Source organism: Rubripirellula tenax, from assembly GCF_007860125.1.
In the GTDB taxonomy this organism is placed as follows: Bacteria; Planctomycetota; Planctomycetia; order Pirellulales; family Pirellulaceae; genus Rubripirellula; species Rubripirellula tenax.
Window position 1 is genome coordinate 1525 of the sequence record NZ_SJPW01000006.1, and the last position, 115343, is coordinate 116867.

The window sequence follows — 115343 nt, forward strand, 5'->3', positions numbered from 1 at the left end:
GCGTTTGAAATTGCTTTTAGTCAACAATTCCAACGCGCGAACCCGCTTGCGGGTTCGATCTTCGGGGAGCTTTTCTTCGAAATTAGTCGTAATTCCTGCGGCCATGCGATTTCTGGACAGACACTAGCTAGCATTTTGCATCGATAAAAAGTTGGGTCTGCCCCGCTCCGGTGGCTTTCTTCGATCGGCGAGATCTTCTACATTCCGCATATCAGAACTTGATCGGTGGCACACCGTGTTGGGTTCGCAACCATGGTCGAATGAATACAAAAGGGATTTTGCTATGACCCGCATTCCGCTTAGCCGCGCCGAAGAAGAATCACGATTGCGTCGCGAACGCTTGGACCTGAGCATTGCCGAAATGGGCTTGTCCGTTCGGACCACCAATTGCTTGGAAGAAACCGGCATCTTGACGGTTCGCGACTTGCTAAATGCAACGCCACGGCGTCTGTTGTCGATCAGTAACTTTGGCGAAAAGACTTTGGACGAAGTCTATGCGGCCTTGGAAGAATTGGGGTTCTATCGCCCCAATCGCGAAGCCGCCCGCGTATAGTCGGCGCAGCACACGTCGAAAACACTCAGTATGCCCCGCTTCCCTCGATCTTGGATCCCGACGCCCTGGAGCAAGAAGCGGGGGAGTCGAATGTTGAGCAACGACGCCAGTGGTGTCGCGGGCGAAGTCGTTTTCTATGCACTGTTGTTTCTGATCGGTGTCTTCGGATTGTCGTTGACGCTGATCAGCCGGTTCATGCCGATGAGTGTAGCCGGTGTCCGATACGAAGCGTTCTCGACAAGCTTGAGTACGTGGGTCTTCGGTATCCTGTCGCTCGCATCGCTGCTTACCGGCGGCGGCGGCTTGATCTTTCGATTGATGCGGATCGGCGCCAGCAGCGAGCGTCGCAGCAATTTCTTTTCTCGGACGAAGGCGTTTGAAAAGGGTGCGATCGAACTGATCGGGCCTGCCAACGACGATCTGGCGAGACTGCCGAGTGTGCCGCGAGTTCGCACATTGACCGACAGTCCCGGTGAGCGATTGACGTATCGATTGGGTGTCCAGACGGCCGAGTCGGGCATCACCGGACCGGCGGTGTTGGCGCTGCTTTGGAACTCAGTCTGGTTCGTCCTGTTGGCCGTTGCATTATCGGGATTCTGGTACGGTCGGCCACGTTGGATCTTGGCGACACTGCTGATTCCGTTCGCAGTGATCGGGGTCTGGGCGTTCCGGTTTTTCTTGTCCCAGCTTCGCCAGCATGCCGGCGTCGGCCCTACGATCGTTGAAATCAGTCACCATCCGCTGGCCCCTGGCGACTCCTGCGAAATCTATGTGTCCCAGATGGGTCGGCTCAATCTGAAAAGGCTGACTGTCCAATTGACGTGCGAGGAAGAAACGTTTTATCGCCAGGGAACCGACGTTCGTGTCGATCGGCATGAATCTTTTACTCAAGTTCTGTTCCAAGATCGCAATGTACGCGTTGACCCAATGACCCCTTGGGAGCAACAATTAACCGTTGAGCTGCCCTCCAGCGTGATGCATTCGTTCGTGGGCACTCATAATGCAATCCGCTGGAAAGTTGTTGTTCTTGGAGAGTCGCGTCCGTGGCCATCGTTCTGCCGAAGTTTCCCCGTCGTCGTCCACCCGCCCGGGTTGCCGCCGAAGCGCAGCCCGCGTTGAACATATCGCTTTGCCGCGAAGACGGGACTTATGAAGCCGGTGGCGAATTGGTTGCCAAGTGGCGAGTTCGCCGCGTGTCGATCGACGACATTCAAAGCATCGAGCTTTCCGTGCTCTGGCATACCGAAGGCAAAGGTGACGAGGATCTGCACGTTCACCATTTCAATCGCATGGCCGAAAACCAAATTCGACGCATGGGTTTGGCCGACGAACAATCGATTCGTTGCGTCTTGCCGGCTTCGCCACTGACATATCACGGGAACCTGATCTCGTTGCGCTGGTGCATCCGAATGCGATTGTTTTTGCAAAGCGGTCGCGAGATCGTGGCCGAGCAACCGTTCAATCTGGTCGCGCCGGGCGGCTACGGCGTTGCAGTCGGCGGCTAGCACGCGTTCGGGGACGGTGTGTCGGTTCGCGTATCATCGCTTATCAAACCGCCGCATCGTTTACGCAGCAGGCATGATCGATTTCGGTTGTCTTCTGTCGTCTGGTATGAAGTGGGCCACCTTCACATGTTTCGTTCAAATCCTTTTTGCACACGCTTTGTTCGCCCCGGCGCATTGGCGTATCGGTTCGACTGCGGCAGCAAGGATGGCGTCAAAAGTGACGTTCGCGCGGACAACACCGATGAAGACGCTTTCGATTCCATCGTGCGTTACTTGAAGTCATCGCGGGTCGGTTTGATCGTCGGACCACACGGAAGCGGCAAGAGTACGCTGCTGGCCTCGCTTGATGATCGATGCGTCGTGGACTTCCCGAAAGTGATTCGGGTGCAACTTTGTGCCGGCGAACACCCAAGACGTTTCGCCGATCGGTGGGCTAATTGGCAACAGCGCCGGGCGGATGCTCGGACCGTGTTCGTCGCCCAATCACGCTTGATGAAACGAGGTCTTCTTGTCATCGATGGAGCAGAGATGCTGAGCCGTTGGTCTTGGTCGCAGTTGCTGAATCAGTCGCGTAGGCGAGATCAAACGGTCCTGGCCACCAGCCACTGCCCGCTACCCGGTTGCGTCGTTCTGTACCGGACCGGCAATTCGCCCGAGTTGATTCGGTCGCTGACCGGCGACTTGGTGGCGGGAGCGTCGAAGGAAGTCGCTGATTTGGTGATTGGAAAACTGGACGCGTATCCATTGACTAAGATGACAAATGTTCGCGACCTGTGGTTTGAACTGTACGATGACGTACAACCGCTATTAAAGTGACGTCGCATTCCGTTCAATTCCCGCACTCGAGTCTTGCCCCTCATGGCCACACGTTTGTCCGTCGTCATGGTTCACGCGACTCCGCCGACCGCGACTGCCCAAAAGATTTCGGAAACTCTGGTTGGCGAATTGATTGGACGGCCCGGATTCGATTTGGTGCTGGTCGATGCGCTGGAATGTTTGTCCGACCAATCGACAGACCATTTGACGCTGGAGTCACTTTCCGGCGACGTGGTCGTGCTGGCCTGGCGGTCGGTGGAAACGACGATCGCTGACTTGGCGCGCCTTGGTTTTTCGGGCCAGCGTGTCCGGCATTCGGGCGATCCCCATGGCGGAGTGCATCGGCCGGGCGAGCGATCCATTTTCGGTTTCCATTTGGGCGAATTTGCCGAGGCCGGGACCGTGCTGGGTTCACTGCAAGGCTTACTCGCATCGCGGGGAATCAAAACCTTCACCATTGCCGGGCTGCCGCCTGTCGACAAAAAGGGGAAAGTGCCCCAGCATCCGATTCCCGCGCGGTCGCCCATCGATACCGCATCCCAGGCATTCACCCCCACCGATTCGTCGGCCGAAGGCCTAGACTTGGATGCACTGCTGGACCAATTGGATCAGTCCGACCGCTAGCCGAAATTCATCGTCGAATTGCTTTACCCGATGCGGGCTGATAATGTGTAGGCCCGAGACCTGGGTGCGAGCCCCACCTTGATCCCCCTGCAATTCTTATAAGACACGCTCATGGCTGCCATTACTACTCAGAATGCCAACGAAATCCTGGTCGTCGGATTCACCGACAGCAAGATTCTTGATAGTCAGCGAATCGAACTGGTCGGTCGCGAACTGCAAGAAGTGGTGCCGCAGGCGATCCACAAGAAAATGCTTCTGAACTTCCGCGGCGTCTCATTTATGTCGTCCGCCATGATCACCAAGTTGGTGATGTTGAACAAAGGATGCAAGGCTCAGGGCGTCAACTTGAAGTTCTGCGACGTGTCGCCCAACGTGATGGAAGTCTTCAAAATCACGAAACTGAACAAGCTGTTCGACATCCAAGAGGGCGAAGAGAAGGCCCTGGCAAGCTTCGACAAAAAAGGTTGGTTCGGCTAAGGGCTAAGTCTTGATGGCCGCCAACTTGCCTTGTGAAGATGATTCGGAACGCCGAATCATTGGCGAAATCATCGAAGCCGATCGCGCGAGCATCGGGAACGAAATCCACGACGCGCTGGCGCCTTACTTGTTTGCCGCGTCGGCCAACTTGGGTCGGCTACAGTCCGACCTCAAGGCGATCGGCTCAAGTGCCGAAGTCGATCAAGCGTTGGCACGTGCGTCGCAAGCGTCTGAATTATTGGACGCTGCAATGAAGGCAAGCCGCACGTTGTTGACCGTTGCCTATCCGCCCGAATTGGTCGGATCGCTTTGGACCCGCGCTGTCCGCGATACGGTCCAACGCCTAGACCTCGATTCGGCCGCTGTTTTTGATTGGCAATTGGCGGATAGCGTGAACGACATCTCAAAGCCGGCCGCTGTCGCGTGTTACCGAATCGTCATCGAAGCGATTCGAAATGCAATCCGACACGGAAAGGCGAGTCGGGTCGCGGTGGTCGGCCAGACAATCGAGGATAGCAATTTCGTAACGATCACCGACGATGGGCGGGGCTTCGAATCGACGGAAGTTCCGGCTGGTCACTTCGGCATCAAGTCGATGTGTGGTCGAGCGACATGGATCGGTGGCCACGTATTGGTCGAATCCAAAGTGGGAGGCCCCACGGTCGTCCGGCTCGAATTTCCCAGCAGCGCCACCTAGCGCTTGGCGGGCATCGGATCCATATCTTTCAGAGTCTTGCCGAGACGTTTCCGGCTGTTCGATGAAGCGACACGCTTCGTTTTTGTCGGTTCTGTTTTTAACAGCGCAGCAACGTTGGGATGCAGCTCCTCAGCATCAGCAGGTGCTCCGAGTGTCTCGATCGCATCGCTAACGCCAAGTAAGACGGATTGGCGGACGCCGTCACGGAGCCATTCAAAAAAGTTGACGTTCATTTTGAAAGGATATTTTTAGGGAAAGGGAATTCGTTCGGTCGCGTCCAGGCGACCTGTCATCGATTCGCTTGTAGTCACCGCCCGACAACCACGTCTAGTCCGATCATGGCCGTCGTCAGTTTCACGGCGGATGGTTGCGACGAGTTCGGATTCCTTCGCAAATCATCATCCTTTGCGTTGCTCGAGACGTGGCGACGAAGCACTCATCGACTTGGGTGGGTCAATCCAATCGATGGTGCCCATCGTTTCGACATCGACTTCGTCCTGGCGAATGCCCTGCGCGGCCAGGATCATCGGTGACCGCGTCCAATCTTGATCCGATTCGCACTCGTCAAGCGAATCCGCTTCGATATCGTTGTCGTCTTCGTCGTCAACACGATTGCGAATCCATTCGCTGCCGGCGACAAACAATCCCGTTGCCGCCGCATCCGCGTCCGCAGCCGATGGCATCAGCACGGTTAGCGACATCAAGTTCCCGGCCGGGTATCCCGTTCGCGGATCGATCACATGGCCATACCGTCGGCCTTGATGATGAAAGAACTGCTTTCCGGAACCACTCGTCGCCAACGATTGGTCCTTCAGCCAAATTCCACCAAGGCGACGCTGGGGTTTGGTCGGGTGCGCCAAACCAACCGCCCACCCGCGCGGATTGCCAAGTGATTGGTTGCCCGCCCCAATCAGGCTGCTGTTCCCGCCGTGAATCAAGAAGTCCATCACGCCGGATTTCTTCAAATGTGCCGCCAATCGATCCAGCGCGTCGCCTTTCCCGATCGCCCCCAAATTGATCGCCATGCCGGGGACCGCAAATCGAGCGGTCCGAGCTTCCGCGTCCAAAAGGATGTTTGCGTAACCCACGCGTCGCAGTGCCGTTTCAATCTCTTCACCGGTCGGCTTGCTTCCGGCACGGCGGGTGAATCCCCAGGCCTCGACCAGCGGACCGGCCGTGACATCGAACGCCCCGTTGGTCCGGCGACTCCACAAAATCGACTTCTCTAGCAATTCGAACGTCGATTGTGAAAGTTTGACCGGGCCGGCCGCTCCGTCTCGGTTCAGTCGCGAAATTTCGCTTCCGGCTTGGTAGATCGTCAGCGACTCCTCGATCGAATCCAGCATTTCCAGGGCTACGACGACGACTTCGACCGCGTCGGCCGCATGTTCGGGCAACATCACGACAAAATCCGTCGCCATGGCACGGTGAGTGACGTGCGTGATCATTCCACCATCCACGTCGGATTTGGGAGTGTTTTCGACTTTCGGCGGCTGCGGATCGGGGCCAGACGTGTCGTTCGGGTCAGGTTTCATCAGGGAAATCGGTTGGGAATCGGGATCGTTTGGTCCGAATGATACCGTGGCGAGGCCGTGAACCGCCCGTGAACCTGTGCACCCTGGTAACGGTCTTTCCGGATGCACGCGATTTGTTGTCGAATTCAATTCCGAGCGAGGGTTGCACGAAATCGGCCGATCTTGCACAATCTGCGGAAGTGAGTGCTAGACGGTTTCGACCGTCGAGCAAGTCGGGAGTGGTGGCTGAGTGGTCGAAAGCGCCGGATTGCTAATTCGGTGAACCGGGTAACTGGTTCCGCAGGTTCGAATCCTGTCCGCTCCGTTTGACGAATTGAAACGCACCCGGGGGTGTCTCGCAATGGTTGCCTGATCAAGGCAATCGCGGCGACGTTACTTCCGGGTTGTTTTTTTCGGTACTCACACCATGTCTTTTACCAGACACACCGAGGGCGTAGCTCAGTTGGTTAGAGCATTCGACTTTTAATCGAATGGTCCTGGGTTCGAGTCCCAGCGCCCTCATTTTTTGCGACCCAAGATCCGCGCGTCAGATTCGCTTTATCGAATCTAAACGGGCGGATTTTTTGTGTCAGTCTTCCGTTGACAGGTAATTCAACGACAGGGCATGAGCCTGCTCACGGAGCCCATCGTCGCTGAACCCCAGGCTGTGGTCGCGGAACACCAACAATGGGTCGGCTTGCAGCTCGGCGAACCCGAAATCGCGAGGGTCGAGCCCCCGTCGATGTAGCAATAACGCCAGGGCAACGTCGCGAACTTGCGTTCGTATTTTGATGTTTCCGACTCCGGCCATTTGCCAAACGTGCGCCGTCCGATGATCGCCCAGCCGTTCAGTCAAGTGCTGGTCCACATCGTTGCTGCCAATTGCGGAAGCAACCAACAAAGCGGTGACCGCAGACGTCGCCGACGCGCGCGGTGATTCCATGACCGCGTGACTGATCGACGAAGCTTGATCGACGCACTGGTACCGCATCGCAATCAATAGCGGGTTTCGTGGCGATGTCGATTTCGAATGAACTTCGACCCAACGGTTGATCAACCGTTTCAGTTCGGCGTCATTCGGTTCGCCAACACTTGGCCCCATCGACGGGTTGGAAAGCGACATGGTGATGCGTGAAGTCAATTGACTCTTGCCCTGACGAGCATCTTCGATGTCCAACCAAATCAGCATCGTCCATCGCAAACGATCCTCGGCTGACACGTGATAGGGATCCCACTTGAAGTCGTTCCAAGTCCCGATCGATGCCGCCCATCGCGGTCGGTCACTCAATCGAGGCGCGAACGCTTCCGTCAAATCAGCAAAGAGGCTTCGCGAAATATGATCGTGGCCGAACAGTTCGGAAAACTCAGCCCAACCTGCCAGGTCGATGTCTGCGACGGGCGTGCGTGGATTCCTAAGTCTTTCGATTTGTCGATCTAAATGTGTCTGCTCTGCTAAGCGAAGAATGTCGCCGCAAGCAAAACGTATTTCGGCCGTCGGATGTTGCAGTCCCATTTTCAAGGCCATCGAAACAGCACCCGAATCTATCACGTTCTCGATCCGCTCGTCGACCACCAACGCTCTCAGCAGTCGTCCAGCAGCCGCTTGCCGGGTGTGATACGCGGGCGAAGCGAGTTGCTCGATCCAAACGTCGACTGAATGCGGCGAAGGATGGTCCGCAAAGACGCGTGCGCTCGCCGCGCAACACGCCAAGCCGGTTGCTGCAATGAAGATGGCAGTTGGGAAAATACCCGTTCGGGAAATACGCGAACCGCTGGCGTTCACGCCAAGCGAGCGAGCATCAACGGGGCGATTGGAATGGGCCGTCATGCGTTTCGAGTCTAGTTGCCAAAGCGAACATTCCACCGCCACGGGTGTCCGGTTGGGGGCGAGACTTTTGCGCCGAAACGGTTAAGCTGTACAACCGCTACAAGCCGTCGACGGTGTAGTCCGAATGGGTTGCTCGTCGCTTTTCAAGAATCCGAACTTTTCGTCCGATTGCGTCTGCCCCCATGCAAATCATTTGTTTCGAAGACGACCGCGTGGATCAATTGCGTCCCGTTGCCGTTGCTCGCCCCGCCTACGCAATCACTTCCGCGTCATTTCGTTTGATCGATTGGTTGCGTCGCTTGCCGGGTACGCTGAGCGGTTCGGTACGGCCGTATCTGCGACTGATCCAGTCGCTCGATCACGGCATCAACGACGTCCCCGAATCGATCGACGACAAAGACGGCGTGCTTCTGGTCAACGCTCGGATCACACCGACAGTCGATCACGAAAAAGTGTTGTTGCAGTTGTGCAAATTGTCGCATTCGGGCGTTGTCATCGATGAAGACGGTTCAGTCTTGGCCGCCCGCATGACGGCTGCGGATGTTGCTTCCTTAGTCAAAGATTCCGAATCGCCGACGCCTCAGCCGTTGGTTCAAAAGTTGCTTTCCAAGGCGACCGGACTTGATCGACTCGAACATCGCCTTGATGCGTTTTGTTGGCCGCATGAAATCGTTGCCAGCCATATGAAAGAAATGAACACTTCGATGAACCGCCGATTGGAACTCGGTACCTACACCGAAACCGCCGACGGTGTGTTCGTCGGCGAAGGAGTCCAGATCGGCCAGTACGCGTCGGTCGATACATCGGCCGGCCCGATCGTGTTCGAAGACAATGTGAAAGTCGGCCCGTTTTGTTATCTGTCGGGGCCGGTCTATGCCGGCGCAAATACACGCGTGATCGAGCACTCAGCTCTGAAGGACGGCGTATCGCTTGGTCACACGACGAAAATCGGTGGTGAAGTGGAGGCGTCCGTGATCGAAGCCTATACGAACAAACAACACCACGGATTTTTGGGTCACAGTTACCTCGGCAGTTGGATCAATCTGGGTGCCGGCACGTGCAACAGCGACCTGAAGAATACCTACGGCAAAATCAACATCACCTACGGTGACCGCAAAGTCGCCACGGGAATGCAATTTTTGGGCTGCTTCATAGGCGACTACTCCAAGACTGCGATCAACACCAGCATCTTTACCGGCAAGGTGATCGGCGTGTGCAGCATGATGTACGGATTTGTCACATCGAATGTGCCCAGCTATGTCAACTACGCGCGTCTGTTTGGTCAAACGTCGCTGCTGCCCGCCGACGTGATGATCAATACCCAAAAGCGAATGTTTGCCCGTCGAAAAGTCGAGCAACGTGAATGTGACAAGCAACTGATCCGTGACATGTATGATCTGACGTCCGACGAACGATCAGCCGATCCCGATATTTTGTAACTCTGTATTTCGTAGCCCAGTACCGTCCGTCCTCGTTTCAATTCTCGTTTCCTTCTTTTCTTTCGATACGACGCATGGCAAAAATTAAAGTGGGTATCGCCGGTGCGACCGGCTACACGGCGTTGGAAGTCGCCCGTTTGTTGATGAGTCATCCGGGCGCCGAAGTCGTTGCTGCAACCAGTCGTGCGGAAGACGGCAAGTCGTTGGCCGAGATTCATCCGTCGCTGGCCGGACGCTGTGATGTGCCGATTGAAACCCTGGATCCGAAAACGATCGCGGATAAGTGCGACGTGGTGATGTGCTGTTTGCCGCACGGAGCGTCGGCCGAAACCGTCCATGCCCTAGTCCAGCACGACGTACGCGTGATCGATTTTAGTGCTGACTTTCGCTTGTCGTCACTCGAAACTTACGAAAAATGGTACGGCGTCAAGCATCCTTGGCCCCAGCGGATTGGCAACGTCGTCTACGGGATGCCCGAGTTTTTTGCTGACGAGATCGCCAAAGCGGACGTCGTCGCCAATCCTGGTTGCTATCCCACATCGGCGATCATGCCTCTGTCGCCACTGGTCCAAGCCGGCTTGATCGAAACCGATGACATCATCATCGATTCCAAAAGTGGTGTCAGCGGCGCGGGACGAAGCGCAAAAGTGGCAACACTGTACTGTGAAACGAACGAATCAATTTCGGCGTACTCGGTCGGCAATCACCGACACGGTCCCGAGATCGATGATTTGGTTCATCGCATCGCCGGCAAGTCAATCAAGTCGTTATTCACGCCGCACTTGACGCCAATGGACCGAGGTATCTTGTCGACGATCTATGTGCGTCATCGAGGGCATACGGCGGCGGAAATGATTCAGTGCTGGCGAGATCAGTACGCAAATAGCGTCTTCGTTAACGCGGTGGATCACTTGCCCGCAACCAAGCACGTTGCCGGAACGAACTATGTTCAGATGACGGCCCGCGACTGCGGTGAACGCACCGTCCTGGTGTGCGCGATCGATAACTTGGCCAAGGGCGCCAGCGGCGCCGCGATTCAAAACATGAACGTGATGTTCGGCCTGCCCGAGGCGACGGGGCTAGCCTGATCATGAACGTGCTTGTGCTGACCGGTGCCGGTATATCGGCCGAGTCGGGCATTCCGACGTTTCGCGGTGCGGACGGCTTGTGGGAAGGCCACTCGATTACCGATGTTGCGACGCCCGAAGGATTCGAACGCGATCCGAAATTGGTTCATCGGTTTTACAACCTGCGTCGGCGGCGACTATTGGAACCCGATATTCAGCCCAATGACGCTCACGTCGCGCTTGCGGATTTCGAAGCCGAGCATCGTCGAGCCGGTCGCGGAGACTTTTTGATTGTGACCCAGAACATCGACGACCTTCATGTTCGCGCGGGTAGTCAAAACGTGTTGCCGATGCACGGCGAACTGCTGAAGGCCCGGTGCATGCTGACGGACGAGGTGTTCGATTGGACAACGGATCTTGGCGTCGACACACCTTATCCAACAGACCCCGGCAACGACCGCATTCGTGGTTGTCTGCGACCGCATGTGGTTTGGTTTGGCGAAATGCCGATCGGATTGGATGCGATCGCGACGGCCGCCTCCCGAGCAGACGTGTTCTTAGCGATCGGAACGTCCGGTTTGGTTTACCCCGCGAGTGGAATTGTGGGACAAACCGATACGCTGTGTCGGCGGATCGAAATCAACTTAGATGACACACCTGCATCCCCTGCATTTGATGAAACGATACGCGGTAAGGCGACCCAGTGTGTGCCGGAAGTGTTGAGTCGGTTGCTGCGGGAATAGAGTGCGGATTCAATTTGTTGATCGAAATTCGCCTACAATGTGACCAGCCGAACTGAACCCTTTCCGCGAGTTGACGCACGCATGGATTTGACACCCCAACCCGACACGGTCGTTCGCCCGCCGCTGCGGCGCCGATGGTGGACGCCGTTGGCCGTCGCGGGGACGTCGTGGATGGTCTTCATGATTGTCAGTTTTGTGATGGCGGTCTTGGGCGTTTGGGTTGTGTTCGGCGAACTGACTTTGGAAATGTTCCGCTCGGTCGAGACGATCACCGAAGTCTCGCGATCGCGGCTGGGTTTCTTTATTGTCGTGGTGTTGCCCCAATTGGCGCTGGTGGTGCCGTCGATCGCGGCTGCGTTGCTCTCGCCGGTGGAAACACGTCGACGTCTCGGCTTGGTGGTCGGACATTGGCCCGTGTGGGCCTGGATCGCTTCGGCTTTGGCAACGCCGCTGGTCGGGTTGGTGTCCAGCGTCGTCGTCGGAAGCTTCATGGAAGAGAGCGAAGGCTTGAAAGAGATGTCACAGATCTTTCGCGACCACGGCGAAAGCGGTTTTCTTATTCCCCTGGCCTTGATGATTGGCGTGACACCCGCGTTTTGCGAAGAGCTGTTGTTTCGCGGCTATATCCAAACGCGTTTGGTGAATTCCTTCCATCCCGTGATTGGCATCTTTGTCGCATCGTTCTTGTTTGCGGCGTTCCACATGGATCCGGTTCACGTGGTCGCGGTGTTCCCCATGGGACTTTTCCTTGGGTTTGTTTCCTGGCGAAGTGGATCGCTGTTCCCGGCAATGCTGGGACACTTCGTCAATAATTTTATCAGCGTGGTGCTGGTGGTCTTTGCGCCCGAAGACGAAACCGATGTTTTGGCGGCTCCAGCGATTGCGATCACCCTTTCGATCCTGGCGGTCGGTATCCTATCGGTATCGGCGACGGCAGTGGCGGCGTCGATGTATGGGCCGCCTTTGGCCGAACCCGACTCGGATGCGGTACCAACCGACGAATCGGGTTTGCCACAACCCGATGATTTCGTGATGGCCAGATTGGTCAACCCTGATTCCGTCAGTGACTCGCCGTACGTGCCTCCGTTTCCAACGAGCGACTGAACATGTTTTCCATGCGACTGGGTTTCGACCACCCCGGCTATCTCTGGTTGCTGCTAGCTTTGCCCTTGTTGTGGTGGATCGGTTTCTCGTCGCTAGCGGCGCTGGGAACGTTCCGCCGCACGGTGGCTTTGCTATTCCGCACCGTGGTTTGGGCGGCGATCGTTTTCGCCATCGCTGGCGTGCAAATGGTCTGGGTCAGCGACCGCGTGACGGTGATGTATCTGTTGGATCAATCGGAAAGCATCCCGGCGGCCAAGCGACAGGTGATGTTGGACTATGTGATTCGAAACGTGCGTCGGCATCGCAACGAAGAACGCAAAGATCGTGCAGGGATCGTCGTGTTCGGTCGCGATGCGTCGATCGAGATTCCGCCGTTCGACGATTACATCCCGCAACTGCGGCGACTGGAGAGCCTTGGTGGTCGAACCGATGCGACGAACTTGGAATCGGCGATCAACCTAGCCAAGGCATCGATGCCTGAAGATACCTCGCGACGCTTGGTGATCGTGACCGACGGAAACGAAAACGTTGGGCAGGCACGGTTGTTAGCGGCGAGGGTGGCCGATTCGGGAATCGGGATTGACGTCGTCCCCGTGATGTTGGAATCGGCAAGCGAGGTATTGGTCGAAAAAATCGATTTGCCCAACAACATTCGCAAAGGGCAACCGTTCGAGGCCCGAGTCGTCTTGAACAACTACTCCGAAACCACTGGCGGTGAATCGGTTCGCGGCAAGCTCCGCGTCAAACAGAGTGTCGGCGGTGAAGAAACGCTCCTGCTGGAGGAATCGATCACACTGGATTCGGGCAAGAACGTCTTTCCGCTGCGTCACCAAATCGAACAGCCGGCCGCCTACATCTATGAAGCGGAATTCGTGCCGGCGACAGATGAAGACGACGGACTGCGGCAAAATAACAACGCAACCGCCTACACGTACGTCCGCGGCAAGGGACGCGTGTTGTTGATTCAAGATCGGGCTCGGATGGGCGACTTTGATTTGATGATCCAATCGCTTCGCGATGCCAATATCGAAGTCGTCGCCCAAGCCAGCGACGAATTGTTTGGGTCGCTTGCGGAACTGCAAGCGTACGATGCGGTGATCTTGGCAGGTGTCCCGCGGGTCTCGGGCGAAACGACCGATCAAATTTCATCCTTCACAGACGAACAGATCGAAATGTTGGTCAGCAACACACAACAGCTCGGTGCGGGGCTGTTGATGATCGGTGGCCCCGAGGCCTTCGGGGCCGGTGGATGGGTGGGGACAAAGCTAGAAGAAGCGATGCCCGTCGACTTCAAAATTCGCAATACGAAAATCCAAGCCGTCGGCGCGCTCGCCCTGATCATGCACGCCAGCGAAATGGCCGAAGGCAACCACTGGCAGAAGGTGATCGCCAAAGCCGCCATCGAACAACTCGGTCCATCCGATTACGCCGGTGTTTTGCACTGGACGATGCGTGGCGATAGCTGGATGTGGGGAGGAAAAAACGGGTTACTCGAAGTCGGTTCAAATCGCAAAGCGATGCTTGCTGCACTGGGGCGAATGACGCCCGGTGACATGCCGCAATTCGACCCTGCGATGCGGATGGCGGTTGCCGGACTGGCGCGAACTCCCGCATCGGTCAAACACTGCATCATCATTTCTGACGGAGACCCAACGGACCCATCACCGGCAACGATCAAATCGTTTAAGGACAACAACATCACGATCAGTACGGTGGCCGTTGCTTCCCACGGATTGACCGAGAGCCAACGGTTGCAACAAATCGCGCAGGCGACGGGCGGAAAATATTATGCCGTCGCGAACGGACGCGCCTTGCCGCGGATCTTTCAACGGGAGGCAAGACGCGTTTCCCGTCCGTTGGTGTACGAACCGCCCGGCGGCGCCCTGCCCGAAGTGATTTTTCCGCACCCGATGTTGGATGGCATTGATCGGGTGCTGCCCAACGTATCCGGTTTCGTTTTGACGCAAACCAAGGACAGCCCGCTTGCCCAGGTGTTGATCCAATCGCCCAAGCCCGATTCGCCAGAGAACGCGACGATCCTTGCGGTATGGACCTATGGGCTGGGGCGTACTGCCGTTTTAACAACGGATTCGGGAACGAAATGGGCGTCGGATTGGACCGGATGGGGTGAGTACGACAAGTTCTATTCTCAATTGGTGCGTTGGCTGATGAGACCGACCGGCGATACCGGCAAATTCACGATCGCGACCCAAGTCCGTGACGGGCGGGTCCAAGTTGTCGTCAACGCGTTGACGGGCGAAGATGACTTTTTGAACTTTTTGGACATGAATGCAACGGCATTGGGGCCGGACTTGAAACCGATCGCTCTGCGGATGCGTCAATCGGCACCGGGACGTTACGTTGGTGAATTTCCAGCGGATGGATCGGGCAGCTATTTCGTCAACGTCATCCCGGGCCCCGGTGCCGCACCGTTGACGACGGGCGTGACCGTCCCCTACAGCGAAGAGTACCGCGTTCGTGAAACCAACCAAGCCTTGATCGCGTCGCTGGCTGCGACGGCGCCACGTGGTGGTGAAGCCGGCCAAGTTACAGCGCCGTTGACGACTCAGCCGTCCGAGGAACTGATCGACAACGATTCGTTTCGAGGCGGGCTGGCGCTCGCACGCAGCATCCGCGACGCTTGGCCTTGGTTCGTGTTGGCGGGCTGTTGCTTGTTTTTGGGCGATGTGTTCGTCCGACGCGTTTCCATCAACTTGGACTGGATCGGCAAGGCGATCACGAAGATCAGCGGGAATGATGACTCGAAAACTTCGGTCGTTACGGCGCGGTTGGATACTTTGAAGAAGAACAAAGAATCGCTTGATGAATCGCTTCAAAAGCGTCGTGCCAGCGTTCGTTTCGAGACAACATCCGACGACGGGGTTGGCCAAGACATCGACCTGGACAAACCGTCGGCAACGCCGTCTAGCAAGTTGGCCGAACCGAAACCGATCGATTCACCCAACGCCCAAAGCTATACCGAACGTCTTCTCGAGGCGAAACGGAAGGCGAACAAGAAGGATTAGCGAGTCCAATCCTGATGACCGTCAAGGTCGCCTTGAACGACACGTTTCATCCTGCTGTCCTTCAAACGGTCAATGCAAACGGACGCTAACCGCTACATTTTCACACCATCGCGCTCGGTTTGATGGTCGGGCGACGGGTTGAAGCGATTCTGCCGCTTGTTTGTCTTTGGTAAAGCCGACGGCTTGGTGGGGTCGTGATCGCCCGGTTATCGAGTCCCCTCAATAGACGCCGTATCTTAATAATTCGGGTTCTGCCGACGCGTCGATGCTACGGGTGAGGCCCGGCAGGATGCCGCCTCACGGACCTTTTGATTTCGCCATCCCGATCGGGACGCAGCACACAAAAACCACGGACGGTTTCCCTTGTTCACTTCATCCCGCTTGAGGGCGCGTCGCGCGTTCTTGGCGACGCTAGGCGTTGCCGCCGCTTTCCCGACCTTCGGTGTACCGACTGCTCTCGCCGACGACAACGCCTTGTCGCGGGCGCTGATGATGCCCGATTTCGCGGTTACGGCGCCCGTTGAACGCGTCTCGTACACGTCCGCCTATATGCTGCAAGACGCAGACACCGAAGGCACGTTGCCAGCGCCCATCGCGGATGTAGAAAAAGCGAATGACGCGAAGGAAGCCGATGATGAAGGCGACGAAGCCCCAGCAACGGTCCCTTTGAAGGATTACGAAAAGCTGCTTGAACGCGTCGACGAGATCGAAGATTCTTGGGATACGTACCAAGACAAGATCAAGGACGAAGCCGACGAGAAGAAGAAAAAGTCCAGCTACAAGCTCGGCGGTCGAGTCCACTTGGACAACTGGAACTTCATCGATTCCGACGCGGGCATCAACGAACTCGAAACCGGCGACCCGACCGACGATCCAGAAAACCGCTGGGACTTCCGGCGGATCCGCTTGGAACTTGCCGGCGACGTTCCCAACAATATGCTGTTCCGGATCCAGATCGACTTCAACAATCCCGCGCAAGCGGAAATGAAGGACGTTTACCTTGGGTTCAACAACCTGCCGAACAACCAAACGCTGTTGATCGGGAACCAGAAACGACCAATCGGCTTGGACCACCTCAACAGCAGCCGACACAACGTGTTTGCCGAACGGCCTCTAGCGGTGGAGACCTTCAACGAAGACGCTCGTCGATTGGGCGCCTGCATGTATGGCTACTCGGCCGATGAAATGTTCCATTGGCGATACGGAGCGTTCTTGCTGGAGAACTTAAACACCGACGGTCGCTATCGTGGCGACTTCAACGAAGCCGGCGTCTACGGTCGCTTGTCCTCGAGCCCTTGGTATGACAAGACCAGTGGTGGCCGCGGCTATTTGCACCTTGCGATGTCCGGTTCGGTTAACCAAACCGACGGCAACGGCACGTTGGACGCGGACGACAACGCCAACGAAGCTCGATTCCGCACTCGTCCGTTGGCTCGCAGCGATTCGCGTTGGTACAACACCAATCGGATCCTGGGTGCCAACAACTACGAGCAGCTCGGTTTGGAATCGATTCTAAACATCGGCGCATTGCAAATCACTGGCGAATACTTCAACAACTGGGTTCAACGTGATCCGTTGGGTGGTTTCAGCGGCGAAGACCTGCACTTCCACGGTGGTTACATCTACGCCTCGTATTTCCTAACCGGCGAACACATCCCCTACGATCGTGTCACGGGAACGATCGACCGTGTGAAACCGTTCGAGAACTTCTTCTTGGTTGACCGTTGCACCGGTGGCACAGGAAGCGGTTGGGGTGCGTTGGCGATGGCACTTCGTTACGACTATATCGACCTCAGCGATTCGGACATTCGCGGCGGACAGGGACACGCTTGGACCGCAGGGTTGAACTGGTACTGGACCGCTTATTCGAAGTTGCAAACCAACTTGGTTTGGGGTGAAGTCAACAACGGTGGCCAAGGTCTCTCGTCCACACCGCTCGCCACCGGCGTCGATGGTGACTACACGATTCTTGGCATGCGTTACATGATCGATTTCTAGGGATCCGCAGTTCCCAGTCCTCGATCGCAACAAGTTCTCACAAATTCAAATCGTAAGTCAGGAAGATATCGATGTCATTGAAAACAATTCTGGGCGTCAGCACCGCGACGGTGATGACCTTCATCGCCTTGGCTGTAACGCCTTCACCCGCATCGGCCGGTTTGCCGATGGGACTGCTGGATCAAACCGGTTGTACCAAGCGATGTCCCGCATGTGATCACGTCTGCAAGTTCGACGCGAAAGAAGTCGACGTAGAAAAATCCTGCTTCGACGTCGAGTCGAAAGTCATTTGCATCCCACGTGTCGTGTTTCCGTGGCAAATGAAGGACCGATGCGGATCTTGCAATTCGTGTGACGGTACGGGATGCAGTTCGTGCATCAACAACGGCGCCCGTACGCGTCGCGTCTGCGTGTTGAAAACGAAGAAGTACAAGTGCCCTGAATGCGAGTACTCATGGTCGGCCGAAAAGGCACCCTGTGGCGGCGGTTGTGCGACGGGCTGCTGCGACTCGAACGCGTGCGGCACAAACTGTGATGCTGGTTGTGACAAATCAGCCGCCTACGGTGGTGGAGAGATGATTGCCGATCCCTCGTATGCTCAATATCCAAACTACGGCTATGCTCAACCGAGTTCGACCGAGATGGAATCGATCATGGTCGAATCGGCACAACAAGCGCCGGCCCAGCAAGCGTTTCAACCCGTCTACGGTCAATAGTCACCATTGAAATGATCGACTTGGGTGGGATCGACTGGCCTAACAGCCGGTCGATCCCTCTATCTGTTGATTGAATCTGCAAAACTTTCAGATTGCCAATTCGAACGCGGGAGCTTCTCGTAAAGGAAAAAGAAGGCAGCAGTGCGATTTACGTTTTCACGATGTCTTTTACGATACGTCCGTGGACGTCGGTCAATCGAAAGTCACGACCTGCGTAAGGATAGGTCAGTCGCTCATGGTCGATTCCCAGCAGATACAGGATCGTGGCGTGCAGATCGTGCATGTGCACTCGATCTATCGCGGCGTAATATCCGTATTCGTCGGTCTCGCCGTATGTGGTTCCGCCTCGAACTCCGCCACCGCCCAACAGCATGCTGAATCCTTGCGGATTGTGGTCACGCCCGTCTTTGCCTTGGACCACCGGCGTGCGACCGAACTCGCCGCCCCAAACGATCAAGGTATCATCCCACATTCCCCGTGCTTTCAAATCGGCGATCAGTCCTGCGATCGGCCGATCGGTCGCCAACGCGTTCTTTGCATGACCGGCCTTCAGCCCACCGTGTTGGTCCCAGACTTGGCCGCTGCTGACGCTGACGAACCGCACACCGGCTTCGACCAACCGCCGTGCCATCAAGCAACCTCGGCCGTACTGATCGGTGGCCTTTTCACCGATGCCGTACAATTTCTGTGTCGCTGCTGTCTCCGATGACAGATCCATGATCTCCGGTGCAGTCCCTTGCATGCGGCGTGCAAGATCGACCGCTTCAATGGCTCCTTCTACTTCCCGATCGCGACCAATCCGTGCGGCATGACGGTGGTTAAGCTGAGACACCAAATCGAACTGGTGTGATTGCGAGTCTTCTAAGTAGGCGACTTTTCCTGCACCCAACGATCCGTTCTTTCCAATCGCAGTCGCTTGATGCTTGGCGGGCAAGAACGCGGCACCATAGTTGCGCGGGCCGCCGTGTGCGGTTGCCGGCCCGATTGCCACGTGAGCCGGCAGATCCGGGTGAGCCGACCCGAGTGCATAGCTGATCCAGGCACCGACGCTTGGCCGCACGAAGTTATCGCTGCCCGTGTTGACCATGCCAACCGCCTGACCGTGTGATTGACCACGCGTGTGCATGGAACGGATCACGCAAAACGAATCGAGATGGCGGCACATTTCAGGCAGCAATTCGCTGCCCCAAAGTCCTGCTTCGCCGTGCTGCGAAAAACCCCACGGGCCTTTCATGATCGTCGGTTTGGCATCAAGCTGCGTCGGCAACGCAAAGGGAAGTGCCTTGCCGTCTTCGCGTGCCAACCGGGGCTTGTAGTCAAACGTGTCCACATGACTGGGTCCACCGTGCATGAACAAAAAGATCACGCGTTTGGCGCGCGGCCGATGATGCAGTCCGCCAGCAGTGTCGCTCGGTAACTCGCCACCCCCCGCCCACGAGACATTCGGGCTTGATGCCGTCACCGCAAGCGATCCAAGCGTCATCGCCGTCGACGTCATCAGCTCGCGGCGATCGAGTCGGTTGAGTCGGTTGAGTGCAAACATGATTGTTACTGACCTATTCCAAAATTCTGAATTCGGTTCCTGCGAACATCGCCGCAATCCACTGTTGCCAACGCGTTTGGTCGTTCGGCATCGCTCGGGCGGTTTCACTTCCGAGCCAACGGCCCACAAGTTCATGATCTTCGGCAGTGGGCAAGCGTTGCAGAACGCGTTCGTAGGCCCACTGAACCCGCTCGCTTTCATTCTCGACTTCGGTAAGTAGCCTGTTTGCGGTTAGCCCAGCCCATTCACGGACCTCGCTGCTGCCCAATAATGCAAGAGGTTGTGCGGGCACATTCGTTGTCGGTCGTTTGCCAACGAGCAGGTCCGCGTCGGCGACATCGAGAGCGGCAAGCAACGCCGGAATTTCTCCTCGGATGGTCGGCAAGTAAACGGTCCGTCGGTGATCGTTGACCGCAAACGAAATCTTCGACTTCGATTTTGCATCATTGCTGCTAACCAGAGTTCCGTAGCCGTTCATCGGGTCGTCCAGTCCCTCGCGACTGAGCGATCCGGCGATCACGAGCATTGAATCGCGAATCGATTCGGCGGGCAGCCGTTTTCGATTGGCTCTCCACAAGAAGCGATTCTCAGGGTCGATGGCGTCGCCAAGCACAGACGATTGCGATCCACGCCGATAGGTTTCCGAGAGAACAATTTGCCGGACCAACCTTTTGCGACTCCAACCGTTTCGCATGAAATCCACCGCAAGCGAGTCCAACAATTCGGGATGTGATGGACGTTCACCTCGCTCGCCAAAATTGTCGACCGTGCGAACGATTCCATCGCCCATCAAACGCATCCAGATTCGATTGACAGCGACGCGCGATGTAAGCGGATGATCGGGATCGGTCATCCAAGCCGCCAATTCGAGTCGCCCGCTGCCCGTGAATGCGAGTGTCGATGGGCTTTCGTCCGGTGCACCACAGACACTCAAAAAACCGCGAGGCACGGTGTCGCCAAGGTTGTTGACTTCGCCTCGCACATGCATCGGACAATCGACGACTTCGGCCGCGGACTTGTCGACAACGGCCATCGCGGTTGGCAAAGGAGCGGGCGCGTCTTTGACGAGCGCAGCCAATTCAGTCTTTATCGAATCGCGGCGATGCTTCAGTTCGGCGACTTTTTGCACGTCTTGATTACCCCGTTCGACAACCGGTTGCATACCGCCGTGCGGGATCCACTGGACCGCGTCAGCGATCACGTGACCGGACGTTCCGGAATTCGAAATCGTGACCACAGCTTCGGTTCCCTGGCCGACTTCAAAGAAACCTAAGCTTGCAATTGGTCCATCTTTGCCGGATTTGCGTTGATCAACTTTGACAAGTCGGGTTTCGTCGCCGACCCGGACTTCCACCGGGACGTTTGACGCACGTGTACCACCGGGCGTGTACCAAAGTCGGGCTTCCCACCGCACCGTTGCTTTACCGTTCTGCTTGGTCACTCTCTCACTATCAGGTTTTGACCGTTCGCTCGCAAGAGTTGTTTTGAACTGCAACGACGCGTTGTCCTTGTTCCGATTGTCGTCGTGGAGATATCCACTGCCGATGAACCCTTTCAAGTAGGTCGAAACGACCCAGTCGCCCGTTCGAATCGCGGATTCGTCGTCGATCACAATACCGGCCAGTTGTCGTACGGGAGTCTCTTGCTTCTTGATTTTGGCTTCGGCTTTCGCGAGCGCGTCCTTCGCTTGCCTCAGTTTCTCACCATGTTCTTGCAGTGCGTCGAGATGATCTTGGCTGGTGGGCAACGGAACCGGTTTCCACGTGCTGACATATTTTTGCGATTCGCCCTGCAACGACATGGTGCTACGAAAGATGCCAGCCAGCGCATAGTAATCTCGCATCGGCACAGGATCGAATTTGTGATCGTGACAACGAGCACAGCCAAGAGTCATTCCCATGAACGCACGACCGACGGTGTCAATCTGCTCGTCGACAACGTCCATCGTCAATTTCGTCTTGTCGCGTTCACTCAACATCTTTGTGCCGAGCATCAGGAACGTCGTAGCGATCAAATTCTGTCGACGGACGTTGTCGTTCTCGGCAGGCATCAAGTCACCGGCGATTTGTTGCCGAATCATTTGATCGACCGGCGTGTCGCCAGCAATGTTGCTGATCAAGTAGTCTCTGTAGCGCCACGCGTCATGAAAGGTGGCATTAAAATCGCTGCCATTGCTGTCGGCGTATCGGGCGACGTCCATCCAATGCCGCGCCCAGTGTTCACCGAATGCGGTGGAGGCGAGCATCTTGTCGACAATGATTTCCCAATTCACGTCGCTCGGGTCGGCACGCCAGCGAACCATCGAATCAGCCGACGGCGGCAGACCTGTCAGATCAAACGAAAGTCGGCGAAGCAACGTGTCAGCATCACCTCTCCCATTTGGAACAATCGCCGCGGCCTGCAACTTTTCTTGCACCATTTCGTCGATCCACTTTAAATCGCCAGGCTGTGCAAGATGATCACTGACACGCAGCGGTCGAAATGCCCAAAATTGCCGACCGGCCTCGAGGTCGATCTTAGGTGTTTTAAGGCTTGACGCGGCACTCGGCGTGTTGGTGCGAGGATCGGTTGCACCCGTGGCAATCCATTTTTCGAAATCGCGAATCACTCGATCTGGCAATTTACCACTGGGCGGCATCTCGGATGAATCGTAGCGCAGCGCCGAAATCAAAACGCTGTCGTCGGCGTAGCCAGGTTGAATCGCCGGCCCTGTGTCGCCACCGACCCGCATTGCCTCGGCCGAATCCAGCCAAAGTCCACCACCCACTTCGGCTGCTTCGTTGGAATGACACTCGTAACAATGCTCGACCAGAACGGGCCGGATCCTTGTCTCGAAAAATTCGATGTTTGCGATCTCATCCGCCAAAACACGCGCCCATGCAGATGAGCTGGCGATGAAAAAACACACAACCAGCATCAAACGGCTACGTACCGGTGAGTGATCGATCATCAGCGATCTCAAAGGCGGGTGGAAACAGGCAGGAGCGAAGCGCGTGCTTACTGGTCCAGAAAGTATAGCTGTTTCGAGACGCCCGTGCGAAAAACACCTCACATCGAACGGAACCAGTTCACGATTCGGGGTGGGCTAACCGCATAGGACTTTACGGGCAACAAGTTCGTCTATCATCGGGGAATCGCTGAATTTCGGTTAAGACTGCGATTTCGGTTCTATGCTGCATTTTCGTTTGTTCACTTTAACCTGTCCCTCATGAGTTCGTGTCATCATGCGTTTGATACTGACAGCACTCTTCATGACCTTGGCTTTCGTTTTCGGTGGAGTCCTTTCCGCTCAGACGAATTCGTTGACGTACTTGGACGAATTCTTGGACCCGTACTATCCCGGAATCGATTTCCCAAAGCTGACGACTCCCCAGTGGCTCGGCGAACCGGGCGTCGATGCGGTTGTGACCCTGGGGATGGATGACATGCGGGACACGGGCAAGTACGAAGCATACTTGCGTCCGATCTTAGATCGTTTGAAAGCGATCGATGGCCGAGCCGCGGTCAGCATCATGACCTGCGAAGTCGACCCGAACGATCCTCAGCTACAGACCTGGCTCGCCGAAGGACTATCGCTCGAAACTCATACCGTCGACCATCCCTGCCCGTGTTTGCAGGGAAGCGATTTCGCGAAAGCCAAATCGACTTACGATCGATGTGTTGACGTCATGTTCGCGATACCGGGTAACCACCCCGTTGCTTTTCGATTCCCGTGCATGGATTCAAAAAACACGCCGAGCCCACGAGCCTTTGCCGAAATTGTCAGCGCGACCACGGATAAGGGCAACTTTCTTCAAGCGAGCAGCTCTGTCGAATGTCTCTTCACGCCAGCCGATCCGATATTGCCGAAATCCATCACGTTGGACGAAGACGGCCAAGAACGATTCCGCCGATACCTTCCGTTTGCGTCGTTTGTGAACAAGGTCGAAAACTACCCCTATCCCTACGTGGTCGGAAAAACCTGCTGGGAGTTTCCGTGCACGGTCCCCGACGATTGGCATGGCCAAAACATCCAGCAACCCTACAACCCCAAGACGGTTGATGACTTACTGATTGCGATTGACGCCACCGTCATCAAAAAGGGAATCGCGAACATTGTCTTTCATCCGCACAATTGGCTACGCCCCGATCAAATGGTTACGGTCATCGACCGGGTCAACGCCAAGTACGGCAAACGGGTGAAGTTTCTGACGTTCAAAGAATGCATGCAGCGGATCAACCAAAACTTGCTGGCGGGCCATCCCATTCGCTCGGCGGCCGGCAATGACAATGGCGTCCGAATCTTAGACTTGAACCAAGACGGTTTTCTGGACGTATTGATCGGCAACGAGGAACACCAGGTTGCAAGAGTTTGGCAACCGAATACGAATCAATGGAGCGACATTGAATTCGCCAGCGCCGGTCGTGGTGTGCAGTTTGTGGACAACAGCAACCCTGGGCACTGTGTTGATTTGGGCGTCAGGTTTGGCCGACTGTCCAGTCGAGCAACTGTGTCGATGTTGGTCAACAACGAACGCGAACAAGCGATCTACGACTTTGTCGACGGCAAATTCATGCGAGTTGTGTTGCCGAGCGAATTGTCGGACGTCCGCACTTCGTCAAGCGGTATCGACCAAGGCATACGGCTCCGCGATCTAGACGGTGATGGACTGTCGGAGATCATTATCGCGAACCCTGACACAAAGCGAATCTTGAAGCTCGGCGAAACAGGAGTTTGGGAAAAATCCGAATCACCGATGCCTGCTGCCATCGTCGATGATCGTGGCCAGGACAATGGTGTGCGATTCGTAGACTTGAACCGTGATGGACACGATGACTTGATCGTGTCGAATGGGAAAGAGTCTTCGATCCGTCTTTACGATTCCACAATCGGCGGCTTTGCACCGCAAAGCAACCACATGCCTGATCTGCCGCGGATCGTGCGAGAATCAACGAACAACGGCGTTTGGTTCGCCGAGGACCACCTTTGGGTTCAGAACGAAGATACAAGTCGACTGCCCGACGGAATTGACCGAAGATCCTTTTCGCAACTGCTTGGGGAATCGGAAGAGCAACTCGATTGAGAGACGCACACGCAGGCTCTCGTTCATTCGGCATGTGAAGCGTGCTCAGTAGAAGACGAACGCCAAACCACGACGTGGCATGAAAGCCATTCCGTTAGAAAAGCTGGCCAACTTCGTCTTCGTCACGAAAAACTTCGTCGACGACTTCGATTCGCTCCGGTAGGGCAGCGACCATCGATTCGGACGAAGGCGTGCTGCGGGCGCTCGCACGCGCCATTTCGTTGATGATCCTTAGTGCGTCGATCGCCGTCACTTGGCCATCACCGTTGGTGTCGACGTAGCGACCGACTTGAACTTTGACTTGCCGCAGCACCTGATCGACCGAAGTACTCTTTTGCAGCGCCAGTTGGTTGATCACCATCAATGCATCTAACGCGCTGATTGCACCATCACCGTTTGCATCCAGCGGCCTTTCACGGTTGTGCATATTCGGCGCGAACGTGAAAGTTTCGTCGGCCAGAACCAAATCGTTTTCGTCGCTGCCTTGATAGCGATAGTGATCGCTACCTGTTCGAACCACGATATCAAATCGGCCATCCGTTTTCTCTTGGGTGACCAACATCACGTTGCCAACATCGATTCCTTTGTCGGACGCCAGCCGCTGGCGGGCGGACTCGGCCAAAGGCAGCGGATCGATCGGCACCCAAGGCGAATCCGGTGTCACCAAATCCCAGTCGAACAACACTTCGTCGACCACCGTGCCAGCGTCACCGACATTGACGGCGCGAATCCCGTCTTCGCCGACCGAGTAAATGAAGTCATCGATCGACACACTCCGCTGGACCTTGGCTTGATGAGCCACCACGCCACGCGGCGAGATCCCATTGGCATCGATATGCAAGATCGACAGTTCGTCTTCGCCTACGAAACGAGTTGTGTCCTTGTAGCCGTCATCATCTGAATCGAACCGCTCGCTGAAGTAGCGGCTGGTCGGAACTGAAAGCAATTCGTGATTGGCGAACCAACCGAACGCATGATGATCGTTGTTGGCCTCGCTTGTTGAGTACTTTGGCAAATTGTACTGGTCGATCAGGGTCGGATGATTCAAATCGCTAACGTCGAATAGCGAGACCATCGCGCGGCCGCCGAAACCGGTTGCCGTGTTGGTGCCGACCGTCAACAAACGATCGGGCGTGATGAACTGCATGTAACTGCTGAACCCGGGGATCGAGACATGTCCGATCACTCGTGGCGCCGTAGCGTCGCTGAGGTCGATCGCGTAAAGCGGATCGATCGTTTCAAACGTCGTCACGAAAACTCGATCACCGAAGTAGCGTACGCTCTTAACGTTTTGGCCAACCGCCAAGTTTTGGAGGCTGCCGACAAACTCCATCACGCCCGCATCGTCTTGCAACACGAACACGCCGGTCTCGTTTCGAGCGGAATGATTGCCAGTGCCCACGTTGACGATTTCTGTCGTCACTCGCAGCAAACCATCACTCTCATGTGCGGCAAACTGATTCAAGAACCGACCCGGGACGTCGCCCGTGGCCGCGAACCCGATCGCACCCGACTGACCATCCAAATTAAATTTTTGGATCTCCGTCCAAACCTCATTCTCGATCTCCTCGCGATGCTCGGTGAAGACATACAAGCTGGTCGCGGTAGCAAAGATTTGGCTGCTGGAATCGGACATCACGCCGGAAACGGCCGACAGGCCAGGTCGGCTGGACGCCATGTCGATCGACGCGACGATTGTCATCGAGGAAGCGTTGTCGAGTGATCGATAGATGTCCTCGGGCATCAGCAGCGGGCCGCCGCGAACCCGTTCACCGTCGGCGTCATAGCTCTGGTAGCTTGGCAACGCCTCCTCGATCAACATCGCAAAGTTTGCGATCACTCGATCCGAAAACTGTTTCTCTGTTTCGTACGTGCAAACGTCTTCTTCCAAGCAAACCAATTCAAGTTCCGGCAACAAACCGTCCGACTGCATGATCAAGAAGACTTGGTCGTCGATTCGGCGTGAATCATTAAAACGCCCGTCGAACTCCGTCCGCTGGACGATCGTGGGAGCCGAACGATCGGCGACGTCCAAGACCGTTACGATCGTCGACGAGGGCAGTTCAGGATGCGGTGCGTAGAGGAGACCAACGGGGCTGTCAACGACGAACCGCGACGTCTCGAATGTCTCGTTGCTGACGATGTCGCTGGTCGTTTGTGAGATCACGGTCACGCGGTCACCGTCCAAGTACATACCGACCGGCGTGCCTTTGACTTGAGTCCGCGAGACGAGTTCAAGATCATCGGCAGGCAAACTCTTGACAATTGTTAGTTCATTGCCACGAAGCGTGTAGATGAAGAAACCGTCCGTTTCGACAATGTCGTGCTCGTCAACGCCGGCGACTTGAACGTTGGTTTGTGAAAACTCCGGCGAAGCGATTCCACTATTCAAATTTCTCGCAAAGTATAGGTCGTCGATCGCGTCGGAGTAACGATACGCAGGCAATCCAAATTGACTCTGATATCGAGTCACGGCAAGGTCGAGCACATAGTCGCGGAGCTGGTCGACTGATTCGAACTTGCCGAGCCGATCCGTCGCCGTTTCATGAACCGAAACCGTCACGGTCGCACGCGATTGGCCGTCGATCGTATAGACAAACGTGTCTTCGCCGGTGAAGCCGACTGCCGGTGTGTATATGATGCTGCGCCGGTCGTCGGCGATCGAGACTTCGCCGCTGCTCGTTGATGACGACACCTCAGAAATCAATCCGACACCGTTGTAGTCCGCGCCCAAGATATCGTTGGCAAGCACGTTTAGCGTATTCGCTTGGCTGTTGGGGGCGACGCGAACGAGATCGTCGGCAGCCCGGCGAACCACGTGTACTCGGACCGTTTGGCTTAGGTAGTCATCAACGACGTACTGGAACGTGTCTTCCCCGACGTATTCCGGCGGAGGTGTATATCGGATCTTTCCATCATTGACCGAGACGGTGCCGCCCTGTTCGGTCGCGGTCACGGCGCTCAGGACTCGAGGCCCTGTGTATGCGCCGTAAGTGCGGTTGAGGTAGCTGGGGAAGTCGTTTGCCAAGACGTCAACGGTGATAGCGGCTCCGTTTTGGTCGGCCACAGCACGATCGGAGGTGAGCCGCGGAATTGCGCCGACCGAAACCGTTTCGGTATAGCGATCGTCTACTGTGTAAGTAAAAGTCTCGAACGAACCACCCGGTTGATAGTGAATGAACCTGCCGCTTTCACTGATCGACGCCGTACCACCATCGCTCGGCTGAGTCACGCTTGTGATTTTAGAATCGCCCAAATAGTCGAGCCCGAAATGATCGTTGCCAAGGACGTAAAAATCACGCGGCTGACGTTGATCAAATTCGAAACGGTCAGCTTCGGTCAGTGGCGTGATTCGAAGCTCCACCGTCGCGGTGTAATGATCGTTGACCGTGTATTCGAACGAATCATTTTCGTAACCGACAATATCATCGGGCGGTGTGTATTGAATTGAGCTGCCAACGACAACCGTTCCACCCAACGCAGTCTCAGTGACGGACGTGATCACTGGTGCCGGGCGGTCACCTGCAACCAAGCCGTCTGCCAAAAAATCGTTTGCCAAAACGTCGATACGATTGACTGTACCGGGGTAGACACTGAAGAAATCGTTACGAACGGGTTGCGTGACTTCGACGCTCACCGACGCGGGGTGTTTGCCGTCTGCCACGTAGTCAAAATGCTCGACACCGGAGAACCCATCTGCCGGCATGTACAGAACAGACAAGCCGTTGGCAGCAACTTCGACCGTGCCGCCTTGATCGCCCGATGTCACCGAAGTCACTTGGGCGACAACATCGATCGACGATCCACCGAAGATCGAGTTGTATTTGTCGTTAGCCAGAACATCCAAGCTGTGGATACCGCCATCAACGTCTGCCAACAAATAGTCGTTGACGACCGGCCGCGCGACCCGCACCAATGCATTCTGTTCAAACCGACTGTCAACGACGTAACGAAAATTGACGAAACCGAAATAGTCATCCGCGGCCGTGACGTTGACGCTGCGGCCATCGCTGGCGATCGTGACGTCGACCGAATCAGGCACACCGAGCACATGCGTGATACGAGCGTTCAGGCGATCCTCTAGCCAGTCGATTTCCGATACCACTCCGTCGCCGATACCGCCGTCGGAGATCCGAAAATCATTCTGTAGCAGATCTAGATTCGTCGTGCCGCTATTTTGGATCACCTCGAATTGGTCATAGACCAATGGGTTGCGTACGTTTACCACGGCGGTGCCGACGAAACGGTCATCGACAATGTAAGTGAACTGATCCTTGGATGAACGATTGCTCTCGGTTCGATAGACGACCGATTGCCCGTCATCACTGATGCGAAGTTCCGATCCCAGCGCAGTCTCGCTGGCCAGCGTGATTCGACGATCGCCGGAATAGCCATCAGGAAATTGAGACCCGAGCAACAGTTCCAGGCGATACTCGTCTTCCGACAGGTCTATGGTTGTCTCAAATGGCAACAACGGAGAAACGATATTGACCGCGACTTCGGCCGACAACAGATCGTCAACTGTGTAGCGGAACGTTTCGGTACCCGCGCGATCAGCCGGCGGTGTGTACTGAAGTCGGGATCCATCGGCGACGATCTGCAGTCGCCCGCCCAGACTGGCGGTACTAACAGCCGTGATCTTGCCTGCTCCGGTGTAGTCCACATCAACGATGTCATTGCCAAGAACATCGAACTGAATCGGACCCGAGTTTTGATCAGCGGCGAACACGTCGTCGACCAAAATCAGATCGCCCGCCAAAAGCTGACGCTGCTCGAGTCCCTCGACCCGGGGACGACGGGACCGGCGGTTTCGTTTTCGATATTTCATCACGGCACCTCGTCAGACCAGGACTGCAAGTAGTCAGTCTATTCTCTCAACGAATGCATCAGTACCCAGATCTGCTTAGAATCCTCGCTGATTCTGGGGTTCGACGAAGGAAACGCAAAGGAAAATCGCCCGATCAAAGCCCCGTCGTGCGATTCTACGCAGCGGTTGAGAAAGTAACGCAAAGACGGATCATGGCGTGATATTTCATGAACACCATGTTGGATGCACCCGATCGGTTAAGTCGCTAATTTTTTGTAGCAGAAATCGCCAAGAGCTTCGTAGCGACATGGGACAGCCCGATTCGACGAAAGACTCGACGACTTCTGCTTCGCTTAAACGTCGACAGACCCGCGCGCTACAAAGAAATGGAAGACCTAGGGGTGGCGGTTCAGGCATGCGGCCATGCCGGATAGGTCGCGAAACAAAAAATCGGTGAATGTCCCCTCGGCCGTTACCGTGTCGGGCTCCCGGCCCTCGGAATAGAGATAGACGATCGGATCGTCAGACTCCGACGGAAGCGCAAAGTACGCGGTGATATATCCCTGGTGCCCCATGAACGCCAAATAGTGATCCGGCAGGTTCCATTGCACGTGGTTTTCTGCGAGCAGGCCCGGAAGATATTCGGTGTTGGCTCGCACGTCATTGAGAAACCAATCGCATCCCACGAAGATGCCACGATGGTCGCGTCCCATCCATCGCAGATATTGCCGATAGGCGAGTGGGAGCGGGTGCCCGACCACACGCTCGAGGCCGTCGATTTCATCCTCCGAGCAACCGATGGGCGCACCAATGTGTGGAAAGACTTGCTGTTCGTAGAACAGCTTCAGCTTGGCGAGGTGATCGATTGCCATACGAATCGCCTGAGGCATACGGTGGAAGGTCTCCCTGCGAACGCTCCCAACGAAGCGATGAAGTTCGCATCAGAAAACGCCAATGGTACGCCCGTACGCTTTGTCGTGCAAAGAAAAGTGCGTCTCGCTGTTCCGTTGCAAATGACAAGTCGAATGATGAGTGACCTGTTCGACTATTTCGGTCGATCGACACGAACGATTTCGGCGCCGAAGGCTTCAACACAAGATCGGACCAACGGGTTCGATTCGATTTCTCGCATCCGCTGCATCCGCGTCGGTTTCGGAGCCGTTGATTCCACCTTCACAGGCTTCGCCTTCGGTGGCGCGGCGTGGTATTCGAGACTCACGCGCTGGCCAACCACTTCGCTGACCGCATCGACGAGCGCCGATCGATTGTCGGGCGCGTCGCACCGCCGCATGGTCAGTCCGGCTTCCGCAGGGAAGACCAGCCGAAGTCGATCCGGTCCCAGATACTCGGCGTGATCGATTTGCCGAGCCAATGATTGGCGCACTTCCTCGAGTCGCTCGATCGCTGCCAACCACACCGATTGCGCGCTGGCCGCTGATAGTGCGACTGCGCTGGTCGATGATAACGCGACCGCATTGGCGACCGGTGCCGCAGCGGATCGTGGGGCTGGTGTGACGACTGGCGAATCACTAGCGACCGTGACGGGTTCGACGGCAACATTCGGCAATGGGGCTGGAACACTTGCGATTGGATTCGGCGGCGATGACGGAGTCGGCCGCGGGCTAATCGTTAGCTTTTTTTTTTCTGCGGACGATCCGGCACTACGAACCGCAGCACCCGAGGCGGCCGCCAAGTTGGCGATATTCTGCAGATCCGGCAGGTTGCAAATTTGAATCAACGTGGCTTCCAGCAACACACGGCTGTAGACGCTCAATCGAATGCGCACCAACGTCTGGTCGATCAATCCGACAACGGCAAGCACCGTTTGCAATCCCCAAGCGTTGCCGAGTTGATTCAGTTCGCCATGCAGCGACGCCGACGTGTGTCGCATCAGCGATGCGTCACAGCCGACGGTGACGGCCATCAAGTCGCGAAAATAGCCGAGCAACTGCTCCGCCAACCGACCCGCATCGACACCCGCGTCGATGGCAGCATCTAATTGCCGCATCGATTCCGCCGCATCACGATTGGCCATCGCCCCGGCCAGCGCGTGCAAACGAACGTCGTCCGCGGTACCAAGCATCGTGTGCACTTGATCCGCCGTCAGCTCGCCGTCACTGAACGCTAAAACCTGTTCCAGCAGCGATTGGCTGTCCCGCATCGAACCGGCGGCGCGACGCGCGATCAACTCGAGCGCTAGATCGTCCGCTTTCGCGCCTTCCGCCGTCACGATCTCGCGCAATCGCATCGTGATCTTGTCGACCTCGACGGGCGCAAAGTCGAAACGTTGGCAACGGCTAAGTACCGTGATCGGCAGCTTTTCCGGATCCGTGGTACAGAAGATGAATTTGACGTGTTCAGGCGGCTCTTCCAACGTTTTCAACAGCGCGTTGAATGCCGCGCCGGTCAACATGTGGACTTCGTCGATGATGTAAATCTTGTACCGCGATCGGCTGGGCCGAACACCAACGTTAGCGCGTAGCGAACGGATTTCGTCGATGCCGCGGTTGCTGGCACCGTCGATTTCGATCACATCGACGTCTTCGCCTGAATCGATCGCTTGCGCAACATCGGAAGCGTTGTCAGGGTTTGCCGTGGGGCCCGACGGGTCGTTGAGTGCCTTGGCAAAGATACGCGCGGTACTGGTTTTGCCGACTCCGCGGGCACCGGTGAACAGGTACGCATGGCCGACACGATTCGTATCGATCGCATTTTTCAGCGCCCGTCCGACGTGATCTTGCCCGACCAGTTCATCAAACCCGCGCGGGCGGTACCGGCGAGCGACGACGACGTAATCGCCATCTTTAGATGCGGGTTCGGCCATGGGTTGCAAACATCACGAAGTCGGCGGGCGATCGAAGTTGGCAGTAGATCTTGGTTTCGAAAAGCTTGCCCGTCAGAGGCGACCCTCACACAAAGCTACACCGCTTATGGCTGCTCCAGTTAAGGCCTGACCAGGTTCACGACTCACAGTCGCAAGGGCCGCCACTGACGGACAAGTCATTCGACGACCCGGCATTATCCGGGTCGTTCGTCCAGGATGACATCATAGTGTGGTTCACACCGAATCGGGAACCACCCCGAATTTGATTATCGCCGACGTCCGCGGCCACCACGACCGCCGCCGCCGCCGCCGCTTGCCTTGCTCTTTTTGTGATTTTCGATGTTGCCGTCGACAAACGACTCCACCGTTTCCAGCCAAGTTGGGACGTCCCCATGGTGGATTTCGCGGCGGGGAGCAGCATCCGAATTGGATGCCTCGTCGCTGCGTCCACGCGGAGCCCGTGGTGCGGTTTCGCTATCGCGTGAAGTCCCTTCGTCGCTGCGACTGCGTCCGCGACCGCGTCCACGCGAGCCACGACGGCCCTTGCGAACTTCGGAATCTTCATCGCTGTTTTCGTCAACCGATGCTGGTGCACCAAAGTCATCGTCGTCCATATTGAACGCTGATTTCGACGACAGCGGATCGTTGCGGTCGCGTTCGGCCGATCGCGACGACGAAGCGTCTTGTTCCGGCGATTCGCTGGTTCGGTCTTCGCTGCCGCGACCTCTGCCTCGGCCACGACGTCCACGCCGCCGCGATCGCGGACGTTGTTCGTCATCGCTACCGCTTTCCGTATTGGAGGCATCGGACGACTCGATATCCGAATCAACGTCCAGATCCAGATCTAAATCCGAATCCATCGACATCAAGTCATCGTCGTCGTTGAAGTCTCGACTGACACGGGCCTCTGGTTCGTCACGCCGTCCACCGCGAGCCGGCTCAGGTCGTGGTTTTTCTTCACGTGGACCCGCGTTGCTCGAGCCTTCGCCGCGTCCACCGCGCGAGCGACCACCACGTCGTGGGCGATCGCCACTGGGACCTTCGTCGTCACGCGTCTTGGGTTCGGCACCACGTCGCGGGCGATCGCTGGAGACAGCTTCGCCATCGTTGTCTGCGTCTGCACGAGCGACTTGGTCTTCGCTTGTCCGTTGTCGCGACCCGCGACGTCCGCGTCGGCGACGGGCCGGGCGACCCTCGGAATCGGCTTCACCCGATGAATCGCGTGCTGGCTTGGGATCGTCCCATGAATCATCGTTGGACTGCGACCCGACGCCGCTCACGTCATCTTGGTTGTCCGATTCATCGAAATCGTCGACCAGCCCGGTTCCGAAACCGCCAGAAGGTTGGCGATCGGATCGCGATGATGAACGAGGCGACTCGTCGGATTGGCGACGCAGCGAATCATCGCGGCTGGGTTCATCGCGGCTGGGTTCACGTCTTGGCCGATCATCACGCGAAGCACGTTCCTCGCGGGCGGGCCTGTCGCCCTGTTTCCCTCGTTCGTCTCGGCTGCTCCGTTCGTCTCGGTTGCCCCGTTCGGAACGCTCACCGCGAGGCGACCGTTGGCTGATTTCTCGGTCCAGTGCGGTCGGGTCTGGTTTCGGCACAGGTGCCGGTTCATAAGACGACGCACCCGCAGATCGAGCAGGCGTACCGAATCCCGGCAACACTTGCGGCGGCTCGACGGCGGTCAGCGCGTCAAGGACGTCATCGGCAACGGGACCGTCATCGAACGAAGAAGGCTTGGCCGTTTCGCGACGAGATTCGTGTCTGGGTTCAGGCTCGCGGCGTGATTCAGGTTCACGTCGGACCACCGGTGGTTCGACGACTTTCTCAACCGCTGGCTTGGCCGTGGGAGCGTCGTCGTCCTTTCGATTGAAGCCCGCGAAAATGTCATCGATATCGTCGGCCTTGGCCGGCTCGACCGCAGGCTTCGTTTCAACAGCCTTGATTTCGGGCTTGGGAGTTTCCGCTTTCGGCGGTTCAACCTTTGCAGGCTCGGCCTTGGCCGATTCGGGCTTTGCAGCAGCCTTCTTTGGCGGGTCAGCGGGTCCGGGGGTTCCCAGCAAATTGGCTAAGAAATTCCAATGGTCGGATCTCATAAATACGTCGCTTCAGCGAATAGGGTAAGGCTTGGGGGCTGCTGCGGATCGGCTGTCGCATCGATGGCGACAAAGGAAAGCCGGTGGGTCGCGCGGGCCCGCAAACGGGTTTTGTATCAGTGTGGCAAAATGCCGCCAACGGTTGATGGATCGCGGCCACTGATTCGCATGGATGTGCGGTGATCGAGTCGCCGGAAGCATCGGTTTTACCGGGCACCATCGTGATGATGGTGGGCATTTTGATGGTGGGTATGCACCCGTGGACTGGTTTTGGAATCGGAAAAGTCACTCATCACCAGTCCCCATGGACTATAGGTATATCCGCCGATCATTCTCTTCCCAAGGCCAAGCGTCGGCCGATCTAGAAAACAGACTCAAATACACGCCCCCCACCCACGAAAACGCAGCTTTTTTCACTCCAATGCCGAACACTGCTCCTCCAAACCGCCCACTTCGCCCATTGATTGTCTTTGGAACCCGGCCCGAAGCCATCAAAATGAGCCCCGTGATCTTGGAATGCCAGCGGCGGCCTGCCCAGGTCGCGCCCATCGTCTGCAGCACCGGCCAGCATCGCGAAATGCTTGCTCAAGTCTTGGGTTATTTCGGGATCACCCCCGACATCGACCTGGGACTGATGAAGCCCGGACAAACGCTGACGGGTTTGACGGCGGCTTGCCTGGAAGCGGTCGACAGCGTGATCGTCGATCAAAAACCGGATTGTGTCGTCGTTCAAGGTGACACGACCACGGTCATGGCGGCTGCGATGGCGGCGTTTTATCACCGCGTTCCCATCGTTCACGTGGAAGCCGGTCTGCGAACGGGGGATCTGATGGCGCCTTGGCCCGAAGAATTCAACCGCCGCGTCGCCGGCATCATCACGAAACTGCACTGCGCGCCGACGCAGCGCAGCGCCGACGCCCTGCTGGCCGAAGGCGTCGACGCAAAGAACATTCGCATCACGGGCAACACCGTCATCGACGCGCTCCTTCACTCGGTTGAAAAAGAGCGAAACGAAGACGCCAAGTGGCGGGCCGAATATCCCGCCGCCACCGCCGACTCGGTCGTTCTGATTACCGGCCACCGCCGCGAAAACTTTGGCCCCGGAATGGCGTCGATTTTGGATGCGATCGCTGACTTGGCACGACTGCACCCCGAGACTCAATTTATCTATCCGGTTCACCTGAATCCTAATGTGAAGGGGCCCGTCCATGAACGCTTGGCGGGATTGGAAAACGTTCACCTGGTTCCGCCAGCCGACTACCCTCAATTCGTTTGGCTGATGGATCGAGCCAGCGTCGTCTTGACGGACTCGGGTGGTGTCCAGGAGGAAGCGCCATCGCTGGGCAATGCAGTCCTGGTGACACGCGAAAAAACCGAGCGTCCCGAAGCCGTCGAAGCAGGCCTGGCCGAATTGGTTGGAACGAACCGTGAATTGATCGTGCGGCGAGTCAGCGAATCGCTGGTCGTCGCTGCCAAGAAGACTCGAAGCGAACGCGCGTCCCAAGTCGTCGACAATCCCTATGGTGACGGGAAAGCCGCAGCCCGGATCGTCGACTGGATGATCGAAGATTGCCAGCGCATGAATTGATGCTCGTCGCAGTCGACCTCGAATTCGCGGTTATGATTTGGGTTCCGGTTCACCACCGCTACCACATCCACCGAGAAACTTTGGTTTGAGTGATTCCACTGATTCAGGATCTTGTTTCGACGACAGGTTGCGACAAGCACGCCAAGGCGACCGCCATTCCTTGGGCGAGATCCTTCAATCGTATCGAAAGTATTTGATCTTCTTGGCCCGATCAGGACTACATCACCATATGCAGGGCAAAGCCGACCCGGCGGACGTCGTGCAAGAAGTCTGTTTAGCAGCCAGCGACAGCTTCGAGGATTTTCGCGGCAATTCGACAGAGGAATTCGCTAGCTGGCTGCGTGGCATTTTGTCAAACGTGCTGGCGATGCAAGTGCGGCGGTACCTGGGCACGCAAAAACGTGACCCTCGGATAGAACAAGCACTCAATCAAGGCCTTCTTAGCGCATCGAGTTTCTTGCATTCGAATTTGGCTGGTGACTTCACGTCGCCAAGCCAACACTTTGCTCGCAACGAAGCCTTCCTGCGGATGGCCGAAGCACTGGAAACGTTGCCTAAACATTACCGGCAAGTGATCGTGCTGCGTCACGTCGATAATTTGTCGTTCAACGAAGTTGCACAGCAAATGGATCGGTCGGTCGACAGTGTCGAGAAACTGTGGGTGCGAGCCCTTGCGCAGTTGAAGCAATCCATCGGGGACGAGTGAATGAGTGTCAACGACGCAACAGATGACCATCACGCCAACGACGAATCTGATCAAGACGATCGCGTCGTCAATGCCGTCAAGCAATACATGTCGATGCTGGATGCCGGTCAAGCACCGTCGACCGAAGACTTTTTGAATCAACATGCCGAGATCGCCGACCAACTGCGTCCGTCGCTCGACGGTTTGGCGCTGGTGCATCGCGCGGCCGCACCCAAGCAATCGGGAATGGCCGCCGCCCCCGATGCCGAATTCACGTCCAAGCCGATTGGCGATTTTCAAATCGTGGGCGAACTCGGACGAGGCGGCATGGGTGTCGTTTATGAAGCGATCCAGTTGTCGCTCGGTCGTAGAGTCGCATTGAAAGTGCTGCCCTTTGCAAGTGGGCTGGACGAAGTGCGGCTGCAGCGATTTCGCAACGAGGCACACGCCGCCGCGGCTTTGCACCACACGAACATCGTCCCGGTGTACGCCGTCGGAAGCGATCGCGGCGTTCACTTCTATGCCATGCAATTGATCCAAGGCCAAACGCTGGCCGACGTCATCGAGCAAATGCGCGAGGTGAATTCGTTTCACCGTGATTCGCCCGACGCTGTTATCGAAGCGAATATCGACACGACCACTGGCGAACGCGACGCCCGCGCCCCCGTCAAAGCTCGATCCAGCGATGCGTCACGCGGGACGACGCACTCTCGTCCGAACGAGTCGACATTGTTGAATACGCATGCGGATCGATTGCGATACTATCGCACCGCCGTAAAGATGGCCCATCAAGCGGCGATGGCGATTCAGCACGCGCATCAATACGGCGTCATTCACCGTGACATCAAGCCCGGCAACCTTTTGCTGGACGCCGCGGGGCAAATTTGGGTAACTGATTTCGGATTGGCGCAAATCCAATACGCCGATTCCAACATGACGCGAACGGGCGACCCAATGGGGACGCTCAAGTATATGAGTCCAGAGCAAGCGGCTGGCAAACGCGGCGAGATGGATCATCGAACCGACATCTATTCGCTGGGAATCACGCTGTACGAACTTTTGACGTTGGAACCCGCGATCAAAGGCGACAACTATCGCGCCATGTTGAATCAAGTCGCCGAACACGAACCGTCGTCGCCAAAATCGATCGTGCCGTCGCTGCCGATCGAGCTGGACACGATCGTCCGCAAAGCGATCGCAAAGGCGCCTGCCGATCGATACGCTTCGGCGCAAACGTTCGCTGACGACTTGCAGAGCTGGCTCGACGATAAGCCGATCGCCGCCAAGCCACCGTCGGCTTTGGAACGACTGGCAAAGTGGCGTCGTCGCAACAGCGGACTGGTCGCGACGGCTAGCATTGTGTTGATGGCGGCAACGATCGGACTTCTGGTCACGACGCTGATGATCTATCGCGCACTCGACCGCGAGACTCAGCAACGAGAATTGGCAGAAGAAAGTTTTCAACAAGCAAAATCCGCAGTCGACCAATTCAGTAGCCTCAGCGAATCGGAGCTCGCTTATCATCCCAATCTTCAACACTTGCGACGTAGCTTTTTAGAAACATCGCTCGGCTTCTATCAAGACTTCCTAGAACACCGATCGGCCGATCCGGGGGCGTCCAAAGAGCTGGCGATGACGTCCAACCGTGTGCAAAAGATGGTAGAAGAACTGCGGTTGCTCGATAACATCGAACCGATGCTGATGCTGTCCAACAAAGCGGTACAGGACGACGTCGGCGTCGATCAAGAATCAGCAACCGCCATGACGGCTGCTGTAGAGAATTTTCAAACGCAACGAGAATCGTTGGCGGTGCGATATGTCGGAAGCCTGCAATCCGACGACAGCGAAATGAGTGACCTGCTTCGCGCATTCGAAAAAGAAATGTCACAGTACGTCAGCACGTCCCAAGTCAACCGGCTTCGACAGATCGCCCGGCAACAGGGATTGCCCTTCATCTTCATGAGTTCGGAAGTCGTCGTCGAACTTGGTCTGTCGCAAGATCAGCGCGAAGCGATCAGCCGAATCATCGAAGAGACGCGGCCCGGTCGTGGTGACGACGACCGACGCCCCGGTGGTGATCGGCCGGGTGATGATCGCCCCAGCAATGATCGCCTCGGTGATGGGTTCGGTGGCGATCGGCCACCACGACACGGGTTTGGTGGCCCGCCGGGTCGCTTCGGAAGTTTCGAAAGAGCTTTCTCGCCAGTGACACGAAATACGGTGAAACATATCCTCCAAATACTCACGCCCGAGCAGCGTGAGAAATGGAATGCGTTCGTCGGCGAACCCTTCCGTCCTTAAGAGATCGGCTTTGCCGATGCCGATTCAACCGTGGGGATCGCGTTGAGTGCGGCAATCAATTGGCTGGCATCGAAACCTTCGCGCGCCTCGTAGCGATAGACCAGTTCCAATGCTCCACCTCGCCGCGCCGTTTCGGCACTGATCAGTTTGTAGGATTCCGTCATACGGTCCAACTCGGCGTCCCAAGCACCGATGGTATGCAAACCGACTTTCAACGTCAGTCGCCACGATTTCTTTAGCAACACAGGTGACTCGGCTGCCACTTTCGGCTTCCTGTAAATCAGTGTCGCCAATCCGATGGCGATCAGTCCCAAACCGGACACCCAATATTGCCCGGCACCCACCGCCATCCCGACGACGACGGCCGCAAGGACAAATGCAACGTCACGCGTCTCGGGGACAGCAGTACGAAAACGGACGATCGAAAGGGCGCCAACCAGGCTGAACGCGCGGGCGATATTGTCGCCAATGATCTGGGTCGCCATCGCAATTAGGATGCTCATCAGGATCAGCGTCAGCGACAACGTGTCGGCCGAACCCGCGGGTCGCTTGCTGCGCGCGATCAGCGCAATCACCCATCCGCAAGCCCACGCGGCGACTAGACGAGTCGCCAGCGTGGCAATGTCCGCGTCCACTTCAGTCGAAACGGTGGTTAGCCAGTCAGGCATTGGCTCGTTCCTCGGCAAATACCGTCGCTCAGGCTGCCCGCCAACGAATCCGAAATCCCCTTGCAACCCAGTCCGCTACGCTCGACAGCCGCGCGGTACTTTGAAAAGCCCGTCGCGGGGATCGCAAACGTTCGCAACAGTTCTTTGAACAAGTGAGGCATTTGGTTGAGGAACTTCAATTCAAGAATTTCGATGTCCGCTGTGTCGATACGCGCTGTGCGATTCGCGTTGTCGGACGACGCCGCGACTTGCCAACCGTTCGCGGGACTTGCTTGTAAATGACTGTCGATCGTCAACCGTAAGCTCTCGCCGCCGAGGGTCGACGTTCGCGCGAAGCGGCGGTAGTGAACTTGAACGGTGGGCTGCAAACGACGCTCAGCGATCCGGCTGACAAACCAATCGCCACACCACAGTGTCGGTTCCGAATCGTCGGTCAACCGACGGACCACTTCATCTTCGCTTGTCGCTGATCGGTTCTTCCTGACCACATTCGCTTTCTTGCGTTTGGTTTCGATCCACAAGGTCGAATCGTCACCGTAGCGACGGATGCGATGTTTCGCTCGTCCAATCTCACCCGTGCGATGAAACAAATCCATTTCGGGCGTGTCCAAGTACAGCGTATTGACGTCGTAGCTGTCACCGAGCGATGCATTGCAGTGGCGGTCGACGCCAAGATGTTCACGCGCCCACCGCCGCACTTCGCACGACAGATGAGCATCAAGCGTGTATTTCAGTTCGATGCGTTTGTCGTGTACCTGAGCCTCAGTCATTGAGTCTTCTCCAACAAGTATTTACGTCGTCCATCTGCAAACTCTTTCAGGTTCATGCTGCCGTGACCACCCCGAGCTTCTTGGGGTTGGTCGGCGTTTTCCGTGACGGTCGTCGGGCGGGTGGCTGCGACAAACGCTTCATAAGTTCCTAGCTTTCGCGTTTCAGCCTTGATTGCCTCATCAACCAGCGACGCCTGTGAAGCGACGAACGGACCCACGTTGTTCCAGTCAAGCGACGTTTCGGCAATCTTGCGAACCTTGGCCAAGTACTGAGCGCGGAACGCGGGAACTGCCAACAGCTTGCTACGAAGCGGCTTGGTGGGGTCTTCCATTCCGATCAACGGATCAAGCTCCAGCGGCGACGAAGCGTTCGATGCACGATCACGGTCTGGCTCGCCTCGTCCACCTTCCGGGCGACCGTCATCGGGACGTCCACCTTCAGGACGAGTACCATCGGGGCGACCACCCTCCGCACGGGCACCGTCTGGCCGTCCGCCTTCGGGGCGACCACCGTCCGCACGATCAGGGCCGCGACCACCAAAGCCACGCCCGCCCCTGCCTCCAGGACCACCTGGGCCACCTGGGCCACCTGGGCCACCAGGTCCACCGGCGCCACGAAACGCCTCGTTCATGTCGTGCGCGATGAAATGAAACTTGTCGTTCTTGTCCAAGTAAATGTTGTAATCACTCGCGCGGATCCAATAGCCATCTGAGTTGATCAGCGAGTTGTCGAGCGCCAAGAACGACAACAATTCATCGATATCGACAAGTGGTTCCAATACCGCGGGTAGATCTTCTACTGGCGTTTGATCCAGCACGCGACAAAGCTCGATCAACTTGGCTGTCGCCTTCTTTCCGCCGGACTTCTGTTCGTAGGGATGGCCGTAGTTCTTCGGATCTTCGCCGCGATAGTCCAAGCCACCGCCTCCGCGTGGCGAACCGCTGACTTTCCATCGTGCCCCTTCATCGGACTCGTAGTTCTCTCTCAAGAAATCTTTGTTGAACTGTTGCACGTTCGAATAGACGCCCCAATTTTCACCATTGATGACCACTCGAACAAAGTTCGCTTTCATCGCTGGCATGAATTGGCGCGCGATGTGCGAATACAGCACGCTGCTCATCATCGTCTCGTCGCTGGAACCGTTTAGCAGGTTGAGCGTCTTGTAGCCGAGCAGTCGTTGATCTTCGTCCGCCATATCCATCGAAACGTTCAGCGAACGTTTGTATCCGGCAGGGACCATGCCGTACGACGACGCGCCACGAAAGTGGATGCCGACGTTGGGATAGGTTTTTCCGTCTACGGTCAACATCGCTGCAACGTCCACATCGCTCCCGTGGAAATCCTCAAGCTCCTTTTCCCAGTCTGAATTTTCAAAGTCGATGAAGATCGTCCGAAGCACGCTGGTGTCGTACAGTTCGGCTTGCGAAGGCTGAACCGACGACTTCGCGACCTTCATCCCTTCAGTTGCTTCGGGACGTCCGCGCCCCGCGCCACCGGGTCCGCCACCACCACCGGGTCCGCCACCACCACCGGGGCCACCGCCACCACCAGGGCCGCCGAATCTGCGTCCGCCGTCCGGTCCACCGCCAGGACCGCGTCCGCCTGGCCCACCACCAGGCCCGCCACCTGGCCCGCCAAATCCGCGTTGTTGCGATGGGTTCTCTTTTACAAACGCACGAGCTTGCTTCCGCTCGTCGGTATCCAGCCAGCCATTCTTGTCGGCATCGAATTGATCCAGCAATTCAACATCGGCTCCGCCAGGACCCCCAGAACCAAAACCAGGAGGCTGGGCTTGCGCCGCGTCAATCAGACCGAGCGACATGACAACGAAACTCGCAACGAGTTTCGGACGAGCGGGGAACAACCATCGAAACATGAAGGAAAGCCTAGACAGATGAGGTTTGCTGCGGTGCACGATCGGCGCCCGCTAAGATACACGTTGCCTTTGTCACAAGAATCCGCCACAAAATTTTGAGACTTCTCTTGATTCGTTTGACGCACTGGACCGCCGCCGTGCAGTAGTCTGGTCGAGATTGCAAGGCGGTTTTCCTAAGCTATTGCAACCACTGTTACAAATACGAGTCGTTTTGCATCGAAATTCCCATTGAACTGGAAACCTGAAATGAGCCGTTCGCCTATCTCCCGTCGGTCTGTGCTAGCAGCTGGCTCGATGACATTGTTTGCGACCCCAGGATTGTTTGCGGAAGAGTTATCCGTGACGCCCCGATTGACCGAAGGGCCGTTCTATCCCGATCATCTGCCCTTGGATCAGGACAACGATTTGATTCTTATCAAGGACAGCACGACTGCGGCGGTGGGCGAGATCACGCACCTGACCGGAAAAATCTTGACGTCCGCTGGGTCGCCTGTGCGGAACGCGACGATCGAGATCTGGCAGTGTGATGCTAACGCCGTCTACCTGCACTCGCGCGACAGCGACAAGAAGAAGCAACAGCAAGATCAGCACTTCCAGGGATTCGGAAAGTTCGAAACGGACTCGACCGGCGAATATCGTTTTCGCACGATCAAGCCGGTCCCCTATCCCGGTCGCCCGGCGCCCCACATTCACATCAAGATCAAGCAAAACGATCGCGACGTTCTCACGACGCAACTGATGATCCGCGGTCACGAGGGCAACGCGCGCGACGGAGTGTTGCGAGGCACCGGCGAAGGCGTCAATCGAGACCTGCTGATGGGTGACTTCAAGCCTGTGCCAGACTCGAAGATCGGCGAGTACGCATGCAGCTTCAACATCGTCCTTGGTCAAACGCCCGATGATCGCCAGATTCAGCAGCGTTAGTCGCTCCTCTCGGGACCTGACGTAAGCTGATCTGCGATATCAGGAAATGGCGATGTAGTACATCACGCCGACTGCACCAACTCCGGCAATTGCGGTGATGATCCCCTTAGTGCGGCGGACTCGCAGGAAAAAGATCAGCATCAAACCGCTCAACGCAACCAACGCTGACACAATCGCCGAGATGTCGATGACGACCGACCACGCCCGGCCACTGTTTCGTCCCTTGTGCAAGTCATTGAAAATCGAAACCAAATCGTTGGTGGTGACGGCGACCGTGTATTCGCCGCTGGGACGCATGATTCTCGCAATCGCGGTGTATCCGGGCCCTTGGAAGGTCAGTTCGGCGTCCTCTTCGTAGCCAAAAAAATCCGTCACGGTGCCACGCAGCTTATGTCGCGAACGCAACAGCTCCGCGACTTCTAGTTTGTCGATTTGATGTGCGAAATCCGACTGATCCCAATCGATCGGTGGCGCCGTGCCGTTGTTCAGCAGCGACACGTCGAGCGTACCCGATTGCTCGGTGGTGCTCTCGCTGAAGAACCAATCGGGATGGTTCAGCGTCAGCCCTGTGATGCTGAAGAAAAGGATCGCCGCAAGACTGAGCAACGACAAATAGATATGCAGCCAGCGACTCCACAAAGCGGCAAAATGTCGAATGGGATTCCGCGCGGAATGTGTCATCGTTGAACGCGTCCTTGGGGGCCGCGATGGAAGGAATCGAATTCAACGCGTCCGCGTAAAACGGGGACCCGAGCAACAAGGTGTCTATTTGAACGTAACAGTAGCGGCTTCGATTTCGATGTTTCCAGGCAACGTCGCCTCGAACGGCTTGTCGCCGAACTCGAACGGATACTTCATCACTTGATAGGTGCCGTGTTCACGAGCGGCTTCGACGTACAAGGTATAGCTGCCGGGTCGAACGGTGTTTCCGCTGTCGTCGTTTCCATCCCAAGCGAACTTGTATCGTCCTGGATTTCGCGTCGGTTTTGAAATCGTACCGATCAGTAACTTGTCGTCAACGAGTCTTCGCATCTGGTCACTCGCGTACCAGTGGCGGAGGTCGCGGTGCCAACGCGGGCCAGGATTATCTGCCATCAAAAACAGTCCAAGCGTCCGGATAGGAAATCCGTCTTTGTCTTCGATCCAAACCGCGACGTAGGGGCGGCGATAGCGACGACTCTCGTCGGGTTTGCTGATTGAAATTTCAACCAACATCTCGTGCTTCGCTTTCGCATCGCTCGTATCATCCGCGTTTGAGATCACGTCGCCGGGCCAATTCAGGCTTTGGGACATAAAGCCCGTAGCCGTCACGAGCAGACATTCGACGTCGCGGAGCGAATTGACCATCGCAATGCTCTCTGCGATCGGCAGCACACTGCAAATCGTCGCTAATACATCCGCCGTTTCGGCATCCTTCGCGATCACCGTCGCACTGATCGTCGTTTGCATCGGTTGGCCAGTGCGCGGGTCGATGAGATGTGAGCGAGAGGTTCCGTCGATCACGAAGCCTCGCTCAGAGCTTCCGCTGGTCGCGACGGACTGGCCTCGGATGGCCAGTTTTCCGATCGGCGCCGAACCAATGGCGTCGGATTTCGGATCGGCGATCGAAATGATGTGTGTCGAATCACCAGCGACTCGAACGTCACCACCAATGTTGACAACGATCCCTGTCACTCGATCGCACTCTGCGAGCACGCGTTTGCAAACGCCGTCGATGATGGTTCCCTTCGCAATGGCGTTAAGCGTCAAAGGTTCGGCGGTCAGTCGCGTGACTCGATTGGCGATCGGATCGATTCGCCAATGCTTTGTGGAGACCGCGCGAACTTTTGACGCGAGCGTTTCGGGCGTCGGCGACTTGCCGGTTTGTTGAGCGTCGTTCCAAATTCTCGATAGAGATTCCATGGCCGGGCTGAAAGCACCGCCGGACACAACACCCCACTGATCGCAGGCTTGCAGCGTCCGCAACAACTCAGGCGAAACCAGCATGGCTTCGTCGATCTCGAGTGAACAAAATTTTGCAAACTCGCTTGTGGAACTGTAGCTGCTAAATACTTCGGCAAGTCGATCAAGTTCATTCAGGGCCACGGACTGGGCCGCCTTTGCGTTCTCGATCGTATCGGTGGTCAGCCGAAGTTCTAGCGAGCTGCCGAGGACGTTTTCATGATGGAATTCGAACTCTTCGGACACCGACGGCGTCGCGGAAAAGGGTGCGAAATATGCAATGAACACCAAAAACAGTGTCGACGGGAACGAGGATTTCATCGAGAGCCTGTGAGAAGAGCGAAGACAAAGCGATAAGCAAATCAAACCCCAACGATGCCAGAATGTTTCTGGGAGTACACGGAAATCAACAAAGTCTCTGCTTTTATGGGCTTTTGCCTACGTCGTCATCCCGTCTCGACTCGGTGAAACAAGCGTCAAGAATCTTCGTGACGTTTTGCCTGGAAATCGCCCTATTGAAGGAGTGGCGGGCCGACGTGGTCGCCACTTCTCTTCCCTTGTCACGTACACCGAGTTTCAAAATGTCTTGGAAACGAAACGTATTCTATTCTGCTCTCGGCGCCTCATCCGTCCTGGTGTTGTCGGCGGGCGACGTCAGTGCTCAATGTAGCGGCGGGGGCGGTGGGCCTCGGGGGATGTCGACGGGCAGCCCGACGTCGCTCGTATCCAACTTTCCTTACGCGTCCAATTCGCTGACGTCGAACTACCCTTCGTCGAGCTCGCTGATGGCCAATCCGTATCAACAAAGGGTGGCTCAAGTGCAAAGCCAAGCGAGCACGATGGCGTACCAAAACGAACAGCGCCAACGACTCTCGACGCTCGCTCGCGACGCACAAGCGATGCCTTTTCGCATGGCACGCGCCGAAGCAATGCGAGCCGCGCGTGCGGAACGCATTGCCGCGCGACTTAATCAGCGCGACTCGGGTCTTCCGCCATCGTCACGCGAATCGTACTCGCTGGCGTCCGTCGTCGCGAATTAGAGTTCGTATTGCATGGTCCATCGCGTGACTCGCGGTGATCTTTGCACGCCGTCATTGACGTGCCGCGACCACGCCCGCGCGAATGGACCGCCGGCCATTCCATCGAGTCACCGAAAACATGAATTGCAATGCACTCTTCTCAAATCGCCTTCGTCATTCCGCCGCCGGCGCGATCCATCGTCGTGCATCATCCACGGCAACCGACTCCGCCGCCCATCGCGTCACCGCCAAAGGCGGATCGACGTCAATTCAGATGGCGAACGGAGCCAATCACCAACGCGACTCAAGCGAACGTCGGCCAAACCCATTGCTTGCCCGCATTCCCATCGCGACGGGCTGCGGAGGGTCGACGCCTGGCCTGGTGGAAACCGCGGATGGCGAAGGTTAAGCAACGCGTCAAGGACTCGCCGTCCTGGTTGATCAGCCTGGTTGTACACTTGGTTCTATTGCTCGTCCTTGCCTTGATTTCGACGTCGTCGGGAAAAGTCGGACGCCTTTTGCTGACCATTCGCCAGGGCGACGATCGCGCGACCACCGAACTGGTCGAGTTCTCGATCGATCCGATCGACGTCAACGATTTCCCCATCGAAGATGCGTGGGAACCGGCGATCGATGTCGACATCAGTCCGGTCAGTGTTTTGGCGAACGTCGAACTCTCGTCGCTTTCGCTGGCGCCTGAACTGGCCGTGGCGTCCGCCGCAACCGCGACCAGCGAAGAAGAGTCCTCGTCCAAAGTCGCAATGATGTTCCGTGGGCGGACGGGAGCAATGAAACAGAAACTGTTGCGTGAAGCGGGCGGAACTCAGGCGACCGAAGACGCCGTTTCGTTGGGCTTAGAGTGGCTGAAGCGGCAACAACACAAAGGCGGAAGTTGGAGCCTGACGGGGCCCTACGCCGACGGAGCGCGCAGCGAGAATCGGGTCAGTGCAACCGCAATGGCGATGCTCGCGTTCATGGGATCCGGCAGCACGCACCGCAGCGGGCCGTATCAAAAAGAACTTTGGCAAGCCGTGCGATGGTTGGTCAAGCAACAGGATCGCCAAGGGTTCATGGTCGCTCAAGCCAACGAGCACGAAAAGATGTACGCACAAGCTCAGGCCATGATCGCGCTGTGCGAACTCTACGCAATGACCGGCGACTCGTGGATTCGACCGTACGCTCAAGCATCATGCGACTTTGCCTGCCGCGCCCAATCACCCCAAGGTGGTTGGCGGTACCGGCCACGATACGACAGCGATACGTCCGTGACGGGTTGGTTCGTGATGGGACTTAAGAGCGCCGAAGCGGCTGGTCTTGACATTGATCCCTACGTTTGGCCCAGGGTTGAAAAGTATCTCGACTCGGTCAGTGCTCGCTCCACCGACAACTACTACGCCGTCGGCTACTCCTACAAAGTCGGCGACATCACATCGCCGTCGATGACCGCCGAAGGCTTGCTGTGTCGCCAATACATGGGTTGGCAGCGAAACATGCCGGGCATGGCCGAAGGCTTGGGCGCGCTGGCACAGAATCATCCGATCGACACTGGCGATCCCGACGTTTACTACTGGTATTACGCAACGCAATCGCTGCATCATTTCGGTGGCCCGCTTTGGACACAGTGGAACGAAAAGTTGAAAGTCGCATTGCCCGCCGAACAAGAACTGCGAGGCCGTGAAAAGGGCAGCTGGGATCCGATGAACGACGCCTGGGGCCGACACGCCGGACGCCTCTACACGACTTGCTTTTCGCTGTATTGCTTGGAGGTGTACTACCGCCACATGCCGCTGTACGACCCCGACGAAGTCACCCAAGCCGACGAAGAAATCTAGACAAAACACTTGCCTCATACCGGACCGCAAGCGGCCGCAACTTGCGGGGGAAGTCTAGTGCGATGAATGGATTCCGAAAAGTTTCTGTGACAACCGTTTTGCAAAAACGTCCCAATCGATAAGCCTCCCCAACCACAACACTCTTCTTCTCGTCCAACGCGCCGGAAAGAGCAAAGGAATCCGTCCATGTTCCGAAAACCGAAACCAAGCCAACGAAAACGCCGACTTGCCGCCGAACCACTCGAGGGTCGTCGACTGCTGGCCGCCAGTCTCGGTTGGGACGGACCTGGCCAAGGCAGTGCCGCGTTGACGTACTACGTCGCCAATTCACCGAACTCGCTTTCCCAAACCGAAACGAATGCCGCAATTGCCACGGCACTTGATGCGTGGTCCAGCGCGGCGGATATCACGTTCACGCCCACCAACCAACCGGGGCTTCGTGATTCGATCGACATCTCGTTCGTCAACATCGACGGCCCCGCGGGAACGCTCGCTCAAGCGTACTTCCCGGACGACGTGAACCCTGCTCGCATCGCTGGCGATATTCAGTTCGATATATCCGAAGCGTGGGAAGTCGGTAATTCACTCGGCCGCCAAGCATTCGACCTCGTCTACGTTGCCGTTCACGAAATCGGACACTCTCTTGGACTGGACCACACCAGCGAACTCGATAGCGTGCTGGCTCCGTTTGTTTCCGCCAACGAAGCCTTTACCAGCTTGGACGCTGCGGACGCCGCTGCGATTCAGGGCCTTTATGCGGCCGCCGATGGCGTGACCACGACGGACACCCCCGTGGTCGAGACGACCGTTGACGAAACCCCCAACACGGACCCGACTGATACCGGTGACACGGACAACCAGCCGTTTCCTCGCAATCGTTGGCGACGAGGTGGACGCTGGCACCGCTTTGGCGGACGACTCGAAGCAGAGAACGTTTTTCTGAACTATATCAATCCGACCGACGTCAACGGCGACAGCCAGACATCCGCACTCGATGCGTTGATGATCATCAATCAGCTCAGTCGATCGTCGTCGGGCGGCAATGCCGATGATGCAGAAATCGTTGGTCTATGCGACACCAACGGTGACGGCAGTGTCACCGCGCTCGACGCGTTGACCGTGATCAATGCAATGAACACGAACTCGGTAGCGTCGGTCACCACGACGAATATTACAGAAACGGATACGACCGAAACGGTTGACAACACCGAAGAGTTTGACGACACCGAAACGACGGATCAAACGATCGACGACGGCGGTGCGATTGACGATACCGATGTCGAAGGCGTGGACGACCAGGATGGGGACGACGAGAACTGCCACCAAGACGGACATCATCGCTCGGACGCGATCCACGTCGGACTGTTCGGTAAGAATGCAGAATCTCTGATTTCACGTTTCGACACCGACGGCGATGGCGCGCTGTCACAGTCGGAAGTTCCAACGCAGTTGTTGGACAAGCTGACGGAACTGGAAGTGGATTCCGACGCCGATGGGTTGATCACGCTTGACGAATGGAACGTCGCGATGGAATTAGCACGTCAAGAAGCGTTCGCGGCAAAGGACTCCGATGGCGACGGACTGTTGGCCGAAGCCGAAGTGACTTCACGTTTCTGGGCCAATTTTTCGGCGGCTGATATCGACGGTGACGGTGGAATCTCGTTCGGCGAACTCGATGTGTTCGTTGAAGAACGAGAAACCGAACTGACCGGAACACGCGAACACAGGCATGTCCGACGTAGCAGCAACGAAGAAATCTTCTCGCAACTGGGGTCCGACCGACCGCAACGATCACGCGGTCGTCGATAGCATCGATTGCGGGCGTCGCGATTGCCAAAGACGTCTCCGCCGAGCAAGGTCAGATAAATCGTGCCCGCGCCACATGCGATCGCATACGCCGGGCCTTGTGTCGGATCGGAGTGATAACTGCCCACGCCACGCTCGGGTGTCACCGTCGGACCCGTCATCAAGATTCCGGCTTCGCTGATCGGTCACCAGACTAACATTTGCTGGTGGCAACTGCGTCGCGGCCTCACCTCCCCAAACAATGTCCTTTCCTTGCACACGCAACTACGACAAGCTGACACCGAACGAGCAAGGTGGAAAGCGCCCGAGAGCGCAGCACAGGAAGAATTCGTCTTATAGTGGACAGGATGAATGGATAAGGACGTCGTGATCTAGTGGTCCGCCGCTGCCCATGTTCCGGGCTCAATCGCAGCAGGAGTAGCCAGACGTCTGGCCGCCGGATGAAACCCCGAACTCCGGCGAGTCCGCCTACCTGTATCAACATTGGCGCCGATAAAAGTCGTATGATGGCAGTTATCGGTTACCCTTGGATGATGCTCGTCTAGGAAAATGTGCGATGGCCAAGATTGCGATTATCAATCCGACGTTTGAAGTTTCTTATTGGGGACTCGAGCACGCCCAGCAAATCATGGGCAAACGAGCCAACATGCCGGTCGCGAGTCTTCCCTTGCTCGCGGCACTCACGCCAGCAGAACACGAAGTCACTCTGGTCGACGAGAATGTCGAGGAACTGAACTTCGACCAATTGGCACAGTTCGATATCGTTGGGATCACGGGGATGAGCGTCCAGCGGTTTCGTATGGACGAGATCGTCAACGAACTTGAATCTCGCGGTGCCTTCATCGTGGTTGGCGGCCCCTGGGTAACGGTCGAGGAAGAATGGTTCGATTCGCGAGTCGACGCAATCTTCATCGGCGAAGCCGAAACAACGTGGCCTCAATTCCTTATTGATTGGCAATCCGGTAATCACCAACGTCGTTATGAACAGGCCGAAAAGACCGACATGTCGACGGTCCCCACGCCACGACACGACCTGCTCAAAAATAAGCACTACATGTTCGGCAACCTCCAGTTCTCGCGAGGTTGCCCGTTCCAATGCGAATTCTGTGACATCATCGTCACATTTGGTCGCAAGCCTCGCATCAAGCAAGCGTCCCAGATTATCAAGGAACTGGAATGCCTTCGCAAATTGAAAATTCACATCGCATTCATTGTCGATGACAATCTCGTTGGCAACAAAAAGGCGATCAAACCGGTACTCGAAGAAGTCGCAAAGTGGCAAGAACGGCATGGCTACCCGATTGTCTTCAGCACCGAAGCGTCGCTGGACATGTGCGAAGACGACGAACTGATGGAACTGATGGCGCGCGCCAACATCCAGTCCGTCTTCATCGGAATTGAAAGCCCGGACGAGGAGTCGTTGAAGGAAACGAAGAAGTTTCAAAACGTTCGAGCTCGCGGCGGCACGATTCTGGAAAAGATTCACCAGATCCAAGATTTTGGCATCGAAGTCTGGTGCGGCCTGATTGTTGGCTTCGACAATGACACACCCGCGATTTTCGCGACACAACAGAAATTCCTTAAAGAGTCTCGCATCGCGCACGCGATGATCGGCTTGCTCCACGCGATCCCGAAGACTCCGCTCTACGATCGGTTGAAGGCGGAAAATCGATTGGATTTAGCGATTGAGCACGAGTTTGGAACGAACGTGATCCCCAAACAGATGACCCGTGAACAACTTCGCGACGGCTATCTGGAAACCATGCGTGATGCCTATGAACCGGAAACATACTTTGATCGCCTTGACCAGCTTTTCGTTCATGACGGCTTTAAGTTCCGAACGTTTGAGACACCGCACTTTCGCAAGCATCGTTGGTTGCGAATTCGCCAGCACTCGTTCTTCCTGGTCGGCTTTCTCTACGTTTTCTGGAAGCTAATGCGAGGGATCCCGGACGCCGATTTGCGCCGCACCTATCGCGCGCGTATTTTCAATGCGATGTGGAAACGCTGGACGTATCCACCGGTGTGCTTTTTTTACGCGATCAAGTGCGCGATGCATTACCATCATCACAAAATGACAACGGACATGATCCAGTCACCTGACAAGTTTGTTTCTTCCTACGGCAAAGCGATGCGCACCGACAAGAAACAGACCTGCAACACACCTCACGTCGTCACCCTTCCGCCCCCACAAGACTCCCAAGCGAAACCCGTCGAGATGCTACAGTGATTGCGAGGGCATCGTCGGAAGCGAATCGGTCATAACTGTGCGAAATGACTTGCGTGCCGATTCGTCTGGTGAAAAGCCGGTGCGATTGAACTTCGGAATCCAGATCCAAGCCAAAGAGATAAAGGACGCTTTGTTCTTGATCGGCGGGCCGTCGTGTGCACGCGACGGCTATCCGCGGTCTTGCGTTGTGTCACATTGAAGTGCAGTGCTGAGGATATCCCAGTCAATCGGATCTTCTCGGAGGCACGTCGTCTGAAGACCGGCATACGATTCGACCATCCGGACCACGATCTTCCGGCCTTGCAGGAATTTGTGCAAATTTTGGTGTTCGGCAAGGAAATGCGGTAGATGCCGGATCACCTCGGAAGTAATCAACTGCATCCGCTCGATCGTATTTGTTGCGGTTGGCGAGGCTGCGTAAAGCCGGCTGCTTTCGTCAGGATCGACGAAGAAAGCGATCCCACAAAAAACGATAGCTTGCCCGTCAATAAATCTTGGTTTCAAAGCGTCCGCATCCAGTTCGTCCGTGAACTCAGCGAACGTATTGCTACCGCCATTCAAGGTAAGATCAGTGCGTGTGAACCAGGATGCAGCACAGGTGAAGACAAGTACAACGCCCAGAATGAAGGCCGAATCCCAAGATTCCGCCCAAACAGCAAAGAGCACCGAAATGGCAGTCGCACCGATAGGGATCAGCCACCCGCGTGATGGCGGAGCGACCTTTTGCTGCAACTGCGTTGGTGGAGGGGCGTACGGGTTGGGCATTGGATGCGTCTGGATCGGCGAAGATCGTTTACTGGACAGCGCCACTTCGGATAGGCCGATCGGCGTTAGCCGCGGTTTTCGCGGGCACAACCGTCTTATTGTACCGAACTGACGACGTCAGAACGCATAGGTGAACCGCGGCATCCGCCGTTCGTACAACCTCGCGAGCCAGGGAAGTAGCCAGAGGGCACCAACGATCTCGAGCGCCTCGCCGGCGTTGAATTCGCTCAAAATCCCCGCAACTCAGCGTTCGAGCATTTTCTCTACCCCCTGCGTCTGACTGTGAGTATCGCACCGGAGCGTTCGCTCGCCGAAACGGATACGGGCTTCGAGTAGCCGAGTGGCTGCGGAGACCACAGAACAAGCACCCCAAACGTGCGACCACAGCAACTCCGGTGCAACGCATGGTTCACCTCTGTCACTACGCGGGATCGGCGATGGGAATCGATGCCGCAGTCAAGACGTCGTTGAACAGATCCAGGGGCGAGCCTGACGTAAGGATCATCGGGTTCTTCTCGTCGTCAACGTACCAGTAGATCTGCAGGCACTCAAAGCAGATGACAAAATCGAATCGCTTATCATTGCACTTAGGATCGAGCGGAAAATAATTGCCGTAACTCGGGCACTTTTTCCCGAGATGTTCGCGACGGGCACGAATGCCCATCGTACATTTTTTTCCCGCTCGATCCTTAGTCCGTATGCCGTGCCTTGGATTGAAACAGGCCCCGGTTGCCCCGTCGTTCTCGAGAACGCTGGCAATCAACGCATCAACAAGTTTTGCCTGATCGGTGGGCGAGACGCTTGTGGCGCCCAAGACATTGAAGTTGTGGAAAACGCTTGGGCGTTGTTTGCGATCAAAGTAGTTTGTGTCCAACGAGAGCAACTTGAATTGGGTACCGCCACGCAATGCGACAGAGGCATCGACGGGCATCGCAATGCGAAGGGGGGCCGGCACTACACGCGACCGTTCGGAGGCGCAGCCCAGTGCACCCTAGTGCTGCTAGGGCAAGGAGCAAGGCTAGTCGTCTCATTGTTTCAGTCCGATTGCAGTACACACTATCGAGCATGCAACGTTGATGTGCTATTTCTGCAACGCCCAAATGTGACTCGGTGCACGGAATGGTGCTACGGAAGCGGCGTTCAGGACGGGTGCTACATGCTTTTCAATAAATCGATGACACGGTCATACGGCTGGCCATCCCAGAAACGCCGCTGAGCAAAATCCATCGCGGTATGCCCTTCGTCGCTTACTGCCATTGGATCAGCGCCCAACTCAAGCAAACATGTTGTCGCTTCGAGAAAACCTTCGGCGGCAGAGACCATCAATGCGGTACAACCGAAACCTTGCAACGGCCCGGCTTCGCTTGGCAGGTCGATAACAGAACATGCCTTGGTCCTACTATCAACATCGACACCTTGGGAAACGAAGAACCTGATCATTTCCACGCGGTTGGGCATCGCGACTAGGTGAATGGGCCGAAATCCGTCCAAAGGAGAGAGTGCGTTCAGGTCAGCCCCCGCTGAAGCCAGCGCCAGGGCTACCCCGACGCGCTCCTTGCCGAAGCCGGGTGTCGTCTCGCCAGGGCGCGAGTTTACGCGGCCAATTGATGGTTCGTGGTAGCTTTGGGTGCGTAAGGTCGTATCGACGCCTCATTAGCCTTCAAGACCGCGCCATAGGTTGACTCCCACGTTCGCTCGCAAAACATGTAGAGAAGCCGGAAATCACTTCGCCCGCTACTCGGAATCCGAATCTTCGCGACTGAAACTCGTAAGCTCACCCCGAGGAAATCGCACTCGGAGTGATTTCCGGACAGACACTAGCTAATGAAGCGGCCGTCGCTGATATGGCTCTGCGATGCTTGCTTACACCTTTTGAAGTTGCGCTTTTACCCTCCCGCGCAGCGGGAGGATCGGACGCGGTAGCGGCCGGGGAGAGCAATGTCCTAGCCCTCTCCTCGCTTAGGCTCGACTCTCCCAGTGGGAGAGTGAAGATCGCTTTCGCTCGTAGTTTGCGTTTTCAAATCCATCCTGCACGGCAGAAATCGCAACTTCAAAAGTTACGCCTTAGGGCGATTCGGCGGGTTCAGACGGAGTGATCCACAGGGGCTCGAATCGATCCATTGGGTCGACGTCGCCGAAGTCCAGCTCACCATCCACTAACGTCGAGCGATTCGAATTCGTGTCGGGCAATCGACTCGGAGCAACCGGGCGACTCGTCGTCCCAACGTCAACCACTTCGGTACGAACAACCGCGGCGTTTTCCGTCACGATGGATGCACTGACCGGGGTGACGGCAACGCAGCCCATCGGGTTTTCGCGGGCGATCATGTTTGGATCCAAACAAGCTTTTTGACACTTGCAACATCGTTCGCACGTCTTGTCGGCTTGCCAGAACATCAAGTCCTCGCAGAACGTTCGCGTCGCAACAAAGATTCGGTCGCCGGGCTGCAATTGATAGTTGGTCGTCGTGTCGCCAAGCTGCGTGATTTCACGGTAACAGACGGGCAACGTCACTCGGCATGACGTCGGCATCGTCGGACGCGCCAACAAGATCTTGCACGGCGCCGCAGCGCTGGTCAAACCGCCGGCGGCCAAGATTCCATCCAGAACCGATTCATGACCTTCCAAGGGATAGCTGCCGGGTGAATTGACTTCGCCCAGGACATAGAAGCGATGGACCGGGTCGAGTAAACGAACATTGATCGGCTCGGATGCTTCGCCGCTGGCAACGATCGATTGTTCGATCAGGGCTTCGGCGCCTTCCACCGTGTGACCGGCCAACACGACGCGGCCGAACTTACCCAGATCAACCGTCCCATCGGTCAGGATCTTTTGATCCGCCGGGATCCTCACTTCGCTGTCCAGTTCGACCGGCTCGATCAAGACCATGTCGCCGGGATGCAGATAGTGCACGGGCTCGACGCCCAGCGACAACTCGCGTGGAATTTCGGCCGCGCGAGGCGAACACTTTAGAATCTCGACACTCTGCTCGGTCAAATAATGGCCGGTCGGGAACAGCGACAACCCCAGGCTACTGCACCCGGTGGACAGCATGATGATGGATGCGGCCGCGATCGTGTGAATGAACTTGTTGATGGTCATCTCGATGCCTTGCGGTAGATCTATGCCGATTGCTGACTCGCCGGCGTCTGCTACTAGACGCACGCCCCATCAACATCGGCGCGATCGTTCCAACCGTCACAAGTCAATCGTCCGGCACGCTAAGACCGGCATGACGGTTAGAATCGGAACGACTCTGACAATCCGAACGACGCAAAGAATCGCTACAACCGGCAATGTTTACCAACGGCCGGTCCGCTCGACGAAAAGGCTGTTACGTCCCCGTAAGAGGCGGGTTTCTGCCCAGTCGCGATTGGCAGGCCTGCGTTATTGGCTGACGCGGCCGCCGGCAGTCAACAAAACCATCGCTTCGCGGACCAGGAAACGGCCGGCCGCAGCACGCAGCGTTTCGACCGGATTCAACCGCACGCTCGGATCACTCAGCGGCCCCGTCACACCGAGGTACAATGTGCGATTGCTGAAGAGCCGATTCAGTTCCAGAATCAGCCCCACGGGAATGGCCGCCTGCAACGCAAGCTGTGCGGCCAAGGCAACGATCTTTGCTTCGTCAGCTTGCAGGTATCCCGTTGCCAACACGGCTTCGATGTCCATCCGCAAATCGGCAATGCTTACGCGACCTTCCGCAAACACGCGGACACGATCGCCGCGCAACCAAAACTCGTCGATGTTGAATGCACCCCGCCCGATCGTGCCGTTCAGTTCGCCTCGGTCGAATTTCGTTCCGACCAAGGAAAGTGCGCCGAGAAACCGATTCGCCTTCAACAAACCGGGCACGGCGGATGCTTGTGTCGCCCCCAATTCCGCCGCGAATTGACCGCTCAAATCGGAAACGCTTTGGATGCGTCGGCCACGCAATGAGACTTCGCCGCTGATCCGTCCGTGTGCTATCTGAGTCGAAGTGCCCAGCTGGGATATCAATTCCCCAAAATCGACACGTCGGACGCGGAACCGGCTGTCCATATCAAACGACGGGATCGATCCGCCGGTCGATGAAAACTCTGCGTCTCCGAAAATTTGGCCACTGGCAAGGTCGCCGCGTATCGAACTGAGTCGCAAATTCCAGGCGCGGGCGTCGTCGCTGATTCTTGCCGTTAGCCCCGCATCGACAGTTCCCGTAGACACCGAAAACAAGGAACTGTCGTGAGCGCGGACAGACCCTCGGATTCTATAGTCACCATCGCCCGACAAACTCAAGTCGCCCGAAACGGTTCCCGCCACGCGCTGCGAAATGGTTTCGGATAGCGGCAGCACGGCGGCCATCGCATCGACACCGGAAAAATGAAACTGAAGACTTCGCGTTCCCCCAGGTGCGACGGACCAACGCCCGCTGGCAAACATCCGCCCGCCGGCATACGTACCGCTGGCTCGCCGTACGACGATCGATTGTTCGGACCACGTGACGTCGGCCGACATGCCGCGGGAAATGCTTCTGCCATCGATCGCAAAATCCGAAACGATGAACTCGGCTGACAAATTTGCGTCTTCTTTTCGGTTGATCACGCTCGCCGATACCGTGCCGCGATAGCGTCGCTGTTCACGCGGGCGGATGACGGGTACCAGTCGATCCAGCCGCGCCGTCTCGACGCGGATCTGTCCGAGGGGCAATCTGCGAAGCCACGTCGACCATGTCTCTTGATCTTCGACGGGTGAAACGGTGTCGACCGAAAGACTTCCGCCGAACAGTTTGCCAGTCCCATCAAGTTTGATCGATCCTTCGCCGGCGGAGAGGTTCAGTTCGACTTCGCCGACTTCGGCTTTTCCGACTCGGATATCGTTAACCGAAACCATGGCCACGCCGCGATGTTTGGAAACCAAGTTGATTTCATCTACCGGAACGGCCCATTCGATTCGCCCCGAGGTGGTCGCCTCGATCTGGCTGGTTGCGGTTAAGACATCGAACGGCAACAACGCGGACGCCGCGATTCGCGGTCGAATGTTTTGCCAGTTTAAGGCGACCTCATACTGCCCCGACTCGGCCGTCGCCAGCGTCGCAGAACCGCGGACCTGGCCACCGAAAATGCTTGCCGATAGGTCCCGGACGACGATCTCGTCTGCGGAGATTTCGTAGTCCATCTCGACCTGCCGGATCAGCATCGTGGCGGAGGGAATGTCTTGGTGAATCGGCGTCAGCGCGAACTGCTTCGGATCGATTTCGACGCGATGTTCTAGCATCCCGAAATCTTGCTGAAACAGTTTCAATTGCGGTGAACCGATTCGCCCCTTGATGCGCCAATCGTCGGATGCCCATTCACCTTGGCCCGCCAGATCGAGATCCAACTTGCCTTCCGCCATTCGCGGCGGGACCGACGATGACCCCTGCGCTGCCAGCGCTGACAAGGTTTGCAGCGGCACATCATTGCCACGCATTTGAAACTGAAAACGTTGTCGTCCGGTCAACTCAAGTTGTCCGGCGATGTCCCATCGAACGTCCTTGGCGGCGGGCGACGTCACCTTTATCAAAAGGGCTTGCACGATGGAGTCACGAACCACCATGGGGCCCGTGACGATCGTCAGGGGCAGCGAATCACCCACTGTCAAATTTTGGATTTTCAAATCTGCTTTCCCATTCCACGTCGCGACGTCGGCGAGCGAATCGACCCGCATTCTCAAGTCAATTTGGCCCGTCACGCTGCCCGCAACTTCGGGGCGGTCGTCATCGCCGGTCGCCGCGCTGACCAAGTCATGAAGCGGACCGATTGAAAGACCGTCCATGTTCAAGCGGACCGAAGCGTCGCCTCGTGGGACAAGCGCGAGTGTCGACTGGCCCGATAGTCGACCCGATGCTTTTGATCCAGGTGTTGCGTCTCGCGAAGATTCAGCCGATTTTCCGTCGATCCAGCGGCCGTCGATTTTATCCAGCGTGAACACGCCGTCGCGGTAATCCACGTTGGCGGAAAATTCTTCTAACAAAAGATTTTCTAAAACCAGACGCTTGGCAGAGATCCGCCCGGCCAGTCGGTAAGCGGCCGCATCAGTGAATTGGGTCAGCGGGACGCCGACTTGAAAATCAACCGACACGTCGCCGCCTGCTTGGATCGGGATCTGAATACCGATCGATTCCAAACGTGACAACAAACTGTCGACGTCGACGTCTTGGAACGACCACCTCGTGGTCCAGCGGCGTATGCCGTCGTCCTTTTCATCCGACGCCCCGTCTTGCGCGAAAGCGGCCGTGAGCGAAACTGCGAAAAAGATGGCGAATAAACGAGCCAGGTTGCGAAGCGAATTGAAAAAATTCATGCGTCGAAACCTTGGTTCGAATGGGTGGAACGGATTCACGCGGAAATTGCGCTGAGTTTCGATTCGAATCACCGCGCCATCCTTCTTCATCGGTAAAGCCGCTCTTCGGGACGCTGAGATCGCGGTTGATTCATGCAACCGGATCAATCCCGAGCGTTTGACACCGAAAAAGAGTTGCCGATGTGTGAAACGATCCCAATGTTAAGCCTTAGCGGTTACGGACTTGGTGCGTGGAATCCGGATCCAACGCACTGTGCGGGCGCGGTCATGACGATTGAAAACGTTGAGCTCGTTGTATCGATAGCGACTTCGTTGACACTGCCCGACCCGCTTACCCCGAACTCGTTTCATGACACGATTGGTGATCATCCTAGTTCTGGCGATGGCTTGCATGCCACATCCGACGCTAAGGGCGGACGATGACCTGCTGCTCGGTCCAGCCGCCAGCGAAGATTTGCTCAGCGACGATTTGCTTGGTGACGACCTGCTCGGTGGCGACGACTTGTTGGGCGACGACTTACTTGGGCAAGGGTTGGACGGCGACGCAGATGCGGATCCGCTGGCGGGGATGGGGTCGACGAAACCGATCGATCCGCCGGACAAGACGGCGCCTGATCCTCACGAGGCCCTGTGGACCGAGAACTGTTATCCGTCGGCCGAGTCGTGTCGCGCCTGTCACCCCGGTCAATACGAACAGTGGCGTGCCAGCGGACATGCCTATGCGTCGGTGTCGCCGATGTTCCAACGATTCGAACAAGCGATGATCGACTACACGCGTGGCACCGTTGGATCGTTTTGCATGCGATGCCATTCACCGGTGGGAACGCAGTTGAAGCTTTCGCGCGCCGCTAGCGTGCTGGATGCTCCACCGGTCGTCCGCGAAGGCGTTACGTGCATCGCCTGCCACCGCGTCCGCGAACATTACGGCCGCAGCAACGGGGATCGCCGTATCGAACCGGGCGACATCCACGCTCCGGTCGGCGGTTCGTCCGGTGGTCACGGATTGGCCAGCGCGCTCGCCAAGGCCGACGAACTGAAACTGAAGACTCAGCACGGCCAGAAAGGGCCTGGCCAAGACATCCACGGGTCAAGTTTCTTCTTTGAACCACTGACCAATAGCGATGTTTGTGTTTCGTGCCACCAAGTTGCCGTGCACCCGGGCATTTGGTTGGAAGTCGTGCATTCGCAATACCGCCACGGTCCGGCGGCGGCCAAAGGCATCTCTTGCCAAGACTGTCACATGGGTGCCGTTCCGGGCAAGCCGACCGGTTACGACTATGGCCACGCAGCAATGCTTAGCGACAAACCGTACGGCGAGCCGCGCAAGCTATCCAACCACATGATGTGGGGCCCCGGATACTCCATCGCGCACCCCGGAATCTTCCCGCACAATCCGAAAGCAAAAAACTTCAGCCCGCGTGATTGGTTAGCGTTCGATCACGAAGCAGGCTGGGGCACCGACGCGTTCGAAAAAACGGTGGGCGCCCATCATGCCTTTCCCAAGCCTTGGGACACCGCTGATGATCGTCGTGACGGCCGCAAGGTGATCGATGCCAACTTGGCAAAAGTTCAAGAGAAACGCGGTGCTGCGGTGATGACGATGGAAGCGGGTTTGAAAGTCGACGGACCCAAATTCCACGATTCGCCTCGCGCCGGTCGCGGCATGACAATCAGCTACCGCGTCAGCAACGTCAGCGAAGGGCACAACTTGCCGACCGGATCATTGGGCGCGCAGCCACAACTCTGGCTCAACGCCGTGTTGATTGATCCGGACGGTCGCCGCGTCTGGGAAAGTGGCTACCTGGATCGCAATGCCGACTTGGCCGACATGCACTCGGTCGAAGTCGCCAAGCATCGCATCCCGCGAGACAAAGATTTGTTCAACTTGCAAACCAAATTTTTGATCAACAACGTTCGCGGAACCGATCGCGAGGCGGCGTTGCCGCTGAACTTCAGCCTTGACCAACTTGCGTTTCTGCGTCCCGGCGCGGTTCCCGTCAGCGTACTGAATCATCCGCCGCTGATCCGAATGGAGGCACACTCGATCGCGCCACTCGACCATCGAACGGCGAAGTACCACATTCCGGCATCCGCGATGCGAAAGCCGGGCACCTATCGATTGAGCGTTCGGATGCGTAGCCGCACCGAGCCGATGTATTTCATGCGTCAAATCAACTCGACGCCCGACATGATTCGCCGCATGAATGAAAATATGCTCGATCTATGCAACAGCAGCCACACGTTCTTGGTGAGGTAACGGAAGTCATCATGAAAACGTGTAAAACAGAAAAGAAACGATCGCGGCTTCTTTGCGTCGTTTACGGCGCGGCTCTGGGACTCGGTTCGCTCGCTTGGGCGACCACGGGGTTCGCGGAATCTGATGGTAAAAAACCTCGCCCCACACGGCTGCCGTCCGTCGAAAAACCGTTGCGATTACCGGCTGTCGACAAACCAACGCGATTGCCGGCGCCGGATTTGACCGCGCGAATGCGATCGTTAAAAGTCGACGAGGAAGGCATCAAGCTGGTCTTGTCGCCTCCGGTCGCGACCGGCACGGATACCGACATTCCGGATACCGACTTCGATTGGATCGATTTCAACAACGTGATTGAGTCCGCGTTGGCATCGTCCACACTGAACGCCGCGTCCGAAGAATCGGTTCCCTCGCCATCGGATTCATTCAGCGAGTTGCCGATCGGCTGCCAGATTCAAGATCCCTACTACAACGACTTTTCGCCGACACCGCTTCCGTCGGCGTCAATGTTGCATGACTCCGAACGCGAGCAATGGGTTTACGATGCCAAGCATGACGTTCCGACTCAGCATCCGTGGATCGAGTGGGGGCGAATCTTCTATGGCGACGGCATCACACCACGCGGGCGGAATTGGTTTGGAAAGACGAACATGGTTCGCCCCAAGTTGTACGTGTACGGCGACTTTCGTTCGGGGATCGCGGCGGGACGCAATGCAGCCGGCCGAACCGACAATTGGGCCAACCGGCTTAACCTAGACATCGACTTGCAAGTCACCGACGCCGGCCGCTTTCACTCGTTTGTGGGGCCGATCGACAAAAATGGTGCCTTCACGCGCTGGGAAAGAGTCGCCGGTGACTATCGATTTCGTGACGAGATCGACTTTACTCCGTTGACGGGATTCTACGAAGGCGACGTCGGCGCGATGCTGGGTGGCTTGATGGGCACATCGTCGCCCTTCGAATTGCCGATCACACTGGGGCTGGTTCCGTTGTTGTTTCAGAACGGCATTTGGATGGAAGACGCCGTGACCGGTGGTGCGTTTTCGTTACCGGCCCGTCACAGCAGGTTGCTAAACTGGTCGAACTACGACGCGACATTCTTCGCCGTTTTCGATCAACTCAACAGCGCCGCGTTCGGTGCCGACGAGCATGCCGCGCAAGCCTTCGGGACGGCATGGTTCATCGAAGCCTACGGCGGCTACATCGAAACCGGATATGCCTACGTCCGCGATCGCAACAACGACGCCAAGAGCTATCACAACATGACCGCCAGCTTCACCCGGCGGTACTTTGATCGGATCAGCAATAGCGTTCGCGTGATCATCAACAGCGGACAAGACTTGGCGAAGGCCGACCGCACGGCCGATGGAGGACTGTTTCTGTTCGAGAACAGTTTGATCACGGCGAACCCGTTAACCGTCGTTCCCTATGCGAACTTTTTTTATGGATGGGACCGGCCGCAGTCGGTCGCGCGGGCCGGTGTCTCGGGCGGCATCTTGCGGAATACGGGCATCAACTTCGATACGGACGGGTTGAACGGATTTGCAACCTTAGACCCGACGGCCGCTGACACAGCGGGCGGCAGCGTCGGCGTCGATTTGATTGGCAAAGATCTGGACCAACAATGGCTGGTCGAAGTCAGCTATGTGACACCGCACGGCGACAAGAACCCGCTTGTGCCGGCTGACCAATTCGCAACGGGCACGCGGTACCAGTTCCCGATTTCCAATCGTTCGCTCCTGCGTTTTGATGCGATGTACGGCTGGCGACGCGATTTAGTGGACGTGTACGGGACACGGATGGAGTATCGTTGGAAATTCTAGACACGCCGCCCGAATTCAATTTGTTTTTTTGAACATGTCCACACCTGCGAAACCATCGCGCGCCCGCATGAAACGCGACGTCCAACGACCGGCCGATCCGGGTTGGCGGCGTGAATGGCATGACATCATTTTCGAGGCCGATTCGCCGGCCGGCCGATGGTTTGACATTGGGTTGTTGGTCGCGATCTTGGCCAGCATCGTTTTGGTCGCCATGGAAACGGTCCCCGAATACGCCGCTTGGCAGGATCAGTTCGTGCTGTGCGAACGTATTCTGGCGGGGCTGTTCACGATCGAATATGTGATGCGATTGATGACGGTCCGCCGTCCGATCAAGTATGCGATCAGTTTTTGGGGCATCATCGACGTTCTTAGTTTTCTACCAACGTTCATCATGCCACTGATGGGCGCTTCGTCGGCATCGTTTGTAACCTTGCGTGCGATCCGTTTGCTTCGCGTATTTCGTGTTTTGAAGTTGTGGCGGATGATGGACGACGCCGACGAGTTGGCGTCGGCGGTTTGGCGTTCGCGAAACAAAATTATCGTCTTCCTGTCGGTCGTCTTGGTCGCCGTCACGATCAGCGGAACGCTGATGTATCACATCGAACATCTTGATGGTGCCGAAGGCAGCGGACAATTCACGTCGATTCCGCAAGCGATGTACTGGGCCATCGTCACGATGACGACCGTCGGCTACGGCGACATCGTTCCCAAGACGACGCTGGGGAAATTCATCTCGGCTGCTTTGATTTTGTTGGGCTATAGCTTGATCATCGTGCCGTCGACGTTCGTCAGCGCCGAAATCATCCAGCAAACGCAAACGCCCGACGAACCACCGTGCCCGCACTGCGCAGCCGTGGGCCAGCCCGTCGATGCGAAATACTGCTATCGATGTGGCGATCTGCTGCACGTTTGACGATTCGTCGCGGAACAAAGTTCGACACGTGCCGTTCCACTAACACGGAAATTCAGTCCGGGAACGTTCCTGCCGTCGCTCACAACCGCCGTCCGGTCAACGCGACTCACTCTCAGCGTCAAACCCACCTCGAATTCGACCGACTGCGATCGATGCCGCTGCGGCAATCTCAGAATCTTCGTCGCCCGCGGCAGCTTCTAAGTCGGTCAAGAACGGTTCGGCGGCGGAACCCTGATCGCCTAGGTGTCGGATGATATCGAGCCTTTGGGACTTGGGGCCGTCTCGGAGTGCTCGACGCGTGGAATCGTAAAACGCCGACTCATCCGTCCAAGGGACCGAAGGGGTCGCTCGCGACGATGCCCTTTGCAGGAACCGACTCGCTTGGACCAATGTCCAAAGGGATGCACCGGAGAGGATGGCGAAAACGGCCAGCAGCAACCACGGCGATTTAGAGCGGGAAGTCGTCTTCGGATGCGGCATCGGCGTAAAGCGGCATGTGCCGATAATAGACTTCCAAAATCATGGTCGCGAACGACGTCTGCAACAAGCGACCGCCCTCGTCCATGCCGTGAACTTTGCTCTTGATGTACCAGCTTCCCTTCGCACCGGACGTTTGTGATTGTTGAGAAACCAACCAATCGCGAAGCTCGACGTTGTACTTGTCCCATTCTTCGCCGCCGTAGTGCCGAAGGACTTGAGCCGCGTAATAGTTGTAGTACAGATCGTCCTTTTGAACGCCGATCTTCGTCAAATTCTTGACGCCTTCGACGATGCCCGGATGCGTCTTGTCCCAACCCGTATACATTCGGCACAACAACCCGATCGCCGTGGTTCCCGATCGCACTCTGGTCGACGGTTTGTCGTAGCCATAGATCGAACCGTTGTTCGATTGGACACGATTTAAAAACAGCGTTGAGCCTTGAATGGTCGCCGGGGGAATCGAAAGGTGTCCCATGTAACCGCTCTTCAGCGCCATCACTTGCCAACCAAAGACGGACGTGTCGCCGCCGCGAGGATCTTGAAAACTGTATCGCCATCCGCCGTCACGGCACTGGGCGGCAACGATGTAGTTGATCGCGGCTTGGGCCGGTCCCAGCAATTCAGGGTCTTCGGTCATCGCATACGCTTCGCACAAGGCGATCGCTGCTAAGCCGTGGGAATACATGTCGCCGCCGGTCCGCAGGTCCAGCACTTGCATGCCGCCGTTCTTGCCCGGCTTGCCGCTTTGAACCAAGAATCGCAATCCACGAAGGACGACATTTTTAAAGTCGCCTTGAACATGCGTTTGTCCAGCACCCATGAACGGCAAAAGTGCCATCGCCGTCGAAGCCGATAACGCCCTGCCACGGGCTTCATCGCCGGGATTACCGCACGCTCCGTTGCAGGCCAAGTTGTGCGAGAACGTCCAAGCTCCGTTGGGCATCTGGTGACGCGAAAACCACTTCAGCGATTCGGTCACGGCCGCTTCGCTGGATTCGTTGCCGCCGTAGTCACGCAGCAACTTCTTTTTCATGTCTTCGCTGCGGCTACCCAACGGTTGGCTGGTCATCGACGCGAGCGATTGCAAGCTGGTCATCGAAGGCGCCATGTCGGCGGCAAAATCACCCATGTCCATGACCGGAGTCGCCATTTCCATCGGCGTAACCTCGACCGGTTCGCTCAATTCCATCGGCTCGGTCAGTTCCGAGATCGGCTCCGAAACTTCTTCCATCTCGGCAACTTCGCCGGGTTCGACCTCTTCGATCGTGAACTCTTCGATCTCTGGGCCTTCTTCCGATGTGCTGTTGGCGGTCAAAACGTTGACGATCTTGACGGGATCGGTGAACGTGATCAAACCCAGTGCCAATAGAATCAGCAAATGCAACATCATGCTGACCAGCCACGCCGGCGCGGCCTTCAAGAACGCAAAACGACCCACCGGGACAACGTACTCGTCTTCGATCGTGTCCTCGTATTCCACACTGGGCACTGGAATCGCCACGATCGGATCGTTGGATGGTTCTGCAGTCGGATCAGTGGCCATGGATGTTGAAGCTCGATGCCAGCGTTGCGGGAAAGATAAGGACGCAGGGAAGGCGCGACGTGGGAAGGAAAGAGGCGAACCTGACGATTCATTGTAACCCGTTTCGGGCGACTTCGCACACGCAAACGGCGTCGATGAACGGCGGTGACGGGCGCGATCGAATCGTCGGCATCTACGCCATCTATCTGGAACGCTGGGCCAGCTTCGTTATACCCAGGATTCGACGCACTTTGATCCGCCATTCGAACCACGCGACGTCATCTCAGTCACGATCGTCATAGCGTTTTTGCTTGACGGACATGATGGTTTTGAACCAGTTCTTCAGCTTCGGTTGCACCCAATCGGTTACTTTCACCCGCTTGGTACCGTCGCTCGGACCGACCCACCCCCCGTCGAGCGCCAAATCGATTTCGATGGGCTCGAAACGATGACCGGTCGGATCCGTGATGCGAATCTGCAGACACCCAGGCGCCTCTGACGCCGCATCCGCATCGGATTCCACTTGGCCGCACATCTCGGTTGCCGCACCCTCCGTTTCGGTGGCCCAGTCAAAATGACGTTCGTCCAACAGGGCGCGGCGCAGGTGCCCCAGTCCCGGCGTTGACGTCAAATCGACGGGCTCGAACGTGCTGGCCCCGCGCGGCCGAATTTCGATACGCTCGCCCAATTGCAACGCCGTGATCGTGTCTTGACCCCAAAAACGAGTCGTTTCACCCAGCTGAGTTTTCCTGGCATGGATGCTGGCCCACGCACCCACGACAGCAAGCACCGCGACCGCGACGCCCATCGCGATGCCGCGGCCAGTGATTTTTGCGCGAGGGTCGTTGTACTTCTGGGCCTCGATCGATGGGTCGGTCATGGGGTAAGTTGTCGCCGGAGTCATTTTGAAACGTTTTATCGAGTTGGGATACACGCATGGTACCGTCGTCGCAAGGCCCTCACGTCAACACGGTCGACGTTCTGTTGGGTGATCGAAGCTACCCGATCGAAATCACCAGTGATGCCGCAGACCGATTTGCCGAAACAATCATCGACCAACTGGGCGATCTGTCGCACGTGCTATTGATCGCCGATGAGTCGGTTGATCAGGCCTGGGGGCGTCCGCTGGCCGAAAAATTGGCCGAGTCCGCAACGGATCGGCCGATTCGCGTTTCCGCAACCACCGTCGCGTCGGGCGAACCCAGCAAATCGGTCGCCGAGTTCGAACGGTTGCTGGCCTGGGTGTTGTCCGAAGGCGGCGATCGGCGAAGCGTTATCGTCGCGGTGGGCGGCGGAGTGATCGGTGACTTGGCTGGTTTTGTGGCCGCGTCGTTCGCCCGTGGAGTCCGGTTCGTCCAGATCCCCACAACGCTGTTGGCGATGGTCGACAGCAGCGTGGGTGGCAAAACGGGCATCAACCTGCCGGCTGCCAAAAATATGGTCGGCGCGTTCTGGCAGCCCTCGCTCGTGTTGATCGACACGGCGGTTCTAGCCACGCTGGATGACCGCAGTTACTTGAGCGGGTTGGCCGAAGTCATCAAGTACGGCGTCATCGATGACGCCGAATTTTTCGGTTACCTCGAATCTCACGCCGGCGACTTGGTTGCTCGTGATCCCGAGTCGCTTCGACACGCGATCGGAAAAAGCTGCCAATCAAAAGCCAATGTCGTCGGGGACGACGAACGTGAAACCAGCGGCCGCCGCGCGATTCTTAACTATGGTCATACCTTTGCACACGCCATCGAATCGACGGCCGGGTATGGCACGTTCCTGCACGGCGAAGCGGTTGCGATCGGGATGCAGATGGCCGCTCGCATGGCGATCGATACGGGTATGTGTGATCGGGCGCTGTGGGAACGACAAACGCGATTGATTCAGGCCTGTGGATTGCCGACGACATGGGCCGATGCCCAACCCGATGCGATGTTGCCGGTCATGATGCGAGACAAGAAAGTCGCCCATGGAAAACTACGTTTCATCCTGCCAACACGCATCGGATCCGTCGAGATGGTGGGCGATGTCGACGAATCGGCGGTTCGCGACGCGATCGTGAAACTGAAAAAATGAAAACCGGACTACCCGTCCGCGGCGCCAAGTTGGTACGGACACAACCCGGCGACGGGTGGTCCTTGCCGATGAACGTGCACCAAGGGGGAACGGAACCGATCCGTTCGAGTCTATGTTGCCGACCGAATCACGATTGCCAGCGACGATCTTTGTGGTCGCCGTCCTTGCACTGCCGCTTGTCGGCTGTGTCCGGCGTCGCATGACGGTCCGCACCAGTCCGCCGGGCGCGACCGTCTCCGTTGACAACCAAGTCATCGGGACAACCCCCGCGGCAACCAGCTTCCTCTATTATGGGACTCGAGAGCTCCGAATCGAAAAAGACGGTTACCGCACCGAAACGATCCGCCGTAAAATCAAGCCGCCGTGGTATCAGTATCCGGGAATCGATTTTGTTGCCGAGACGCTGTGGCCGGGCGAACTTCGTGACGAACGAATCATCGACCTTGAAATGGTACCCAAAACGGTTGAGCCGACCGATAATGTGCTCGATCGTGCCGATTCGCTTCGCAACCAGTCTCGTGCCGGCGTGATCACCGCTCCGCCCTAACCCTCGTCCCTGCTCGCGATGAACGGAACGCCATGATCCGAGGGTTTGCCGTACCGATCACCGTCGCGTTGCTTCTTGTCGGCGTCTTGACCGGCCGCGAGCGTTTGGCATTTCGTGACGTCAGCCATTTCTATACGCCGCTCTACGGGTACGTCGCCGATCGATGCAGCCAACAGACTGTGCCGCTCTGGAATCCGCTCGATCAAACCGGCATTCCACTTGTCGGCGAAACCACGACCGCCGTTTTCTATCCGATCCGTTACTTCGTATTCGCGCTGCCGATTTCGACGACGGTCGCCATGGGGTGGTACGTCGCGATCCATCTGGTGGTCGCATCGATGGCCGCGTCGTTTGCTGCCCGAGCGATGGGAGTGCGGCGGCATGCGGCTTGGTGCGCCGCGGTGATGTATCCGATGTCGGGAAGCGTTTGGTTTCTGTACACCAATCCGCCCTATCTGGTCGCGGCGGCGTGGATGCCGTTGGCTTTGGCCGCCCTGATTGGTCGAGCACGTCATGGCGACCGCAAGCCATCGTCGACGATCATCATTAGCGGATTCGCGATGGCGATGATGGTCCTTGGCGGAGACCCACAAACGGCGCTGCACGTCATGATGATCGCCGCGGCGATCATCGCGTCTCGCACTTTCCGGCGCGTACCCGATCGAGAAAAACGTCTGGCAACCTTTGCAACTTTGGTCGCCGCGCCGTTGCTGGCGGCCGCCTTAGCCGCGCCTCAAATCGCCGCATCGGTTTCTTGGAGCCGACAAAGTGTTCGCGTCAACGCCGACGTCGAAACGAGCTTGGTCGAAGCACCGATCGTCGGCGGGAAACGACATCAAGCGTTCCAGTTCTCGTTACCGCCGTGGCACATCGTCGAAGTTTTCACACCCAACGCGTTTGGGTCACTGCTTCCCGCGTATCGAAGGCTCAGCCATTGCATTCCCGGTGACGGACGCATGTGGACTCCGACCGTTTACGCCGGCATGCTCGCGGCCTTGGTGTGGTTGGATCGATTGATTCGCATCCGGCGTGAGCGAATGGATGCACCCATGGCGATCGCTATCGCCGCGCTGGTGCTCGCCACCGGCCACTTCGGTTGCGTGTGGTGGTTGCAAGCGACCACCGGAATGTTGGGCAACATCGACAGCAGTGTCGGCGGTCCCTATTGGTGTCTGTATCAGTTTTTCCCCGGCTATGATTCATTCCGGTATCCGGCCAAATGGTTGACGTTCTTCTCGCTGGGGACGGCTGTGATGTCGGCGCGGTGGCTTGACCAGTCTCGATGGACCAACGCCCGGCGGCCGATCATCTTGGTCACGATCATCATCGCCGGCGCGGCCATCGTCGTCACGTCGATGAAGTGGAACGGCACGGGGCTAAGTGACGCCGATTCGCTGCCGGCCGACAGATTCTGGGGGCCGCTTGACTTCGCCGGCGGACTCACCGAAATCACGGGATCGTTGGTCCATTCGGCCGTTACACTGTCGATGATCATCGGCATCGTTTTGCTTGGCAGGGCAAAGCACTGGAAACACACAACTTGGGTCACGGTCGTCGTCGGCATCACGCTGATCGAGTTGATGTTCGTTGACCACAGCATCACGTACGTCGTCAATCGAGCGGATGAAGATCGCCGGGTCGCTTCCATTGCTGCGGATCCGTCACCCGTTGGCAATCGGTGGATGCGAACTCAATCGGGTGGTGGATGGCCGACCCAATGGCAAGAATCCACGGACAATGAACGATTGATCGACGTGGAAGCAAGCCAGCGGGCATCGTGGTTCGGACGCTGGCACTTGGCTGATCAACAAGCAGTCTTCAACAACATGGTTTCGATCGATTCGCGTGCCATGGATACGTTTTGGAAAAACGCCCGTGCCACGACGTCTACCAAGAACGAGTCCGAACGAGCGGACTTCTGGACGGATCAACAGCATCGCTACAGCATCGACGGCGTGATCCATTGCACCGACCGTGCTTCCAACGGAATGGTCGACGTCGTTTTCAAAAACCGTCCCGCCGAAACGGTCACAGCGAAAAACGACTATCACATCGATTCGCCCACCACGTCGGAGATCATCCGACCGGTCTTTCAAGATGGAAACTGGGTCGCAGAATTTCGAGCAACTGGCAACGAAAATTGGAAGTCCGCTGTCGTCGTTCCGCACGACGAATTGAAACAAGCCACATCCATCCCAGCCGGAAGGTGGCACGTGCGTTTTCGCTATCGCCCGTGGTGGATCACGCCGACGATTGGCATGGCCGCTACTGCTTGGACCTTGGTGATCGGCTGCGCAGGGTTGGCATTCCGACAACGACGCCACACGGTGTCGAAATGAACTACTTGCCGATACAGAACCGACCGAACACGCGGTCCAAAATATCGTCCGTGTAGACCGCGCCGGTGACCTCGCCCAAACACTGCGCCGCCAAGCGCATCTCTGCGGATACAAACTCGTGACCCCGACGGGTTCGCGTCAATTCGATGGCCGTCACGATCGCTTCTTGAGCCCGATCGAGCGATTGCCGGCAACGGGCCGCGGTTCCCACCACCGAACCTGTTTCTTCCGCATCACGCCCGTCCAAGGCATTCCGAATTGCGTCGATCACTCCATCGATGCCGTCGCCCGTCACAGCACTGCAAACCAGCGTCTCGTTCGAATCTATTGTCAACGCATCGACCAAATCGCACTTCGTCGCCAAGAAAAAATCCACCACTCCGGTGCGTCCGCTTGTCGTCGCTTCGTCACGCAAACGCCGGACGGCATCGGAATAATCGCTGCGACTTCCGTCGATGCACCACAACCGAACATCCGCGTGTCGAGCCGCCTCGGTCGCCTGGTCTTGCGATTGCTGCGAGACACCATCCGTCGCCGCTTCGATGCCCGCCGTATCCAGCCACAGCACACGCCGGTCGCCGACGAAACCGTCGATCGAAACGACATCGCGAGTCGTCCCCGCCACGTCGGCGACGATGGCCGTTTGCGACGTCGTTAAACAGTTCAATAACTGGCTCTTGCCCGCGTTCGGTTCACCTCGCAGCGCGATCTTTGCTCGTGCCGCACCGCCTCCGCGTTGTTGCATAACACGCGCCGTTTCGGCCAACTCGGCGACGATCTGTTCCAAACGCGCGATCAGGTTTTCGTCGCTAACAAACTCGATGTCTTCGTCGACGAAGTCGAGCCCGGCTTCGACATCGGCCAACAGATCTAAGAGTGTCGACCGCATCGACTCGAGCGGACGCGAAAGGTTGCCCGACAATTGACGCAGCGCATGATCAAGCGACCCGCGGCCTTCGGCATCGATGACGCCAAGTACGGCTTCGGCCTGCGTCAAATCCAACCGACCGGCCAAGAAAGCGCGCATCGTGAACTCGCCCGGTCTTGCGGCCCTGGCGCCGCAGGAGACCGCAACATCCGTCAAACGCGAAAGCACTGGCAACGAACCGACCGTGTGCAATTCCGCCGACGGCTGGCCGGTATAGCTTCGGCGATCCGGCCACAGCATGATGTCCAATGCCAAGTGGCCCAACGGATCACCAAGATCGACACGCGATGTAAATCGATGTGTGTGATTCAAACCGGACGACGGGATGCCCATCGACGCAAGCGTTGCTGCGACATCTGGCCCTGACATTCGCACGATTCCGCGAACGGCGGGCGATGTGGGCGAGGCGATCGCTACGATCGTTTCATCAAGGTCCCACACGCGATCAGCGGCTCGCGCCGTCAGATTCGCCGTGTCGTGAAACCAGCGAAGCCGGCTCGGTCGTCGACGTCACTTGCCCCGACGGACGACCGACACTCTCGCCCGCTTGCTCCAATGCATCGAGGACGTTTTGCTGACTCAAAAGATCACGAAGGATGATCGGTTGGTCCGGCGCTCGCCCGGGATAGATCGCCAAAAGCGGGATCGACCGACTTTCCAACTCTTCAAGTTTCTGCTGGATGGCTTCGTCAAAATCGGTGTAGTCGGCGTACATCGCAACCGCATCCAATTGATCGACCAGCTTACGCGTCGGTTCGGTGTTGATCGCGAACTCGTAATTGTAGATGCAGTTGGTGCACCATTTGGCAGAGAAGTCCAGCAGAACAGTCTTGCCTTCCGCTTGCAGCTGATTCAGCCGCATCTCGCTGTAGTCTTCCCAAGCCAAGACTTTCGGTCCCGGTACCAAATTGACAAACGCGGCATAGGAAATCAGTGCCGCGGCAGCGATCCCACCCGTCCACGCCGTCATGCGTTTGGGCAACTCAGACCACGACGGAACCTGTCCGATTACCCAACAACCGAACCACACGCCGATCAAGGAAACGAACACGGGCAGCTTTTGGTAGTCCTGGAACTGTGCAAAGAAGAACGCGACCGTACCCAAAAACAGAAACGCCATGAACTCCTTGAACGTCTCCATCCAGTTCCCAGGTTTGGGAAGCCACGAAATCAACTTCGGCTGCATCCCGATCAGCAAGTACGGCAGCGACATACCAAGGCCGACCGTCATGAAAATCAAAACCGTTTGGATCGACGACAACCCGAGCGTCAAACCTAAGATGTAACCCAACAGCGGACCGCTGCAGGGTGTCGCCAAAACCGTCGCGAAAACACCCTTGGAAAACGCGCCGGTCAAACCTTCGCGACTCTGCAGTTCTTGCGACGCTTTGTTCGAAGCCATACCGGGTGCGGGAATTTCCCAAACGCCCAGATAGCTAAGTGCGAGTGCAAAAAGCCCAAGTGTTAGGCCCAGCTTGACGGGAAAGTACGTGAACTGCTGCCCCCATCCAAACTTGAACACAACCGCCAGCATCGCTAAAAACGCAAAGACGGCTAAAATGCCGGCCGCATAAACCAAGTTCAGCATCAGCACGCGACGTCGGTCTTCACCGGCTTGGCTGACAAAGCCCATGATCTTCAATCCGACCACCGGCAAGACGCACGGCATCACGTTCAAGATGACCCCGCCAACGAAGGCGAAGAACAAAATGACGGGAAACGAAGTCGCGGACGCTGCGAGCGGAGCAGCAGTCGTCGAGTTGCCACCTGTACCAGTTCCACCAGTACCGTTGGATCCAATCGAACCGACGATCGGCAAGGACGCTTCCGAATTGGCCTCGGAATCGTCTTCGATACTGGCATTTCCCTGTTCGGGTTGCGGCGCGACTCGGGGGACCGTGACGTCGTCGACCCACTTCGTCTCGGCTGCCGCGTCCAGCGCGACGGCTGACTTGGCGCTGGCGAACGTGACAGGACCTTCACCCGCCGCCGACACGCCGGCGACCTCTAGCGTGGTCGCAAACTTCAATGCCACCGGACGGTGACAACTGTTGTCCGTACAAGCCTGGTAGGCGACAAAGCCTTCGATATTTTTTAGACCCGGCGCCGCATCGGCGGGCACCGCGATCGGCACCGTCCAAGAAACTTCGCCGCCGTAGTAGTGAACTGGTGGCAACGTTGGCACAATCGATTTGCTGATGACTGGCTTGTCCGCTTTCGGCCCGCCGACTTTCATGCCACTTTTTTCGGTCACGACGAAATTGGTGGACGATTCGGCGTCGTCGATCGCGGCGCGATAAACGTGGAACGATTTGTCTGGCTTTGCAGTGAACGTCAACATCGCCGTTCCGCCCGGCGCGACTTGCGCCGGACTTAGCGACGCCGCCCACTGGACGACATAGTCTTTGTCGCGAAACCATGTCGGCTTCGCGGACTTGACCGTTGCGGTCGTCGGTTCGACGGCCGTTGCCGTTTGATTCATCGCCACGGTCGCGGTCGGTTCGGTCGCTGGCCCTGTCGCCGGAATTGGGCCACCGTACTGGGCTACCAACGTTTCGCGAATCGGCAAACAACTGCCGTCGATCGTTTCGCAAACCAAACCGTTGACGTCGATTCGAATCGAATCCTCAAATCCGAACGGGACTTTGATGGGTGCTGTCCAAACGACAAAGTCCTCGTGTTCTTCGACCGTCAGACCGTTGTATTGCGACGAGATGCTTTTTGATGGCGGTGCTTCAGGCGTGAAGTCACCAACGATACTGACGTCCTGGGGCGACTTCAACTTGAACTTCGTACGCAGCGGGCCGCCCGGCGGTTGGGTCGTCGAATAGATGTGATACGACGGAGCCAATTCCGCTTCAATTTCAAGCACGCCGTCACCCGAGGGTTCGGCATAGTATTTTGCTTGAAAGGTGACCGGCTCGGCAGCACGGTTGCTAGCACCAAAGCCACCAAGTGTGAAGTTGGGAAACACGTCGCCACCGGCGTCGAAGTCTCCCTGTGCCATTGCCCGGCCGCTATCCCATCCCACCATTCCCAGCAGCAAGAAAGCGAACAGAGCGGCCAGCCAGCCGGTGTTGGTCGTGTGTTTTCTATGGTTCATGATTTTGTTTTTGAAGGGTCCAGCCCGCGAATTCTACTTGTGACAGGATTGTTCAGTCAACGAAGCAGCCCGATCGCAGCCTTCCCAGCTACCGCAGACTGTGACCCCAAGGTGGTTCGTCGCTGTCGGCCAGTTCTGTCAAAACGTCGATACGCTCGGCAATTCTTAATATATCAGCATGAAACGAGCGATTTTCAAGGACGATCCAAGTTAGCCAATTTGCCAGCCCGATCCACATCGTCGCGTTGTGCAGCGCACGTGCTAAGGCGAGAAAGCTGATATCGTCCATGTCCGTCGCCAGCTTGCCATTCAATACGTTTTCTTCTCGAAAACCCGCCATACCGGCTTCCCAGACTTCGTTTCGACTTTCTCGGTCCCGATGGACCAAAAATCCGCCGATCCAACGAGCCAAATCCGTCGCGGGCGAATCCAGCCGTACGGCGTCAAAGTCGATCAAGCCGCTCACCCCGCCATCCGCAAACAAGACGTGCTCGCGATGAACGTCGCACAGAACGACTTGCGACGGCACCGGTCGCTTCTCGAAATCCGACAGACGGGCAGCGATGCGGCCCGACGCAGCAAGCCATCCGCTTCGCAGCTTCTGGACCGCACGATCCACGGCGACAGCCAATCGATGTGGCAGTTCAGGGACGCCCCGATCTACGACGGTCAACACCTGGGGAACTTCGTGACGCAGCGAAGCCAGTCGCTCGATCCGCGACGTAACGGCCTTCGACACTTGGCTCGACAATGGGCTCGACAATTGGCTTGCCAAACCGGCGGAAACGACCGAGCGATGGAATCGAGCGATCGCAGCTGCGCCAAGCTGGATCGTTTCGACGGTCGCATCATCGGCGGCGACGTCCCCAGGCATCCAAGTCGCCAATTCCCATTGGCGACCACCGATCGTTGCCGTTGCAATGGTCTCTGGCACGTACGGGCAACCATTTTGCCGAGCCATCCGCACGATCGCGTGAACTTCGTCAACACGAGTCCGCGAGGTGCCCGCAGGCCACATCTTTAGCGCGAAGCGATCCACCGAGCCCGCGCGGCAATCATAGACGACGCCGCCACTGAACCCCGCCGGAACCGCCTTCGCCCAATCGATCCGATGGACTTGGTTTACCCAGCGATGCACGTCGGCGGGAATGGGCGAGTCCATCAACGATCAAAAAAATGGGTAAGCTTTGGTAACAGCACGCACAGGACGTTGCTTTGAGTTCTTCGTCAGACTTCGGAGAATCACTTTGTCTCTCGATCATCAACGGACAGATACGCGATGAAACGTTTCCGGTTCACTTCCCTCGTCTTCGTCTTAGCATGCACATCGCTGGCGTCGGCTCAAGATACGACGGCCACCCATTCCCTCACAACCGCTGAAATGGCCGCCGCAGAGGTCATCGACGAAGACGGTTTGCGAGGACACGTTCGTTTTCTCGCCGACGACCTTCTGGAAGGCCGCGGTCCAGGATCGCGCGGCGATGCGATCACCCAGCTGTATTTGTCGACCCAGTTTCAAACGCTCGGTTTGTCGCCCGCCGCCGGCGATGGCCAGTGGTTACAGTCCGTGCCGCTGGTCGGCGTCAACACCAACGCACCACCGACGGTCACGTTTCGATCCGGCGACGAGAACCTAACGCTGAAGTCGGTGGATGATTTCATGTCGACGATCGGGAGCCCGACCGAATCTGCTTCGGTCGACGATGCCGAATTGATCTTCGTCGGCTACGGCATTCAAGCACCCGAATACGATTGGGACGATTTTAAAGACGCGGATCTGCGCGGAAAAATTCTGGTCATCATGAACAACGATCCCGCCGACGATCCGGAACTGTTCGAAGGTAGTCGTCGTTTGTATTACGGCCGTTGGGACTACAAGTACGAAAGTGCCGCGCGACAAGGTGCCGCCGGTGCAATCATCATTCACACGACGCCTTCCGCTGGCTATCCCTGGCAAGTGATCCAGACGTCGTGGGCGGGTGAAGAGTTTGAATTGCGAGGTGTTGAAACGCCACGGATGAAATTAAAAGCATGGTCGACCGACGATGCTGCGAAGAAGATCGCGACGCTTGCCGGCAAGGACTTGGACGAACTACGCGCGGCGGCCGAATCGCGTGATTTCCGACCGGTGCCGCTGGGTGTAACGCTTTCGATCGAATTGACCGCGTCGGTCCGCCAACAAGACACGGCAAACGTGATCGCAGTACTTCCCGGCAGCGACCCCGACCGGCGCGACGAACACGTCGTCTACATGGCTCACCACGATCACCTTGGCATGTCAGCCGAACGTGACATCAACGGCGACAATATTTACAACGGCGCCATCGACAACGCATCGGGTGTCGCCGCACTTTTGGCAATGGCAAAAGCCTATGCCCAGCTAGAACCTCGCCCAGCCCGCTCGATCATGTTCGCCGCCGTGGCCGCCGAAGAGCAAGGGCTGCTCGGATCACGTTACTTTGCCGCCGACCCGCCCATTTCTGCTGGAAAATTGGCCGCCGTGATCAACATGGACGGCACCAACATCATCGGTCGCACGCACGATGTGAATGTGATCGGCATGGGAAAATCATCACTCGACGCACACGTCCAAGCGATCGCAAAAGCACAAGGACGAATCGTGACTCCGGATCATTTTCCCGATCGCGGATACTACTACCGCAGTGATCAATTCAGTCTCGCCAAGATCGGCGTTCCCGGCGTCTACCTACATTCGGGCATCCAAGTGATCGGCAAGCCGGATGGTTGGGGAAAAGAGCAACTCGACCAGTGGGTCGAAAAGATCTATCACCAACCCAGCGATGAATACCTAGAAGATTGGGACTTGACCGGCGCAATTGACGACACACGCTTGCTGTTCCACGTCGGTCGTCGTGTCGCAGATGCCGCCGAAATGCCGGCCTGGACTGCGGGGGACGAGTTCGAAGCCGCTCGCCAGAAAGCCATAGCAGAAAATCCGTGATCCGACGGCGGAACGCAAAAGTTCAAACCGCGCCGTTTCAACGGCGGCGTATTCGTTCGTTGGTCAAAGCTTGCGAGCTGGCTTGCTATGCTGATCTCGGGCAAAGAATCTTGGGCCCGCGGCGGTATCGTAAAGTTGCATCAACGCATTTGCGTCGTCCGTTTTCCCCATCGCCCTTTTGAATTCGGCCATGTAGTAGAGCGTGTCCCGCGACGGCTTGCTCAATTTTAATGACTCCGCCAAGCTTTTGTCCGCTGCCGCAGTGTCACCCAGTCGCAGCTGCACCCACCCCAAGGTTGCCCACGCATCGCTTGAACTTGGCAGATTGCGAACGACGGATTCCGCAATCTGCATCGCGCGTGCCCGCATCGATTCGTCTTGCCGATCAACAAGGACTACCGCCAACTGCATCGCCGCGGCGACCGAATCGGGACGTTCTTGGTGTAACTTGGAAAGAATCGTCATCGCATCGCTGAAACGACCTTCCAAGCGAGCGGATACGGCCAGCAAAAAAAATCGCTCGGCCTCCTCGGTCGGGTCTCCCGAAACCGGCATCTTCGAATCGCCCAATAGCGGCTTCGCCTTCTCCGGTGCATTGGTGTGTAACAAGAACCTCGCGTACGCAAGCCGAGCGGCTGTTTGTTGACCTCCGACGGATGCCCGAACCGATTTTTGATAGGCTTCATCCGCTTCGGCGACCATGCCAGCCTGTTCGTATAAGGCCGCCATCATTTGATCTGGATTCCCAATCGCGGGAACCTTCGCCGCAAGATTCGTCAGCGCCGTAAACGCTGACTGATAGTCCTTTGCTAGAAAACAGGATCGCGCCAAGCCCGAGTAAGCCTGACGAGCGACCGTCTCCGACAATTCCGCAGACGCCTCGATTAGCGAACTGTAAGCTTCCCTCGCCTGATCCCAATCAGAACGCCCTTCACAACAGATCGCTTTCAACAACTTAAGCCGATCGGCAACACGGCCCTTCATCGCTGGCGACCAATGCCGCGGCGGATCAATGCGTTCCGCCAGCCCCGTCAACGCCCACCCGTCAAACCAACGACGTTGCCGAACGGCCAATTCGGCAAAGGACAAGTAAATACCAACACGCTGAGGCCCGATTGCGGAAGCTCGTTCGAGCCATTGCTGAGCCTCAAAACCACGACCGGCCGAAAACAGCAGGTCCGCGATGACGACGTCAACATCTGAAACTTCGGGGTGCGTCCGCAGGACTTCCAAATGTTCGGCTGCTTCGCTTAGCAGTCCCTTCGCGATCAAGTCCTTTGCGTGGCTGATCCGCTTAGCGAGAACAGCATTCTCACCCGGAACATCCTGCGGCAGTTCGCCTACTCCATCGATAAACGAAGTCACGTCCGCGCGGGCGATCACGCACGGTACTAGCCATGCAAACCCGATCGCAATCAAAGCGAGCTGCCGTGATCGCTTCACGCTAGCACCAGTTTTTGCCGACGTTTGCGATATCCGATGACGACCAAACCTCCCATCGCAAGTGCGGCCACCGCAGACGGTTCCGGAACGGCCGTCACGACGCTGAACAATCGGACGTCGTTGTTGCCGTCGCCGACACCATAAGCAACCTTCAAGTCGAACCCGCCGAACGTGCCCACGGTGTCCAGGTTATTCAAACCGTTGAACATCCCCGTTCCGCTGATCGGATCACTGACGAACAAGAAATCGAATACCATCCCATCGGCCAAAGTAAAACCGTTGACAAGTGAAACATTCAGTCCACCACCCAACGTCAACCTATCGAACGTCAGCGTGTCAAACTCGCCCGGGTTCGTGCCACCCAATTCGATGTCCAGCATCGCCGTGCTGCCCAAGTCGAACTCACCATCGCCATTGAAATACAAAATTCCTACGCTGAACCCGGGGCTGATCGTGCCGTCCAAGTGAACCGGAACCGTGGACGAAAATACCGTCCCGTTGCCAACCAATTGAGAATCCGAAGCGAACGTTGCCTCATTGCCGGTGCTGACCGATTGATAAAAGTAAACTGTTCCTGCGGTCGTGCCGCTTACGTCACCCAAGGTCACCTTCTGATTGCTGAAGGTGTGATCCTGGTCGATGTAGAGCGTGGACGAATTGTCGATACCAATGTCACCCGCAATCGTCGTGCCGCCCATGACCGTGACGTAACCCGACGGTTCGGAAAGTGTCATCCCGCCGGTCACTGACACCGCGTCGAGGGCCCCATACGAGTAGGCCAAACTGTTGCCGTTCAATGTGCCACCCGAAATCGTACCGCCCGCCAAGGTCCATCCAGGGCCGGGGCTAAACGTGCTGCCGACGTTGGTTTGAGTCCCTGAGATGTAAACCTTGCCACCCGAAGCGACGTTGATGGTGCCCAAGTTTGCGGTATCGAATGTGCCGCCGAGTGAAAGCGACGACGTGCCGTCGGTCGACAATACACCGCCGCTGTTGGACCACGCCCCGCTCATCGTCAGTGATGACCCCAGTGTTGACGACATCGTGCCACCGACGTTGGTCGTATTTCCCGAGCCAACGTCAAGGATGGCTCCGTTGGAAGCCGTAACCGTTCCGCGATTGGTAAACGTTCCGCCGCCAAAGTCGTACAGTCCCGAATTGGTCGACAAAGTAGCTTCGATCAGTCCCTCGTTGATCAGCTCGCCACCTTGAAGATAAAAACCGGCTGCGTTGGCACGTACCGTCGAACCGCTGTCGATCGTCACCATGGAACCGGTTAGCAAATAGACGACGCCGCTGGTTGTGCCGCCCGCATCGCCAAGAGTCATCGTTTGACTGCTCAAACTAAATGCTTGATCGACATAGATCGTCGAATTGTTTTCGACAGCAATGTCACCGGCCACTGTCGTGCCGCCAGACAGCGTGACGTAACCCGACGGTTCGGAAAGTGTTATCCCACCGGTCACTGACACCGCGTCGAGCACGCCGGACGCGTAAGCCAAATCGTTGCCCGTCAGCGTGCCACCCGAAATCGTACCGCCCGCCAACGTCCACCCGGCACCGGGACTAAACGTGCTGCCGACGTTGTTTTGAGCCCCGGTGATGTAAACGTTACCGCCCGTTGCCCGGTTGATCGTTCCCAGATTCGCGGTGTCGAATGTGCCGCCGAGTGAAAGCGACGACGTGCCGTCGGTCGACAATACACCGCCGCTGTTGGACCACGCCCCGCTCATCGTCAGCGATGACCCCAGTGTTGACGACATCGTGCCACCGACGTTGGTCGTATTTCCCGAGCCAACGTCAAGGATGGCTCCGTTGGAAGCCGTAACCGTTCCGCGATTGGTAAACGTTCCGCCGCCAAAGTCGTACAGTCCCGAATTGGTCGACAAAGTAGCTTCGATCAGTCCCTCGTTGATCAGCTCGCCACCTTGAAGATAAAAACCGGCTGCGTTGGCACGTACCGTCGAACCGCTGTCGATCGTCACCATGGAACCGGTTAGCAAATAGACGACGCCGCTGGTTGTGCCACCCGCATCGCCTAGAGTCATCGTTTGACTGTTCAAACTAAATGTTTGGTCGACATAGATCGTTGAAGTATTTTCGACAGCGATGTCACCGGCAACCGTTGTTCCGCCGGCGAACGTGACGTAACCCGACGGTTCGGAAAGTGTTATCCCACCGGTCACTGACACCGCATCGAGCGCGCCGTAAACGTAAGCCAGATCGTTGCCCGTTAGCGTGCCACCCGAAAGCGTACCGCCCGCTAATTCGTAACGGCCGGCGAGGACTTGTAGCGCGCCGTTAAGGGACAGAATTCCTGACGTGTGGCGAAAAGTGGCCGCACCGGCATTCAAAGTCAGATCGTTGATCGACCGATTGTCATCCAACGTTACCGTGTAAGTACCCGATTGGCTGACCAGTACGTTTTCCGCAGCGTTATCAGGAACAACGCCCGTGCTCCATTTCGTCGCATCCGACCACGTTCCCGTCGTCGGGAACGCCCACGTCGTTTGAGCCGACGCAGGATTACCAAACCAAGCAACTGAAGTTCCCAATCCCAACAATGCCGCGGCCAGTCGCATACGGCGACGCTTTCCATTGCCCGACAACCCAAAACCAACGCAAGTTAAACGCTTCATGATGAATCCACGCTCACTGACTTGGCAGCGACAATCGGATACTGTCGTCCCGGCCTGTTCAGACTGCCCAAACTGTCACGTGGGGGGTTCGAGGGCGTCAATGGTACCGCCCTCGAAATTCGTAAAGATTTTTTTGATCCGCATCGCCCCCAACGGAACGCGGCGTCTTCGGTAGAAGGCTTGGCGGCAGCAAACCCGGGCCGTTTGAGTTACCATCGGGGGGCTAGACCAAAGCCTCCCAAGGTACCGCAAAGCTCGTTAACCACCATGATTCGCACCCCACACCGTCGTTCGTCCGCTCCTTGGTCAATTTTGGAACTTGAAAAGCGGTTGATGTTGGCCGCGGATGCGGGCGTCGCCGTCGCTTCGCCGGCCCCTTTTGCCGAGTCCGTTACCCGGGCCGACTGCACTTCGATCGTCTTCATTGATACATCGGTGGACGACTTGGAAAGTCTGGTCGGTGGAGTGGTCGACGGCGCCGAAGTGGTTTTGATCCAGAGCGATGAAAGTGGCATCGACCAAATCACTCGCGAACTTGCCCGACGCCGCGGCATCACTTCGGTTCACTTGGTCACCCACGGTCAAGCCGGTCGTCTGCAAATCGGCAACGACATCTTGGACCATGGCTCGGTCGAACAGTTTCAATCGCAGCTCAGCAGCTGGGCCACTGCGATGAACAACGGCGCCGACTTTTTGATCTACGGCTGCGAAGTCGGCCGAGGCGAACGGGGGTCGCAATTGATGCGCGCCATCGGACGCATGACAGGCACCGATGTTGCCGCTTCGACGAACTTCACCGGCAACACCAATGCTAACTCGGATTGGCTTCTCGAAAAGCAGTTCGGTCACGTTGATGCCGCGACCGCGTTCTCATCGTTGGCGCGAGATTCGTACAAAGGACTTCTGCCGATCACGATCCGCGCTGCCGGCGTGACGGGCGAAGAAAACATGCAACTGCGAATTGATGGCAGCGTTGTCGCAACTTGGAACGGGATCGGCGGCGATGCTTACGGCGGCCAATTCAACGACTTTAGTTATTCAGCCGACGGGATCTCTGCGGACCGCATCAGCATCGCGTTCACCAACGACCTGTACGATGACGCCGCGGGAATCGACCGCAATCTTCGCGTCGACTACATCACCGTCGACGGACAAATTTTTCAAACCGAATCGCCCGCGGTGTTTTCAACTGGCACCTGGAAACCGAACGATGGAATCGTGCCCGGTTTCCGCGAGTCCGAATATCTGCACACCGACGGCACATTCCAGTTTTCCGATCCAGGCAATCCAGGTGGCGGCACCGTCGTCGCGATCACCGCCAGCGGTGACACCGGCGCCGAAGCGATGACGTTGCAGATCGACGGCGCCGATGTGCGAACTTGGAACGCCACCGCAACGGATGCCGTCTACACGTTCGTAGCGGCTGGAACCGTCGATGCGGATTCGATACGAATCTCGTTTGACAACGACGTCTACGATCCGGCGAACGGAATCGATCGCAATTTGAATGTCGACCAGATCTCACTTGATGGCGTTGTTTATCAGACCGAAGCGCCGACGACGTACTCGACGGGCACTTGGTTGCCCGCGGACGGCATCACCCCCGGTTTCCGGCAATCCGAAACGCTTCACTCCAACGGGTACTTTCAATTCGATGGCGAACCCATCGCTACGAATCCGGGCACCATCGGTCTGGCGGTAACGCAAGTGACGGTCGACGAAAACGGGGGAACCGCACAGATCGCGCTCACACGAACCGGCGGCAGTGACGGCGTTGCGACCGCGTTCTATCAAACGGTCGGCATCGAAGCGACCGACGGTGTCGACTTCGTCGGCAACGCATCGGGCACCGTCGTCTTTGCCGACGGACAGACCACGGCCACCGCGACGATCGCCTTGATCGACGACAACTTGATTGAACCCATCGAAACATTTAGCGTCTCGTTGTACCGCGTCGATGGCGCTGAATTGGGTGTGCCCCGAACGGCCATCGTCACCATCGTCGACGACGAAACGGGCACCGGGCTGGTTGGACATTGGCGGTTGAACGAAACGGCGATCGGGCAAACTGTCGCGGACAGTTCGGGCAACGGCAATTCAGGCGTCCACCGAAACATCGCGTCACCGGACGGCCCCACCACCGACGCGCCCAACACCGACACCGCGAATCCGCGCAGCCTGAATTTTGACGGCGTCAACGACTTTGTCTCGGTCAACCCCAACCCGTCACTGAACCTAAGCAGCGGCTCGTTCACTCAATCCGTGTGGATCAAGTCGGAAATCATTGACTCGGCATTCCACGGAATCATGGGTTACCAATCGGGCGCCGCCGCCAATCGTTACCCGGGAATTTGGGTCTACCAACAAACCAAGATTCACGCCGGGTTCGGCGACGGAACGAATTGGAATTCATTCGTAACGGGCGACGTGTTGGTACCTGGGAAATGGAACCACGTGGCAACCACATTTGATGGCACGACTTACAAAGCGTTCGTCAACGGCGCCGAAGTGTATTCATCGAACCAGTTTGCCGGTCGCGCGCCAACGTCACTCGATCGCATGGATATCGGACGTGTGGACAATTACTTCCAAGGCAGCATCGATGACGCTCGCGTCTACAACCGTGCCCTCACCGCATCCGAAGTCTCGGTGTTGATCGACGGCGCCGACTTGCCCGTACCCGACGTGCAAGGCCAATTGATCGCCCAGTCGCTTGTCAGCGGTTTCGACACACCCATCGCCGTCGACTGGTTGCCCGATGGTCGCATGTTGGTTGCCGAGCAAGATGGCTTGGTTCGTATCGTCAATGCGAACGGCACCATCGCGTCGACGCCGCTGTTGGACATTCGCAACATCGTCAACAGCGGGACCAAGGACCGCGGCATGCTGGGCTTTGCGGTCCATCCCGACTTCGCCAACAACCCGTACATCTATGTGTCGTACACCTACGACCCGCCCGAAGTGATCGGCCAATCCGGTCTGGGGGGCGTCGACGGCAACGGGGCGCGAGTGGCAAGGATCTCTCGCTACACCGTCAACGCGGCGGGCACCTTCGCGAACCCGAATAGCGGCGTCGTCTTGGTTGGCGAAAACAGCACTTACGCCAACATCGGTACTCCCAACAAACGCCCCGACTTGGGCGATCCGCATTCGTGCTTTGATGCCAGCGGCAACCCGATCGACGATTGCATCCCCAGCGACGAAACCAGTCACACGATCGGCGACTTGGAATTTGGTCCCGACGGAATGCTTTACGCGACCACGGGTGACGGAGGCTCGTTTGGGCGTGCTGATCCGGTCAACTTGCGATCGCTTGATCTGGACAGCCTGGCCGGCAAACTGCTCCGCATTGACCCAATCACCGGCGACGGGCTGCCCGACAATCCGTTCTTCGACGGCGACGTGACTTCCAACGCCTCGAAGGTCTACGCATACGGACTTCGCAATGGCTTTCGATTCGCCATCGATCAAACGTCGGGCGAATTTTATGTCGGCGATGTCGGGTGGACCCAGTGGGAAGAAATCAACACCGGCCGCGGCGCAAATTTCGGTTGGCCCGCGTTCGAAGGCGGCGGCAACGGCACCAGCTTGCAGACCAGCAGGTATCGAGATCTGCCGCAGGTCCAGGCCTATTACGCCACCAATCCCGTCGTCACGGCGCCGGTTTGGGCGAGACTGCATTCCAGTGGAGCTCGGGCGATTGTGATGGGCGACTTCGCAACCAGTTCGGTCTATGGCGAATACCAGGACACGTTGCTGTTCACGGACATCGGCGACCAGGTCATTCGCGCCGCACGGTTCGATGCCAACGGATCCCTTTTGGACGTCGAAGTCGCATCGGCCGCGCTTGGTTTCTTGGTCGACATGCAAATGGCCAACGACGGCTTCATGTATTACGTCGACATCGCCAGCGGATCCGTCGGCCGACTCGAATTCCAAACGGTGTAGCGTCCCGGCTAACCGGAAAGAAATCTCGCCTTGTGGCGGCCAACCCCGCTACAAGACGCTCCTGCAGGACTCGCATCGACCAAGCTCACCATTCAGAAACGTACTGAGCTGCGTTTCGCATCGCGGGCACTGCGTTGGCGGACCGACTTCCGAGTCCGTGTCAACGACGAACAGTAGTACGCGTTGACGCCCGGCAACGCATTCAACGGGGCAATGATCTCCTATCCCGCACGGTGGACGTCTCCGTTCGCATCGAGCAGTCGATCGCGTGCTCAAAATTCGTATTCACCGTAGGCAAGCAAGAGGAGATACAGCGAAGAATGAAGTGAACGCCAATCCGCGTTTGATTCTGCGAGTCGACCTTAAAAACCGACACTCTCTGGAGATACCTCTCCGACGCAATCCAAGCATCCGATCGGATTGCTGCCCAGGATGTCGCGAAGCATCACCGGTCCGATGATCACCGGAGAACTCTCTCATCCAACTGGCTGATGCAAATCGACACGGCCCGCTTGCGAACGAACCCTCATCCTGCGTTCGTAGCCAATCAAAGAGGCCGCAAATACGATCCAAATGATCGCAGTGGTGGGTTCCGGCACCGCCGGGCCTGCACCTGTCAAATCGATTCGATAGTTTGCGTTGTCCAGCAGAGGCTGCGGGTTGGTCCAAGAAGTAAGTGGACTGTTGCCACCGGGCCCCAAGGGGCCGATGACTTCTCCATTCGTCGACGCCGAAAATAGATCGGTGAAAATCGATCCAAGCAAACTTTGGGGAACGGACTCAAATCGAGTTACCGCTAGAAAAAACAGTCCGGCTGGAGCGGTGACGGATCCCTGGCTGATCGTAGCGTTTGGGCTACCACCGATCGTGGTCGCGCTGGCAGCAACCCCAAGTCCATTCTCATCGAAAAGATACAACCATGAATCCAGTAGATCTGTCGCTGGAAAATTATCGGTCGACGCCGAGAACATACTCGGATTGGTGATCGATAAAGCGAATATATCCACACCGCTTGGATCGTTGTCCGGAAGGGTACCGACAATCGACGTCAGGGACGAGCCAAAGGTGATGTTTGCAGTCGCCAATGTGTCACCGGCATCCCCCACTTCGGTCCAAGTCGACATCAGCGTGCCACCGTTGGCATGACTACATGCCATGAGCAACGTGCAGGCCATCGCACCGATGTATCGGAAGTCGCTTCTCATATCTTTGCCTTTATTTCATTGTTGATCTGCTGGTTCGATTGTAGTTGCTCCCTCATCCGTTACCTCAAGCTTTTCCGATATTGAAGACGCCAAGCTTGGTAATCTTCTTCATCGACGATTCCATCCAGGTCCAAATCGTAGATGGAGTCATAGAGCAGGTCGTTCTCTTGGGTTCCAAGTGCCGAAAAGAACAAATTTCGGTCAGCAATATCTACGTCCGCGTCTCCGTCATAGTCCCCTAGGAGGCGATGGAAATCGAACGAGTACACATCGTCGACCACGCCGGCACCCCCATCGAGTCGATTTCGGGGATCTCCATCGGCATGAATCGCGGTGGTATCAAGGTGCAATTGGAATAGGCCGTCTTGGAGGATCGTCTGGGACGTTGGACCTGTCAGATCGATCGTCAACGTTGCCGTCAATTCGTCGTAGTCGTAACTTGTCGCAGAAAGCGCCCCCGAGGGGCCGGCTAGAGCCACCGCGTTTGCAATCGCGCCGCTATCAATCAAGTCTTGCAAGTTCGCGTTGCGACTAAAGACGACCACAATCTTTGAAATATCCGACCGCTGGTCACTACCATCGTTGACCGTGATCGAGTCGATCAGAAGCGGCGCGGGCGGATTTTCGATTTCGACTGTCGTCGATGCCGAAGTTTCGGATCCATCGTCATCCGAAAGCATCGCTGTGATGGTGAACGATTTCAGCCGGACTGCGGTGTCGTTTACGAACGGATGAGAGGCGCTGAAGGTCATGTTGCTTTGGTCGACGACAGCCGGTGACGTCGTTCCGTCGCCCCAGTCGATCATGACGTTGTGAACGTCCATGCGACCAGGGTCAGTGAAGTTGCCGACGACGACCACCGGAGCGTTTTCACGCACGATCAAGTTTTCCACTTGAAAAAGTTGAATCGCGGGTGCGACATTGTCGATCGTCACCGCGGTGGTGACCGCTGCGCTAGATCCGCCATCATCGTCACGCACCGAAACGGAGATGTTGTATTCGTCGAACAGCGTCGCGTTGCCTGGCGAGACACCATCATCCAGATAACGGTGGCCGATATTAAAGTCATTCACGCCCGCAGCAAGCGGTACCGACTGCACAGTACCGTCACCCCAGTTGATGTCCAGGATGAACGAGTCCAGTACGCCGGGATCGACGATCTGGCCGGTCAATTGAATGATTTGATCTTCGTCGACTCGCGCAACTGGCGTGCTTATGTTGCGCAGCGAAGGATTCGCGTTTTGAACATTGACCGTTTTCGATGCCGTGTAGCTGCCGTCTTCGTCGATCGCGGTCACGCTGATTGTGCGCGGACCATCATCGGCAAATCCGTGAGATGCCGAATTGACATTTCCAACCGCTTCGACGGTTCCATCGCCCCAGTTGATGATCCAGTTCGTCACGGTGTCGTCACCGGGATCGTTTGCCGATAAACCGAGTGTGTAAGGCGTCCCTTCGATTGCCGTAGAAGGTCCGGATAGAGTGAGTGTGGGATCAACGTTGTTGACCACGATGTCCGTCGTGTATTCGGTCCCGTCGCCAAAGGGTTGACCTACAACGGCGCGGACGGTGTAAGTGCCGTTGTCGGGCAGGAATGATGTGGGAACGACTGCCGACGCATCAGGACTAAATTCAATCTCAAAATTGCCGTCGTTGTTGAAGTCGTAGGAGTAGAACAGTGACGCCAGATCGGTTGGGGATGGGTCGAACTGGTTGCTGAACGTCACCGTCGCGGACTGGCCTTCGTTGACGGGCCCGGAGTTGGAGAATTCCGCATTGGGTGCGACATTCTCGACGATCAGTTCGGTGTTGGCCGTCACGGTATCGCCGTCATACTGAAATTCAGCGATCACTTGATAGAAGTCTGCGATATCCAGTCCACCGGCGACTAGCTGGTTCCAAGAGATGGTCGGATTCAATCCTGTCGCGATTGGTGCGGGGTTAAAGCCAATGAACCATTGGACGGCGATCACTCCGGGTGCGGCCGAGCCCTGCAGCGTGAGCGACTCGCCTTGCAGAATCGTATAGGGACCGCCGGCGCTGACTTGTGCGGCCGTGACTTCCACCAAGACGTTCTTGATGGCTGGCGGATACGCGCCGGGCGCAGAGTCTTCATCCACGGGGCGAACTTCAACGTTGAAGCTGCCCGGACGCGTGAACGCGTGCTCGGCGAGAACCGTGCCACTACCGAAGACTTCGATGGGGCTGCCGTCTTTCCAATCCACGCGCCACTCGGTGATGCGATCATCGCCCGGATCGGTTGCCGTGAATGACAGTTGATAAGCATCGCCGACTCGTGTCATTGCGTCGCCGCCAAGCGTGACCGTCGGTGCCGTATTGTTGACAACGAGTGTCGCGAAAGCTTGCGAGGTTCCTTGGTCGTTGGTCGCACTGAATCCGATTTGGAACGTTCCATCATCGTTGATTCCCATGTCGACGAGTTGATTCCAAGTTAGCGTCAACGTTTCGCGGGTCGAAGTTGCAAAGAGCGATGTTCCGTTCGCATCTCCGAATACGCCGTCACCATCAAAGTCCCAAGCGACGGGTTCCGACAGACGATTCGAACTGCCCAGCGGCGAAACATCAATGACGATCGAAACCGATTGACCTTCGCTGATCGGTCCCGGCGTGCCGACGAAACGAACCACCGGCGGAGCCACGATTTGTACGCCTTCAAATGTGTCGTACGTGAGCGTTCCGCGAGGCGTGGGTGTTGTCACCCTCAGCGTCCCGGCCGTTTGAGACGGATTCGTGGGAAAGAACGACTGGTTTTGAGGATCGAACAACAACCTGTCGCCGGGGAACGTTGTCGGATCATCGCCATGAGCGATTGTGGTCGACGTCGGATCAAGTCCGGCGCCAGACACTCGCACCGTGTCTTGGCCATCCCCTGCGTTGACGACCGTCCGAGCGCCGGGCCCCGTCAACAGGATCGATATGTCGTCGCTGCCGGCATTGCCGTTAACCACAAGAGAAGTGCCGCTGGTGATTGAACGGATTTGCGCGGTATCGGCATCCGCACCAAGGTTCACGACCGTCGTGGGCGTGGTCGGACTGCCCGGCAGCGATGGACTCAGATCAAGCAACACGACCGAGTCATTGCCACCACCGGTACCGATGGTGACTCGTGTGACTTCCGGATCGGGAGCATCGCGAAGCGTGATCGTGTCATCCCCACCCGCCGTCAAAACCGTCAGTTGTTCGATCGCGTCAAAGGAAGTTAATAACGATTGCGGATCGGGTTGGTTTAGGTCGACGTTCAACGAGACGATGCCGCCAACGTCGGAAGCATTGCCGATCGAGCCAACAAACAGAGTTAATCCATCGTCGCTGGCTACGACTGCGGTCGGTGAAAGCAGACCCTCGACGCCGCCGGTATCATTCCGTAGGACCTGGACGAACTGCAATTGGCCGTCGGTTGGGTTTCGTTGGAAGACAGCCAATCCGTTGCCGCCTTGTCCGGCGACGATCACGAATTGATCGTCCGAAGTGACGGTCACATTACTAGCACCCAGCAAACCGCGTACACCATCAATACCGTTGCGGATGGTTTGAAGGTGCTCCAGCGTACTGCCTGTGCGTTTGAAGATGGTCAGAGCATTGTCGTCGGCAGCCGTCACGTAGACGAATTGATCGTCATCGCTGACCGATACAGAGCTAGCGCCGCCCATTCCTCTTAGCGTGACCGTGCCGCCAAAGACATCCGCAACGGATGCATCGTCCGCAAACACTTGCGGAGGAGCAGCGATCGAAGCGGTAGTGCGGACTTCCAGCTGGTTGCCGGTCACTTTGTAAAGGAGTTGGCCATCGGCGCTGAGTACGATATCGCCGTTGGACGAAACGCTTGCATCGGCCTGGGCACTCAAAACGCCAGAGACTGTATCTCGGCTGAACACGTCTAGGAAGTTGTCGCCGCTTGCAAATAACCGAGTTCCGTCGGCGCTGATGGCGATGGAGCTGATGCTGGAGTCATCGAATTGGCTAATTCCGACGAATGTTAACGATCCGTTTGAGTTTCGTGCAAAAATCGTGACGCGATTGTCAAGCGAGCTGGAAACGTAAACATGATTCCCGTCCGGGCTAACCAAAACATCACTGATGCCGTTCAAATCGTTAACGGTAGCCGGGCCGCCGATTCCTCCAATGGTGTCGCCATCTTTGATCAGCTGTCGCTGAGCAAAATCGCTGGCGCTGAGGACGACAAGTGCGTCCTTCACTGAATCGATGCCATAAATGTGTTGTCCGTCGGGACTGAGCGTGATCGCATCGAAACCGGCAAGTTTGTCGTCGACACCGAGGTCGGCGCGAGTCGCCTTGATATAAGCGATGCCCGAGGTTGTGTCAGAGAACGTTTCATTGCTGAGACCGATCACCGAGCCGTTCACCGAAGCATTGATTCGGATGGTGCCATTGGGAACGAGCGTTACCCAGACGGCGTTGGCATTCAACGCGGACAAGGCCGTAAGAGATCCGGATCCACCGAACGATGAATTCGTGGCTACTCCACCAGTCGACAGCGGCGGCATGTGTGACGTGCTGCCCGTACCCAATTGCAATCCCAACTTTGGATTGGCAAGAGGAACCGTTGACAAGTTGACGAATAACACAAGGTCATGATTGGTGTAGTCATCGGTTGTAATGTTCGAACCATCAACGATCTGACTCATCACTTCCGCCGTTGCTTCCAGCCGTACGACCGCGGCCAATGCATCAGGTGTCTTGCCTGCGTTGATCGCGTTTCGAACGGAGGTTGGCAACTGTGAGAACGTTTTGGGCAACAATCCGACCACTTCGGCACCGCCGACCAGACCAGCGATGATCGGCGTTGATCGCGTTGTAGCGATCGCAGGATTGACGGCGGTGATGCCGCTGGTTTGCAATCTCGACGTCCCAACTTGGCTGTTCGGCAATCCCCCAGGGGTATTGCCACCAACAATCAATCGGCCACTACCGCCGCTGGGCGCTCGCGCACCTGTTGCTGGATTGACACCACCGATGCCTCCAGATGTGTTGACGTTCGCAGAATTCGCGTTTAGCACCGACGCGACGAGTTTGACCGAACCGCCTGCACCGCCACCACCACCGCCACCTGCGCCACCGTTACCGCCATCGCCCCCATCGCCGCCATCACCTCCGTCTCCACCGTCATCGTTGTATCTCGTTGCTGTTCCACCAGATTGGCCGCCTGAACCACTCGCACGTGATTCGCCGTTGCCTCCGACGCCTCCCTTCGCGTCAAGAGAGACACCGCTACGCACAAGAATTCGACCTTGAGCGAGTAATTCAATGGCGCCACCGCCGCCACCTCCAGCACCACCGGCGCCTCCGCGCGCTCCGGCGCCGCCACCGCCACCGCCTGCTCCTCCTCCACCGGACTCGCCGGCGCCAAATTCGGAGTAATCACCTCCGCCTCCGCCGCCACCTCCTCCACCGCCACCGCGTCCGCCGCCCGCGCCGCTGCCGCCCGCTGAGCCACCCGTGCCACCGGAAATACTGGAGCTCGTTCCACTATTCGTTCCCGCACGGCCATTCCCGCCGTCAGCTCCATCCGATCCGTCGGTACCGGATCCACCAGCTCCTCCATCAAGCCCTCCCCCTGCACCACCACCTACATCTCGAGAGCCACTCGCGCCTCCAGAGCCGAAGCCGCCACCGACACCTCCGATTGCGCTTTGAACTGTTAGCACTCCACCCAACAGCGGTTGTCCACCGACGTCGATATTAAAGGTGCCAACGCCGGGAAAGACGACGTTTGCAAAAAACGGTCGCGGCAAAGTAGTGACCGGAATAGCCGTTGGCACGCTGCTTCTTACGCCTTGAAACGGTATGTCTACGTTCGCTTGACTAATAATTGCAAAGCCGGACCCAAAGCCAAAATTAACGACAACGGAGCCAGTCAGTTGCCCACGCAGACCGCCGAATCCACCCGCACCACCGGAAACGAAAGCACCGTTTCCGTTGATGCCCGGCGATCCGCTGTTTCCAGTGTTGCCGAGTCCACCGTCGCCGCCTTCGCCACCACTACCGCCACTCCCTCCATTCTGGCTGTTGTTGGACGTATCAAAACCGTCACCGGCGCCACCGCCACCGCCACCGCCACCGCCACCGAGGAATCCTCCGCCATTGCCGCCTCCACCGCCTGAAGGCTCGCCCGATAAACGTCCAGGAGCTCCACCTTGGCCGCTTCCTGTCCCACTGGCTCCACCCACTCCTGAGTTTCCTGCACCGCCATTACCGCCAGTTGTTCCACCCGTGCCCGCAGTGCCCTGCGCTGCGGGCGAGCCACCAGCGCCACCACCGGCTGTTGATGAGCTGTTAACAGCGGAGACGTCGAAAATGACGTTGTTGCCAACAATGATGTCATCGGCTGCCCAAATCGATGGGGCACGGCCATCGGCGCTAAAGACGCGGATCGTTGTGTTGTCGGGAATCTCCAGTTCACCGGCAAACCGAAACTGCGTGATTCCATTGCTCAACATTGCCACTGACAACGGCACGCCAAAGAAACTGCTGCCATTGCCGAATTGCCCATTGTTCTGGAAGACGCCATCGCGTGTGTTGTCAACCACGATGACACCGTTACCCGAGACTGTTGCTAACCACCATTCGGCACCATCAAGCAATGCTGTCGTGGTGATGTTGGTCCGTGGCACCGTCGATGGGCCGCTCGCCGCAGCCGTTCCGAACGCCGCGTCGCGTGGCACGATGTTGTCGATCAGAAAAGACGACGCCGCGTTAAAATTCATGGACGTCAGTGCCGCGAAACCAGGTGCTGACGACACACTGATTTCAAACGTTTGCATTCCCGGTGTTGAATCAAGTGTCAGGCCGCCCGGTAAGTTCTGGGTGGATCCATTGAGCGTGATACCTGAGACGTTAACGACTGCGCCGGCGGGACCATCCAAGTCGACGCTGAATGTTGTGAATGCACCATTGTCTTGTCGTCTCATCGTGAAGTTGGTGCCGCTGGCCGCCGACGAAGATCCGCCTTGATCGATGACAAAGGTGCCGGTCGAAGTCAAGCGATAGCCGTCTTCTTCGTAGGTCGTGCCGCTGGCGGTCAGGTCAAAGGAGATGACTTGCTCAAAGTTGTTCAGTGTCGTGAAGCCCGACGGATCTTGCGGACTCAGGACGCTCAGACCTGTACGCAATTCGACGCGGTCGTCATCGATAAATCCGACGACATCGCTGGCCGTTTCACTGACGACATCCAACGTGTCCGCTTCGGAACCACCGATGATTCGTGTCAAGTCGACACCCGTCGTTGGGATGACTTCCACTCGGCCGGTCGCGGGAATTGTATCGGCTTCGATCAGCCCACTGCGATGGATCCAGGCTACCGGCGTCGCGGTTGGCCCGTTGTTGGATGAGTTGTCCACGATCAACGTTTCGGTGGTCAGGTTCAGCGTCGTGAACTGCTGGTTCAACGGGAATCCGTCCACAAAGACGTGAACGATGTCTTCGTCACGTCCGCCAGAAATCTTGGTTTCCAAAACTCCAACTTCCACCACATTGATCACATCATCACCACCGTCACCGTCGATGGCGACTTTCGTGGCTGGCAGGCTGTGATTGATTTCGACGATGTCGTTTCCTGATCCGAGACGCACGTCGACCGATTCGATGGAATTGAACAGAATCTCGGTCGAGGCGATGTTGGCAATCACACCGTTGCGAATCGACCCGGTCGTGACGGCTGTCGATACGCCGGACCGGTCAACAACAAGCGTGTCGTCTCCACTGCCATTGCCGTTGACGGTCAATGATGCGTCCGCGTCAAAAACGGTCACCAAGTCATCCCCATCGCCTGTGTCGATGACCGTCGGATGGGATACCGTTCGTATCTCGATCGTATCCTGCACGCCACCACCGGCTGAAACCGAAAGCGGCGCGGTCGTGTCTTCGATGACCAGCGTGTCTGGCGAGTCACCTAGGGTAAGCCTAAGCGAAGCAATGGATTCGAATGCGATGTCGCCTGGTGCGCCTTCCAGCAAGCCGCGTTGACCACCTCTTGTGCTGCGGAGTCGAAGGTTTGTATCCGTGGTTGACGTGATTTCAAGTGAATCCGCAGCACCAGGGCCGCCGATCAACAATAGGTCCGCGCTGATGTTGGTTAGCGAGTCTCCGATCTTCATTTGATCGCTACCGGGGCCGGCGTTGATCGTCGTCTCGGTATGATTCGCGACAGACTCGACAGTGAACATGTCGTTGCCGGCGCCCAGGCTGATGCTTAATTGTTCCACGTCCTGGTAACGAATGCCTGCACCGGGATTGACGGTGCTTTGAACGCTGCTTCCCATGCCGAGACCGGTCACGCCGCTGCTCGTTAATACACCGATGTTGTCGGTGTTATCACCACTGTCGTCGATCCGAAGTGCATCAATGCCACTTCCCACGCCGCCAAAGAATTCGACAAGACCGTTCACGTCATTGGCGCGTGCTGTGGAACCGATTTGCACGAGATCAGATCCCAGGCCACCGGTAACCGTGGTTCGTACATCGGCAGATGTGCTTCTTATACCCAGTTCGTTCGATGTCGCACCGAGCTTGATTTCTAGATTCTCGATGCCGCCGAACGTCACTCCGCCTCCGAGCCCCAGACCTGTGACAGAGTTCTGTGTGACGATACCGGTATTGGTTAGTGTGTCGCCGGAATCATCCAGCGACAGAGTGTCATCGTCCGGACCGGCAATGAGGTGGATCGAACCGCGAATCGCGTTCAGGTTGCCACCCGAGTTAGCGCCCATCACGGATGAAGTGGTGGGAGATGCATTGCTTCCGATTTGGATCGTATCAACGCCATCGAAAGTCGTGATGACAGCCGCGGTTCCAGATTCAATTCTGGCGATACTGATCTCATCGGAGTCTTGATTGGTCGATATATTCAGTGTTGGCGTCGCGATACGGCCTTGGACGAGCACCGTCGTCGGTAAATTGGTGGATTCACCAGGATCGCTGCCATGATCGGCCGCAATGGTGACGGAGGACAACGCCTGGATGACTGCCGAGGCGGGAAGAAGGAAGTTGTCGCCGGCACGCAGGGTGACGGAGCCGCGCGGCGCGAGAATGCTTCCGGATCCGCCGATAGCAATGTCTTGGCCGTCGGCAACGGCATCGGGAACCGTGACGACAACGTTGCCCGTGTTGGATCGAATCGAACCAATGCTTAGCCCACGGGCATCATCGGAAACTTCGGTGATAAAAACGCCGCCATTGGCGAATGCATCCAACGCCTCGCTGGCGCCACGGGATTCAATCTCGATGGGGTTTCCAGCTGTCCCGATCGATCCGGCAATCGCGGAGACGTCAATCGCGTTCGCCGTGATATTGACAGCTTGACCCGGTTCATCGTCGAGAATCGATCCGACGTTGTTTTTAAGATTCACGATTCCGGTGGCGGACGCGATTTCACCGACAAGCATGTCGCCCGAAAGCTGTTCGACGAAGATCGAATCGCGAGCGGAAACGTTGATCACAACGGTTCCTGTTTGCGAGGGTGCTTTCGTCCTGATGGGTAACGCTGAAGTGCCAACGCGACCGGACGGAGCGGTCACGGTAAGCGTCGTGGTTTCAATGGAAGCAGCACGCTCGGTGGGTGCGGCGTCGATCGCTGCGATATCGCCGCCGAGATTCGTGATCACCGTCGTGCCGAATGGGGTTTTGATTTCACCGTTGAGCAAAATATCGCTGTTGCTGCGATTGGTGATCGTGATGGGCGTTTCCCCCGGCGTTGACGGCAAAAACTGTGGCGTGAACCCAGTCTTGTTGGCCACGTTGACGACGACATTCTGTGAGACATTCGGTGCCGGGTTGATGACGTCGATGTCGTTAATGCGAATGTTCCGGTTCGCATCGCTGGTGATGTCGACGCGATCGAAACCGGTCACAAACACGAACTCAGGGTTACCGGTGATTTCGGCCGTCGTCGTGAAGCCCGCCGGTTTGAAGTTGGTGTCGTAGAAGACCGGCGGAATCACGAACTCGACTCGTCCCGCCGCAAGCGGGTCATTGTTCAGAATGTCATCGACGATGATCTCGCCACCGTTATAGGTGTCGCCAACCTGGATGCTGTTGGTGTTTAGCGTCAGATTTTCTTTCGTGAGCACTTTGCCATTGGTATCGACCACCAACGTGGGGCCTGGCGCACCGAGCAAGAAAACTTTTGCCGGGAAGACGATTTTGCGCGTTTCGTCTAGGGTTTCGCTCTCGGTCAATGCGCCCGTGTCAATCAAAACGAATCCAGGCGAGATCGCGCTGGCGCCGATCGTCGGTTTATTCGTGGCGTCGGCTTGTACGAGTAGGTCACGTGTGCGAATTCGTGTATTCACATCCGCCGTGATCGTGGTGGTGCTCCTTTGGATCGTGGTCGCGGTTGCCGTTGAACCTCCGGCGAACCCGTCGGCATCGGAACTCGCGGTCGAGTTCGTCGCTAGGTCCATTACGGGATCCTCCGAGAGCGTCGGTTGTTCGGCAAAGATGCGCACCGTGTTGCTGCCGCGGATAGCGTCGTCGGTGGACATACCCGCAAACGTAACTTTGGCGTTTGAATGCACATCAGTCGTGGACGTCGCGTCGGCCGTTGGAAATCCCGCACCGACTGACGAGAGCGAGTCGGCATCGGCATCGATGCTTCGAACGCGCGATCGGATCACAACATCTTTGCCGCTGGCGTTCACGTTCGACTCAAAATTCGTCGCCGCTGTCACGTTGACGGTGGTGCTGGCAACCGTCGTCGGTTCGGCTGCGAAGCCGCCATTGTTGACGGTGGCGTTGGCATCAGAAACTCCTGTGGTAAGCGCTTCGATCAGCAGGGTACGACCAGACTGAATGTCCGCTCCGCTGCCAATGCGAGTCGTGGTCGTGTCGGTAGCATTGGTACGGGCGGTCGCTTCGTTGATTGCGACCAAACCACCGGCGCCGTTGGTCACCGTGGCGACCGCGGTGTTGCTGCTGTCGCTGCGGACGGTCACGTTCCCGGTGGCTTCGATGACGGTGCCCGCGCCGACGGCGGCGGTATTGGTGTTGGTCGACACGACGCTGCTTCGGACACCGCTGCTGGCGACAATCCCACCGGTCGTGGCGTCCATCGTCGCACTCACGTTCGTGACGGACCTGGAAACCAGGCCGACGGCGTCCGCGTTGATATTGCCGCCTGATTGGGTTGCCGAAGTGACCGTCGGTGCGACGCGGGCCGAGACGATGGAGTTGTCGATCGCGACGATGCCAATGGCAATGCTGACCGACGTGGCCCGGGTCGTTGCGCGGGCGTTTGAATCGGCGTCGAACGTGACACTGCCGCCGACAGGCGTACGAGCGGTGATGTTGGCGCCATCGCCCAAGTAAGCCGCCGTGGTTGGCATTGTCAAACTTCGGGTGTTGTTGGCCGAGATCGCGCCCAGGCCAACGGCGACGGCAACGACCGTGGTCGCCGCTGTGGTGGTCGAAGCGATTTTGGCGTCGACGTCGACGCCGCCACCGACAATCGTCACCTCGGTCGCGCGGCCCGTCGATGCTGATCCTGACTCGGCGCCGATGTAGGCTTCGGACGAACTGGTGTCGCTCACGTTGAGGCTGACCAACGCCGCGACGCCGGCTCCGAAGCCGACTCCGACGACTGTGGTGGGCGCACTGGCTGTGTTCGTCGAATTTGCTTCGACATTCAATTGTCCGGCCGCGACGGATGCGGAGTCACCCACATACGCACGCGTCGTCGAGTCGGTTGTCGATTGGATATCCAAGCCAGAGATCACGACGGCGCCGACCGAGACGCCCGTCGCTTTACCTTGGGCGGTCGACGTGGATCGCGCGTCAAGGTCCAGCGTCGCGCCGCCCAGCGTCAGTGTCGCGCCGTTGGCGACATAGGCTTCGGTGGTTCGCGTCACCAGCCCGACACTCTTCCCGCCGGTGCCAGTGAGCGCACCGACACCGATGATCAAAGTCGAGGGATTGGCGCTGCTGGTATCGAGCGAATGAACTTCAACCCGTCCGGCTGTGAAGTCTGTGGTGCCGCCCAGGTACGACCGTGACGTGCCCGCGATCGTGACGTCGGTGAACATAGCCGCGATGCTGACCAGGCCGCCGCTGCCACCGCTGGCATCGGCGCTGGCCATCGGTGTGGAGGTGCTGTGGACGCGAACCGTTCGATTCGTCGGCGCGACGATCGTTCCGCCATCGATGTACGATTCGGTGGTACCGCGAATCGTCGATTCTGCGTTCGCGACCGCGGCGGCAACGCCGATGCTCAGCGATGCAGCCGCGACGATCGTGTTGGCGACGATCTTGGGCTTGGCGTCGGCGTCGACCAGGATCGCATTCGTCGTGCCACCGACGTTATTGGCGGTTACGTCGGAGTTGGCGATGAATGCCGAGGTCGTGTTGTCAATCGTGTTGACCGTTGAGGCGCCGGCGAAACCGATACCAACGACTCCGATCGACAAAGCCGCCGAAACGATGTTCGACTTGATGTCGGCGATATCGTCGACCGTCACGCTGACGGCCCGGCGAGCATCGACGTCGCTGGAATTGCGTATCGACGATTCCAGTGTGCTGGCGATCGTGTTGGTTGCAGTCGCGCCGCTGGCGGTCAAGTTGACGCCCGTCGGCGAGATGGACGCACCTATGCTGGCCGCAATGCTGAGGGCCTCGATCTTGGCGGTCGACTTCGCGTCAAGCAGCACATCGCCGCCGGTCGATTCGACTTTGGAATCGTCAACGGATGCGCGAACAACATTGCCGATGTCATTGAAAGCGAGTGCTGCACCGACGGACAAGTTGGCCGATCCCGCTGCACCGACGGCGACGTCGATCACTCCGGCGATTGCTTTGGACGTGATCGAGGCACTATCACGCGTGGTGATTTTGATCGATCCAACAGCCCGGACGCGTTGGCCTGACGCGTTGTCGCTGTTTGAGATGATCGATTCAACCGTGTTGCGAATACGGTTGGTGGCCGTCGCGCCCGCAAAACTGGCGCCCACGGCTGCGCCTGAGCTGGCGGCGACCGACAACGCGCCGCCGACGGACAGCACGTCGATTTTGGATGTCGACGTTGCGGATACATCCACCGCTCCGGTGGCATCAACGCGAGCGTTATCGATGATCGCACGTGTGGTGTTGGCGATCGCATTGGAAGCGATCGACAACCCGGCCGATAGCGACGCGGCGCCACCGGCCCCGGTACTGGCGGAGAGCGATCCAGCGCCGGATTCCGCCTTGATCGTGGCGTTGTCGGTCGCCGACACGTTCACAATGCCGGTTGCATCGACACTCGCGTTTCGGATTGCGGCTTCGATGGTGTTGTTGACTGAATTGCCCGATCCGCTGCCGGCGCCAGAGAGCGCGGTGCCACCGCCAGAGCCACCGGCAAGTGTGCCGGAGATGCCGATGGTAAATACGTCGATCGTGGCATTCGACGTCGCCGTCAGCGATACGTCGGCGCCGTCGACATCGGACGTGACGATGCTGGCGATGACGCGATTGCCAATGTCGTTTGTCGCAGCCGAACCCGCTCCGGCGATCGCGACTCCGCCGCCGGCGCCACCCGCCCCGGCGAGTGCGACGGCGCCTGAGTCGGCGGTGATGACCGAGTTGTCCGCGGCGGTCAACCGAACGTTGCCGGTCGCAGCGACATTGCTTCCGTCGCGAATCATTGCCGTGATCGAAGCGTAGATCTGGTTGCCACTGCCTGCACCGGCACCGGCGAACGCGGTCCCGCCTGCAGGACCCGAGCCAATCGTGCCTGCACCGGCAACGGTCAAAGCCTCGATCGTTGCGGTGGAACTGGCCCGGACGTCGACGCTGCCGCCGCCGGTGATCGTGGACGCGTCGACGGAGGCATCGATCGAGTGTGACTGACCGGGCGCTTCGCGGCCGATCGTATTCAATGCGATTGACAAACCGATTGATCCACCAGCACTTGAATCTCCTGTTGCCAGCGCCAATGCTACTCCACCGCCGTCGGCATCGATGGTTGAAGTGTCCATAGCGACAATCGTCACGCTGCCGGGGGCGAGCCGATTCAACGTGCTGCCCGCCGAGACTGTCGAGACGGTGCCCTGGCCGCCGATTTCGTTGATCGCCAGTGCGCCAGCCAGCGAAATGTTGCGGGCACCGCTGCCGCCGATCGCGATCGAACGGATCTTGTCGGCGGATTCGGCTTTGGATTCGAAAGAGCCCCGCAGGCCGACGGTTGAGTTGTCGACGATCGAGAGGGTGTGATTGAGCAGGGAGTTGTAAGCCACGCCGGCGCCAAACGCAGCACCGCGACCGCCCGCGATACCGCCGGCGAGCGAGAAAATGTCCGACTCGTCTTTGGCAAGAAGCAAAGTGCCACCATTTCCGGTCGCCGTGACATTGCTATCCCGGATCGACGCTTCGACGGTGTTATTGGTCCAGCTGAGCGAGATACCGCCAGCGGCGCCTAGACTGTTCGACCCCGTTTGGCCAATGCCGATCCCAAGTGAAGCGCTGATCGATTTCAAATCGTTTGTGTCCTTGGCGGTGATGCCAAGCGACCCGGCATGCGTCAACGTGGTGCCGTTTCGCACACTCACCGATGTGGTGTTGTTGATGTTGTTGACGGCGACCGCCGCGCCAAATCCGCCGCGAGAACCGAGGCTGGCCGAACCGGCGATCACGAACAAACTCGTGTCGTCGGTGGCCAAAATTACCGTCGGACCCGCCAGCACCGTGACGACCGCGTCATCGGTCCAAGCATTCGTCGTATGAGTGATCTCGTTGAGCGAGACCGAGCCGGCTAGTGCCGTGCCACCCCGTCGCGGTGACGCGCTGCCACCGGCAGTCAGCGAGAACAGATCGCCATCGCGAGTCGCTTCGACACCGAGCCCCGATCTCGCGACCACGGTAGCGTTCTGGATCGCCGCAATCGTCGATCCGCTGAGAACGTTCTTGCTGAATGATCCCGCGATACCGCCGGATTTTTTGTCGGGGGAACCGGTCGCGAAGGCGGCCGCGCCCGATGCGGCGATGATGCTGGTGGAATTATTGGCATCGATCGAAACGTTCGCCCCTTCGATGCGGCCGACGTTGTTGATCAGGGCCCGCACGTTGTCGTTGACAACGTTGATCGAGACATCGCCGGAAAATGCGATACCTCCCTTACCGCGTTCACCCGAGTCACCGGAATCGGCCACGTTGGCGAGCCGAGAGGCACCTGCGGCGGCGCCGAGTGAATCGCCGGAAAATTTCGGATCGTCGCCGCCATCGCTTTCACCGTCCTGGCTGGCCGGTTTCGCGATCGCCGCTGCGACGGAGAACGCCCATAGATCACCTTCGACCACCGCGAGTACACTCACGTCGCCGGATGCGTTGATATCCGCTGCGCCCGTCGCTGCGGGAACGGTCGACTCATCACCGATCAGCGCTAAAACGTCGCGGTCGATATCGTTGATCGCCACGGTGATGCCGAAGCCGAGGTTGGTACCTTTCGCGACCGAGCCAGCCCAATTGATCCCCGTCGCCAAGTCGCCGGCGTACACGCGCAGCGGACTTCCCGGTGTGTCGACTTCTGCGGTTCCGGTTCCACCGGTGACTTTAGCCCCACGAGCTAGCTGGGCTCGCGTTTTACTATCTTGCTCGACGTAGGCGACTGTTCCAGCGACGCCGTACTTGCCACCCGCGGCACCTGCCTGAGTGAAGTTGAAATTCATCAAAGCTTCTTCGGCTTTGATATTCAAACCACCGCTGGCGCCGGTATAAACACTGGTCGCTTCCTCGATCAACGCCGTCGTCGTGTTGTCAAGCAATGAAATGAAGACGGCACCGCCGACGCCACCACGACCACCACCAGACGCGACCGGTGATATATTCAGTTCCGGATCGAACTTGGCGTTGAACGGATCGAGTGTGCCGGACGGCAATTTGAAATCGAACACGCCCGTGACGTTGAACAATTGCGAATAGTTCGTCGCTTCGACCGAGACGACTTGTTCGCCGCCTTGATTGGGGTGCGGGTTGGTAGCGTTGACTCGCCACGCAAGATCTTGATTCAGGTTTGCACCTGAGCCGACGATCGCCGTTGAGACGTTTGTGAATTCTAGATAGTTGACCGATCCTGCGATCGCAGTGCCGCCTGCCTTGCCGGTGCTGCGGGCCCATGTGTTGAACAGCTTCGATTGCAGCCCGAGCGAACCATCCAAGTAATCGTTTAACGCGTCGTAGCCTTCGTTCTCGATCAGGTCGACAAGTTCGCCCAACGAACCGGGAATGAATTCGTCCGGCCGCGTGATGTAGGGATATCTCACGTCGGAGATCACCCTCATCGCTCGCAAAGCGTCCAGGTCCGCACCCGACGCGACGGTCGCTTGGGCCGTATTGTTCATTAACCCAATAACGACTGCGGCGCTCAGCGTTTTGTCGGCGGCAGCGTCGCCTTCGGGTACGTCGATGCTGGATTCGGCGTTGATTTGCAACGCCTCGCTGATCTCAGCACGGACCTCCAGATCCTCGTTCGATTTCAAGACTGCCTCGGCGCCGACGTCCGCGGTGACGACATGGTTCGTCTTGACGAATGCAAACGAAGCGGCCAGTTGCTGGTTCGGACCGGACTTGGCACCGGCATCGGTCTTGGACGCGTTGGCATCGTAGGATCCTTTCAGTGATTTAAAGAGTCGGTCCAGAGCTGAAACGTCCAAGGAAGCCTCTAGCGGAAACGTCTCGTTGGGTTTGTCGACCTGGATGCCGGCTTTGGTCAATGCCTTGTCGGTCGAGGTCAGCTGGGAGAGTACACCGACGCCGGTCGCCAAACCCGAGTCGAGTACATGCAGCGATGCCAGTGAATGCGTCCCTGTAACCGCAGACGCATCAAGGTTCAGTGCGATGCCGGCCCGCGCTTCGTATTCGGTTTGCGCCAACTGCAACACTTGGCTGTTCACCAACCGCAGATCGCCTTGCAAGTTCCGTTGGTCCAGATCCGCGATCACGTAGTAGATCCCGCCATCGACAAGGCCGGCGATGGGCATGCCGGTGGCGTTGTAACGGACCGCTTGACCGAGTTCGAACGTCGAACCGAAAAGCGAGAAATCGACACCTGATCCGGTCGCCGCCGGATTTGGCAGCGTGATCGTGTTCAGCGTGCTGTCCACAACGCTGGATGCAAACTCCTTGCGATTCACGCCGGCGCCGGATCCCAAATCAATCGCTTGGCCAGCGATCGCTTTGTCTCGCGTTTGAGCCAGCTTGATCTTGGTGGGATCACTGGTCGTGATGACAAACGCCACGTCTCCGTCGGTAAGCCCCTCGAAGCCGCTCGAACTCGGCCCCGCGATACTCGTACCGCGGCGATTGCTATAAGCGACTTTGTCGCCCGTCGACAACGCGTGCGCACCCACAACGATTGTGTCGGCGGTGGCGTCGATGAAACCCTTCTTTGCAGGGTCCGATTCGGTCGGATCAAATTCCAATTTCACAACCGAGCCAGCGGCCATGTTGGCCGTCACGGTACCGTTAACATCCGTATCAATCACGGAATTCGAAAACGACAAACCAATTCCGACGCCGGCGCGGCCGTCGGAGTACACGCCCGCTTCCGCTGTTGCTTCGGAACCCTGCAGACCTTCGGCTGTGATGTTGGTGGTCTTACCCGCGGTGATCGTTGTGCCGGAGGCGACGATCGTTTGCGATGTGATGTCCGAACGTGAGATCGCCAACGCGAACGCGACTTGCAACGGGTCGGCTGGGAAATCCCCCAAATCCCGTTGGGTTTCGCTTGTGATCAATGCGATCGAAGAACCGTCGGAGTTGATCGCGACGGCTTCCTCCGCCGTGATCGTCACGCCGGTCTTGATGTCGACGATTGCCGTCGATTTTGTCTGCACGTATCCGACACTGAACAACTTGCTGCGGGCGCGAATCGGGAACCGAACCGACGTCGCCGTGTCCGCGCCACCGCCGCCAGCACCATCGGCGATCGCGTCGGATTCGATGATGACGTTGCCGGTTGCCGAAACGGTCACTCCGGAATTCACGGTCACACGAGCATCGGATTCTTTGAACAATACCTTGAACGGAAGATCCAACAGCCCGGTTATCGTTTGGATAGCTGGATCAATGAGTAGTTCATTGAACAGTTCGGTCGTTCCGAGTAGGGAAGTGAACGACTTGTCCGCCGCCTCGGCACGGATTCGCACGTCGTCGCCCGTGATCGTTGCACCGGCACCGACGTCGATGCTGGCTACTTTGCTGGTGAATCGTACGGGCCCTAGATCTTCGAGTTGCTTGATGCCAGTCTTCTTGGCTAGCAGATCGATATCGCCGGTCGTCGCGATCACCGCGTTGGGTGAAACAATGATCGTTTCCGCAAGGACCATCAGATCTGCCGCGCCCAAGTCGACGGAACCAATCGTGATCCGGTCGCTGCCGTCATCCGTCAATCCACCCAATCCAACAACCGCCAAGTTGATCGTTAACGACGATGAAGGCTTGTTGAAAGTGATGCCTTCGAATGTCCCCGGAATTCCATCGTCGTCAGAAAGTGTCAACTGGCCCGATGCTGTTTCTGTCAGCGTCGCATTGTTGTCAGCATCCGTCAGCGTGATGACACGATCGACCGTGATCGTGTTGTCAGTGATCGGCTCTAGTCCCGCGTAGGTAATCATGTAACCGTCCCGCGCAACCGTTCCCGCATCGGGCCCCGTCGCCGTGTACGCCACTGTCCGGAACTGACCACCGTCCAACACTAACGTATCGAAACCTCGCGCGCCGCCGTCAATTGTCCCTCGCAAACTACCACGGTCTTGAAAAGAGAAAACATCCTCGTTGTCCGCGGCGCCAATCAAATCCTCGACCCCCGAAAACTGAACGTGGTCGTTGAGCGAACCACGGCCACGGTGAGTGACGACCCACAAGGAATCTCGACTCGGACCGACCAAGACGTCATTGCCGGTTTGCCCCATGAAATCAACGTTTAACGATGACGGAACGCTATCGTCAATCGTAAGGGTGTCACTATATCGAGAGCCCTTGATAAACACTTGCCCCGAGTTTTCAGCGATCGGTTGCGACTTCAAAACAGTGCCGTCATCGCTATCGACAATTTGCAAATCAGTCGCCGTGCTTTTCAACGTGACGTTGATCTCCCCGGCAACTTCGACTCTCGCGTCAAAGACAAAATCCGCCGCAAGTAGAATGCGCGGTTCAAGTGTCTCCAGTGGTCGTCCACGTCGTGTGCGGTTGTTCCAACGATCCGTGGAGCGCTGATAATCGCTGCAAGCCCTCAAAGAATGAAACGATTGGTAATTGAGTTGCCTGACGGTCGCGACGGCGATTCCAGCCAACCTGCCAAGTATTCTGACTCCGCGTCCATGGCTTGACATACGTTTCTCTCCGGGTGCAATTTACAAAGGCGGTCGCAGTTTTGTCTAAGCGTTTGACCGATGCAACATTCGCGATCGAAATCTATGGACGAAAACGAATGAAATTGCTGGCATGGGATGCGTGCGTTCACGTGTGAACATGCGATGCGATAGCGAAGTCGTGAACAAAACGCAACGCAAGCAAATCATGCGTGAAAGAGCAGCCCGTTCCTCGGCAAGGTGCACTTCGCATGCGCGATCAGAAGTTCTCGCACTCGCGGATTACCTAGCCGTTGCGGTCAAATCTAAACCGTAAAATTTGCATCCGCAGCATTGCTGTCGATCGTCAACTCGGAACAAAACATCCCGTGTTTACCATGTCCGTAGCGCGTGAGCGCCACCGCCGAAGTCCATCGTCGCCTCGTGAGCAGATCGCGAGTCAGTCAGGACTCGGGTACCCGGGAAAATCAACGAGCGCGAACATCCTTCGCATTGGGTTATGCGATCCGACGGCGCTTTGAAAGCGGGCAAGCTGATCAACGCCACGCATGTCTGCCAAGCAATCAACTCGTCAGCCGTGTGATCACATGGTGATAAACCGACCATGCCGTCGTGTTTGAGTCCAAGACGGATGTCGCGCAGAAGTGTGAGCACGATGGCGATCAGCCCAATCGTATTGGGGAGCTTTGGAAGCGGAGCGTTGATGAATCCAAAAACAACTGCGATCGCGATGATGATCGAAGCGATTGTGAGCCAATTCGCAACAGACTCGGGTGGGGGGCGAAGACTTGTGTTGGCGGTTGCGAGCAATGGAACCTAGCCGATCAGTCGCACGTGGCAACGACCGTTAGCGAAACAACGCGAGCCGCCCGGTCTCGCGTAGCCAGAATACTTACGTCCTTCCGCTTCAAATCATGTGTCGGGACAATTTCTCAGTGGGCTTCCGAGCGGCGTTCGACTCATTAAGATTTGCTTGATCGTCAATCAAATTTCTTTCGGAAACACAGTCAAACACAGATGTCAAACAAACAAATTGGTGAAGCACTTAATGGTCAGATCGCAGCGGAATTTGCATCTTGGTACTCGTACCTTGCGATGAGCACATGGTGTTCCGAGCAGGAGCTATCAGGCTGTGCCGGTTGGCTGCGTGCTCAAGCTCAGGAGGAATACACCCACGCGATGAAAATCTACGACTTTCTGCTGGATCGCGGTGTCTGCGTGTCATTCACGAAAATTGACCCGCCACGCGATTCGTTTGCTTCGATCGTTGAAGTCTTCGACTGGGCGTTACACCAAGAGCAAGAGAACACACGGCGAATCGACTCGCTTTTCCAGTTGGCGATGGAACAAAAGGCGTTTGCTTCGCTGATCGAGCTGCAATGGTTCGTGACCGAGCAAGTTGAAGAAGAAAAGACCGCTCGAGCAAACTTGGCCAGAATCAAAATGGTGGCCGATGATCCTGCCGCAATTCTGGACTTTGACAATACGCTGTCTGAACGAACGCCCCCGTTAGACACAACACCGCAGTGAGCCCTCGTTCGTCATGCGTCGCGTCGGTTTCTGATGTGCCTTGCTCGTTCTGTCCAGCGATCTTGTGCAACCTTTTGCATATCGACGGCCTTCATCCTGCTCGTCAACGATATCCATTCCAAGCAGTGTTTCGACAACGTCTTCTAGCGTCACCACGCCTGTCATCTGAGGTCGGTAGCCGGTATGTCAATCGCAGCCGCAATCCGAAGTCACGCGTGCATTGGCTACGGTTCCACGCACTAACCGCTCGCCAGATGCTCGTCGGTTTGGCTTGGTGACGCGAGTCGGTCCAACTGGATTTCGGAAATTCGCACCTCGGCGGTCTCGAGATAGAGGCCAAGTTGTCCGCTCGCAAAACTTTGATCAGCTGAAGACAACACCACGCGTCCGTTGACCGACAGTTCGATGTAGCTTCCAAAGGCGATCAGTTGCACGTCGGCTCCGCTGCGAAACTCAGAGTACCAGAACCCCGACTGCAGCGATTGAAACTTCATCATGTGCTCGCCGCTGCCGACTGGACCCGTTCCCCAGGCGCGCAGTTGGGCGACCCCCTTCAACAAATCCAGGGACAGGTAGTATCCATCGCGCGAGTCGGGTTCGATGCGAAAGACCAAACCGCACTTGCCAAGGCCCTTCATGTTCAGCGTCGCGCGAAACCGAAAGTGGTCGACGGCCTCGTCGAACACAAAAGCTTGAAATCCGCTCTCGCAGGCGAGTTCCAACGCGCCGTTATCGACTCGACAGAATTGAACTTGGGGACCGACTTCTTCGATCAGGCTGTGAATGCATCTTGTGTCAATCGGTTCTCGTATGTAGTCGGCGATTCCTTCGAACGTCGCCGCACGCAATAGCCCGTTGGCGTTCCGAACGAGTCGTTTGGGCGGAGGCATTAGGTTTTCTGCGGTTCGGTCGGTCGAATTCACCGAGTAAAAATTCCATAGCAGCCAACCTTTATGATCGCGACAAACTCGACCTGCGTAGTTTCCTTGAGCCAACAACACATTGTCGTGGTAGCTCTGCCAGCAGTTTCCGATCTTGTCGGTGTGCCAGTAGCGAATCTTGGCGTCTTCGCGGATGCTGCCAATCAAGTAGTGGTCGTCATCGACGCAGATGAGGTTCGGGACTTCGACGTCATCGTACAACCGCGGATGATGCAGCGGCGGTTGGCCGACAAAGTGATTTGGTTCAACCTCTTTCATCAGCGCGACACAGCCGCGACGGACGATGGGGCCGGTTTTGACCCTTCCGGCCGCCATCAGCCAACCGTCGGTGCCATCGTGATAGTAGAACGGGTCACGGAAGCTGACCCAACGTCGACCTTCTTCGAGCGACGATTCGTAGTGTTGCGGATCAGGCTGAAGCGGAAAGCAGCTGTCCGCGTCAAACATCGCGTGTCGACTGTCAGCGATCTCGGTTCGACTTTTGCGTAAAGCGGCCTTAACCGGTTCTGGGTCATTCGGGCCGCGATGATCTACCCAGTGAACCGATGATTTTTTCCAGTGGAAGAGATCGTCGCTGGTCGCCATGCCCAGCCTCTGGTAATTGCCTTTGTCACGTCGTGAAAGTCCGGTGTAGAACATTCTCCATCGACCGGAGTGATGCGGATTGGGCGAGACATGCATGGTCCACAACATCAGATCATCCCAACTGCCAGGATCACCGATGAACAGCGCATTATTGACTCGCCGCCAGTTCAATGCGTCCGTACTCACAGCGTGAGCGATGAAATCGTGATTGGGCAGCACGAGGTGAAAGAGGTGGTACAGCCCATCGTGGAACAGAATGTCCACATCGCCAATCGTTTTGCGGCTTCCGTCGGTTTCTGAAAACATGCTGTAAGTCGGAGTGGTGTATGGAGGTTTTGCAGTCGTGTTGGTCCGTTTATCGACCGCCGGCCCCGCCAAACAGCGAGCGGGGAACGACTATCGTAGCCTCAAGCTGCCAGCTTGTCGGCCCAAGGCAGCTCGCAAGGCGGTCGCATGCGGTTACGTTGATGTTGGATTGACGGAAACTTTCTGCTCGTGCTAGTCGGAGTCATTGGCATGGAATCTTCAACTGTGTTGGGGACGGTGTGCAAGAATGGCTACTGCTACATTTCTATCGAGCAACTTGATAAATGCGTACGAAAATCGGATCGTCTTGATCCAAGTTTTCAGCAATGCGATGCTGGTGACGCGCGGTGACGATGAATCATTGGACGCGCGTTCGATGGCGATGGCTCAAACGGAGGATATCTCCATGGCACTTGCGTCACCTTTGCCAGTACGTCGGCGGACGAGGGTCTTTTGTTCCAGTCCTCTCGCTCGACAAATCGCGTAGCGGCACGGAAAGCGAATTTAGGCGTCTTGAAAAGCATCTTTCGCTGCAGGCTCCCACGGGCAAATCAGATCGCCTATAACGTGCACCTTGACGTGCACAATAGGAGGTGTACCTTTGGGTGTAGGTCGCACACTATCACGTCGGCTGCATCGAACACGTTGTGACGCCGATCGCGGTATTGAGGCCATCGTTAACGCTGACGCGATGCGGCTAGCCGACTTGGCCGACCGCATCGAAAAATCGCATTGCGATTCCCCGCGAGAAGAACTGGCGCGACTCGACTTCATGACCGAAAACGTCGCTCGTGTTCATCGTGACAAGAAGTCTCATTTGACGATCGTTCGGGAAGCCTTCGTGGATCAGGGGGATGAACTCGAATCGCACGTGATCAAGGAAGAGAAGATCCTGTTTCCGCAAAAAATTGAACTGGAAGAAGAGACGCAATGACTTCCGAAACGCTTCGATCGACACTGCTACTGATCGCTGCTCTCGTGTCCTACGATTCGTTGGCGGGTAAAAACTGGCCCAATTTTCGAGGCGATGGCAGCAGCACGGTAACGGCAGATTTGCCAACACGATGGTCGGCTGATGAGGGAGTGTCGTGGCAGGTCGACATCCCTGGTTACGGTCAATCGTCGCCGGTCGTTTGGAGCGATCATGTTTACGTCACCAGCAGCGAAGGCCCATTTCAGCTTGCTTGCCAAGTTCATTCGTTCGACCTGACGACGGGAAAGAAGCTTTGGACGACGCGCGTCGAAGCAACCACGAAAGTGGAGAATTACTTTCGCAATAGCCGAGCGGCACCGACCTGCTGTGTCGACGATGCCGGCGTCTACTCTTTCTTCGCCAGCGGTGATGTGACCGCGATGAGCCACGACGGAAAGACATTGTGGAGCACACCATTGATCAAGAACTACGGCGAAGTCGCCAACGAACGCGGTGTGGCTAGCTCGTTGGCACAAACTGACGACCATATCTTCGTTCTGATCGACCATCACGGACCATCGTACTTAGTGGCGATAAACAAATCCGATGGTCAGGTCACTTGGAAAGCCGATCGAGGTGATCGCGTTCCCTCTTGGTCGTCACCTGCAATCGCTCGGTCCGGCGATCGAAACATCATCATCACCAGTTCAGCGGACACAGTCGACGGCTACGACGTGGCGACAGGTGAATCGTTGTGGCAGCTTGCTGGTCTGCAAGGCAACCACATACCATCGGCAACCGTCGTCGACGACCTAGTCTTCGTCGGTTCAACGACCGTGTACGGAGGTGCCACGGACGAGGACGCGGTCGCCGGATCGAATTGTTGCATCGAGCTAACGCACGACGACGACAGACCCGGATACAAAGTCCGTTGGGGAGCCGAGCGAGCGAACTCGTATTACTCAACGCCGCTCGCGTTTGCGGGTTACGTATACTACGTGAATAAAGTCGGCGTTCTGTACTGCGTCAATCAAGAAACGGGAGAGCAGGTTTTCGCAAAACGAATCGGCAATCCCTGTTGGGCGTCCGCCGTTGGTGTGACCCATTCAAATGGCGAACAGCTCGTCTACTTTGTTTTGAAGAACGGGTTCACGATCGTTCTTCGACCGGGCAACGAGTACGATCAGGTCGCCCGCAATCAGCTCTACGATGCCGATGCGATGATGGAAGCGAGGGAATCCGCCGAGAAACAACGAAAGACGAACTCGGTTCCCGCCGATCAAGCAAAGCCAAAGACCGGCCCCGAAAAGGTGTTCGCCGGCATGCCTGAACGTCAATTGCATCAGATGTTCTCTTACGGTGATCCGATGGTTTACGGAGTCGCAGTCGCGCAAGACCGGTTGCTCATCCGCACTGGACAAGCACTGTTTTGTGTTGGCGGCGAGGCGACGCAGTGAACGCAAACGAATCGGCCGTCACCAAGGTCGTTGCGAAGCTACAGTAGATCGCGTCCGCATTGGCGTAGTTCGACGCGCAAATGATGAGCGACTGAGATGTTGGAAACGACATTGATCGACTCATCCGCACGGCCAGACGGAACGATCAGGCCGACCAACATCCAAACGCAGAACACGTCGCTATCTTCATCTTCATTGCCTCTGCACTCCCCGCCATCTTAACACCGTTAAGATGGCACGATGGTCCGAAGCGACGGTCTCATCGAGGACTCTCGTTTCGATGGCACTCCAAAGCTCTTTTGGACGAAAGAGCACGAAGTCAATCTGCTTGGTTGGCTGTGCAACTGGAATGGTTGGCATCGGTTTGTCGCTGTTGTCGGTCCAGTGCCGCTTCAATTCCAGCAATGTCTTGCTTCCCGGCCCGTCGTTCATATCGCCCGCCAGAATCGCTGGCGTCTGACGGTGCTTTGCAACAAGTTCGTTAATTGCCTGTGCTGATGCGATCCGTTCCGCGTCGTCAGGGCGGTGATCGAAATGCGTCGCCAGGATCATCACAGGCGTTCCGGTAACCGGTTCCTGGACAGAAGCCTGAAGCACGCCACGTTGTTCGCCATGGTCAAGGTTCGGCAGAAGTCGATTGGCATGTTGGGTGATCGGCCAGCGTGACAGGATCGCGTTGCCGTATTGGCCACCTTGCAGCGATATGTTTTCGCCAAAAACGAAATTCATTCGTGTCAATTTGGCTATTTCAGCCGTCTGGTCGACGCCGCCGGAGCGTTTTACGTTTTTGTCGACTTCCTGCAACGCAACGATGTCTGGCCTAACCGATGCGATCACTCTTGCGATGCGAGCAAGATCAAGCTTGTGGTCGACGCCTTCGCCATGGTGAATATTGTAGCTGAGCACGCGCACTTCGATCGGTTCGCCCGCCCAAACAAACGACGTCGTCAGAACAAACACAAACGATATGGCAAGTTGCACGCATCCACCGCTTGCGGTCAGCTTCGATATGAAATTGCATTTCATCGTGACTCAATTCCGGTTGTATTGATGCTCGGTAGAATTTTGAATGAACGGTTCGGCGCGATCGAGATTTTTATAGTGTCCGTGATCGGCAGTGAGAATCAATGCCATTCGGTCCGGCCTGACGTTCCATGAAATTTCCGTTTCACGCTACGATTCCGTTCTCGTTGCTGAGGATTCATTGTCAGCGTGATTTGTTGGAATCGAGTATAAATTGTTGTGCTTTTCGTCGTGCATTAGTTTTTCAACTTGCATCGCGGTTGCAAAGTCACCAACGTTACGACTGCTTCGTCCCTCACGGAAGCCAAGATGTTCAATCGTCGTCAATTCATCGGCACGATTCCGGTCAGCGCCGTCGCACTCTCTGCGATCGGGATCAACCAACAAGCTCGATCACAAGAAGCACAAAACGAGTCCGCTGAATCGTCCGCGCTGCTTGCCAGTCCGCCCGTTGTACAGAATCCTCGTGTGGACGGCTTTGGCGTCAGTGTTGCGGTTCGTTCTCTAGCAACTGCCTGGGTTGAGTACGGTTTCGCCGAAGGCGATTTGCCGTTCACTGCCATTGCCAGTCACCACGGTTTGGTCAGCGCCGACGACCGAGTGCTACATGTTCGCGTCGAGCATCCTGAGCCGTTGCCCTGTGATAAGCCGATCTACTATCGCGTCGTGGTACAGTCGCTCGGCTATGCGAGCGCGTATTCGTTGCAGCGTGGTAAGCCGCAAGCGACCACTACGTATGCTCTCAAGTTGCCCGATCCAGCATCGGATCGAATTCGTCTGGTCAGCATCAATGACACACACGAGAACCTCGAGACGATCCAAGCGTTGCACGGTGAAATTGAGAAACTGAAGCCGGATTTACTGATCTGGAATGGAGATAGTTGCAACGACTTTGATGCGGCGGATTCGCCCGAGCAAATTTTGCTTAATCCGGCACAAGACGCCATTGAGTCCTGGGCCAGCACTCGTCCGCTCGTTTTTAGCAATGGAAATCACGATGTCCGTGGTCAGCGGGCGCGAGAAGTGATCAAGAGTTTTGCGGGTTGTCCCGAGTCGGCAGAGTTGCCCTACAGCCAGGCATTGCGTTTGGGGCCTCTGGCGCTGATCACGCTGGACACGGGCGAGGACAAGCCGGACGAGCATCCGGTGTTTGCGGGAACCGCTGCTTACGAACCTTATCGTGAACGCCAGGCTACCTGGTTGAAACGCGTGCTTGATCGTCCCGAGATTAAAAATGCCCCGCTAAAGATTGTCGCGTGCCACATACCTTTGCGTGGCCTCGATGGCCAGAACGATGGAACGACGCTGGAAGGGTATGCCAGTTATTGCGGATTCGGTGCGAAGCTCTGGCTTCCGATCTTGAGGCAGGCTGGTGTTCAGGCGATTCTGTCGGGGCACATGCACAGCGACCGATTGGATGCAGCAACAGACGACATGCCAATCCTGCAGTTTGTTGGTGGTGGACCCAAGCCAGAGCAAGCGACACTCACAGTGATCGACGCAGAGCAGGACGGATCGCAGCAGTCACTCGATATTCGCATCGTTGATCTGCACGGCAAAGTGTTGCATCAACATCGCTGGTCGTGAACGCCGACTTTGCATTGAGGACAATTGTTTGCGAAGCGTCTCTCTGGTAGAGCCGTTTGAATTTCACCTACTACGATCAATTGAGTTTAGAATCCGTACTCCCTCCCCTACGACAGCGCGTCACTCAGGCATAACGTGAACGAGACGGCGCAACTCAACTTACGGATTGCCTGCCTCCGGCTGGGGGCGTTTCTTTGCTTCGCCGGGTGGACCTGGGTGCATTTCTACTGGGAAGGCCCCTATGGTGTGCTTCTCTGGCATGGCACCACCTACGAACTTGCGAACCGATTCGGCTTCTCCTGGGACGATTTCGTCGGATCGGGGGCCGGCGATGGCTTGGTGCAG

67 protein-coding genes, 2 tRNA genes and 1 other RNA gene (1 of these 70 running past the window's edge) are annotated in these 115343 nt (G+C 57.1%); 38 read left to right on the plus strand and 32 right to left on the minus strand.

What is annotated here, in order from left to right; all coding sequences use genetic code 11:
- Window positions 1-283: 283 nt before the first annotated feature.
- The 7 genes from Poly51_RS21035 (at window position 284) to Poly51_RS21065 (ending at window position 4672) form a co-directional block, all read left to right on the plus strand.
- Window positions 284-553: a DNA-directed RNA polymerase subunit alpha C-terminal domain-containing protein gene (locus Poly51_RS21035; RefSeq protein WP_146459855.1), complete on the plus strand. Its 270-nt coding sequence runs from the start codon at window positions 284-286 to the stop codon at window positions 551-553.
- A 90-nt stretch (window positions 554-643) separates the two neighbouring features.
- Window positions 644-1672 carry a DUF4175 domain-containing protein gene (locus tag Poly51_RS21040; protein ID WP_146459857.1) on the plus strand — a complete coding sequence of 343 codons (1029 nt, stop codon included), beginning with the start codon at window positions 644-646 and terminating at the stop codon, window positions 1670-1672.
- The gene (locus Poly51_RS21045) at window positions 1669-2058 is read left to right on the plus strand and encodes a hypothetical protein (protein WP_146459859.1); all 390 of its coding nucleotides are present in this window, start codon (window positions 1669-1671) and stop codon (window positions 2056-2058) included. The genes Poly51_RS21040 and Poly51_RS21045 overlap by 4 nt, the downstream gene beginning before the upstream one ends.
- A 126-nt stretch (window positions 2059-2184) precedes the next feature.
- Window positions 2185-2874, plus strand: coding sequence for an ATP-binding protein (locus Poly51_RS21050; protein WP_146459861.1), 690 nt, complete (start codon window positions 2185-2187; stop codon window positions 2872-2874).
- 42 nt (window positions 2875-2916) lie between these two features.
- Window positions 2917-3498 carry a hypothetical protein gene (locus Poly51_RS21055; RefSeq protein ID WP_146459863.1) on the plus strand — a complete coding sequence of 194 codons (582 nt, stop codon included), beginning with the start codon at window positions 2917-2919 and terminating at the stop codon, window positions 3496-3498.
- Window positions 3499-3609: 111 nt separating this feature from the next.
- Entirely contained in the window at window positions 3610-3975 is a 366-nt protein-coding gene (locus Poly51_RS21060) for an STAS domain-containing protein (RefSeq protein ID WP_146459865.1), read from the plus strand.
- Between the two features lie 13 nt (window positions 3976-3988).
- The gene (locus tag Poly51_RS21065) at window positions 3989-4672 is read left to right on the plus strand and encodes a sensor histidine kinase (protein WP_146459867.1); all 684 of its coding nucleotides are present in this window, start codon (window positions 3989-3991) and stop codon (window positions 4670-4672) included.
- On the opposite strand, the gene Poly51_RS21070 is transcribed toward Poly51_RS21065, so the two are convergent.
- Together Poly51_RS21070 and Poly51_RS21075 are read right to left on the minus strand one after the other, a co-directional pair.
- Entirely contained in the window at window positions 4669-4905 is a 237-nt protein-coding gene (locus Poly51_RS21070) for a hypothetical protein (RefSeq protein WP_146459869.1), read from the minus strand. The two genes, Poly51_RS21065 and Poly51_RS21070, sit on opposite strands and share 4 nt — an antisense overlap.
- A 165-nt stretch (window positions 4906-5070) precedes the next feature.
- Window positions 5071-6207, minus strand: a complete 1137-nt coding sequence (locus Poly51_RS21075) for an FAD:protein FMN transferase (RefSeq protein WP_146459871.1) — start codon at window positions 6205-6207, stop codon at window positions 5071-5073.
- A gap of 215 nt (window positions 6208-6422) precedes the next feature.
- On the opposite strand from Poly51_RS21075, the gene Poly51_RS21080 reads away from it, so the two are divergent.
- Window positions 6423-6511: transfer RNA gene (locus Poly51_RS21080), tRNA-Ser, on the plus strand.
- Between the two features lie 123 nt (window positions 6512-6634).
- Window positions 6635-6708 (plus strand) — tRNA-Lys (locus Poly51_RS21085).
- Between the two features lie 67 nt (window positions 6709-6775).
- Here Poly51_RS21085 and Poly51_RS21090 read toward each other — a convergent pair.
- Window positions 6776-8014 (minus strand): hypothetical protein, encoded by a 1239-nt coding sequence (locus tag Poly51_RS21090; RefSeq protein ID WP_146459873.1) that lies wholly within the window; start codon window positions 8012-8014, stop codon window positions 6776-6778.
- Between the two features lie 182 nt (window positions 8015-8196).
- Between Poly51_RS21090 and Poly51_RS21095 the strand changes: the two genes are divergently transcribed.
- The 7 genes from Poly51_RS21095 to Poly51_RS21125 all read left to right on the plus strand — a co-directional run bounded on the left by Poly51_RS21095 (window position 8197) and on the right by Poly51_RS21125 (window position 18107).
- Window positions 8197-9453: a putative sugar nucleotidyl transferase gene (locus tag Poly51_RS21095; protein ID WP_146459875.1), complete on the plus strand. Its 1257-nt coding sequence runs from the start codon at window positions 8197-8199 to the stop codon at window positions 9451-9453.
- A 74-nt stretch (window positions 9454-9527) separates the two neighbouring features.
- Window positions 9528-10541, plus strand: a complete 1014-nt coding sequence (gene argC / locus Poly51_RS21100; RefSeq protein WP_146459877.1) for an N-acetyl-gamma-glutamyl-phosphate reductase — start codon at window positions 9528-9530, stop codon at window positions 10539-10541.
- A gap of 2 nt (window positions 10542-10543) precedes the next feature.
- Complete coding sequence (locus tag Poly51_RS21105; RefSeq protein WP_146459879.1) at window positions 10544-11263, plus strand: SIR2 family NAD-dependent protein deacylase; 720 nt, start codon at window positions 10544-10546, stop codon at window positions 11261-11263.
- A gap of 81 nt (window positions 11264-11344) precedes the next feature.
- Window positions 11345-12367, plus strand: coding sequence for a type II CAAX endopeptidase family protein (locus Poly51_RS21110; protein ID WP_146459881.1), 1023 nt, complete (start codon window positions 11345-11347; stop codon window positions 12365-12367).
- A gap of 2 nt (window positions 12368-12369) precedes the next feature.
- Window positions 12370-15393, plus strand: a complete 3024-nt coding sequence (locus Poly51_RS21115) for a VWA domain-containing protein (protein ID WP_146459883.1) — start codon at window positions 12370-12372, stop codon at window positions 15391-15393.
- Between the two features lie 363 nt (window positions 15394-15756).
- Window positions 15757-17391, plus strand: coding sequence for an OprO/OprP family phosphate-selective porin (locus tag Poly51_RS21120; RefSeq protein WP_246114662.1), 1635 nt, complete (start codon window positions 15757-15759; stop codon window positions 17389-17391).
- A 71-nt stretch (window positions 17392-17462) separates the two neighbouring features.
- Complete coding sequence (locus tag Poly51_RS21125; RefSeq protein WP_146459885.1) at window positions 17463-18107, plus strand: hypothetical protein; 645 nt, start codon at window positions 17463-17465, stop codon at window positions 18105-18107.
- A 148-nt stretch (window positions 18108-18255) separates the two neighbouring features.
- Here the strand turns inward: Poly51_RS21125 and Poly51_RS21130 are convergent, their stop codons facing one another.
- A complete protein-coding gene (locus Poly51_RS21130) occupies window positions 18256-19650 on the minus strand; it encodes a DUF1501 domain-containing protein (RefSeq protein ID WP_146459887.1) in 1395 nt (464 codons plus the stop codon).
- Window positions 19651-19663: 13 nt separating this feature from the next.
- Window positions 19664-22600 (minus strand): DUF1553 domain-containing protein, encoded by a 2937-nt coding sequence (locus tag Poly51_RS21135; RefSeq protein ID WP_246114663.1) that lies wholly within the window; start codon window positions 22598-22600, stop codon window positions 19664-19666.
- A 274-nt stretch (window positions 22601-22874) separates the two neighbouring features.
- On the opposite strand from Poly51_RS21135, the gene Poly51_RS21140 reads away from it, so the two are divergent.
- Window positions 22875-24713 (plus strand): FG-GAP-like repeat-containing protein, encoded by a 1839-nt coding sequence (locus Poly51_RS21140; RefSeq protein WP_146459889.1) that lies wholly within the window; start codon window positions 22875-22877, stop codon window positions 24711-24713.
- A gap of 94 nt (window positions 24714-24807) precedes the next feature.
- Here Poly51_RS21140 and Poly51_RS21145 read toward each other — a convergent pair whose 3' ends face one another.
- The 5 genes from Poly51_RS21145 to Poly51_RS21165 form a co-directional block, all read right to left on the minus strand.
- Window positions 24808-29541, minus strand: a complete 4734-nt coding sequence (locus Poly51_RS21145) for a beta-propeller domain-containing protein (protein ID WP_146459891.1) — start codon at window positions 29539-29541, stop codon at window positions 24808-24810.
- Window positions 29542-29915: 374 nt separating this feature from the next.
- Window positions 29916-30392, minus strand: coding sequence for an SMI1/KNR4 family protein (locus Poly51_RS21150; protein WP_186775705.1), 477 nt, complete (start codon window positions 30390-30392; stop codon window positions 29916-29918).
- A 173-nt stretch (window positions 30393-30565) separates the two neighbouring features.
- Window positions 30566-32344, minus strand: a complete 1779-nt coding sequence (gene dnaX, locus Poly51_RS21155) for a DNA polymerase III subunit gamma/tau (protein ID WP_146459895.1) — start codon at window positions 32342-32344, stop codon at window positions 30566-30568.
- Window positions 32345-32415: 71 nt separating this feature from the next.
- An RNA gene (ffs, locus tag Poly51_RS21160) (signal recognition particle sRNA small type) lies at window positions 32416-32510 on the minus strand.
- A gap of 100 nt (window positions 32511-32610) precedes the next feature.
- Entirely contained in the window at window positions 32611-34446 is a 1836-nt protein-coding gene (locus tag Poly51_RS21165) for a hypothetical protein (RefSeq protein WP_146459897.1), read from the minus strand.
- Window positions 34447-34867: 421 nt separating this feature from the next.
- Between Poly51_RS21165 and wecB the strand changes: the two genes are divergently transcribed.
- The 3 genes from wecB (at window position 34868) to Poly51_RS21180 (ending at window position 39020) form a co-directional block, all read left to right on the plus strand.
- Window positions 34868-36034 carry a non-hydrolyzing UDP-N-acetylglucosamine 2-epimerase gene (wecB, locus tag Poly51_RS21170; protein ID WP_146459899.1) on the plus strand — a complete coding sequence of 389 codons (1167 nt, stop codon included), beginning with the start codon at window positions 34868-34870 and terminating at the stop codon, window positions 36032-36034.
- Between the two features lie 85 nt (window positions 36035-36119).
- Complete coding sequence (locus Poly51_RS21175; RefSeq protein ID WP_246114665.1) at window positions 36120-36740, plus strand: sigma-70 family RNA polymerase sigma factor; 621 nt, start codon at window positions 36120-36122, stop codon at window positions 36738-36740.
- On the plus strand, window positions 36741-39020 hold the full coding sequence (locus Poly51_RS21180) for a serine/threonine protein kinase (RefSeq protein WP_146459901.1): 2280 nt from the start codon (window positions 36741-36743) through the stop codon (window positions 39018-39020).
- On the opposite strand, the gene Poly51_RS21185 is transcribed toward Poly51_RS21180, so the two are convergent.
- Genes Poly51_RS21185 through Poly51_RS21195 form a run of 3 tightly spaced genes read right to left on the minus strand, consistent with a single transcriptional unit; the run spans window position 39017 to window position 42281 of the window.
- Window positions 39017-39688: a DUF4956 domain-containing protein gene (locus Poly51_RS21185; RefSeq protein WP_146459903.1), complete on the minus strand. Its 672-nt coding sequence runs from the start codon at window positions 39686-39688 to the stop codon at window positions 39017-39019. The two genes, Poly51_RS21180 and Poly51_RS21185, sit on opposite strands and share 4 nt — an antisense overlap.
- Window positions 39673-40458 carry a polyphosphate polymerase domain-containing protein gene (locus tag Poly51_RS21190; RefSeq protein WP_146459905.1) on the minus strand — a complete coding sequence of 262 codons (786 nt, stop codon included), beginning with the start codon at window positions 40456-40458 and terminating at the stop codon, window positions 39673-39675. Before Poly51_RS21190 ends, Poly51_RS21185 begins: the two co-directional genes overlap by 16 nt.
- Window positions 40455-42281, minus strand: coding sequence for a CotH kinase family protein (locus tag Poly51_RS21195; RefSeq protein WP_246114666.1), 1827 nt, complete (start codon window positions 42279-42281; stop codon window positions 40455-40457). Before Poly51_RS21195 ends, Poly51_RS21190 begins: the two co-directional genes overlap by 4 nt.
- A gap of 300 nt (window positions 42282-42581) precedes the next feature.
- Here Poly51_RS21195 and Poly51_RS21200 point away from each other — a divergent pair, with 300 nt between their 5' ends.
- Complete coding sequence (locus Poly51_RS21200) at window positions 42582-43259, plus strand: dioxygenase family protein (RefSeq protein ID WP_146459909.1); 678 nt, start codon at window positions 42582-42584, stop codon at window positions 43257-43259.
- Between the two features lie 39 nt (window positions 43260-43298).
- On the opposite strand, the gene Poly51_RS21205 is transcribed toward Poly51_RS21200, so the two are convergent.
- On the minus strand, window positions 43299-43940 hold the full coding sequence (locus tag Poly51_RS21205; RefSeq protein ID WP_146459911.1) for a PepSY-associated TM helix domain-containing protein: 642 nt from the start codon (window positions 43938-43940) through the stop codon (window positions 43299-43301).
- 84 nt (window positions 43941-44024) lie between these two features.
- Entirely contained in the window at window positions 44025-45521 is a 1497-nt protein-coding gene (locus Poly51_RS21210) for a DUF2271 domain-containing protein (RefSeq protein ID WP_146459913.1), read from the minus strand.
- A 260-nt stretch (window positions 45522-45781) separates the two neighbouring features.
- Between Poly51_RS21210 and Poly51_RS31385 the strand changes: the two genes are divergently transcribed.
- The 4 genes from Poly51_RS31385 to Poly51_RS21230 all read left to right on the plus strand — a co-directional run bounded on the left by Poly51_RS31385 (window position 45782) and on the right by Poly51_RS21230 (window position 52087).
- A complete protein-coding gene (locus Poly51_RS31385) occupies window positions 45782-46240 on the plus strand; it encodes a hypothetical protein (protein ID WP_246114667.1) in 459 nt (152 codons plus the stop codon).
- A gap of 128 nt (window positions 46241-46368) precedes the next feature.
- Complete coding sequence (locus tag Poly51_RS21220) at window positions 46369-48051, plus strand: prenyltransferase/squalene oxidase repeat-containing protein (RefSeq protein WP_246114668.1); 1683 nt, start codon at window positions 46369-46371, stop codon at window positions 48049-48051.
- A 186-nt stretch (window positions 48052-48237) separates the two neighbouring features.
- Entirely contained in the window at window positions 48238-49860 is a 1623-nt protein-coding gene (locus Poly51_RS21225) for a matrixin family metalloprotease (RefSeq protein ID WP_146459915.1), read from the plus strand.
- A 553-nt stretch (window positions 49861-50413) separates the two neighbouring features.
- On the plus strand, window positions 50414-52087 hold the full coding sequence (locus Poly51_RS21230) for a B12-binding domain-containing radical SAM protein (RefSeq protein WP_146459917.1): 1674 nt from the start codon (window positions 50414-50416) through the stop codon (window positions 52085-52087).
- 168 nt (window positions 52088-52255) lie between these two features.
- Here Poly51_RS21230 and Poly51_RS21235 read toward each other — a convergent pair whose 3' ends face one another.
- The 5 genes from Poly51_RS21235 to Poly51_RS21255 form a co-directional block, all read right to left on the minus strand.
- Window positions 52256-52852, minus strand: coding sequence for a hypothetical protein (locus Poly51_RS21235; RefSeq protein ID WP_146459919.1), 597 nt, complete (start codon window positions 52850-52852; stop codon window positions 52256-52258).
- 421 nt (window positions 52853-53273) lie between these two features.
- On the minus strand, window positions 53274-53783 hold the full coding sequence (locus tag Poly51_RS21240) for a hypothetical protein (RefSeq protein WP_146459921.1): 510 nt from the start codon (window positions 53781-53783) through the stop codon (window positions 53274-53276).
- 221 nt (window positions 53784-54004) lie between these two features.
- Window positions 54005-54343, minus strand: coding sequence for an ankyrin repeat domain-containing protein (locus Poly51_RS21245; protein ID WP_390621799.1), 339 nt, complete (start codon window positions 54341-54343; stop codon window positions 54005-54007).
- A gap of 573 nt (window positions 54344-54916) precedes the next feature.
- Complete coding sequence (locus Poly51_RS21250; RefSeq protein WP_246114670.1) at window positions 54917-56017, minus strand: polysaccharide biosynthesis/export family protein; 1101 nt, start codon at window positions 56015-56017, stop codon at window positions 54917-54919.
- Between the two features lie 222 nt (window positions 56018-56239).
- Window positions 56240-59173: an AsmA family protein gene (locus tag Poly51_RS21255; protein WP_186775706.1), complete on the minus strand. Its 2934-nt coding sequence runs from the start codon at window positions 59171-59173 to the stop codon at window positions 56240-56242.
- A gap of 349 nt (window positions 59174-59522) precedes the next feature.
- Between Poly51_RS21255 and Poly51_RS21260 the strand changes: the two genes are divergently transcribed.
- From Poly51_RS21260 to Poly51_RS21270, 3 genes are all read left to right on the plus strand, one after another.
- Window positions 59523-61430 (plus strand): multiheme c-type cytochrome, encoded by a 1908-nt coding sequence (locus Poly51_RS21260; protein WP_146459928.1) that lies wholly within the window; start codon window positions 59523-59525, stop codon window positions 61428-61430.
- Window positions 61431-61441: 11 nt separating this feature from the next.
- Window positions 61442-63250 (plus strand): hypothetical protein, encoded by a 1809-nt coding sequence (locus Poly51_RS21265; RefSeq protein WP_246114671.1) that lies wholly within the window; start codon window positions 61442-61444, stop codon window positions 63248-63250.
- Window positions 63251-63317: 67 nt separating this feature from the next.
- Window positions 63318-64163: an ion transporter gene (locus Poly51_RS21270; protein WP_146460662.1), complete on the plus strand. Its 846-nt coding sequence runs from the start codon at window positions 63318-63320 to the stop codon at window positions 64161-64163.
- 96 nt (window positions 64164-64259) lie between these two features.
- Here Poly51_RS21270 and Poly51_RS21275 read toward each other — a convergent pair whose 3' ends face one another.
- The 3 genes from Poly51_RS21275 to Poly51_RS21285 form a co-directional block, all read right to left on the minus strand.
- Window positions 64260-64643: a hypothetical protein gene (locus tag Poly51_RS21275; protein ID WP_146459930.1), complete on the minus strand. Its 384-nt coding sequence runs from the start codon at window positions 64641-64643 to the stop codon at window positions 64260-64262.
- Complete coding sequence (locus Poly51_RS21280) at window positions 64612-66186, minus strand: prenyltransferase/squalene oxidase repeat-containing protein (protein WP_146459932.1); 1575 nt, start codon at window positions 66184-66186, stop codon at window positions 64612-64614. Before Poly51_RS21280 ends, Poly51_RS21275 begins: the two co-directional genes overlap by 32 nt.
- Before the next feature lie 262 nt (window positions 66187-66448).
- The gene (locus tag Poly51_RS21285) at window positions 66449-67045 is read right to left on the minus strand and encodes a hypothetical protein (RefSeq protein ID WP_246114672.1); all 597 of its coding nucleotides are present in this window, start codon (window positions 67043-67045) and stop codon (window positions 66449-66451) included.
- A 56-nt stretch (window positions 67046-67101) separates the two neighbouring features.
- On the opposite strand from Poly51_RS21285, the gene aroB reads away from it, so the two are divergent.
- The 3 genes from aroB (at window position 67102) to Poly51_RS21300 (ending at window position 71118) form a co-directional block, all read left to right on the plus strand.
- Window positions 67102-68232, plus strand: a complete 1131-nt coding sequence (gene aroB, locus Poly51_RS21290; RefSeq protein ID WP_146459934.1) for a 3-dehydroquinate synthase — start codon at window positions 67102-67104, stop codon at window positions 68230-68232.
- A gap of 112 nt (window positions 68233-68344) precedes the next feature.
- A complete protein-coding gene (locus tag Poly51_RS21295) occupies window positions 68345-68779 on the plus strand; it encodes a PEGA domain-containing protein (protein ID WP_146459936.1) in 435 nt (144 codons plus the stop codon).
- Between the two features lie 32 nt (window positions 68780-68811).
- A complete protein-coding gene (locus Poly51_RS21300; RefSeq protein ID WP_146459938.1) occupies window positions 68812-71118 on the plus strand; it encodes a hypothetical protein in 2307 nt (768 codons plus the stop codon).
- A gap of 1 nt (window position 71119) precedes the next feature.
- Here the strand turns inward: Poly51_RS21300 and Poly51_RS21305 are convergent, their stop codons facing one another.
- From Poly51_RS21305 to Poly51_RS21315, 3 genes are all read right to left on the minus strand, one after another.
- Window positions 71120-72487, minus strand: a complete 1368-nt coding sequence (locus Poly51_RS21305; protein WP_146459940.1) for a tRNA modification GTPase — start codon at window positions 72485-72487, stop codon at window positions 71120-71122.
- A gap of 4 nt (window positions 72488-72491) precedes the next feature.
- A complete protein-coding gene (locus Poly51_RS21310) occupies window positions 72492-75149 on the minus strand; it encodes a protein-disulfide reductase DsbD family protein (protein ID WP_146459942.1) in 2658 nt (885 codons plus the stop codon).
- An 88-nt stretch (window positions 75150-75237) separates the two neighbouring features.
- Entirely contained in the window at window positions 75238-76311 is a 1074-nt protein-coding gene (locus tag Poly51_RS21315) for an aminoglycoside phosphotransferase family protein (protein WP_146459944.1), read from the minus strand.
- A gap of 117 nt (window positions 76312-76428) precedes the next feature.
- Between Poly51_RS21315 and Poly51_RS21320 the strand changes: the two genes are divergently transcribed.
- Window positions 76429-78111, plus strand: a complete 1683-nt coding sequence (locus tag Poly51_RS21320) for a M20/M25/M40 family metallo-hydrolase (RefSeq protein WP_146459945.1) — start codon at window positions 76429-76431, stop codon at window positions 78109-78111.
- A 63-nt stretch (window positions 78112-78174) separates the two neighbouring features.
- Here Poly51_RS21320 and Poly51_RS21325 read toward each other — a convergent pair whose 3' ends face one another.
- On the minus strand, window positions 78175-79554 hold the full coding sequence (locus Poly51_RS21325; RefSeq protein WP_146459946.1) for a tetratricopeptide repeat protein: 1380 nt from the start codon (window positions 79552-79554) through the stop codon (window positions 78175-78177).
- Window positions 79551-82193, minus strand: a complete 2643-nt coding sequence (locus Poly51_RS21330; RefSeq protein ID WP_146459948.1) for a beta strand repeat-containing protein — start codon at window positions 82191-82193, stop codon at window positions 79551-79553. Before Poly51_RS21330 ends, Poly51_RS21325 begins: the two co-directional genes overlap by 4 nt.
- A 267-nt stretch (window positions 82194-82460) precedes the next feature.
- Here Poly51_RS21330 and Poly51_RS21335 point away from each other — a divergent pair, with 267 nt between their 5' ends.
- A complete protein-coding gene (locus tag Poly51_RS21335) occupies window positions 82461-86141 on the plus strand; it encodes a DUF4347 domain-containing protein (RefSeq protein WP_146459949.1) in 3681 nt (1226 codons plus the stop codon).
- A gap of 476 nt (window positions 86142-86617) precedes the next feature.
- Here Poly51_RS21335 and Poly51_RS21340 read toward each other — a convergent pair whose 3' ends face one another.
- Complete coding sequence (locus tag Poly51_RS21340) at window positions 86618-87346, minus strand: hypothetical protein (protein WP_146459951.1); 729 nt, start codon at window positions 87344-87346, stop codon at window positions 86618-86620.
- 59 nt (window positions 87347-87405) lie between these two features.
- Window positions 87406-106404, minus strand: a complete 18999-nt coding sequence (locus Poly51_RS21345) for a PKD domain-containing protein (RefSeq protein ID WP_186775707.1) — start codon at window positions 106402-106404, stop codon at window positions 87406-87408.
- A gap of 1269 nt (window positions 106405-107673) precedes the next feature.
- Between Poly51_RS21345 and Poly51_RS21355 the strand changes: the two genes are divergently transcribed.
- Window positions 107674-108186 carry a ferritin gene (locus Poly51_RS21355; RefSeq protein ID WP_146459956.1) on the plus strand — a complete coding sequence of 171 codons (513 nt, stop codon included), beginning with the start codon at window positions 107674-107676 and terminating at the stop codon, window positions 108184-108186.
- Window positions 108187-108425: 239 nt separating this feature from the next.
- Here the strand turns inward: Poly51_RS21355 and Poly51_RS21360 are convergent, their stop codons facing one another.
- Window positions 108426-110018, minus strand: coding sequence for a glycosyl hydrolase (locus Poly51_RS21360; RefSeq protein WP_146459957.1), 1593 nt, complete (start codon window positions 110016-110018; stop codon window positions 108426-108428).
- Between the two features lie 601 nt (window positions 110019-110619).
- Between Poly51_RS21360 and Poly51_RS21365 the strand changes: the two genes are divergently transcribed.
- Complete coding sequence (locus Poly51_RS21365; protein WP_146459959.1) at window positions 110620-110952, plus strand: hypothetical protein; 333 nt, start codon at window positions 110620-110622, stop codon at window positions 110950-110952.
- Window positions 110949-112388 (plus strand): outer membrane protein assembly factor BamB family protein, encoded by a 1440-nt coding sequence (locus Poly51_RS21370; protein WP_146459960.1) that lies wholly within the window; start codon window positions 110949-110951, stop codon window positions 112386-112388. Before Poly51_RS21365 ends, Poly51_RS21370 begins: the two co-directional genes overlap by 4 nt.
- A 192-nt stretch (window positions 112389-112580) precedes the next feature.
- Here the strand turns inward: Poly51_RS21370 and Poly51_RS21375 are convergent, their stop codons facing one another.
- On the minus strand, window positions 112581-113414 hold the full coding sequence (locus Poly51_RS21375) for an endonuclease/exonuclease/phosphatase family protein (RefSeq protein WP_146459962.1): 834 nt from the start codon (window positions 113412-113414) through the stop codon (window positions 112581-112583).
- A 306-nt stretch (window positions 113415-113720) separates the two neighbouring features.
- Here Poly51_RS21375 and Poly51_RS21380 point away from each other — a divergent pair, with 306 nt between their 5' ends.
- Window positions 113721-114998, plus strand: coding sequence for a metallophosphoesterase family protein (locus Poly51_RS21380; protein WP_146459964.1), 1278 nt, complete (start codon window positions 113721-113723; stop codon window positions 114996-114998).
- Between the two features lie 216 nt (window positions 114999-115214).
- Window positions 115215-115343 carry the 5' portion of a hypothetical protein gene (locus Poly51_RS21385; RefSeq protein ID WP_186775708.1) on the plus strand. It continues 690 nt past the right edge of the window, so only the first 129 of its 819 coding nucleotides appear in the window; it begins with the start codon at window positions 115215-115217; its stop codon lies off the right edge, out of view.

What these genes read in the sequence shown, in the direction of transcription:
- Poly51_RS21035 (WP_146459855.1), top strand. Translation starts at nt 284, where the DNA reads ATGACCCGCATTCCGCTTAGCCGCGCCGAAGAAGAATCACGATTGCGT.
- Poly51_RS21040 (WP_146459857.1), top strand. Translation starts at nt 644, where the DNA reads ATGTTGAGCAACGACGCCAGTGGTGTCGCGGGCGAAGTCGTTTTCTAT.
- Poly51_RS21050 (WP_146459861.1), top strand. Translation starts at nt 2,185, where the DNA reads ATGTTTCGTTCAAATCCTTTTTGCACACGCTTTGTTCGCCCCGGCGCA.
- Poly51_RS21055 (WP_146459863.1), top strand. Translation starts at nt 2,917, where the DNA reads ATGGCCACACGTTTGTCCGTCGTCATGGTTCACGCGACTCCGCCGACC.
- Poly51_RS21060 (WP_146459865.1), top strand. Translation starts at nt 3,610, where the DNA reads ATGGCTGCCATTACTACTCAGAATGCCAACGAAATCCTGGTCGTCGGA.
- Poly51_RS21065 (WP_146459867.1), top strand. Translation starts at nt 3,989, where the DNA reads ATGGCCGCCAACTTGCCTTGTGAAGATGATTCGGAACGCCGAATCATT.
- Poly51_RS21070 (WP_146459869.1), bottom strand. Translation starts at nt 4,905, where the DNA reads ATGAACGTCAACTTTTTTGAATGGCTCCGTGACGGCGTCCGCCAATCC.
- Poly51_RS21075 (WP_146459871.1), bottom strand. Translation starts at nt 6,207, where the DNA reads ATGAAACCTGACCCGAACGACACGTCTGGCCCCGATCCGCAGCCGCCG.
- Poly51_RS21090 (WP_146459873.1), bottom strand. Translation starts at nt 8,014, where the DNA reads ATGACGGCCCATTCCAATCGCCCCGTTGATGCTCGCTCGCTTGGCGTG.
- Poly51_RS21095 (WP_146459875.1), top strand. Translation starts at nt 8,197, where the DNA reads ATGCAAATCATTTGTTTCGAAGACGACCGCGTGGATCAATTGCGTCCC.
- argC (WP_146459877.1), top strand. Translation starts at nt 9,528, where the DNA reads ATGGCAAAAATTAAAGTGGGTATCGCCGGTGCGACCGGCTACACGGCG.
- Poly51_RS21105 (WP_146459879.1), top strand. Translation starts at nt 10,544, where the DNA reads ATGAACGTGCTTGTGCTGACCGGTGCCGGTATATCGGCCGAGTCGGGC.
- Poly51_RS21110 (WP_146459881.1), top strand. Translation starts at nt 11,345, where the DNA reads ATGGATTTGACACCCCAACCCGACACGGTCGTTCGCCCGCCGCTGCGG.
- Poly51_RS21115 (WP_146459883.1), top strand. Translation starts at nt 12,370, where the DNA reads ATGTTTTCCATGCGACTGGGTTTCGACCACCCCGGCTATCTCTGGTTG.
- Poly51_RS21125 (WP_146459885.1), top strand. Translation starts at nt 17,463, where the DNA reads ATGTCATTGAAAACAATTCTGGGCGTCAGCACCGCGACGGTGATGACC.
- Poly51_RS21130 (WP_146459887.1), bottom strand. Translation starts at nt 19,650, where the DNA reads ATGTTTGCACTCAACCGACTCAACCGACTCGATCGCCGCGAGCTGATG.
- Poly51_RS21135 (WP_246114663.1), bottom strand. Translation starts at nt 22,600, where the DNA reads ATGATCGATCACTCACCGGTACGTAGCCGTTTGATGCTGGTTGTGTGT.
- Poly51_RS21140 (WP_146459889.1), top strand. Translation starts at nt 22,875, where the DNA reads ATGCGTTTGATACTGACAGCACTCTTCATGACCTTGGCTTTCGTTTTC.
- Poly51_RS21145 (WP_146459891.1), bottom strand. Translation starts at nt 29,541, where the DNA reads ATGAAATATCGAAAACGAAACCGCCGGTCCCGTCGTCCCCGGGTCGAG.
- Poly51_RS21150 (WP_186775705.1), bottom strand. Translation starts at nt 30,392, where the DNA reads ATGGCAATCGATCACCTCGCCAAGCTGAAGCTGTTCTACGAACAGCAA.
- dnaX (WP_146459895.1), bottom strand. Translation starts at nt 32,344, where the DNA reads ATGGCCGAACCCGCATCTAAAGATGGCGATTACGTCGTCGTCGCTCGC.
- Poly51_RS21165 (WP_146459897.1), bottom strand. Translation starts at nt 34,446, where the DNA reads ATGAGATCCGACCATTGGAATTTCTTAGCCAATTTGCTGGGAACCCCC.
- wecB (WP_146459899.1), top strand. Translation starts at nt 34,868, where the DNA reads ATGCCGAACACTGCTCCTCCAAACCGCCCACTTCGCCCATTGATTGTC.
- Poly51_RS21180 (WP_146459901.1), top strand. Translation starts at nt 36,741, where the DNA reads ATGAGTGTCAACGACGCAACAGATGACCATCACGCCAACGACGAATCT.
- Poly51_RS21185 (WP_146459903.1), bottom strand. Translation starts at nt 39,688, where the DNA reads ATGCCTGACTGGCTAACCACCGTTTCGACTGAAGTGGACGCGGACATT.
- Poly51_RS21190 (WP_146459905.1), bottom strand. Translation starts at nt 40,458, where the DNA reads ATGACTGAGGCTCAGGTACACGACAAACGCATCGAACTGAAATACACG.
- Poly51_RS21195 (WP_246114666.1), bottom strand. Translation starts at nt 42,281, where the DNA reads ATGTCGCTCGGTCTGATTGACGCGGCGCAAGCCCAGCCTCCTGGTTTT.
- Poly51_RS21200 (WP_146459909.1), top strand. Translation starts at nt 42,582, where the DNA reads ATGAGCCGTTCGCCTATCTCCCGTCGGTCTGTGCTAGCAGCTGGCTCG.
- Poly51_RS21205 (WP_146459911.1), bottom strand. Translation starts at nt 43,940, where the DNA reads ATGACACATTCCGCGCGGAATCCCATTCGACATTTTGCCGCTTTGTGG.
- Poly51_RS21210 (WP_146459913.1), bottom strand. Translation starts at nt 45,521, where the DNA reads ATGAAATCCTCGTTCCCGTCGACACTGTTTTTGGTGTTCATTGCATAT.
- Poly51_RS31385 (WP_246114667.1), top strand. Translation starts at nt 45,782, where the DNA reads ATGTCTTGGAAACGAAACGTATTCTATTCTGCTCTCGGCGCCTCATCC.
- Poly51_RS21220 (WP_246114668.1), top strand. Translation starts at nt 46,369, where the DNA reads ATGCACTCTTCTCAAATCGCCTTCGTCATTCCGCCGCCGGCGCGATCC.
- Poly51_RS21225 (WP_146459915.1), top strand. Translation starts at nt 48,238, where the DNA reads ATGTTCCGAAAACCGAAACCAAGCCAACGAAAACGCCGACTTGCCGCC.
- Poly51_RS21230 (WP_146459917.1), top strand. Translation starts at nt 50,414, where the DNA reads ATGGCCAAGATTGCGATTATCAATCCGACGTTTGAAGTTTCTTATTGG.
- Poly51_RS21235 (WP_146459919.1), bottom strand. Translation starts at nt 52,852, where the DNA reads ATGCCCAACCCGTACGCCCCTCCACCAACGCAGTTGCAGCAAAAGGTC.
- Poly51_RS21240 (WP_146459921.1), bottom strand. Translation starts at nt 53,783, where the DNA reads ATGCCCGTCGATGCCTCTGTCGCATTGCGTGGCGGTACCCAATTCAAG.
- Poly51_RS21255 (WP_186775706.1), bottom strand. Translation starts at nt 59,173, where the DNA reads ATGAATTTTTTCAATTCGCTTCGCAACCTGGCTCGTTTATTCGCCATC.
- Poly51_RS21260 (WP_146459928.1), top strand. Translation starts at nt 59,523, where the DNA reads ATGACACGATTGGTGATCATCCTAGTTCTGGCGATGGCTTGCATGCCA.
- Poly51_RS21265 (WP_246114671.1), top strand. Translation starts at nt 61,442, where the DNA reads ATGAAAACGTGTAAAACAGAAAAGAAACGATCGCGGCTTCTTTGCGTC.
- Poly51_RS21270 (WP_146460662.1), top strand. Translation starts at nt 63,318, where the DNA reads ATGAAACGCGACGTCCAACGACCGGCCGATCCGGGTTGGCGGCGTGAA.
- Poly51_RS21275 (WP_146459930.1), bottom strand. Translation starts at nt 64,643, where the DNA reads ATGCCGCATCCGAAGACGACTTCCCGCTCTAAATCGCCGTGGTTGCTG.
- Poly51_RS21280 (WP_146459932.1), bottom strand. Translation starts at nt 66,186, where the DNA reads ATGGCCACTGATCCGACTGCAGAACCATCCAACGATCCGATCGTGGCG.
- Poly51_RS21285 (WP_246114672.1), bottom strand. Translation starts at nt 67,045, where the DNA reads ATGACCGACCCATCGATCGAGGCCCAGAAGTACAACGACCCTCGCGCA.
- aroB (WP_146459934.1), top strand. Translation starts at nt 67,102, where the DNA reads ATGGTACCGTCGTCGCAAGGCCCTCACGTCAACACGGTCGACGTTCTG.
- Poly51_RS21295 (WP_146459936.1), top strand. Translation starts at nt 68,345, where the DNA reads ATGTTGCCGACCGAATCACGATTGCCAGCGACGATCTTTGTGGTCGCC.
- Poly51_RS21300 (WP_146459938.1), top strand. Translation starts at nt 68,812, where the DNA reads ATGATCCGAGGGTTTGCCGTACCGATCACCGTCGCGTTGCTTCTTGTC.
- Poly51_RS21310 (WP_146459942.1), bottom strand. Translation starts at nt 75,149, where the DNA reads ATGAACCATAGAAAACACACGACCAACACCGGCTGGCTGGCCGCTCTG.
- Poly51_RS21315 (WP_146459944.1), bottom strand. Translation starts at nt 76,311, where the DNA reads ATGGACTCGCCCATTCCCGCCGACGTGCATCGCTGGGTAAACCAAGTC.
- Poly51_RS21320 (WP_146459945.1), top strand. Translation starts at nt 76,429, where the DNA reads ATGAAACGTTTCCGGTTCACTTCCCTCGTCTTCGTCTTAGCATGCACA.
- Poly51_RS21330 (WP_146459948.1), bottom strand. Translation starts at nt 82,193, where the DNA reads ATGAAGCGTTTAACTTGCGTTGGTTTTGGGTTGTCGGGCAATGGAAAG.
- Poly51_RS21335 (WP_146459949.1), top strand. Translation starts at nt 82,461, where the DNA reads ATGATTCGCACCCCACACCGTCGTTCGTCCGCTCCTTGGTCAATTTTG.
- Poly51_RS21340 (WP_146459951.1), bottom strand. Translation starts at nt 87,346, where the DNA reads ATGAGAAGCGACTTCCGATACATCGGTGCGATGGCCTGCACGTTGCTC.
- Poly51_RS21355 (WP_146459956.1), top strand. Translation starts at nt 107,674, where the DNA reads ATGTCAAACAAACAAATTGGTGAAGCACTTAATGGTCAGATCGCAGCG.
- Poly51_RS21360 (WP_146459957.1), bottom strand. Translation starts at nt 110,018, where the DNA reads ATGTTTTCAGAAACCGACGGAAGCCGCAAAACGATTGGCGATGTGGAC.
- Poly51_RS21370 (WP_146459960.1), top strand. Translation starts at nt 110,949, where the DNA reads ATGACTTCCGAAACGCTTCGATCGACACTGCTACTGATCGCTGCTCTC.
- Poly51_RS21375 (WP_146459962.1), bottom strand. Translation starts at nt 113,414, where the DNA reads ATGAAATGCAATTTCATATCGAAGCTGACCGCAAGCGGTGGATGCGTG.
- Poly51_RS21380 (WP_146459964.1), top strand. Translation starts at nt 113,721, where the DNA reads ATGTTCAATCGTCGTCAATTCATCGGCACGATTCCGGTCAGCGCCGTC.